Origin of the sequence: Pseudomonas soli, from assembly GCF_021283165.2 — a bacterium.
GTDB lineage: Bacteria > Pseudomonadota > Gammaproteobacteria > Pseudomonadales > Pseudomonadaceae > Aquipseudomonas > Aquipseudomonas soli.
This window is the reverse complement of sequence record NZ_CP128543.1, coordinates 895,729-1,011,071: the sequence shown is the minus strand read 5'-3', so window position 1 is coordinate 1,011,071 and position 115,343 is coordinate 895,729. Positions and strand designations below refer to the sequence as shown.

The 115,343-nt window shown below is 64.6% G+C and carries 98 protein-coding genes, 1 other RNA gene and 2 pseudogenes (2 of these 101 only partly in view); 33 read left to right on the top strand and 68 right to left on the bottom strand.

Going from position 1 to position 115,343, the window contains the following annotated elements; all coding sequences use genetic code 11:
- From LU688_RS04540 to rsmI, 8 genes are all read right to left on the bottom strand, one after another.
- A protein-coding gene (locus LU688_RS04540; protein WP_094010218.1) for a UDP-N-acetylmuramoyl-tripeptide--D-alanyl-D-alanine ligase crosses the window boundary here: on the bottom strand, positions 1–604 show its 5' portion. 764 nt of this gene lie to the left of the window's left edge; only the first 604 of its 1,368 coding nucleotides appear in the window; the start codon lies at positions 602–604; its stop codon lies beyond the left edge, outside the window.
- A complete protein-coding gene (gene murE, locus LU688_RS04535) occupies positions 597–2,084 on the bottom strand; it encodes a UDP-N-acetylmuramoyl-L-alanyl-D-glutamate--2,6-diaminopimelate ligase (RefSeq protein WP_094010219.1) in 1,488 nt (495 codons plus the stop codon). The genes LU688_RS04540 and murE overlap by 8 nt, the downstream gene beginning before the upstream one ends.
- On the bottom strand, positions 2,084–3,811 hold the full coding sequence (locus LU688_RS04530) for a peptidoglycan D,D-transpeptidase FtsI family protein (RefSeq protein WP_172670937.1): 1,728 nt from the start codon (positions 3,809–3,811) through the stop codon (positions 2,084–2,086). The genes murE and LU688_RS04530 overlap by 1 nt, the downstream gene beginning before the upstream one ends.
- The gene (gene ftsL / locus LU688_RS04525; protein ID WP_023630124.1) at positions 3,811–4,104 is read right to left on the bottom strand and encodes a cell division protein FtsL; all 294 of its coding nucleotides are present in this window, start codon (positions 4,102–4,104) and stop codon (positions 3,811–3,813) included. Before ftsL ends, LU688_RS04530 begins: the two co-directional genes overlap by 1 nt.
- Entirely contained in the window at positions 4,101–5,048 is a 948-nt protein-coding gene (gene rsmH / locus LU688_RS04520) for a 16S rRNA (cytosine(1402)-N(4))-methyltransferase RsmH (protein WP_371041614.1), read from the bottom strand. Before rsmH ends, ftsL begins: the two co-directional genes overlap by 4 nt.
- Positions 5,045–5,500, bottom strand: a complete 456-nt coding sequence (mraZ, locus tag LU688_RS04515) for a division/cell wall cluster transcriptional repressor MraZ (RefSeq protein WP_011535546.1) — start codon at positions 5,498–5,500, stop codon at positions 5,045–5,047. The genes rsmH and mraZ overlap by 4 nt, the downstream gene beginning before the upstream one ends.
- Before the next feature lie 309 nt (positions 5,501–5,809).
- Positions 5,810–6,169, bottom strand: an RNA gene (rnpB, locus tag LU688_RS04510) — RNase P RNA component class A.
- 67 nt (positions 6,170–6,236) lie between these two features.
- Complete coding sequence (gene rsmI / locus LU688_RS04505) at positions 6,237–7,112, bottom strand: 16S rRNA (cytidine(1402)-2'-O)-methyltransferase (protein ID WP_094010220.1); 876 nt, start codon at positions 7,110–7,112, stop codon at positions 6,237–6,239.
- 188 nt (positions 7,113–7,300) lie between these two features.
- Here rsmI and LU688_RS04500 point away from each other — a divergent pair, with 188 nt between their 5' ends.
- From LU688_RS04500 to LU688_RS04480, 5 genes are all read left to right on the top strand, one after another.
- The gene (locus LU688_RS04500) at positions 7,301–9,118 is read left to right on the top strand and encodes a penicillin-binding protein activator (protein ID WP_094010221.1); all 1,818 of its coding nucleotides are present in this window, start codon (positions 7,301–7,303) and stop codon (positions 9,116–9,118) included.
- On the top strand, positions 9,118–9,489 hold the full coding sequence (locus LU688_RS04495; RefSeq protein WP_094010222.1) for a YraN family protein: 372 nt from the start codon (positions 9,118–9,120) through the stop codon (positions 9,487–9,489). The genes LU688_RS04500 and LU688_RS04495 overlap by 1 nt, the downstream gene beginning before the upstream one ends.
- Positions 9,490–9,576: 87 nt before the next feature.
- Positions 9,577–10,170, top strand: coding sequence for a phosphoheptose isomerase (locus tag LU688_RS04490; protein ID WP_023630216.1), 594 nt, complete (start codon positions 9,577–9,579; stop codon positions 10,168–10,170).
- Complete coding sequence (locus LU688_RS04485) at positions 10,167–10,745, top strand: BON domain-containing protein (protein ID WP_023630217.1); 579 nt, start codon at positions 10,167–10,169, stop codon at positions 10,743–10,745. The genes LU688_RS04490 and LU688_RS04485 overlap by 4 nt, the downstream gene beginning before the upstream one ends.
- 59 nt (positions 10,746–10,804) lie before the next feature.
- The gene (locus LU688_RS04480; protein ID WP_023630218.1) at positions 10,805–11,023 is read left to right on the top strand and encodes a YgdI/YgdR family lipoprotein; all 219 of its coding nucleotides are present in this window, start codon (positions 10,805–10,807) and stop codon (positions 11,021–11,023) included.
- Positions 11,024–11,079: 56 nt separating this feature from the next.
- Here the strand turns inward: LU688_RS04480 and LU688_RS04475 are convergent, their stop codons facing one another.
- The 7 genes from LU688_RS04475 to rplM all read right to left on the bottom strand — a co-directional run bounded on the left by LU688_RS04475 (position 11,080) and on the right by rplM (position 15,938).
- The gene (locus LU688_RS04475; protein ID WP_094010223.1) at positions 11,080–11,499 is read right to left on the bottom strand and encodes a ClpXP protease specificity-enhancing factor; all 420 of its coding nucleotides are present in this window, start codon (positions 11,497–11,499) and stop codon (positions 11,080–11,082) included.
- A gap of 13 nt (positions 11,500–11,512) precedes the next feature.
- Positions 11,513–12,136, bottom strand: coding sequence for a glutathione S-transferase N-terminal domain-containing protein (locus LU688_RS04470; protein ID WP_023630220.1), 624 nt, complete (start codon positions 12,134–12,136; stop codon positions 11,513–11,515).
- Between the two features lie 117 nt (positions 12,137–12,253).
- Positions 12,254–13,033, bottom strand: coding sequence for a cytochrome c1 (locus LU688_RS04465; protein ID WP_023628713.1), 780 nt, complete (start codon positions 13,031–13,033; stop codon positions 12,254–12,256).
- The gene (locus LU688_RS04460; RefSeq protein WP_023628712.1) at positions 13,033–14,244 is read right to left on the bottom strand and encodes a cytochrome b; all 1,212 of its coding nucleotides are present in this window, start codon (positions 14,242–14,244) and stop codon (positions 13,033–13,035) included. Before LU688_RS04460 ends, LU688_RS04465 begins: the two co-directional genes overlap by 1 nt.
- Positions 14,244–14,837 carry a ubiquinol-cytochrome c reductase iron-sulfur subunit gene (gene petA, locus LU688_RS04455; protein ID WP_023628711.1) on the bottom strand — a complete coding sequence of 198 codons (594 nt, stop codon included), beginning with the start codon at positions 14,835–14,837 and terminating at the stop codon, positions 14,244–14,246. Before petA ends, LU688_RS04460 begins: the two co-directional genes overlap by 1 nt.
- Before the next feature lie 265 nt (positions 14,838–15,102).
- On the bottom strand, positions 15,103–15,495 hold the full coding sequence (gene rpsI, locus LU688_RS04450; RefSeq protein WP_003260797.1) for a 30S ribosomal protein S9: 393 nt from the start codon (positions 15,493–15,495) through the stop codon (positions 15,103–15,105).
- A 14-nt stretch (positions 15,496–15,509) separates the two neighbouring features.
- Entirely contained in the window at positions 15,510–15,938 is a 429-nt protein-coding gene (rplM, locus tag LU688_RS04445; RefSeq protein ID WP_008097538.1) for a 50S ribosomal protein L13, read from the bottom strand.
- 256 nt (positions 15,939–16,194) lie between these two features.
- On the opposite strand from rplM, the gene LU688_RS04440 reads away from it, so the two are divergent.
- Both LU688_RS04440 and LU688_RS04435 read left to right on the top strand, forming a co-directional pair.
- Positions 16,195–17,235, top strand: coding sequence for an NADP(H)-dependent aldo-keto reductase (locus LU688_RS04440; RefSeq protein ID WP_094010224.1), 1,041 nt, complete (start codon positions 16,195–16,197; stop codon positions 17,233–17,235).
- A 207-nt stretch (positions 17,236–17,442) separates the two neighbouring features.
- Complete coding sequence (locus LU688_RS04435) at positions 17,443–18,339, top strand: GlxA family transcriptional regulator (protein ID WP_177182880.1); 897 nt, start codon at positions 17,443–17,445, stop codon at positions 18,337–18,339.
- Positions 18,340–18,388: 49 nt separating this feature from the next.
- Here the strand turns inward: LU688_RS04435 and zapE are convergent, their stop codons facing one another.
- From zapE to LU688_RS04420, 3 genes are all read right to left on the bottom strand, one after another.
- On the bottom strand, positions 18,389–19,483 hold the full coding sequence (gene zapE, locus LU688_RS04430; protein WP_023630138.1) for a cell division protein ZapE: 1,095 nt from the start codon (positions 19,481–19,483) through the stop codon (positions 18,389–18,391).
- An 85-nt stretch (positions 19,484–19,568) separates the two neighbouring features.
- On the bottom strand, positions 19,569–20,918 hold the full coding sequence (locus LU688_RS04425) for a tryptophan--tRNA ligase (RefSeq protein ID WP_094010225.1): 1,350 nt from the start codon (positions 20,916–20,918) through the stop codon (positions 19,569–19,571).
- Positions 20,919–20,943: 25 nt separating this feature from the next.
- Positions 20,944–21,579: an alpha/beta hydrolase gene (locus LU688_RS04420; protein ID WP_094010226.1), complete on the bottom strand. Its 636-nt coding sequence runs from the start codon at positions 21,577–21,579 to the stop codon at positions 20,944–20,946.
- A gap of 135 nt (positions 21,580–21,714) precedes the next feature.
- On the opposite strand from LU688_RS04420, the gene LU688_RS04415 reads away from it, so the two are divergent.
- Positions 21,715–22,152 carry a Z-ring associated ZapG family protein gene (locus tag LU688_RS04415; RefSeq protein WP_023630140.1) on the top strand — a complete coding sequence of 146 codons (438 nt, stop codon included), beginning with the start codon at positions 21,715–21,717 and terminating at the stop codon, positions 22,150–22,152.
- A gap of 112 nt (positions 22,153–22,264) precedes the next feature.
- Here LU688_RS04415 and mdeB read toward each other — a convergent pair whose 3' ends face one another.
- Positions 22,265–24,955 carry an alpha-ketoglutarate dehydrogenase gene (gene mdeB, locus LU688_RS04410; protein WP_232888047.1) on the bottom strand — a complete coding sequence of 897 codons (2,691 nt, stop codon included), beginning with the start codon at positions 24,953–24,955 and terminating at the stop codon, positions 22,265–22,267.
- 24 nt (positions 24,956–24,979) lie between these two features.
- Positions 24,980–26,176, bottom strand: a complete 1,197-nt coding sequence (locus LU688_RS04405; RefSeq protein ID WP_023632306.1) for a methionine gamma-lyase — start codon at positions 26,174–26,176, stop codon at positions 24,980–24,982.
- A gap of 127 nt (positions 26,177–26,303) precedes the next feature.
- Between LU688_RS04405 and LU688_RS04400 the strand changes: the two genes are divergently transcribed.
- Positions 26,304–26,783 carry an Lrp/AsnC family transcriptional regulator gene (locus tag LU688_RS04400; protein ID WP_094010228.1) on the top strand — a complete coding sequence of 160 codons (480 nt, stop codon included), beginning with the start codon at positions 26,304–26,306 and terminating at the stop codon, positions 26,781–26,783.
- A gap of 89 nt (positions 26,784–26,872) precedes the next feature.
- On the opposite strand, the gene cysN is transcribed toward LU688_RS04400, so the two are convergent.
- The 3 genes from cysN to LU688_RS04385 all read right to left on the bottom strand — a co-directional run bounded on the left by cysN (position 26,873) and on the right by LU688_RS04385 (position 30,620).
- Positions 26,873–28,774, bottom strand: a complete 1,902-nt coding sequence (cysN, locus tag LU688_RS04395) for a sulfate adenylyltransferase subunit CysN (protein ID WP_038707407.1) — start codon at positions 28,772–28,774, stop codon at positions 26,873–26,875.
- A 15-nt stretch (positions 28,775–28,789) separates the two neighbouring features.
- Positions 28,790–29,707 (bottom strand): sulfate adenylyltransferase subunit CysD, encoded by a 918-nt coding sequence (gene cysD, locus LU688_RS04390; protein WP_038707406.1) that lies wholly within the window; start codon positions 29,705–29,707, stop codon positions 28,790–28,792.
- Positions 29,708–29,861: 154 nt separating this feature from the next.
- Positions 29,862–30,620: a Nif3-like dinuclear metal center hexameric protein gene (locus LU688_RS04385; protein ID WP_094010230.1), complete on the bottom strand. Its 759-nt coding sequence runs from the start codon at positions 30,618–30,620 to the stop codon at positions 29,862–29,864.
- Positions 30,621–30,826: 206 nt separating this feature from the next.
- Here LU688_RS04385 and algW point away from each other — a divergent pair, with 206 nt between their 5' ends.
- Positions 30,827–31,990 carry a Do family serine endopeptidase AlgW gene (algW, locus tag LU688_RS04380; protein WP_094010231.1) on the top strand — a complete coding sequence of 388 codons (1,164 nt, stop codon included), beginning with the start codon at positions 30,827–30,829 and terminating at the stop codon, positions 31,988–31,990.
- A 157-nt stretch (positions 31,991–32,147) separates the two neighbouring features.
- On the top strand, positions 32,148–33,818 hold the full coding sequence (locus LU688_RS04375) for a S8 family serine peptidase (protein ID WP_104444483.1): 1,671 nt from the start codon (positions 32,148–32,150) through the stop codon (positions 33,816–33,818).
- A 43-nt stretch (positions 33,819–33,861) separates the two neighbouring features.
- Here LU688_RS04375 and LU688_RS04370 read toward each other — a convergent pair whose 3' ends face one another.
- The 4 genes from LU688_RS04370 to LU688_RS04355 all read right to left on the bottom strand — a co-directional run bounded on the left by LU688_RS04370 (position 33,862) and on the right by LU688_RS04355 (position 38,019).
- Entirely contained in the window at positions 33,862–34,626 is a 765-nt protein-coding gene (locus tag LU688_RS04370) for an amino acid ABC transporter ATP-binding protein (protein WP_023629378.1), read from the bottom strand.
- Between the two features lie 10 nt (positions 34,627–34,636).
- The gene (locus LU688_RS04365) at positions 34,637–35,734 is read right to left on the bottom strand and encodes an amino acid ABC transporter permease (RefSeq protein WP_023629379.1); all 1,098 of its coding nucleotides are present in this window, start codon (positions 35,732–35,734) and stop codon (positions 34,637–34,639) included.
- Positions 35,735–35,744: 10 nt separating this feature from the next.
- Positions 35,745–36,923 (bottom strand): amino acid ABC transporter permease, encoded by a 1,179-nt coding sequence (locus LU688_RS04360; RefSeq protein WP_094010233.1) that lies wholly within the window; start codon positions 36,921–36,923, stop codon positions 35,745–35,747.
- 67 nt (positions 36,924–36,990) lie between these two features.
- On the bottom strand, positions 36,991–38,019 hold the full coding sequence (locus LU688_RS04355; RefSeq protein WP_023629381.1) for an amino acid ABC transporter substrate-binding protein: 1,029 nt from the start codon (positions 38,017–38,019) through the stop codon (positions 36,991–36,993).
- A gap of 335 nt (positions 38,020–38,354) precedes the next feature.
- On the opposite strand from LU688_RS04355, the gene LU688_RS04350 reads away from it, so the two are divergent.
- Both LU688_RS04350 and rhlB read left to right on the top strand, forming a co-directional pair.
- A complete protein-coding gene (locus LU688_RS04350) occupies positions 38,355–39,011 on the top strand; it encodes an alpha/beta hydrolase (RefSeq protein ID WP_038707405.1) in 657 nt (218 codons plus the stop codon).
- 92 nt (positions 39,012–39,103) lie between these two features.
- The gene (rhlB, locus tag LU688_RS04345; protein ID WP_038707404.1) at positions 39,104–40,576 is read left to right on the top strand and encodes an ATP-dependent RNA helicase RhlB; all 1,473 of its coding nucleotides are present in this window, start codon (positions 39,104–39,106) and stop codon (positions 40,574–40,576) included.
- 49 nt (positions 40,577–40,625) lie between these two features.
- On the opposite strand, the gene moaE is transcribed toward rhlB, so the two are convergent.
- The 8 genes from moaE to LU688_RS04305 form a co-directional block, all read right to left on the bottom strand.
- Complete coding sequence (moaE, locus tag LU688_RS04340) at positions 40,626–41,075, bottom strand: molybdopterin synthase catalytic subunit MoaE (RefSeq protein WP_023629384.1); 450 nt, start codon at positions 41,073–41,075, stop codon at positions 40,626–40,628.
- Between the two features lie 2 nt (positions 41,076–41,077).
- On the bottom strand, positions 41,078–41,323 hold the full coding sequence (gene moaD / locus LU688_RS04335) for a molybdopterin converting factor subunit 1 (RefSeq protein WP_023629385.1): 246 nt from the start codon (positions 41,321–41,323) through the stop codon (positions 41,078–41,080).
- On the bottom strand, positions 41,323–41,793 hold the full coding sequence (gene moaC, locus LU688_RS04330; RefSeq protein WP_104444485.1) for a cyclic pyranopterin monophosphate synthase MoaC: 471 nt from the start codon (positions 41,791–41,793) through the stop codon (positions 41,323–41,325). Before moaC ends, moaD begins: the two co-directional genes overlap by 1 nt.
- A gap of 123 nt (positions 41,794–41,916) precedes the next feature.
- Positions 41,917–43,311, bottom strand: a complete 1,395-nt coding sequence (locus tag LU688_RS04325) for a PhoH family protein (RefSeq protein ID WP_023629387.1) — start codon at positions 43,309–43,311, stop codon at positions 41,917–41,919.
- A 292-nt stretch (positions 43,312–43,603) separates the two neighbouring features.
- Positions 43,604–44,371, bottom strand: coding sequence for a phosphonate ABC transporter, permease protein PhnE (phnE, locus tag LU688_RS04320; protein ID WP_094010234.1), 768 nt, complete (start codon positions 44,369–44,371; stop codon positions 43,604–43,606).
- Complete coding sequence (locus LU688_RS04315) at positions 44,368–45,195, bottom strand: PhnE/PtxC family ABC transporter permease (protein WP_104444487.1); 828 nt, start codon at positions 45,193–45,195, stop codon at positions 44,368–44,370. The genes phnE and LU688_RS04315 overlap by 4 nt, the downstream gene beginning before the upstream one ends.
- A complete protein-coding gene (locus tag LU688_RS04310) occupies positions 45,189–45,983 on the bottom strand; it encodes a phosphonate ABC transporter ATP-binding protein (protein WP_038707401.1) in 795 nt (264 codons plus the stop codon). The genes LU688_RS04315 and LU688_RS04310 overlap by 7 nt, the downstream gene beginning before the upstream one ends.
- Positions 45,980–46,834, bottom strand: a complete 855-nt coding sequence (locus tag LU688_RS04305; RefSeq protein WP_232888046.1) for a putative selenate ABC transporter substrate-binding protein — start codon at positions 46,832–46,834, stop codon at positions 45,980–45,982. The genes LU688_RS04310 and LU688_RS04305 overlap by 4 nt, the downstream gene beginning before the upstream one ends.
- A gap of 169 nt (positions 46,835–47,003) precedes the next feature.
- Between LU688_RS04305 and selD the strand changes: the two genes are divergently transcribed.
- Together selD and mnmH are read left to right on the top strand one after the other, a co-directional pair.
- The gene (selD, locus tag LU688_RS04300) at positions 47,004–48,038 is read left to right on the top strand and encodes a selenide, water dikinase SelD (protein WP_038707400.1); all 1,035 of its coding nucleotides are present in this window, start codon (positions 47,004–47,006) and stop codon (positions 48,036–48,038) included.
- Positions 48,038–49,150, top strand: coding sequence for a tRNA 2-selenouridine(34) synthase MnmH (mnmH, locus tag LU688_RS04295; RefSeq protein WP_232888045.1), 1,113 nt, complete (start codon positions 48,038–48,040; stop codon positions 49,148–49,150). The genes selD and mnmH overlap by 1 nt, the downstream gene beginning before the upstream one ends.
- Positions 49,151–49,165: 15 nt before the next feature.
- On the opposite strand, the gene LU688_RS04290 is transcribed toward mnmH, so the two are convergent.
- Together LU688_RS04290 and LU688_RS04285 are read right to left on the bottom strand one after the other, a co-directional pair.
- Positions 49,166–49,552 (bottom strand): lysozyme inhibitor LprI family protein, encoded by a 387-nt coding sequence (locus LU688_RS04290; protein WP_094010239.1) that lies wholly within the window; start codon positions 49,550–49,552, stop codon positions 49,166–49,168.
- Positions 49,553–49,586: 34 nt separating this feature from the next.
- A complete protein-coding gene (locus tag LU688_RS04285) occupies positions 49,587–50,507 on the bottom strand; it encodes a LysR family transcriptional regulator (protein ID WP_232888044.1) in 921 nt (306 codons plus the stop codon).
- Between the two features lie 91 nt (positions 50,508–50,598).
- Here LU688_RS04285 and LU688_RS04280 point away from each other — a divergent pair, with 91 nt between their 5' ends.
- Complete coding sequence (locus tag LU688_RS04280) at positions 50,599–51,066, top strand: DMT family transporter (RefSeq protein ID WP_094010241.1); 468 nt, start codon at positions 50,599–50,601, stop codon at positions 51,064–51,066.
- 5 nt (positions 51,067–51,071) lie between these two features.
- Here the strand turns inward: LU688_RS04280 and LU688_RS04275 are convergent, their stop codons facing one another.
- From LU688_RS04275 to hmpA, 18 genes are all read right to left on the bottom strand, one after another.
- The gene (locus LU688_RS04275) at positions 51,072–51,611 is read right to left on the bottom strand and encodes a hypothetical protein (protein ID WP_046857046.1); all 540 of its coding nucleotides are present in this window, start codon (positions 51,609–51,611) and stop codon (positions 51,072–51,074) included.
- Positions 51,612–51,695: 84 nt separating this feature from the next.
- A complete protein-coding gene (locus LU688_RS04270) occupies positions 51,696–52,235 on the bottom strand; it encodes a hypothetical protein (RefSeq protein WP_232888043.1) in 540 nt (179 codons plus the stop codon).
- Between the two features lie 50 nt (positions 52,236–52,285).
- Positions 52,286–52,849 carry a GNAT family N-acetyltransferase gene (locus LU688_RS04265; RefSeq protein ID WP_052062241.1) on the bottom strand — a complete coding sequence of 188 codons (564 nt, stop codon included), beginning with the start codon at positions 52,847–52,849 and terminating at the stop codon, positions 52,286–52,288.
- A 94-nt stretch (positions 52,850–52,943) separates the two neighbouring features.
- Positions 52,944–53,189, bottom strand: coding sequence for a DUF3077 domain-containing protein (locus LU688_RS04260; RefSeq protein ID WP_028689794.1), 246 nt, complete (start codon positions 53,187–53,189; stop codon positions 52,944–52,946).
- Complete coding sequence (locus LU688_RS04255; protein ID WP_023631578.1) at positions 53,186–53,431, bottom strand: hypothetical protein; 246 nt, start codon at positions 53,429–53,431, stop codon at positions 53,186–53,188. The genes LU688_RS04260 and LU688_RS04255 overlap by 4 nt, the downstream gene beginning before the upstream one ends.
- A gap of 434 nt (positions 53,432–53,865) precedes the next feature.
- Positions 53,866–69,072: an autotransporter-associated beta strand repeat-containing protein gene (locus LU688_RS04250; protein WP_269152093.1), complete on the bottom strand. Its 15,207-nt coding sequence runs from the start codon at positions 69,070–69,072 to the stop codon at positions 53,866–53,868.
- 369 nt (positions 69,073–69,441) lie between these two features.
- Entirely contained in the window at positions 69,442–69,825 is a 384-nt protein-coding gene (locus LU688_RS04245; protein ID WP_038707396.1) for a YkgJ family cysteine cluster protein, read from the bottom strand.
- 231 nt (positions 69,826–70,056) lie between these two features.
- The gene (gene alaC, locus LU688_RS04240; RefSeq protein WP_046857052.1) at positions 70,057–71,265 is read right to left on the bottom strand and encodes an alanine transaminase; all 1,209 of its coding nucleotides are present in this window, start codon (positions 71,263–71,265) and stop codon (positions 70,057–70,059) included.
- 218 nt (positions 71,266–71,483) lie between these two features.
- Positions 71,484–73,244, bottom strand: a complete 1,761-nt coding sequence (locus tag LU688_RS04235; RefSeq protein WP_160290530.1) for an isocyanide synthase family protein — start codon at positions 73,242–73,244, stop codon at positions 71,484–71,486.
- A 22-nt stretch (positions 73,245–73,266) separates the two neighbouring features.
- On the bottom strand, positions 73,267–73,968 hold the full coding sequence (locus LU688_RS04230) for an HAD family hydrolase (protein WP_094010245.1): 702 nt from the start codon (positions 73,966–73,968) through the stop codon (positions 73,267–73,269).
- A gap of 11 nt (positions 73,969–73,979) precedes the next feature.
- Positions 73,980–74,972 (bottom strand): isocyanide synthase family protein, encoded by a 993-nt coding sequence (locus LU688_RS04225; protein WP_023629878.1) that lies wholly within the window; start codon positions 74,970–74,972, stop codon positions 73,980–73,982.
- Positions 74,973–75,157: 185 nt separating this feature from the next.
- Complete coding sequence (gene cyoE, locus LU688_RS04220; RefSeq protein WP_023629877.1) at positions 75,158–76,045, bottom strand: heme o synthase; 888 nt, start codon at positions 76,043–76,045, stop codon at positions 75,158–75,160.
- Positions 76,046–76,056: 11 nt separating this feature from the next.
- Positions 76,057–76,389 (bottom strand): cytochrome o ubiquinol oxidase subunit IV, encoded by a 333-nt coding sequence (gene cyoD, locus LU688_RS04215; RefSeq protein WP_023629876.1) that lies wholly within the window; start codon positions 76,387–76,389, stop codon positions 76,057–76,059.
- Positions 76,389–77,012 (bottom strand): cytochrome o ubiquinol oxidase subunit III, encoded by a 624-nt coding sequence (locus LU688_RS04210; RefSeq protein WP_023629875.1) that lies wholly within the window; start codon positions 77,010–77,012, stop codon positions 76,389–76,391. The genes cyoD and LU688_RS04210 overlap by 1 nt, the downstream gene beginning before the upstream one ends.
- A 3-nt stretch (positions 77,013–77,015) precedes the next feature.
- Entirely contained in the window at positions 77,016–79,037 is a 2,022-nt protein-coding gene (gene cyoB / locus LU688_RS04205) for a cytochrome o ubiquinol oxidase subunit I (RefSeq protein ID WP_023629874.1), read from the bottom strand.
- A gap of 3 nt (positions 79,038–79,040) precedes the next feature.
- On the bottom strand, positions 79,041–79,985 hold the full coding sequence (gene cyoA / locus LU688_RS04200) for a ubiquinol oxidase subunit II (protein ID WP_038707394.1): 945 nt from the start codon (positions 79,983–79,985) through the stop codon (positions 79,041–79,043).
- Between the two features lie 559 nt (positions 79,986–80,544).
- On the bottom strand, positions 80,545–81,051 hold the full coding sequence (locus LU688_RS04195; RefSeq protein WP_023629873.1) for a disulfide bond formation protein B: 507 nt from the start codon (positions 81,049–81,051) through the stop codon (positions 80,545–80,547).
- A gap of 546 nt (positions 81,052–81,597) precedes the next feature.
- Positions 81,598–82,776 (bottom strand): NO-inducible flavohemoprotein, encoded by a 1,179-nt coding sequence (hmpA, locus tag LU688_RS04190; RefSeq protein ID WP_102682488.1) that lies wholly within the window; start codon positions 82,774–82,776, stop codon positions 81,598–81,600.
- Positions 82,777–82,930: 154 nt separating this feature from the next.
- Here hmpA and norR point away from each other — a divergent pair, with 154 nt between their 5' ends.
- The 4 genes from norR (at position 82,931) to LU688_RS04170 (ending at position 86,622) form a co-directional block, all read left to right on the top strand.
- Positions 82,931–84,481: a nitric oxide reductase transcriptional regulator NorR gene (gene norR, locus LU688_RS04185; protein WP_038707393.1), complete on the top strand. Its 1,551-nt coding sequence runs from the start codon at positions 82,931–82,933 to the stop codon at positions 84,479–84,481.
- 110 nt (positions 84,482–84,591) lie between these two features.
- Positions 84,592–85,491: a chemotaxis protein gene (locus tag LU688_RS04180; protein ID WP_102682490.1), complete on the top strand. Its 900-nt coding sequence runs from the start codon at positions 84,592–84,594 to the stop codon at positions 85,489–85,491.
- 88 nt (positions 85,492–85,579) lie between these two features.
- Entirely contained in the window at positions 85,580–85,891 is a 312-nt protein-coding gene (locus LU688_RS04175) for a hypothetical protein (RefSeq protein WP_023632440.1), read from the top strand.
- Positions 85,888–86,622, top strand: coding sequence for a YkgJ family cysteine cluster protein (locus LU688_RS04170; RefSeq protein WP_232888041.1), 735 nt, complete (start codon positions 85,888–85,890; stop codon positions 86,620–86,622). Before LU688_RS04175 ends, LU688_RS04170 begins: the two co-directional genes overlap by 4 nt.
- A gap of 28 nt (positions 86,623–86,650) precedes the next feature.
- Here the strand turns inward: LU688_RS04170 and LU688_RS04165 are convergent, their stop codons facing one another.
- Together LU688_RS04165 and LU688_RS27875 are read right to left on the bottom strand one after the other, a co-directional pair.
- Entirely contained in the window at positions 86,651–87,688 is a 1,038-nt protein-coding gene (locus tag LU688_RS04165; RefSeq protein WP_371920591.1) for a methyl-accepting chemotaxis protein, read from the bottom strand.
- A 264-nt stretch (positions 87,689–87,952) separates the two neighbouring features.
- Positions 87,953–88,222: pseudogene (locus tag LU688_RS27875) on the bottom strand (PAS domain-containing protein); the annotation flags it as partial.
- Positions 88,223–88,456: 234 nt separating this feature from the next.
- Here LU688_RS27875 and LU688_RS04160 point away from each other — a divergent pair.
- The 6 genes from LU688_RS04160 to LU688_RS04135 all read left to right on the top strand — a co-directional run bounded on the left by LU688_RS04160 (position 88,457) and on the right by LU688_RS04135 (position 96,710).
- Entirely contained in the window at positions 88,457–89,620 is a 1,164-nt protein-coding gene (locus LU688_RS04160) for an efflux RND transporter periplasmic adaptor subunit (protein WP_232888040.1), read from the top strand.
- A complete protein-coding gene (locus LU688_RS04155) occupies positions 89,617–92,709 on the top strand; it encodes a multidrug efflux RND transporter permease subunit (protein WP_232888039.1) in 3,093 nt (1,030 codons plus the stop codon). The genes LU688_RS04160 and LU688_RS04155 overlap by 4 nt, the downstream gene beginning before the upstream one ends.
- Positions 92,710–92,718: 9 nt before the next feature.
- Positions 92,719–93,390 (top strand): heavy metal response regulator transcription factor, encoded by a 672-nt coding sequence (locus tag LU688_RS04150; RefSeq protein ID WP_046857063.1) that lies wholly within the window; start codon positions 92,719–92,721, stop codon positions 93,388–93,390.
- A gap of 45 nt (positions 93,391–93,435) precedes the next feature.
- Positions 93,436–94,839 (top strand): heavy metal sensor histidine kinase, encoded by a 1,404-nt coding sequence (locus LU688_RS04145; protein ID WP_094010254.1) that lies wholly within the window; start codon positions 93,436–93,438, stop codon positions 94,837–94,839.
- Positions 94,840–94,969: 130 nt separating this feature from the next.
- Positions 94,970–95,194, top strand: a complete 225-nt coding sequence (locus LU688_RS04140) for a hypothetical protein (protein WP_023631633.1) — start codon at positions 94,970–94,972, stop codon at positions 95,192–95,194.
- Positions 95,195–95,399: 205 nt separating this feature from the next.
- Complete coding sequence (locus LU688_RS04135) at positions 95,400–96,710, top strand: OprD family porin (RefSeq protein ID WP_023631632.1); 1,311 nt, start codon at positions 95,400–95,402, stop codon at positions 96,708–96,710.
- Positions 96,711–96,792: 82 nt separating this feature from the next.
- On the opposite strand, the gene LU688_RS04130 is transcribed toward LU688_RS04135, so the two are convergent.
- A complete protein-coding gene (locus LU688_RS04130) occupies positions 96,793–97,044 on the bottom strand; it encodes a DUF3077 domain-containing protein (protein ID WP_094010255.1) in 252 nt (83 codons plus the stop codon).
- A complete protein-coding gene (locus tag LU688_RS04125; RefSeq protein ID WP_023631630.1) occupies positions 97,041–97,280 on the bottom strand; it encodes a hypothetical protein in 240 nt (79 codons plus the stop codon). Before LU688_RS04125 ends, LU688_RS04130 begins: the two co-directional genes overlap by 4 nt.
- Positions 97,281–97,741: 461 nt before the next feature.
- On the opposite strand from LU688_RS04125, the gene LU688_RS04120 reads away from it, so the two are divergent.
- Positions 97,742–99,238, top strand: coding sequence for a GGDEF domain-containing protein (locus LU688_RS04120; RefSeq protein ID WP_094010366.1), 1,497 nt, complete (start codon positions 97,742–97,744; stop codon positions 99,236–99,238).
- 31 nt (positions 99,239–99,269) lie between these two features.
- Here the strand turns inward: LU688_RS04120 and LU688_RS04115 are convergent, their stop codons facing one another.
- On the bottom strand, positions 99,270–99,746 hold the full coding sequence (locus LU688_RS04115; protein ID WP_094010256.1) for a ferritin-like domain-containing protein: 477 nt from the start codon (positions 99,744–99,746) through the stop codon (positions 99,270–99,272).
- 202 nt (positions 99,747–99,948) lie between these two features.
- Between LU688_RS04115 and LU688_RS04110 the strand changes: the two genes are divergently transcribed.
- A complete protein-coding gene (locus tag LU688_RS04110; protein WP_031315465.1) occupies positions 99,949–100,170 on the top strand; it encodes a DUF3820 family protein in 222 nt (73 codons plus the stop codon).
- Positions 100,171–100,195: 25 nt separating this feature from the next.
- Here LU688_RS04110 and LU688_RS04105 read toward each other — a convergent pair whose 3' ends face one another.
- The 3 genes from LU688_RS04105 to ptsP are packed head-to-tail and all read right to left on the bottom strand — an operon-like array spanning position 100,196 to position 105,707.
- Positions 100,196–101,911 carry a PTS fructose-like transporter subunit IIB gene (locus LU688_RS04105; RefSeq protein ID WP_094010257.1) on the bottom strand — a complete coding sequence of 572 codons (1,716 nt, stop codon included), beginning with the start codon at positions 101,909–101,911 and terminating at the stop codon, positions 100,196–100,198.
- Positions 101,911–102,858 carry a 1-phosphofructokinase gene (gene pfkB, locus LU688_RS04100; protein WP_094010258.1) on the bottom strand — a complete coding sequence of 316 codons (948 nt, stop codon included), beginning with the start codon at positions 102,856–102,858 and terminating at the stop codon, positions 101,911–101,913. The genes LU688_RS04105 and pfkB overlap by 1 nt, the downstream gene beginning before the upstream one ends.
- Complete coding sequence (gene ptsP / locus LU688_RS04095) at positions 102,858–105,707, bottom strand: phosphoenolpyruvate--protein phosphotransferase (RefSeq protein ID WP_094010259.1); 2,850 nt, start codon at positions 105,705–105,707, stop codon at positions 102,858–102,860. The genes pfkB and ptsP overlap by 1 nt, the downstream gene beginning before the upstream one ends.
- Before the next feature lie 296 nt (positions 105,708–106,003).
- Here ptsP and cra point away from each other — a divergent pair, with 296 nt between their 5' ends.
- The 4 genes from cra to LU688_RS04075 all read left to right on the top strand — a co-directional run bounded on the left by cra (position 106,004) and on the right by LU688_RS04075 (position 108,992).
- Complete coding sequence (gene cra, locus LU688_RS04090; RefSeq protein ID WP_094010260.1) at positions 106,004–106,999, top strand: catabolite repressor/activator; 996 nt, start codon at positions 106,004–106,006, stop codon at positions 106,997–106,999.
- 2 nt (positions 107,000–107,001) lie between these two features.
- The gene (locus LU688_RS04085) at positions 107,002–107,778 is read left to right on the top strand and encodes a TatD family hydrolase (protein ID WP_094010261.1); all 777 of its coding nucleotides are present in this window, start codon (positions 107,002–107,004) and stop codon (positions 107,776–107,778) included.
- Positions 107,779–107,935: 157 nt separating this feature from the next.
- Positions 107,936–108,574 carry a DUF6036 family nucleotidyltransferase gene (locus tag LU688_RS04080; protein ID WP_232888038.1) on the top strand — a complete coding sequence of 213 codons (639 nt, stop codon included), beginning with the start codon at positions 107,936–107,938 and terminating at the stop codon, positions 108,572–108,574.
- Complete coding sequence (locus LU688_RS04075) at positions 108,558–108,992, top strand: hypothetical protein (protein ID WP_094010262.1); 435 nt, start codon at positions 108,558–108,560, stop codon at positions 108,990–108,992. Before LU688_RS04080 ends, LU688_RS04075 begins: the two co-directional genes overlap by 17 nt.
- Positions 108,993–109,205: 213 nt before the next feature.
- Here LU688_RS04075 and LU688_RS27870 read toward each other — a convergent pair whose 3' ends face one another.
- The 5 genes and pseudogenes from LU688_RS27870 to LU688_RS04055 form a co-directional block, all read right to left on the bottom strand.
- Complete coding sequence (locus tag LU688_RS27870) at positions 109,206–109,910, bottom strand: methyl-accepting chemotaxis protein (RefSeq protein WP_376752406.1); 705 nt, start codon at positions 109,908–109,910, stop codon at positions 109,206–109,208.
- Positions 109,911–110,063: 153 nt separating this feature from the next.
- Positions 110,064–110,354: pseudogene (locus tag LU688_RS27865) on the bottom strand (HAMP domain-containing protein); the annotation flags it as partial.
- Positions 110,355–111,439: 1,085 nt separating this feature from the next.
- Positions 111,440–112,270, bottom strand: a complete 831-nt coding sequence (gene ampE, locus LU688_RS04065) for a regulatory signaling modulator protein AmpE (protein ID WP_094010264.1) — start codon at positions 112,268–112,270, stop codon at positions 111,440–111,442.
- The gene (gene ampD, locus LU688_RS04060; protein WP_038707380.1) at positions 112,267–112,833 is read right to left on the bottom strand and encodes a 1,6-anhydro-N-acetylmuramyl-L-alanine amidase AmpD; all 567 of its coding nucleotides are present in this window, start codon (positions 112,831–112,833) and stop codon (positions 112,267–112,269) included. The genes ampE and ampD overlap by 4 nt, the downstream gene beginning before the upstream one ends.
- An 88-nt stretch (positions 112,834–112,921) precedes the next feature.
- The gene (locus tag LU688_RS04055; RefSeq protein WP_038707379.1) at positions 112,922–115,072 is read right to left on the bottom strand and encodes a DUF1631 domain-containing protein; all 2,151 of its coding nucleotides are present in this window, start codon (positions 115,070–115,072) and stop codon (positions 112,922–112,924) included.
- 245 nt (positions 115,073–115,317) lie between these two features.
- Here LU688_RS04055 and nadC point away from each other — a divergent pair, with 245 nt between their 5' ends.
- Positions 115,318–115,343 carry the 5' portion of a carboxylating nicotinate-nucleotide diphosphorylase gene (gene nadC / locus LU688_RS04050; RefSeq protein ID WP_094010265.1) on the top strand. 823 nt of this gene lie beyond the right edge of the window, so the window shows 26 of its 849 coding nt (coding positions 1–26); it begins with the start codon at positions 115,318–115,320; its stop codon lies beyond the right edge, outside the window.

Here is a 115,343-nt window from a genome sequence, read left to right as displayed (position 1 = left end):
CGACGATCTTCTCCGGGCCGCCGAACTCGCCGACGTGGGCGGTACCGGCGTTGTTGATGATGACTACCTGTGGCCGGGTCAGGCCGACGGTGTAGCGGATCTCGCCGATGCGCGAGGCCCCCAGCTCGATCACCGCGGCGCTGTGCTCCGGGGCGATCTCCAGCAGGGTCAGCGGTGCGCCGAGGTCGTTGTTGAGATTGCCGCGGGTGGCATGCACCGGCCCGCGGGTACGCAGGATCGCGGCGAGCATTTCCTTGACCGTGGTCTTGCCGCTGGAGCCAGTAATGGCCACCACCGGCTTGTCGAAGGCAGCACGATTCAGCGCGCCGAGCTGGCCAAGCGCTACACGGCAGTCGGCAACCACCAGTTGCGGCAGATCGACATCGGTGATTTCGCGCTCGACCAGCGCGGCAACCGCCCCCTTGGCCTTCACATCGACCAGGTAGTCATGGCCATCGAAGCGCGGCCCGCTGAGGGCGACGAACAGTTGACCGGCAGCGACGCTGCGGCTGTCGATGCTGACGCCGGTGAAACTGGCGTCGGCGCCTGCCAGGCGTGCGTTCAAAGCAGCAGTCAGCTGGCTGAGCATCATGGGCTTAAGCATGTGGAGCCTCCCAGGCGGCTAGGGCCTTCTCGGCTTCGACCAGATCGGAGAAGTCATGGCGCTCGCCATTGATCTCCTGGTAATCCTCGTGGCCCTTGCCGGCCAGGACGATCACATCCTCGGCAGCAGCAGTGGCGACCAGATGGGCAATGGCCAGGCCACGGCCAGCGACGAACTCCACGCTGTCGGGCTGGGCAAAGCCGGGGCGAATGTCATCGAAGATGCGCTGCGGATCCTCGGTACGCGGGTTGTCATCAGTCACCAGCACACGATCGGCCAGGCGCTCGGCGACTGCCGCCATCAGCGGACGCTTGCCGGCGTCACGATCACCACCACAGCCGAACAGGCACAGCAGCTTGCCGTGGGCGTGCGGGCGCAATGCCTCGAGCACCTTTTCCAGGGCATCCGGGGTGTGGGCGTAGTCGACCACCACCAACGGCTTTTTACCGCCACCCAGGCGCTGCATGCGGCCGACCGGGCCCTGCAGCTGCGGAGTGACTTTGAGAATTTCGTCCAGCGAATAGTCCAGCGCCAGCAGGGTAGCCACCGCCGCCAGTATGTTGCTCAGGTTGAAGCGCCCCAGCAGCTGGCTGCACAGGCTGCGTTCGCCCTGTGCGGTAACGAGGGTGGCTCGTACGCCATCATCGTCGAACGTGGCCTCGCGGCAGAACAGCGAAGCGTCGGGGTTCTCCAGGCTGTAGCTGAGCAACCGGGTCTCGATATGATCGGTACTCGGGCGGCGGGCGAAGTCGGCAGCCAGGCGGCGTCCGAACTCATCATCCAGGTTGACCACCTGGCAACGCAGGCTCGGCCAGGCGAACAGCTTGGCCTTGGCGGCCTCATAGGCCTCCATGCTGCCGTGATAGTCCAGGTGATCGCGCGACAGGTTGGTCATCACCGCGATATCGAACTCCAGCGCGGCGACGCGCCCTTGCTCGAGGGCGTGAGAGGACACTTCCATGGCCACGGCCTTGGCGCCGCTCTTTTTCAGGTCGTTCAAGGTCGATTGCACGGCAATCGGGTCCGGCGTGGTCAGGCGGCCGCTCTGCAATTCACCGTAGAAGCCGGTGCCCAGGGTGCCGATCAGCCCGCAACGCTGACCAAGGGCGTCGAGCGCCTGAGCCACCAGCTGGGTGACGCTGGTCTTGCCATTGGTACCGGTGACACCCACCAGGTTCAACTGGCGGCTGGGCTCGCCATAGAAGCGCCCGGCGATCTGCGACAGCTGGCCGATCAGCCCTTTGACCGGGATCAGCGGCACGTCGGTAAGCGGCAACACGCAGGTGCCCTGCTCTTCATAGGCGACCGCGGCGGCGCCACGGGCCAGCGCGTCGGCAATATGCTCACGGCCGTCGACCTTGGCGCCCGGCACAGCGAGGAACAGATCGCCCTGGCGCACCTGGCGGCTGTCCAGGGTCAGCTCGCGGATCAACGGATCGCGGCTGGCATGGGCGAACAGTTTGCTCAATGGCATCGTCATCAACCTCGCCCTCCCTTGGCGGGTACTGCGCTGGCTTGCTGCGTCGAGGGCGGCAGGTTGTCCGGCGGTACATTCATCAGGCGCAGGGTGCCCGACATCACTTTGCTGAATACGGGTGCCGAGACCAGGCCGCCGAAGTAGCCGCCCTTGCTCGGTTCGTCGATGACCACGACGATGGCATAGCGCGGGTCGCTCATCGGGCCGAAGCCGGCGAACAGCGAACGGTAGGCGTTCTCGGTGTAGCCCTTGGAACCGACGGTGGCTTTACGCGCCGTACCGGACTTGCCACCCACGTGGTAGAACGGCACCTGGGCACGGAATACCCCGCGCGGCGCTTCGATTACCTGCTGCAGCATGCCCTGCACGGTTTCGGCGGTTTCCTTGGGGATCGCCTGGACCGATTCCGGGGCCTTGTCGACCTTGAGGATCGACAGCGGCACCATCTTGCCGTCGTTGGCCAGTGCGGCGTAGGCATGCACCAGCTGCAGGGCGGTCACCGACACGCCGTAGCCATACGACAAGGTCGCGGTCTCGGCCTTGCGCCACTCGCGGTGGTTGGGCAGGTTGCCGACACGCTCGCCGGGGAAGCCGAGGCCGGTGTACTGGCCCAGGCCTACCTGGGACATGACCCGGTAGATGGCCTCGCCACCGATATCGAAGGCGATCTTGCTCATGCCGACGTTGGACGAGTTGATCAGGATGCCGGTCAGGTCGAGAATCGGGCCCTCGCTGCGCGACACGTCCTTGATGGTGTAGCGGCCGATTTGCAGGCTGCCCGGATAGACCTCGACCTTGTCGGTGACCTTCCAGCGGCCACTCTGCAAGGCGGCGCTCATCGAAATCGGCTTGACCGTCGAGCCAGGCTCGAACACATCGATGATCGCCCGGTTGCGCATCGCGGCCGGGAACATGCTGCGGCGGTTGTTCGGGTTGTAGGTCGGCTGGTTGACCATGGCCAGGACCTCGCCGGTCTTGACGTCCATGATCACCAGGCTGCCGGCCTTGGCTTCCTGTTCGGCAATGGCGTTGCGCAGCTCGCGGGTGGCCAGGTACTGCAGACGCAGGTCTATCGACAACGCCAAGGTCTTGCCGGCCTTGGCGTTCTTGGTTACCTGGATGTCCTTGATCAGCCGGCCACGCCGGTCCTTGATCACCTGCCGCTTGCCGGGCACCCCGGCGAGCCATTCGTCGTAGGCGAGTTCGACGCCTTCACGACCATGGTCATCCAGGTCGGTGAAGCCGACCATGTGTGCGGTGACGTCGCCGGCCGGATAGAAGCGGCGGAACTCTTCGAGGCCGTAGACGCCCGGAACCTTCAGGTCGAGGACGTGCTGGCCCTGCTCCGGGGTCAGGCCGCGGACCAGGTAGATGAACTCCTTGCTGGCCTGCTGGGTGAGACGTTCGCTCAATTGCTGCGGATTTTGCCCGAGCGCGGCGGCCAGCTGTGGCCAGCGATCCTTGGCCGCTTGCATTTCCTTGGGGTTGGCCCACAAGGTGGTGACGGGCGTACTGACAGCCAGCGGCTCGCCGTTGCGATCGGTGATCAGGCCGCGGTGCGCGGGGATGGGAATATGGCGCAGGCTGCGAGCATCGCCCTGGCCCTTGAGGAAGTCGCGGTCGACGACCTGCAAGTCGATGATGCGCCAGCAAATGGCACCGACCATCAGCGCCAGCAAACCGATCACCACCCGGAAGCGCCAGGGGTAGAGTGCGCCTTCGAGCTTCATCATGGCGCCACCATTCGCACTTCGTCAGCGGCGGGCACGCGCATCCTGAGCTGCTCCGAGGCCAGGCTCTCGATACGGCTGGAGGCAGTCCAGGTGCTTTGCTCAAGGATCAACCGGCCCCACTCGGCCTGGGCCTTGTCGCGCTCGTTCAGTTCACCGTACAGGGTGTTGAGCAACTGACGGTTCCAGTGGGCGCTGTAGGAAACGGCGATCGCCGAAATCAGCACGGCGACGAACAGCAGAAGCATCAGGAAGCTTCCGCCTGGCAGCGGCTTGGCAAACAGCCTGCTCACCGCAACTTCTCCGCGACCCGCATGACGGCGCTGCGCGACCGAGGGTTGGCCTTGAGTTCGGTTTCGGAGGCGAACTGCGCCTTGCCGATCAATTTGATCTTCGGCTCGAAGGCCTTGTGCTGGACCGGCAGGTTGCGCGGCAAATTGTCTGCCTCGCCCTTGACCAGCTTGCGCATGAACAGTTTGACGATACGGTCTTCCAACGAGTGGAAGCTGATCACTGCCAGGCGGCCACCCACCTCAAGGGCGTCGAGCGCGGCTTCAAGGCCGGTCTCGAGGTCGCCAAGCTCGTTGTTGACATGGATGCGCAGGCCCTGGAAAGCGCGGGTCGCAGGGTTCTTGCCCTTTTCCCAGGCCGGGTTGGCGACCTTGAGCACTTCCGCCAGGTCGGCGGTACGGGTGAACGGCTGCTTCTCGCGGCGCTCGACCACGGCGCGCGCCATGCGGCCGGCGAAGCGCTCCTCGCCGTACTCCTTGAACACCCGGGCAATTTCTTCGACGGGGGCGGTGGCGACGAACTCGGCGGCGCTGATGCCCTGGCCCGGGTTCATGCGCATGTCCAACGGGCCGTCGTTGAGGAAGCTGAAGCCGCGCTCGGGGTCGTCCAGTTGCGGCGAGGATACGCCCAGGTCGAGCAGGATGCCGCTGACCTTGCCGTCCAGGCCGCGGGCGCGCACTTCGTCGCCGAGTTCGGCAAAGCTGCGCTGCACAATGACAAAGCGGCCGTCTTCGGCCGCCAGCGCTTGCCCGGTGGCAATCGCCTGAGGATCCTTGTCGAAGCCCAGCAACCGCCCTTGCGGCCCGAGCTTGCTGAGGATCAGGCGGCTGTGGCCGCCACGCCCGAAGGTGCCGTCCAGATAGCAACCGTCGGCGCGCAGGGCCAATGCCTCGACGGCTTCGTCGAGGAGGACGGTGATGTGGTTGAAGCCGCTATCTATGGTCACAGGATCAGGTCACGCAAATCATCGGGCATGGCGCCCGGTTGTTGAATAGCTGCAAGGTCAGCTGCCGAAACTGCGTTCCAGGCATCCTCATCCCACAGCTGGAATTTGTTCAGCTGCCCCACCAGCATCGCCTTCTTGTCCAGCTTGGCGTACTCACGCAGACGGGGCGGCACCAGGAAACGCCCACTGCCATCGAGCTCCAGGTCCACCGCATTGCCAATCAGCAAACGCTGCAGGCGACGGTTTTCCTCACGCAACGACGGCAAGGCACGCAACTTAGCTTCTATCTGTTCCCACTCATCGAGGGGATAAACACACAAGCAGGGGTCAACGGCGTCGATGGTCACGATCAATTGACCATTGCAACGCGAATCGAGCTCGTCACGGTACCGGCTCGGCATGGCGAGACGGCCCTTTGCATCGAGGCTGACGGCGTTGGCTCCGCGAAACACGGCTGCGATTCCCCACAATGTTAGCTTTTTTGTGCCAGAAAACCCACTTCATCCCACTTTCTGCCACTTGCGCACACTATAGGAATCCGCCCGCCACACCGTCAAGGCACGTTCATAAGGAAATCCCTTACAGGACGGCGATTTAGCGCAACAAAGGAAGGGAGAAGGATTACAGGCGGGAAAAACTGACGGGAAAAATCAAACACACTCAAGCGGATAGAGTGAGAAGTTAAAGTAATTTATTAAGAGTAAGATTTTTTCGGTATTACCAGGACGCATCTGCTATCGATTCAAGCAGGAAAGGAAGAGGTGGAGAGTCGATCTGTAAGCCGGGTTTTGTCGAGGACAGTCATTCCTCTACGACGGCCATCACTGGACGCCTCTAGCAACCTACCCGGTTCCGACGCGGGCCACGCCGTATGGAACCCTATTTGGTCTTGCTCCGAGTGGGGTTTACCTAGCCACGGACTGTTGCCAGCCGTGCGGTGCGCTCTTACCGCACCTTTTCACCCTTACCGGCACCGAAGTGCTTAGGCGGTTGTTTTCTGTGGCACTTTCCGTAGGCTCGCGCCTCCCAGGCGTTACCTGGCACTCTGCCCTATGGAGCCCGGACTTTCCTCCCCCGCCTTTTGCGGAACAAAAGACGGCAGCGACTGTCCGATCGACTCTCCGCCGCCAAGGTTACCGGTAGCAGCGCTCAAGAACAAGCGGCGCGACCATTAATACCATTATGCCACTAATGGGCTTTCTGCTTTTCCAGGGCCAACTGATAGAGCAGGTTCTTGCGCACCCCGGTGATCTCGGCCGCCAGCGCCGCTGCTTTCTTCAGCGGCAGTTCGGCCAGCAGCAGATCCAGCACCCGCTGCGCCTCGGCGCTGATCGCCTGCTCGCCCTCCGGCGCGCTCCAACCGGCCACCAGCACCACACACTCGCCACGCTGCTGATTGCTGTCACCCTGGACGAATGCGCGCAACTCGGCCAACGGCAAGCCTTTGAGGGTCTCGAAAGTCTTGGTGATCTCACGCGCCAGCAGCGCCGGTCGATCGCCACCGAACACCGCCTCCATGTCCTCCAGACACTCGAGGATCCGGTGTGGCGCCTCGTAGAAGATCAGGGTGCGCGGCTCTTCCTTGACCTGCTCCAGACGCGCACGGCGCCCGGCGGCCTTGGCCGGCAGGAAGCCTTCGAAGATGAAGCGGTCCGACGGCAACCCCGCCGCCGACAGCGCGGCGATCAACGCACAGGCACCCGGCACCGGCACCACCTGCACGCCCGCAGCACGCGCCTGGCGTACCAGGTGATAGCCCGGATCGGAAATCAGCGGCGTGCCGGCATCGGACACCAGCGCCACATCGTCGCCGGCCAGCAGGCGAGTGATGAAGCGCCCGCCCTCGTCACGCTCGTTGTGCTCATGGCAAGCGGCCAGCGGCGTGTCGATGCCGAAATGCTGCAGCAGACGCACCGAGTGGCGGGTGTCCTCGGCGGCGATCAGGCTGACATCCGCCAGCACCTTCAGCGCCCGGGCGCTCATGTCGTCGAGGTTGCCGATGGGCGTGGCAACGACGTAAAGCTTGCCCAACGTGGATTTCGAAACCCCTGCAACATCAGTCACTGCGCACACCTGCTTTCCGGATCAAAGGTCGCCATTGTAGCCCGAGCACCGGTAACAGGGCGCAAAGAACTTCGCCCCGGGCACACCACGGGCCACCTATAGTGAAGGTTCAGTGTCGGCGAGATCGCGCCGTGCCCCCCGCTTGGGTACAATTGCCGGCCAACTTGATCGAGTAACAGGACCTTTACATGATCGCTTGTCTGCGGCTGCTCACAGCCCTCTGCCTTGCTGCCCTGCTGGCAGCCTGCGCCAGCTCGCCCTCATCCAGCCTGGGCGAACTGCCACGCACCCCGGACGCCAGCATCGAGCAACTGCTCGAGAAGGCGGCCTCCAGCAAGTCCGCCGAGGATGCGGCCCTGCTGCGCTTGAGCGCCGCGGACCTGGCATACAAGCAAAAGGATTTCCCGCGCGCCGCGCGGATTCTCGAGCAGGTCCCGCTGGAGCCGCTCAAGCCCGCCCAGCAGGTGTTCGCCTCCACCCTGGCCGCCGAGCTCGCCATGAGCCGCAACCAGCCCAAGGCCGCCCTGACCGCCCTCGCCCACCCGAGCCTGCAGCGCGTCGGCGAACTGCCGACCGAGCAGCAGGCCCGCACCTACAGCGTTCATGCCGCAGCCCTCGAAGCCGACGGCCAGGCCCTGGCCGCCGCCCAGCAGCGCGCGCTGCTGGCCCCCCTGCTCAGCGGCCAGGCCGCCAGCGCCAACAATGACGCGATCTGGGCCCTGGTCGCCTCGCTGCCCGCCGAACAACTGCAGCAGCCGGCCGCCGACGAGACCCTGGCCGGCTGGACCAGCCTGGCCCTGGCCGTGAAGCGCGCCGGCACCCTGGAACAGCAACAGGCCGCCATTGACACCTGGCGCCAGCAGCACCCCGAACACCCGGCAGCCAAGCAATTGCCGACAGCCCTGGTCAAGCTCAAGGAGCTGGCCAGCCAGCCACTGACCAAGATCGCCCTGCTGCTGCCCCAGGAGGGCCCACTGGCCGGTGTCGCCCGTGCGCTGCGTGACGGCTTCATGGCCGCTCACTTCCAGGCCCAGCAAGGTGGCCAGCCCGCCCCTGCGGTACAAGTGTTCGACAGCTCGCGCATCACCTCGCTCGACGACTTCTACCGTCAGGCCCAGGCTGCCGGCGTGCAACTGGTGGTCGGCCCGCTGGAAAAGCCGCTGGTCAAGAAGCTCGCCGCCTACCCGCAACTGCCTATCACCACCCTGGCCCTGAACTACGCCGACGCCGGCCAAAAAGCGCCGCCACAGCTGTTCCAGTTCGGCCTGGCCGCCGAGGACGAAGCCCGCGAAGTGGCACGCCGTGCCCGCGCCGACGGCATGGTTCGCGCCGTGGCCCTGGTACCGAGCGGTGAATGGGGCGACCGCGTGCTCGCCGCCTTCCGCCAGGACTGGGAAGGCAATGGCGGCACCCTGATCACCGCGCAGCGCATCGCCCAGCCCGTCGCCCTTGCCCAGCAGATCGCCGATCTGTTCCAGTTGCGCCAGAGCGAAGGCCGCGCCAAGAGCCTGCAGAGCACCGTCGGCGGCACCATCGCCGCGCAGCCTTCGCGCCGCCAGGACATCGACTTCATCTTCCTCGCCTCGACGCCGCAGCAGGCCCAGCAGATCAAGCCGACACTGAACTTCCAGTACGCCGGCGACGTGCCGGTCTACGCCACCTCCAACCTGTACAGCGCCAGCGGTGACGTGAACCAGTACAACGACATGAACGGCATCCGCTTCTGCGAAACGCCTTGGCTGCTGGACACCACCAACAGCCTGCGCCAGCAAGTCGTGCAGCAGTGGCCCCAGGCCGCCGGTAGCCTCGGCCGCCTGTACGCCATGGGCGTCGACGCCTACAGCCTGGCTCCGCGCCTGGGCCAGCTCAAAGCGCTGCCGGACAACCGCGTCGAAGGCCTGTCCGGTAGCCTGAGCATGAACCCCAGCCAGCGCATCGAACGCCAGCTGCCATGGGCCGAATTCGCCGGCGGCCAGGTCAAGCGCCTGCCGGACACCCCTCGCTGATGCCCGGCGCATCGCCCAGCCTTGCCGGCCAGACAGCCGAAGATCACGCCCTTGAATACCTTCAAGGGCAAGGTCTGCGGCTACTGGAGCGCAACTGGCGATGCAAGGGGGGCGAGCTCGATCTGGTCATGCTCGATGCCGATACAGTAGTATTCGTCGAAGTCCGCTACCGGTTGCATGCGGAGTTCGGCGGAGCGCTCGCCAGTATCGATGGGCGCAAGCAGCAACGACTGGCGCTTGCCGCCAACCTCTTCCTGCAGCACGAACCCCGCTGGGCCACCCGCCCCTGCCGCTTCGACGTTATCGCCCTGCAGGGCCGGGGGCATGCGGGGCAACCGCTTCAATGGCTGAAAAATGCCTTCGAGTGCTGAACCCAATTCGATTTTCTAGCTCTATGTTTCGCGGGCTGGTCACTGTTGCGCGTAGCAAAGGCCACCGCCCCTCTTAAGGTCACCCAGATGGACATGCAATCCCGAATTCGCCGGCTGTTTCAGGCCAGCATCGACACCAAGCAACAGGCAATGGACATCCTGGCACCCCACATCGAGCAGGCCAGCCTGGTCATGGTCAACGCCCTGCTCAACGACGGCAAGATGCTCGCGTGCGGCAACGGCGGCTCGGCCGGCGATGCCCAGCACTTCTCCTCGGAGTTGCTCAACCGCTTCGAGCGCGAGCGTCCGAGCCTGCCGGCCATCGCCCTGACCACCGACAGCTCCACACTGACCTCGATCGCCAACGACTACAGCTACAACGAAGTCTTCTCCAAGCAGATCCGCGCCCTGGGCCAGCCCGGCGATGTGCTGCTGGCGATCTCCACCAGCGGTAATTCGGCCAACGTGATCCAGGCGATCCAGGCCGCCCATGACCGCGAAATGATTGTCGTCGCCCTGACCGGGCGCGATGGCGGCGGCATGGCCTCGCTGCTGCTGCCCGAGGACGTCGAAATCCGCGTCCCCGCCACGGTCACCGCGCGCATCCAGGAAGTCCACCTGCTGACGATCCACTGTCTGTGCGACCTGATCGACAGCCAACTGTTCGGGAGTGAAGAATGATCTCCAAGCGTATCGGCCTGATGGCCCTGACCCTGTGCCTCGGCGTATCGGGCTGCAGTTCCGTACTCACCTCGGCGCGCAACTCGCCTATCGAGGATGACCGCGGCACCCGCACCATCGGCAGCAAGATCGATGACTCGCTGATCGAGACCAAGGTCTCGGTCAACATCGCCAAGGCCAACCCGGAGCTGGACAAAGGCTCGCACATCGTCGTCAGCAGCTACAACGGTGTCGTGCTGCTTGCCGGCCAGACCCCACGCGCCGATCTCAAGTCCCTCGCCGAGCAGACCGCCGGCCAGGTGCAGCGAGTCAAGAAGGTACACAACGAGCTGCAAGTCATTCAGCCGTCGTCGATCCTGGCGCGCAACAACGACGCCTGGCTGACCACCAAGATCAAGACCCAGATGCTGACCGACGAGAGCGTGCCCAGCTCGCGCATCAAGGTGATCACCGAAAACGGCATCGTCTACCTGCTCGGCCTGGTAAGACAGCAAGAGGCCAACGCTGCCACCAATGTGGTGCAAGGTGTGTCGGGCGTACAGAAGATCGTCAAGCTGTTCGAGTACATCGACTGACAACCCCTTGGCGAGCGTCGGGACGCTCGCCTTTTTCACTCTGATCCAGGAAGTACCCCATGAAAAAGCTGCTGCTGCCCGCTCTGCTGATCGGCACCTTCGCCACCCTGGCCGGCTGCTCCACTCCGAGCGTGATCACCCTCAACGATGGCCGCGAACTGCAGACCACCGACACGCCGCACTTCGACCGCAACTCCGGCTTCTACGAGTTCAAGCAACTGGATGGCAAGCCGACCCGCATCAACAAGGACCAGGTGCAGAGCATCAAGGACCTGTAATTGCGGCAGTAATGAAAAAGGCGATCCCTGCGGATCGCCTTTTTCGTTTCTGCCTGTTACTTCACGACTTTCAGGCTCGGACGACCACTCGGACGCGGCGGCTCGGGCGGACCATCATCATCCGGTTCGACACCGCCGTCCTCAAGGTCATCCTCGTCCGCGAGCGGCGGCTCCAGCTCGAAGACCATGCCCTGGCCATTCTCCCGGGCGTAGATCCCCAGGATGGCACCAATCGGCACATACAGCGTATGCGCCACGCCACCGAAGCGCCCTTCGAAGCTCACCGCCTCGTTGTCCATATGCAGGCTACGCACGGCACTGGGGGAGATGTTCAGGACGATCTGGCCATCGCTGGCGAAACCTTGTGGCACCTGGACCGCCGGGTACTCGGCGTTGACCAGCATATGGGGCGTGCAATCGTTGTCGACGATCCACTCGTACAGCGCACGAACCAGATAGGGGCGACTGGAGTTCATCAACGGCTCCTCTTTAAACCTTGCGCATTTCACGTTCAGTAGCAGACAGGCTCGCCTGGAAAGGCTCGCGGGCGAACTGTCGCTCCATGTAATCCAGCAGCGGCTTGGCCTGCCGCGGCAACTCGATACCCATCACCGGCAAGCGCCAGAGTATGGGCAGTAGACAGCAATCGACCAGACTCTGCTCCTCGCTCATGAAGCAGGCCATTTCAGCGAATAGCGGAGCCACGCCCGTCAGGCTCTCGCGCAACTCCTTGCGCGCCTGGGTACGTGCCGGCTCGCTGCTGCGCGGGTCCAGCACGGTGTCGGCCAGGCTGCACCAGTCGCGCTGGATGCGGTGCATCAGCAGGCGGCTGTTGCCGCGAGCCACCGGATAGACCGGCATCAGCGGCGGGTGCGGGTAACGCTCCTCGAGGTACTCCATCACCACGCTCGACTCGTACAGCGCCAGATCGCGATCGACCAGGGTCGGCAGACTGCCGTAAGGGTTCACTTCGACCAGCTTGGGTGGCAGGCGATTGCGGTCGACATCGATAATCTGCACCGTAACGCCTTTCTCCGCGAGCACCAGGCGTACCCGGTGGGAGTAATGGTCAGCGGGGTCGGAATAGCAGGCTAACCTGTTGGTTGCGCCCATGTAGCGCCTCCTCGTACGGGATGCTTGTAATACTGCAAATGAAAACGCGCCCGGGGTGCCCCAGCGACATCGCTGGGGCACCCCGGGCGCGTTCAACTACCAGAAACTACTGCGTGATCAGTGCACGTCCTTCCAGTATTCGCGCTTGAGCAAGTAGGCGAACACGAAGAAGAAAGCCAGGTACAGCAACACGTAGGTACCGATGCGCTGGCTTTCCAGTTTGACCGGGTTGGCCGAATAGGCCAGGAAGGTCACCAGGTTCTTGACCTTCTCGTCGAACTGCTCGGTCGTCAGGGTACCGGATTTCTCTTCGACGGTCAGCTGGTCACACGCTTCATGGGTCAATGGGCTGCCGGTCAGCGGGTCGTATTGCTTCTTGCCATCGACCACGCTTTGCACCTGCTTGCAACCAATCACTTGGTTGCCCTGCAGACCAACCAGTACGTTAGGCATGCCGACGTTGGGGAAGACCTTGTTGTTCACCCCATATGGCCGCGCCTTGTCCTCATAGAAACTGCGCAGGTAGGTGTACAACCAGTCGTTGCCACGCACCCGGGCAACCAGGGTGAGGTCGGGCGGCGCGGCGCCGAACCAGGTCTTGGCATCGTTCGGCTGCATGCCGATTTTCATGTGATCGCCGATCTTGGCGCCGGTGAACACCAGGTTTTCGAGCATAAGCTCGTGGGGAATCCCCAGGTCATCGGCGACACGCTCGTAACGCTGGAACTTGGCGCTATGGCACCCCATGCAATAGTTGGCGAAGGTACGCGCCCCATCCTGCATCGCGGCCTTGTCGGTCAGGTCGATATCGACCTTGTCCAGCTCCAGGCCGTGCTCGGCGGCGAACGAAAGGCCAGGCATCAATGCCAGCAAGCATACTGCAATAAACTTTTTCATCAGCCAGTCACCCTTTCCGGAACCGGTTTGGTCTTCTCGAGCCTTGTGTAGAACGGCATCAGCAGGAAGTAGGCGAAGTACAACACGGTGCACACCTGCGACAGCAAGGTACGCCCCGGGGTCGGCGCCAGCACGCCCAGCACGCCAAGGATGACGAAGGCCACGCAGAACACCAGCAACCAGATCTTGCTCAGCCAGCCCTTGTAGCGCATCGAGCGCACCGGACTGCGGTCAAGCCAGGGCAACACGAACAGCACCGCGATTGCCGCGCCCATGGCAATTACCCCGAACAGTTTGTCGGGCACCGCGCGCAGGATCGCGTAGAACGGTGTGAAGTACCAGACAGGCGCGATGTGCTCAGGGGTCTTGAAAGCGTTGGCCTGCTCGAAGTTCGGTTTTTCCAGGAAGTAGCCACCCATTTCCGGGAAGAAGAACACCACGGCACAGAACACGAAGAGGAACACCACGACCCCGGCGATATCCTTGACGGTGTAGTACGGGTGGAACGGGATGCCATCCAGCGGAATGCCGTTCTCGTCCTTCTTCTTCTTGATGTCCACGCCATCGGGATTGTTCGAACCCACTTCGTGCAGCGCCAGGATATGCAGCACCACCAGGCCCAGGATCACGATCGGCAAGGCCACCACGTGCAGGGCGAAGAAGCGGTTCAGGGTGATGCCGGAGATCAGGTAGTCACCACGAATCCACTGGGTCAGGTCATCACCGATCACCGGGATCGCGCCGAACAGCGAGATGATCACCTGGGCACCCCAGTACGACATCTGCCCCCAGGGCAGCAGGTAGCCCATGAACGCCTCGGCCATCAGCGCCAGGTAGATCAGCATGCCGAACAGCCAGACCAGCTCGCGGGGCTTCTGGTAGGAGCCGTAGAGCAGCCCGCGGAACATGTGCAGGTAGACCACGATGAAGAACGCCGAGGCGCCGGTGGAGTGCAGGTAGCGCAGGATCCAGCCGTACTCGACGTCGCGCATGATGTACTCGACCGAGGCGAAGGCCTCTTCCGCCGAGGGGGTGAAACTCATGGTCAGCCACACGCCGGTGACGATCTGGTTGACCAGCACCAGCAACGCCAGCGAGCCGAAGAAGTACAGGAAGTTGAAGTTCTTGGGCGCGTAATACTTGCTTAGATGGTCTTCCCACATCTTCGTCGCGGGGAAGCGCGCATCGATCCACTCCATGAACTTGCTCATCATGCGTTCTCCTGATCGACGCCGATGACGATGATTTCGTCCGACTCGTACGAGTGCGGTGGCACTGGCAGGTTTAGAGGCGCTGGCTGGGATTTGTAGACACGCCCGGCAAGGTCGTAGTGCGAACCGTGGCAGGGGCAGAAATAGCCACCGACCCACTTCGGCCCGAGGTCAGCCGGGGCGACCTCAGGGCGGAAGGTCGGCGAACAACCCAGGTGTGTGCACAGGCCCACCAGGATGAGAATCTCGGGCTTGATCGAGCGGACTTGCGGGTCGACGTAGGTAGGCTGCACCGACGCCTTGGATTCAGGGTCGGACAGCTCGCCGGTGATCTTTTTCAGATTACCGAGGATCTCCTCCGTTCGCCGCACGATGAATACAGGTTGCCCACGCCATTCAGCTACCATCTGCTGACCGGGCTCGACCTTGGCGATATTGACCTTCACCGGTGCCCCTGCGGCTTTCGCCTTGGCACTGGGAAACCATGACCCCACGAACGGTACCGCTGCCCCCACTGCCCCCGCTGCCCCGACCACGGATGTCGCGGCTACGAGGAAGCGGCGCCGGCCTGCGTTGACGCCGTCATTGCTCATTCAGTCCTCTCCCATCAGCTTGCTTGGCCTGTTTGAACAGGCATCTACTTAGGTACGTCTGTGGCACTAAAAATTGGCCGCAATGGTAAGGAACAAATCCACACGCTGACAAGGTGATTACCCGCTCGTCGGGCCACTACCCTCGCTTTGCTTGATCTGCGTCTATGCGACAAACGGCCACGGACTAGCAGACAGGTTAGTTGAAGACATAAAAAAAGCCCGGTTCCAAAAAGGAACCGGGCTTTTTTCGACTGCCGAAGCGGTATTAACGCTTGGAGTACTGAGGACGCTTACGCGCTTTACGCAGACCCACTTTCTTACGCTCAACTTCACGAGCGTCGCGGGTGACGTAGCCAGCACGACGCAGAGCGCCACGCAGGGTTTCGTCGTATTCCATCAGGGCGCGGGTGATGCCGTGGCGGATTGCACCGGCCTGACCGCTGACACCACCACCGGAAACGGTGACGTAGATGTCGAACTTCTCAACGGTTTCGGTCAGTTCCAGCGGCTGGCGAACAACCATGCGAGCGGTTTCGCGGCCGAAGAACACGTCCAGAGAACGGTTGTTGATGGAGATGTTACCGGTACCTGGACGCAGGAAAACGCGAGCGGTTGCGGTCTTGCGACGGCCAGTGCCGTAGTTTTGAGTCGCCGACATAATGAACTATCCCGTTAGATCTTCAGTTCTTGAGGCTGCTGAGCAGTGTGTGGGTGAGCAGCACCCGCGTACACTTTCAGCTTGCGGTACATGTCGCGACCCAGCGGGTTCTTCGGCAGCATGCCTTTGACCGCGGTTTCGATAACACGCTCAGGGGCCTTGGCGATCAACTTCTCGAAGTTGATTTCCTTGATACCGCCCGGGAAGCCGGAGTGGGAGTAGTACATCTTGTCGGAAGACTTGGCACCAGTCACACGGATTTGCTCGGCGTTGATGACGACGATGTAGTCGCCGGTGTCAACGTGAGGGGTGTATTCTGGCTTGTGCTTGCCACGCAGGCGGCTAGCGATTTCGGTAGCCAGACGACCCAGGGTCTGACCAGCGGCGTCGACTACGAACCACTCGCGCTTTACTGTTTCCGGTTTAGCAGTAAAAGTTTTCATTCTCTAAAGCCTCAGAGGCCGCCCAGCGAAAAATAGACGGCGAATCTTACTGGATAGTGCACAGCTTGCCAAGGGCAAGCGCGCAGCCGAACGCTGACGCTTTTGGGGGCTCGGGTCGGGCACGCCAATGTTCGACAAGGGTTCCCTGCATGGTGGTGCATCACTTCCGCCACACGGAGAGGGGCAGAATTATCCAGATTGCAGGAAAAATTTCAACCTGCTTTTATGCTCATCTTTGCCATGGAGCGTATACCCGATGGAATACCGTAAGCTCGGCCGTACCGACCTCGACGTCAGCGCCCTGTGCCTGGGCACCATGACCTGGGGCGAACAGAACACCCAGGACCAGGCCTTCGCCCAGATCGCCCTGGCCAAGGCCAGCGGCATCAACTTCATCGACACCGCCGAGATGTACCCAGTGCCACCGCGCCCGGAGACCTACGCCGCCACCGAACGCATCATCGGCAACTGGTTCGCCGCCAACGGCGACCGTGACGACTGGATCCTTGCCAGCAAGGTCGCCGGCCCCGGCAACGGCATCAGCCACATCCGCGACGGCCAGCTCAAGCACAACCGCCAGCACATCGTCGCCGCGCTGGACGAGAGCCTCAAACGCCTGCAGACCGACCGCATCGACCTCTACCAGTTGCACTGGCCCGAGCGCAGCACCAACTTCTTCGGCAAGCTCGGCTACCAGCACCTGCCCCAGGACATTTTCACCCCGCTGGAGGAAACCCTGGAGGTGCTCGATGAACAGGTGCGCGCCGGCAAGATCCGCCACATCGGCCTGTCCAACGAAACCCCGTGGGGCACCCTGAAATTCCTGCACCTGGCCGAAACCCGCGGCTGGCCCCGCGCGGTGTCGATCCAGAACCCCTACAACCTGCTCAATCGCAGCTTCGAGGTGGGCCTGGCGGAGGTGGCAATCCGCGAGCAGTGTGGTTTGCTGGCCTATTCGCCGCTGGCCTTCGGCATGCTGTCAGGCAAGTACGAAAACGGCGCCCGCCCCGAACACGCTCGCCTGACCCTGTTCAGCCGCTTTGCCCGCTACTCCAATCCGCAGACCGTGGCCGCCTGCGGCCGCTATGTGCAGCTGGCCCGCGAACACGGGCTGGACCCGGCGCAGATGGCGCTGGCGTTCGTGACCCGGCAGCCGTTCGTGACCAGCAACATCATCGGCGCGACGAACCTCGAGCAACTGCGCAGCAACATCGACAGCCAGGCGTTGAACCTGGGCGATGAACTGCTGGCGGCGATCGAGGCGGTCCATCAGGAGCAGCCGAACCCCGCGCCTTGATGCAACACAGACGCTGCACTGCTCTTTCGTGGGGTAGACACAATCGCCAAAAAATAAGACGATCCAGCCGGTGATTGACCACTCTACCCTATAAGAACAATGACAATGATGTTTACCCAACCCCCGGCGTCGCTGCGGCGCGTCAGCATCCTGGCCGTTGATAAAGTGTTCGCTTCGACACTGATGCAGGCCAAGGACTTCTTCCACCTGGCCAGCCTGCGCTACAGCAAGCAGCTGGGCCTGGGCCTGCAACCGATGTTCGAGATCGGCCTGGTGAGCCCGGACGGTTTGCCCGTGGACAGCTTCAGCAACGTGCAGTTGCCGGTCGACAGCGGCCTCAATGATGCCGACGTGATCATCCTGCCGGCCTTCTGGGATGACTTCGACAACCTGCTGCAACGCTATCCGCAGGTGCTGCCCTGGCTGCGCGCGCAGCATGCCCGTGGCGCGGTGCTGTGCGCCGAGGCCAGCGGCGTGTTCTGGCTGGCCGAGTCGGGGCTGCTCGACGGCAAGGAGGCAACCACCTACTGGCGCTTCTTCAGCAGCTTCGCCGAGCGCTTCCCGAAGATCCGCCTGAACCAGGACAAGCACCTGACCGACGCCGACAATCTCTACTGCGCCGGCGGCACCACCTCGGCCTGCGACCTGTACATCTACCTGATCGAACGCTTCTGTGGCGCCAACGTGGCCCGCGCGGTGGCCCGCGACATCCTCTACGAGGTGCAGCGCAACTATACCCCGGGGCGCATGGGCTTCGGCGGCCAGAAGCTGCACCAGGACCTGATCATCCTGCAGATCCAGCACTGGCTAGAAGAGCACTTCGCCGACAAGTTCCGCTTCGAGGATGTGGCGCGAAACCACGGCATGAGCATCCGCAACTTCATGCGCCGCTTCCAGAGCGCCACCGGCGACAAGCCCCTACACTACCTGCAGCGCCTGCGCATCGAGACCGCCAAGGGCCTGCTGTCGAGCACGCGCAAGAGCATCAAGACCATCAGCTACGAGGTGGGCTACGACGACGCGAGCTTCTTCGCCCGGCTGTTCCGCCAGCACACGGAGTTGTCGCCGAACCAGTATCGGCAGCAGTTCATGCAAGAGGCATGAATCTTCTATCGTGGGAGCGGGCTTGCCCCGCTCCCACGAAAGGAATGGTTTACGGCTTGTGCGCCCGCGACAGGAACTCGTGGGACTGCATCTCCAGCAGGCGGCTGAGCGTGCGCTGGAACTCGAAGCTCAGGCGCCCGCCGGTGTACAGGTCCTTGAGCTCCACCTCGGCCGAGATGATCAGCTTCACGTTGCGGTCGTAGAACTCGTCGACCATGTTGATGAAGCGCCGGGCGATGTCGTCGGTGGTCACGCCCATCTGCTCGACGTTGCTCAGCAGCACGGCATGGAAGATCTTGCCCAGCTCGATGTAGTCGTTCTGGCTGCGCGGCCCGTCGCACAGGGCGCGGAAGTCGAACCAGGCAACGTCATCGCAGGTGCGCAGGGCATGGATCTCGCGGTTCTCGATCATCAGCACGTCGTTCTCGACTGCCTGGGTGCACTCTGGGGTCAACGCCTTGAAGCTGGCGCGCAGGCTTTCATGCGCCGCGTCGTCGAGCGGGAAGTGGAACAGCTCTGCCTGCTCCAGGTGGCGCAGACGGTAGTCCACGCCGCTGTCGACGTTCACCACATCGGTGTACTGCTTGATCATGGCGATGGCCGGCAGGAAGCGCGCGCGCTGCAGGCCGTCCTTGTACAGGCCGTCCGGGACGATGTTGGAAGTGGCCACCAGCGACACGCCGTTCTTGAACAGCTCTTCCATCAGGGTGCCGAGGATCATGGCATCGGTGATATCGGAGACGAAGAACTCGTCGAAGCAGATCACCTTGGCTTCGTCGCTGAAGCGCTTGGCGATGATGGTCAGCGGGTTCTTCTCGCCCTTGAGGGTCTTCATCTCCTCGTGGACGCGCTTCATGAAGCGGTGGAAGTGCGTGCGCATCTTCTGCTTGAACGGCAGCGCTTCATAGAAGGTGTCGACCAGGTAGGTCTTGCCCCGGCCCACGCCGCCCCAGAAGTACAGGCCCTTGACCGGCGTCTGCTCCTTCTTGCCGAACAGCTTGCCGAACACGCCCGGCTTGTTGTTCTGCGCGTGTACCAGGTCGTCGTACAGGCGCTGCAGGTGACGCACCGCAGTTTCCTGCGCCGCGTCATGGAAGAAGTCGGGGCGTTTCAGATCGGCTTGGTATCGTTCTAGGGGCGTCATGATTTCGTTAGCGAGGCAACAAAAAACGGGCCGTCACTGTAGCGACCGGCCCGCTTAATGGCAATCAGACTTGCGTCAAAGTGACTCAGTCCGCCTGTGGCGCCAGGGCCTCGCGCAGGCTGGTGATGGCCGCGTCACGGGCCTCGGCGGCCTCGAACTGCGGCCCGTCGGCAACTTGCTCACCGTTCAGCCACAGCGAGAAGCCCAGGCCCTCGACTCGCACATCGGCCTCGCCGCCCTGTTGCAGCTGCTTGCTCACCGCCCCAGCGCTCTTGCCATCGGCGAAGCTGCGCGACAGCAGCAATTGCTCGCCATCAGCGGCCAGCAGGCGGAAGCGGAAGCTGCCATCCTCGTCACGGAAGCTGACGAAGCGGGCGCTCTTGGCGGCCTTCTTCTTCACCTCGGTGCTGGCCTGCACGGTGGTGCGGAACGAACGCAGGCCAACTGCCTCGCGCAGTTGCTCGAGGAACGGCGTGGCGATCTTGCGGGCCTTGGCGGCGCCGGCCAGAAGGATGTCCTCGAGCTCAGACGGGCGCGCGATCAGCTGGTGATAGTGCTCGCGCTTTTCGGCCAACTGGCCGTCGAGCAGCTGGAACAGGCGCTGCTTGGCATCGCCCCAGCCCAGGCCCTGAAGCAGCTCTTCGCGGAACTCGGCGCATTGCGCCGGCGAGGAGAAGGCCTGGAACAGGGTGAACAGGTGCGAGTTGTCCGGATCCTTGGCCTCGCCGGGGGCCTTGGAGTCGGTGACGATGCGCGAGATCGCATCCTTCATGTCCTTGGCGCTGGTGAACAGCGGGATGGTGTTGTCGTAGCTCTTGGACATCTTGCGACCGTCCAGGCCCGGGAGCGTGGCCACGCTCTCCTCGATCACCGCCTCGGGCAGGGCGAAGAAGTCCTTGCCCTGGCCGAACAGGTGGTTGAAACGCTGGCCGATGTCACGTGCCATCTCCACGTGCTGGATCTGGTCGCGGCCAACCGGCACCTTGTTGGCATTGAACATCAGGATGTCAGCAGCCATCAGCACCGGGTAGCTGAACAGGCCCATGGTAACGCCAGCGTCCGGGTCTTCGCCGGCCTCGACATTCTTGTCCACCGACGCCTTGTAGGCGTGAGCGCGGTTGAGCAGGCCCTTGGCGGCGACGCAGGTCAGCAGCCAGGTAAGCTCCGGGATCTCGGGGATGTCCGACTGGCGATAGAAGGTCACCTTGGCCGGGTCCAGGCCACCGGCGAGCCAGGTGGCGGCGATCTCCAGGCGCGAACGCTGGATGCGCTGCGGGTCGTCGCACTTGATCAGGGCGTGGTAGTCGGCCAGGAAGTAGAACGAGTCGACGCCGGGCTGCTGGCTGGCGAGGATGGCCGGACGGATGGCGCCGGCGTAGTTGCCCAGGTGCGGGGTGCCGGTGGTGGTGATACCGGTGAGGATGCGCGTGGTCATGGGGGTTCGCTTATTCAGGCTTGGCTCAGTTCGAAAGGCGCGGCAGCAGCAGATCCTTCAGATCGGTCAGCTTGCCATGGAAAAAGTGTCCGCATTCTGCCACTTTCAGCAGCTCGTGGGGGCGCGACAGGGCGGCGGACCAATCGTAGACCAGTTGCGGATCGACCACTTCGTCGGTGTCCGGCTGCACGACGATCAGCGCGACGCGCTCGGGCAGCGGGAACTGCGCGTTCAGGCGCATCACCGCCGGGGCGATCATGAACAGCTGTTGCAGCTCGACATCCGCCGCCTCCAGGCGACCGGCCAGGCTGGCGGCAACGAAGCCGCCGAAGGAGAAGCCCATCAGCACCAACGGCAGCTCGGGATGCTGCTGGCGCAACCAGGCTGCGGCAGCCTCGGCATCCGCTACCTCGCCAGCGCCCATGTCATGGCTGCCGGCGCTCTGGCCAACGCCGCGGTAGTTGAAGCGCAGGGTGACGTAACCTGCATCACGGGCGGTACGCTGCAGGGTCGAGACCACCTTGTTGAGCATGGTGCCGCCCTGGACCGGGTTGGGGTGGCAGATCAGCACCGCGCCGCGGGCATCGGCCACGTCCAGGTACAAAGCCTCGAGCTGGCCGGTCGGGCCATCAATGAACAAGGGGGTTTCGCGGATAAGCAAGGTACTACTCCGTGACCTCGTGAAGGGTCGACTCGTCTAGCAAAGGAATTCTGTTCTGATTTGCGATCGCTCGCGGTATACAGCGCAGGTCTGAGCCGTTAACGTAAAGCAAAGCCGTTTATAGAGGAAGGACTCGTGGAACACTCGCTCCTTGTTTGGTTGCTGCCGACCCTGGCCCTGGTTGTCGGTGTCGTCGTCGGTTTCGCGCTGGCCCGCCTGCTGCCCAACGCGGCACCAAGCAACACCCAACGCCAGCTGGATGACATCCAGCAGCGCTTCGACAATTACCAGAACGAAGTGGTAACCCACTTCAACAGCACTGCATCGCTGGTCAAAAAACTGACCCAGAGCTACCAGGACGTGCAGGATCACCTGGCCGACGGCGCCAACCGCCTGGCCCTGGACGAGCTGACCCGCCAACGCCTGCTGGCCGCGCTGCACTCCGAAGCCGCGCAAGGCCCGCGTGATCGCCTGACGCCGCCGAAGGATACCGCCGAAGTGCCACGCGACTACGCACCGAAGTCGCCGAACTCGCCGGGCATGCTCGATGAGAGCTACGGGCTCAAGCGCTGAATCGATGACATGAAGAAGGCCTCGCAAGAGGCCTTTTTTGTGGGCGCTGTCTACTCGCCCTAACACTCCGTGGGAGCGGGCTTGGGCCGCGATAGAGCCGGCCCGGATCACCTCAGCGATACCAGGCCGCGCCCTCCTCGCCGATGTCATAAAGCGCCCGCGCCTGCCCCAGTACATCCCTCGGCAATACGCCCTGGCATACCAGCCCATGCAAGGCCGCCAGCACCACGGCATACCGGTCCACCTCGAAAAACCGTCGCAACTGCTGGCGCGTATCGCTGCGCCCGAAACCATCGGTGCCCAGGGTGGCATAGGGCGCCTGCACATACTCGGCGATCAATTGCGGCCAGGCGCGCACATAGTCGCTGGCCGCGATCACCGGGGCGGCGCCGGGCAGGCAACGACGCACATGGCAATCCGCCTGCTCCCCGGCTATCGCCAAGCGTTGCGCATCCCTGGCCCCACGCGCCAGTTCGCTGAAGCTGGTGACGCTGAACACCTCGCTGTCGACCTGCCAGTCACTGGCCAGCAACTCGCCGGCGGCAATCACCTCGCGCAGGATGGTGCCCGAACCCAACAAGCGCACCTGGCCACGGGGTGCGGCCGAGGAATGCCGGGCAAAGCGATACATGCCTCGCAGTACATCGTCGTGCATGTCTTCGGGCAACGACGGCTGCGGGTAGTTTTCATTCATCACCGCCACATAGTGGAACTCATCCTGCTGCTCCACCAGCATGCGCCGCGCGGCATGGTCGAGGATCACCGCCAGCTCGCCGGCAAAGCACGGATCCCAGGCCCGGCAGTTGGGCACCATCGATGCCATTACCAGGCTCGATCCGTCCTGGTGCTGCAAGCCCTCGCCGCCCAACGTGGTGCGCCCCGCCGTGGCGCCCAGCAACAGGCCCCGGGCACGCTGGTCGGCGGCAGCCCAGATCAGGTCGCCGACCCGCTGAAAGCCGAACATTGAATAGTAGATGTACACCGGCAGCATCGGCTCGCCATGCACCGCGTAGGCGGTCGCTGCCGCGACCCATGAAGAGATCGCCCCGGCCTCGGTGATGCCCTCCTCCAGCAGCTGGCCGTCCCGCGACTCCTTGTAGACCAGCAGCGAGCCTGCGTCCTCCGGCTCGTAGCGTTGCCCGTGGGGCGAATAGATACCGATCTGGCGGAACAGGCTGGCCATGCCGAAGGTGCGCGCCTCGTCGGCGACGATCGGCACCACTCGTGGCCCCAACCCCGGCGCCTTGAGCCAGTTGCCCAGCAAGCGCACCGCGGCCATGGTGGTGGACATCTCCTTGCCTTCGGCGTGCAGGGCGAAACCGCCGAATGCCTCCAGCTCGGGCACAGGCAAGGTGGCACAGTCGTTGCGCCGCAGCGGCAGCGGCCCACCCAGTGCCTGGCGGCGCTGGCGCAGATAGACCATCTCCGGGCTGTCTTCGGCCGGGCGATAGAAACGCAGTTGCTCCACCGCCTCATCCGACAACGGCAAATGGAAACGGTCGCGGAAGGCCAGCAGTGCCTGCACGTCGAGTTTCTTGGCCTGGTGCGCGGTCATCCGCGACTCGCCGGCACTGCTCATGCCATAGCCTTTCTTGGTCTTGGCCAGGATCACCGTCGGCCGGCCCTTCCAGGCCCTGGCGGCGGCATAGGCGGCATGCAGCTTGCGAAAATCATGACCACCGCGCTTGAGGGCGTTGATCTCTTCGGTGCTCATGTGCGCCACCAGGCGCTGCAAGGCCGGGTTCTGCTTGAAGAAGTGTTCGAGGTTGTAGCTGCCGTCCTTGGCGCCGAGGGTCTGGAACTGACCGTCGGGCGTCGCCGCCAACTGGCGCAGCAGCGCGTGTTCGTGATCACGGGCGAACAGGGCGTCCCACTCCGAACCCCACAGCACCTTGATCACGTTCCAGCCGGCACCGCTGAACAACGCTTCGAGCTCCTGGATGATCTGGCCATTGCCGCGTACCGGGCCGTCCAGGCGCTGCAGGTTGCAGTTGACGATGAAGGTCAGGTTGTCCAAGCCTTCACGGGCAGCCAGGGTCAGGCCGGCGGTCGACTCCGGCTCGTCCATCTCGCCATCGCCAAACACTCCCCAGACATGCCGGGCAGAGGTGTCGAGCAGCCCGCGATGATGCAGGTAGCGCATGAAGCGCGCCTGATAGATCGCATTGAGCGGGCCGATGCCCATGGAACCTGTGGGAAACTGCCAGAAGTCCGGCATCAGCCAAGGGTGCGGATAGGAGCACAGCCCGTTGCCGCCGACCTCCTGCCGGTAGTTGGCCAGCTGTTCCTCGCTCAGGCGCCCTTCAAGAAATGCGCGGGCATAGATGCCAGGCGCCGAGTGCGGCTGGAAGAACACCAGGTCGCCGCTGCGCTGCACGCCACCGCCCTCGCCGCGAAAGAAATGCTGGAAGCCGACCTCGAAGATTTCCGCCGCCGAGGCGTAGCTGGCGATATGCCCGCCCAGCTCGCCATAGGCGTGGTTGGCCCGTACCACCATGGCCAGGGCGTTCCAGCGCAGGATGCCGGTAATACGCTCGTCCAGCTCGAGATCACCGGGGTAAGCGCCCTGCTGTTCCACCGGCACGGTGTTGCGGTAGGCCGAGAAGACCTGGGCCTCGCGCTCCAGGCCCAGCTCGAGGGCATGGGCCTGCAGGCGCTGCAGCAGGTAGCGGGCCCGCGCCGGGCCGCAGTGAGCCAGGGTCGAGGCCAGCGCCTCGCACCACTCGGCGGTTTCCGCTGGATCGCTGTCCAGGGCGGTATCAAGGGCCGTCAACGGCTCGTTCGGGTTCATCATCGCTACCATCGCGCAGGCCTCGTCCGTGGCGATTCAGGCGCAGGCCTTCAGGGCCTGGGCAATGTCGGCAAGCAGGTCGTCGATGTCTTCCAGCCCCACCGACAGACGCACCAGCCCTTCCGAGATGCCATGCTCGGCACGCTCCTGCTGGGTATAGCTGGAGTGGGTCATGCTCGCCGGGTGCTGGGCCAGCGACTCGGCATCGCCCAGGCTCACCGCGCGGCTGAACAGCTGCAGGGCGTTCATAAAACGGCGCCCGGCTTCGATCCCGCCCTTCAGCTCGAAGGCGATCATCCCGCCCGGCAGGCGCATCTGCCGTTGGGCCAGCGCGTACTGCGGGAAGGATGGCAGGCCCGGGTAGTGCAGCAGCTCAACCTGAGGTTGTTCGGCGAGAAACTCGGCCACCTGCTGGGCATTGGCGCAGTGGCGGTCCATGCGCAGGGCCAGGGTCTTGATGCCGCGCATCAACAGCGAGGCGTCGTGGGGCGAGAGCACGGCGCCGGTCATGTCCTTGAGCCCTTCCAGGCGGATGCGGTCGACCAGCGCCTTGCGCCCGACTACCAGCCCGGCGGTGATATCGCCATGTCCGGACAGGTACTTGGTGGCCGAATGCACCACCAGGTCGACGCCCAGTTCCAGCGGGCGCTGCAGGTAGGGCGTGCAGTAGGTGTTGTCGACCACGATGCTCAGGTCATGGCCCTTTGCAGCCTCGACGACGGCAACGATATCCACCAACTGCATGTTGGGGTTAGCCGGCGACTCGAAGTAGATCATCCGCGTCTTTGCGGTGATCGCGGCCTTGAGTGCCGGGATGTCGTTGAGGTCCACATGGCGGATCTTCACGCCGAACTCGCCGATGCCGTGGTGCAGGTAGGCGAAGGTGCAGCCATACAGGGTGCTGCCGACGATCAGCTCGTCACCCGGGCGTAGCAGGGTCCATAGCGTGGCGGTGATGGCGCCCATCCCGGAGGCCAGCGCCAGCCCTGCCTCGCCGCCTTCGAGCGACGCCATGCGTTGCTCCAGCAGGGCCAGCGTCGGGTTGGAAATACGGCTGTAGAAGTGCCCCGGCTCTTCGCCGGCGAAGCAGGCGGCGCCATACTCGACAGTCGGGAAAGCGTAGGTGGCGGTCTGGTAGACCGGCGGCACCAGGGCGCCGCCATGGGACATCGGGTCATAGCCATGGTGGATGGCCCGCGTGGAGAAACCGGTGTTGTTGTTGGAGTCGCGCATGGCAACAGTCTCTTGTGGTTTGTTATAAGCTTATGCCACCAAGCTGCCGCGCTTTTTCCAAACTTGCCCACGCAATCGGGCATGTTTTGAAAGAAAAACAACAAAAATAGAACCAGGAGGGCAAGATATGCCTTCAACGCTCGACCGTACCGACCGCGCCCTGCTCGCCGCCCTGCAGGACAACGCCCGCCTGACCGTTTCCGAACTCGCCGACCAGGTCGCCCTGACCACCTCGCCCTGCTGGCGGCGGGTCAAATTGCTCGAGGACAACGGCTACATCACCGGCTACCAGGCCATTCTTTCGCCCAAGTCGCTGGGCTTCGGGGTGACCGCGTTCGTCAGCATCATGATGGACTCGCACACCAAGGAAATGGCCCTGGCGTTCGAGAAACGGCTGATGGAGATCCCCGAGATCGTCGCCTGCCACAATATCTCCGGGCGCTATGATTTTTTGCTGGAGATCCTGGCACGGGACCTGGAATCGTTTGGCGAATTCACCCGGGAGGTGCTGCAGCGGTTGCCGGGGGTGAAGGAGATCTATTCGAGCTTTTCGTACAAGGCGGTGAAAGAGCGACGGGTGATTCCGGTGTCGGAGAAGCATATCTAGGGTCGCAAAGCAGACCCAAAATCCTGCCAACAAACGCCGTACAAATGAAAAACCCCGCCGAAGCGGGGTTTTTCACATCAGGCAATCAATCAGATCGCCCCACGCTGACGCAGCACATCCAGCACCAGCTTAACGCCTTCATCGACGCTGACCGACTGGGTGTCGATCACCAGGTCCGCATCCAGCGGCACATCGAATGGGAAGCTCTCGCCCGGGATGTTGTCGCCACCGGCGGCATACAGGCCCTGCGGGTCACGCTCGCGGCACACCATAGGCGAGGCCTGGACATACACCGTAACCAGACGCTCCTTGCCGATCAGCGCCTTGGCCTGCTCGCGGCCCTCGGCATCAGGGGCGACGAAGGCGGCCAGGGTCAGCAGGCCGGCTTCGTTGAACTGGCGCGCCACATGGGCGGCGCGGCGCCAGTTCTCGGTGCGCCCGGCGCGGTCCTGCGGCAGGCCTTTGTTCAGGTCGTGACGCAGGTTCTGGCCGTCGAGCACGTAGACTGCACGGCCCATGTCGAACAGCTTGCGCTCCACGGCATAGGCCAGGGTGCTCTTGCCGGCGCCCGACAGGCCACTGAACAGCACGGTGGCTGGCTGCTGGCCGAAGCGCAGGGCGCGCTCTTCGGTGGACACATGGGCCAGCTTGCCGTGCTGGCCAGTGCCGCCGTGTGGCAGGACCGGCGGGGCGATGATCATGCCGGCGCCGACGGTGCCGTTGGTCAGGCGGTCGATGACGATGAATGCGCCGGTGGTGCGGTTGCTCTCGTAACCGTCCAGGGCGATGGCGCTGTCCAGGGCGACCTTGACCCGGCCGATCTCGTTGAGTTGCAGCGCGCTGGCGGCGCCCTGCTCCAGGGTATTCACATCGACCTTGTGGGTGATGCTGGCGATCGAGCCCGGCACATAGCTGGTGGCGCGCTTGATGTCGTACTTCTTGCCCGGGAGCATCGGCTCCTCGGCCATCCACACCAGCATGGCGTCGAACTGGTCGGCCACCGTTGGAACATTGTCGGCATGCACCAGCAGGTCGCCACGGGAGATGTCGATCTCGTCTTCCATGGTCAGGGTCACCGCCTGGCCAGGCCCGGCGTTCTCCAGTTCACCTTCATAGGTGACGATGGACTTGACCCGGCTGCTCTTGCCCGACGGCAGCACGACGATCTCGTCGCCCTTGTGCACCACGCCACCGGCGATGGTGCCGGCGAAGCCGCGGAAGTTGAGGTTCGGGCGGTTGACGTACTGCACCGGGAAACGCAGGTCGGTGACATTGCGGTCGGCAGCGATCTCGACAGTCTCGAGGATCTCCATCAACGCAGGGCCCGTGTACCACGGCGAACGCTCGCTGCGGTTGACCACGTTGTCACCCTTGAGCGCCGACATCGGCACGAAGTGCAGGCTGCTCGGCTTGAGGTCGATGCCCTCGGCGAACTTCAGGTAGTCGGCCTTGATCGACTCGAAGACCTGCTCGTCGAAGCCCTTGAGGTCCATCTTGTTGACCGCAACGACGATGTGCTTGATGCCCAGCAGGGATGCGATATAGCTGTGCCGGCGGGTCTGGGTCTGCACGCCGTAGCGGGCATCGACCAGGATGATGGCCAGGTCGCAGGTCGAGGCGCCGGTGGCCATGTTGCGGGTGTACTGCTCGTGGCCCGGGGTGTCGGCGATGATGAACTTGCGCTTGGCGGTGGAGAAGTAGCGGTAGGCGACATCAATGGTGATGCCCTGCTCGCGCTCGGCCTGCAGGCCGTCGACCAGCAGCGCCAGGTCGACTTCCTCGCCAGTGGTGCCGGACTTCTTCGAGTCACGGGTGATGGCCTCGAGGTGGTCCTCGTAGATCATCTTCGAATCGTGCAGCAGGCGCCCGATCAGGGTGCTCTTGCCGTCGTCCACGTTGCCGCAGGTGAGGAAGCGCAGCAGTTCCTTGCGCTCGTGCTGGGCCAGGTAGGCGAGGATGTCCTCGCTGATCAGATCAGATTGGTGCGACATGCTGGAACCCTGAAATTAGAAGTAGCCTTGGCGTTTTTTGTCTTCCATGGAACCGGCGCCATCGTGGTCGATGACACGGCCCTGGCGTTCGGACGTCCGGGTCAGGAGCATTTCCTGGATGATGTCCGTCAGGGTCTCGGCTTCGGACTCGACCGCACCCGTCAACGGGTAGCAGCCCAGGGTACGGAAACGCACCTTCTTCTTGACGATGCGCGCCTTCTCTTCCTCGGAGAGGTGCTCGAGGATGCGCTCGTCGTCGATCATGATCAGGGTGCCGTTCTTCTCGATCACTTCACGCTCGGCGGCGAAGTACAGCGGCACGATCGGGATGCCTTCGAGGTAGATGTACTGCCAGATGTCCAGCTCGGTCCAGTTCGACAGCGGGAACACGCGGATCGACTCGCCCTTGTTGACCTTGCCGTTGTAGATGTTCCACAGCTCCGGGCGCTGGTTCTTCGGGTCCCAGCGGTGCTTGCTGTCACGGAACGAGTAGACGCGCTCTTTGGCTCGCGACTTCTCTTCGTCGCGGCGCGCCCCACCGAAGGCGGCGTCGAAGCCGTGCTTGTCCAGCGCCTGCTTCAGGCCCTGGGTCTTCATGATATCGGTATGCTTGGAGCTGCCATGGGTGAACGGGTTGATGCCCTGCGCCACACCCTCGGGGTTGACGTGGGTGATCAGCTCCAGGCCCATCTCTTCGACCATCTTGTCGCGGAAGCGGTACATCTCCTGGAACTTCCACTGGGTGTCGACGTGCATCACCGGGAACGGCAGCTTGCCCGGGAAGAACGCCTTGCGCGCCAGGTGCAGCATGACCGCGGAATCCTTGCCGATCGAGTACAGCATCACCGGGTTGTCGAACTCGGCGGCCACCTCGCGGATGATGTGGATGCTCTCCGCCTCCAGCTGTTTCAAGTGCGTCAGATTGTCGACCATGGCTACTCACGAAAAACGATCTTATGGACGGCCTGCGGGCCGTGTTCGAGCGAGCCACTTTATCACAGCGCCTGATTCTATTTAGGCGTGCGACTAGATCGAAAAGGTCTAATGATATGACTGCGGGTTTGGGCCTTGCCTGGCGAAAAGCCGATCAGATCGGGTTTGGGCAATCAATGAACAGATGCTCGACCGCGAAGCGCCGCGCCAGGTAATCACCCAACGCCTGCACGCCGTAGCGCTCGGTGGCGTGATGGCCGGCGGCGATGAAGCTGATGCCGTTTTCGCGGGCACTGTGAAAGGTCTGCTCCGATGCCTCGCCACTGAGGAACAGGTCGACTCCGGCGGCAATGGCTGTGTCGATGTAGCCCTGCCCGCCTCCGGTACACCAACCGACTCGACGGATCATCCGCTCACCCTCGACCACCAGCGGTTCGCGCCCCAGTGCCTCTTGCACTCGGCGGGCAAAATCCCGCGCCGAGACTGGTTCGGCCAGCGAACCGACCAAGCCCACCACCTTGGGATTGTTCGGATCCAGCGGGCCTTCGACAGTGATGTCCAGCTGGCGCGCCAGTTGGACGTTGTTGCCCACCTCCGGGTGCACGTCCAGCGGCAGGTGGAAGGCCAGCAAGCTGATGTCGTGCTTGAGCAAGGTCTTCAATCTGCGCTGTTTGATGCCGGTGATGCAGGGGCTTTCGCCCTTCCAGAAGTAGCCGTGGTGCACCAGCACCAAGTCGGCCTCGGCCTCGACCGCCGCGTCCAGCAACGCCTGGCTGGCGGTTACGCCACTGACGATGCGGCTGACCTGGGGGCGGCCCTCGACCTGCAGGCCGTTGGGGCAGTAATCCTGGATCCTGGCGCTGACCAGGTAGCGCTCGGCTTCCTCGACCAGGGTGTTTAGGGCGACTGCCATGAAAAATCTCCTCGAATTCGGCGTTGCGGCGGGCGTCAGGCTCTATAATGGCCGCCATTATGGGCCGTCGCCGGCGTGGGGGAAACCGCTGGCGGGCGCTCGGGGTGTCCGGCCATCGCCGTTCGGTTTTATCAGGTGTATGATCGCGCCCGCTCGCGCCCCGGGCCACATTGTCACGGCCCCCGCCCTACTCCCAGGATCCATTCATGTTCAAGGCTCTGCGTTACTTCGGCTGGCCCCTGCTCACCGGTGTGCTGATCGCCATGCTGGTCATCCAGCGCTTCCCCGAATGGGTCGGCCTGCCCAGCCAGGACGTCAACCTGCAACAAGCTCCGCAAACCACCAAAATCATGCAGGGACCGGTCTCCTATGCCGATGCCGTGACCCTGGCAGCGCCTGCAGTGGTCAACCTCTACACCACCAAGGTGGTGAACAAGAGCGCGCATCCGCTGTTCGAGGATCCGCAGTTCCGCCGCTTCTTCGGTGACAACCTGCCCAAGCAGCGGCGCTGGGAATCGAGCCTGGGCTCGGCGGTAATCATGAGCCCGGAAGGCTACCTGCTGACCAACAACCACGTCACCAGCGGCGCCGACCAGATCGTCGTGGCCCTCAAGGATGGCCGCGAAACCCTTGCCCGAGTGATCGGCAGCGACCCGGAAACCGACCTGGCGGTACTGAAGATCGACCTCAAGAGCCTGCCGGCGATCACCATCGGCCGCTCTGACAACATCCATATCGGTGACGTGACCCTGGCCATCGGCAACCCCTTCGGTGTCGGCCAGACCGTGACCATGGGCATCATCAGCGCCACCGGCCGCAACCAACTGGGCCTGAACAACTACGAAGACTTCATCCAGACCGATGCGGCGATCAACCCGGGTAACTCCGGCGGTGCGTTGGTGGATGCCAACGGCAACCTGGTGGGCATCAACACCGCAATCTTCTCCAAGTCCGGAGGTTCCCAGGGCATCGGCTTCGCCATCCCGGTCAAGCTGGCGCTGGAGGTGATGAAGTCGATCGTCGAGCATGGCCAGGTAATCCGTGGCTGGCTGGGCATCGAAGTGCAGCCATTGAGCCAGGAGCTGGCCGACTCGTTCGGCATGCAGGGCCGCCCCGGCATCGTCGTGGCGGGGATCTTCCGCGATGGCCCGGCAGCGCGCGCCGGCCTGCAACTGGGCGACGTGATCCTGAGCATCAATGGCGAGCCGGCCGGCGACGGGCGCAAGTCGATGAACCAGGTGGCGCGGATCAAGCCCACCGACAAGGTCGCGATCGAAGTAATGCGCAACGGCAAGCAACTGAAGCTGGTGGCCGAAGTAGGGCTGCGACCGCCGCCTGCGCCGGTGCCCGCCGGCAAGGAAGAACGCTGACGATATCCCCGGGGCCGCATTGCAGCTCCTTTGGTTTCCCTCAGCCCGCTGCGCCACTGGCATTTATGTCAGGTGTTGCCATGCCATGACCGATGTAGATTGTCCTTTACCCGGATAGCGGACGCTAAACGGAAGTGTCGATCAGCAGGAGGCAATCATGGCAACGCAAGCCCCCATCCATAGCGGCTATTTCACCAGCGTCGACTACAACGAGGAAATTCACGTTTATCTGAAGTGCATGTGCCCCGAGCAAGAGCTGCGGCACGTCGACAAGGCGAAGTTCATACTGAAAAGGGCCGACGGCTACATTCTTGACTCCCTGACTTCGCAGCCTCCCACGCAACGGCAGACCTTCACGAAGCGAGAACCGGGGCGCTACAGGCTAGAGGTGGAACTGCACAGTTACGAGGGGTCTGTATCCAGGATAAGCGACTTGGAGATCGACACCACCCGCTATACCCATGGCTCTTGGCTATGCCGCGCTTTCCAAGAGCACCTAAAAGAGCGCCTAAGTGTAAGTAAGGCTCCCGCGCCCCGCGCGAGCCAAAATTTGAAAGGCTTCCGGCGGTTGCCCCCCAACGGCAAAGACTACGACTTGCAAGTGATGTTTCAGGACGGCGGGAATGAAACCGTAAAGAACCGTCCTCCTCTCACGCTCGAGGGCTTCCCGCAAATCACCTTCGAGCCGGTCTGGGTAGCGACTCGATGGTCCCACACTGGCCGGGCCGCAAACCTCAACCGTTTCTGCAATCTGTACCGCGTGAAGACGCAGAAGCAGGATAGTCGGCAGAAGCTGGAATTGGCCAAGAGGCTGGAGCAACTTGACATCGTCAAATACGTCGCTTTCGACCTGCCAGTCTACCCACTACAAAAAGCGCTAGAGACCGCTAAAGTCGCACCGTCCCTGGAACAAACACCCGACCTCACCGTGCATCAGGGCTACCTCGACGACAACTTGGGAATGAATGCACGAAACGCCTGGAAACAAGACGCAAACGGCGAACAGGCAAGTGTGCGCTTCCTGGATTTTGGGGTTTTCGAGGACCATGAGGACCTGAAGGGCTACATCGACGTGGTCACCAACGCAGGCTACGCCAAGAACCACGGCAGCGCGTCGGCGGGGTGCATTGCCGCCGGTAACAACGGCAAGGGGGTCACGGGGGTTGCCTGGGGGGCCCGCCTGTACATGTATGACAATACCTCGTGGCAACGCATCCTGGCTGATTACTGCCCCGGCGATATCATCGCGTTCAACATCCAGGGCTCCGGTGGTTTGCCCTATGCACCGGCGGTCCACGACAAACGCTACTGGGATGCGGTGCGGGCCCTGGTGGATGCAGGTGCGATCGTGCTCTTCGCCGCAGGCAATGGTGGCCTGGACCTCGCCACGCATTCCGACTTCAATAACTATGGCGACTCGGGCGGCATCATGGTCGGCTCTTGCAACCATAACGATGGCAAGCGCCACAGCACCTCCAACTACAACCTTCACGCCACCCTCAACTCATGGGGCGACAACGTCGCGACAACCGGCACGCTGCGGCAAAACGGGGACGGCGCAGACCTGTGGGATGGCGGAACGCCCGAGACCAGGTACATGTACTTCGGCGGTACCTCGAGCGCTACCCCACTCACGGCCGCGGCATTGGCGGTTGTCCAGGGCTACGCCATCCGTCGGTACAACTTGTGCCTGGACACGGCGCATATGCATGCGCTGGTCACCGAGGCGGGCTACAAAGAGGCGCAAGTACAGCAGATCGGTGCGCGCCCGAACATCAAGGCAACGCTTGACCTGCTTGATCAAATCATAGGTGGCAGACGCGCCTGAACTGGCCAACCGCCCTTGCTTGCAAGGTGGCTGGCCGAGTGCATCAGTGCAGGATCTGGCTCAGGAACAACCTGGTCCGGTCACTGCGCGGCCGGTCGAAGAAGTCGTCCGGCGCCGCCTGCTCGACGATCTCCCCTTTGTCCATGAAGATCACCCGGTTGGCCACGGTGCGGGCAAAGCCCATCTCGTGGGTCACGCAGAGCATGGTCATGCCATCCTCGGCCAGGCTGACCATGGTGTCGAGCACCTCCTTGACCATCTCAGGGTCCAGCGCCGAAGTCGGTTCGTCAAACAGCATGATCTTCGGTTTCATGCACAGCGCCCGGGCAATCGCCACCCGCTGCTGCTGACCGCCGGACAACTGCCCGGGGTACTTGTGTGCTTGCTCAGGGATGCGCACACGCTCGAGGAAATGCATGGCGATTTCCTCGGCCTTGCGCCGTGGCAGCTTACGCACCCACATGGGCGCCAGGGTGCAGTTCTCGAGGATAGTCAGGTGCGGGAACAGGTTGAAGTGCTGGAACACCATGCCCACTTCGCGGCGGATCGCCTCGATCTGCTTGAGGTCGTTGGTCAGCTCGACACCGTCGACGACGATACGTCCCTGCTGGTGTTCCTCAAGCCGGTTGAGGCAGCGGATGGTGGTGGACTTGCCCGAGCCCGACGGCCCGCACAGCACGATGCGCTCGCCCTGGCGCACGTTGAGGTTGATGTCCTTGAGCACATGGAACTGGCCGTACCACTTGTTCACGCCCTGCATCTGGATGATGCCTTCGGGGCCGGCAGGCTGCTTGATCGCTTCACTCATTTCGAAACTCCTAACGCTTGTGGCCAGTGTCCAGCTTGCGCTCCAAATGCATGGAGTAGCGGGACATACCGAAACAGAAAATCCAGAACACCAGGGCAGCGAACACATAGCCCTCGGTCGCCATGCCCAGCCAGGCCGGGTCGGCCGCGGCCTGCTTGACGCTATTGAGCAGGTCGAACAGGCCGATGATGATCACAAGGCTGGTGTCCTTGAACAGGGCAATGAAGGTGTTGACGATGCCGGGGATCACCAGCTTGAGCGCCTGGGGCAGGATCACCAGGCCCATTGCGCGCCAGTAGCCCAGGCCCATGGCCGCGGCGGCTTCGTACTGACCCTTGGGGATGGCCTGCAGGCCCCCACGCACCACCTCGGCGATGTACGCCGACTGGAACAGGATCACGCCGATCATCGCCCGCAGCAGCTTGTCGAAGCTCATGCCTTCGGGCAGGAACAGCGGCAGCATCACCGATGACATGAACAGCACGGTGATCAGCGGTACGCCGCGCCAGAACTCGATGAAGGTCACGCAGACCACCTTCACCGCCGGCATGTTCGAGCGTCGCCCCAACGCCAGGAGGATGCCCAGCGGCAACGCACCGACAATACCGACCGTGGCGATCACCAGGGTCAGCATCAGGCCGCCCCATTGGCTGGTGGGCACTGTGTCCAGGCCCAGCGTGCCACCGTGCAGAAGGATGTAGGCCAGGATCGGATACAGCACCAGGAAGCCCAGGCCGTACACCGCTTTGCGCGGGAAGCGCTTGATGAACAGCGGGGCCGCGCCGAGCACGGCGAGCCACACCGTCAGGTCGACGCGCCAGCGCAGTTCCGTCGGGTAGTAGCCATACATGAACTGGCCAAAGCGCTGCTGGATGAACACCCAGCAGGCGCCCTCCTTGGTGCAGTCGGCGCGGGTGGTGCCGACCCAGTTGGCGTCGATGAACGCCCACTGCACCAGCGGCGGCACGATCAGCCATACCAGGTATAGGGCGAACAGTGTCAGCAAGGTGTTGAGCCAGCTGGAGAACAGGTTGGCCCGCATCCAGGCGAGCACGCCAACGGTCTTCACCGGTGGCGGCATGTCGGGTTTGAAAACATGGGCTGTCACGGAAGGACCCTCACCGTTCGATCAGCGCAATGCGCTTGTTGTACCAGTTCATCAACAGCGAAATGCTGATGCTGATGGCGAGATAGACGCTCATGGTGATGGCGATCACCTCGATGGCCTGGCCGGTCTGGTTGAGCACGGTACCGGCGAACAGCGAGACCATCTCCGGGTAGCCGATACCGGCGGCCAGCGACGAGTTCTTCGCCAGATTGAGGTACTGGCTGGTCAGCGGCGGGATGATCACCCGCAACGCCTGGGGAATGATCACCTTGCGCAGCGTCGGGCCTTCGCGCAGGCCCAGCGAACGAGCTGCCTCGGTCTGGCCGTGGCTGACCGAACGAATACCCGAGCGCACGATCTCGGCGATGAACGCCGCGGTGTAGATGGTCAGCGCCAGGGTCAGCGCCAGCAGCTCGGGGATCAGCACCCAGCCACCGACGAAATTGAAGCCCTTGAGCTGCGGCGCTTCCCAGTGCACCGGGCTGCCGAACAGCAACGCGCACACGCCGGGGATGCCGATCAACAGCAGCAGGCCCACCCAGAACTTGTGGAATGGCTGGCCGGTTTCATCGAAACGCTTGTTGGCCAGGCGCACCATCAACACGATGGCGACGATCGCCAGCACCAACGCGATCAAGAACGGCCAGAAGCCTTCGGCCATCGAGGCGCCGGGCATGTTCAGGCCACGGTTGCTGATGAAGAAGGTGTCATCGATATTGATGCTGCCCCGCGGCCCCGGCAGGGTCAGGAACACGGCGAAGTACCAGAACAGGATCTGCAGCAGCGGTGGAATGTTGCGGAAGGTCTCCACGTACACCGTCGCCAGCTTGTTGATCATCCAGTTCGGCGACAGCCGCGCCACGCCGATGACGAAGCCCAGCAAGGTAGCCAGGATGATGCCGATGAAGGTCACCAGCAGGGTGTTGAGCAGGCCGATGACGAACACCCGGGCGTAGCTGTCCGATTCCACGTAGGGAATCAGGTGCTGGGCAATGCCGAAGCCGGCACTGCGCTCGAGGAAATCGAAACCGGAGGTGATGCCCCGGTGCTGCAGGTTGGTCTGGGTGTTATGGAACAGGTACCAGCCCAGGCCCACCACGAAGACTACGGTGAGGATCTGGAACAGCCACGCGCGCACACGTGGATCACTAAGGGAAAACCCTTTCCGTGCGCCGATTTGATTTTGCATGAAGTGCCCCGAAAAGAAGGGATTCGAACGACCCGCGGCGGCAGGATGCCGCCGCGGGGTGCAGCCATCAGCGCACAGGTGGCGCGTACTGGATGCCGCCGTTGTTCCACAGGGCATTCATGCCACGGTCGATCTTCAGGTCGGTGCTCTGGCCCAGGTTCTTCTCGAACACTTCGCCATAGTTGCCGACTTGCTTGACGATCTGCACTACCCAGTCCTTGGGCAGCTTGAGGTCCTTGCCGTACTCGCCATCGGCGCCCAGCAGACGGGCGACGTCAGGGTTCTTGGTGGACTTGGCCTCGGCCTCGACGTTCTTCGAAGTGACCCCTGCTTCTTCCGCGTTGAGCATGGCGAACAGGGTCCACTTGACGATGCTGAACCATTCCTCGTCGCCCTTGCGCACCACAGGGCCCAGGGGCTCCTTGGAGATGGTTTCCGGCAGCACCACGTACTCGGTCGGCGCGGCCAGCTTGGAGCGCTGGGCGAACAGCTGCGACTTGTCCGAGGTCAGCACGTCGCAACGGCCGGACTCCAGCGACTTGGCGCTCTCGTCGGAGGTGTCGAAGGTGATCGGGGTATATTTCAAGCCATTGGCACGGAAGTAGTCGGAGACGTTCAGTTCAGTGGTGGTACCGGCCTGGATGCAGATGGTGGCGCCATCGAGCTCCTTGGCGCTGGAGACACCGAGCTTCTTGTTGGCGAGGAAACCGACGCCGTCATAATAGGTGACGCCGGCGAACACCAGGCCCATGCCGGCATCGCGAGAGCTGGTCCAGGTGGTGTTGCGCGACAGCACGTCGACTTCGCCGGACTGCAGCGCGGTGAAGCGCTCCTTGGCGTTGAGCTGGCTGAACTTGACCTTGGTCGCATCGCCGAACACGGCGGCGGCCACGGCGCGGCACACATCGGCGTCGATGCCGACGATCTTGCCCTGTGCGTCAGGCACGGAGAAGCCGGGAAGACCATCGCTCACGCCACACTGGACGAAGCCCTTCTTCTTCACCGCGTCGAGGGTGGCGCCGGCCTGGGCGAAACTGGTGGCGCCTAGCGCGGCGGCGGCGGTCAGGACTGCCAGGGTGGTTTTCAACATCTTCATCAACAACCTCCAAATCGCTCTTGTTGTATGAGCCGGAATTGCACCGCACCCTTATGAGGCGCATCCGACCCCTTGTTGGCTTGTTTTTGGGTCAATTGGCGCAATGGGCTGTTCTATGACAGCCTTCGATCCACACGAGGGGTGTTACCGGGACCGGTCCACCTCTTCGCATGACAAGGACATAGCAAAGGGCGTACCACAGTCGAAGGCTTAAGCGATTAAGCGGTAGTCAAGTGGGAAAAGTTGTAGAGTTGCGACATCTTTTTCTGGCATTAGCCTGCAATGCCTTCTTTTTAAGCACTACATCAGTACGCCAGCACTCTTTCGGAGCAGTCATGACCCAACCGCTGATTCTCGAACCGCAGAAAACCGCCGACGCCTGTGTGATCTGGTTGCACGGCCTGGGGGCCGACCGTTACGACTTCCTACCGGTAGCGGAATTCATGCAGGAACGCCTGCTGAGCACCCGCTTCATCATGCCCCAGGCACCGACGCGTCCGGTGACCATCAACGGCGGCTACCAGATGCCCAGCTGGTACGACATCAAGGCCATGACCCCGGCGCGGGCCATCGACGAGGCGCAACTGGAAGAGTCGGCCGACCAGGTGATCGCCCTGATCAAGGCCGAACAGGCCAAGGGCATCAACCTGTCGCGCATCTTCCTCGCCGGGTTTTCCCAGGGCGGTGCGGTGGTGCTGCACACTGCCTATATAAAGTGGCAGGAAGCGCTGGGCGGGGTGATCGCCCTCTCCACCTACGCGCCGACTTTCAGCGACGCGCAGCAACTGAGTGCCTGCCAGCAACGCACGCCGGCGCTGTGCCTGCATGGTGTGCACGACCCGGTGGTGATCCCCTCGATGGGCCGCACGGCGTTCGAGTACCTCAATACCTGGGGCGTGGCCGCCCAGTGGCATGAGTACCCGATGGAGCACGAAGTGGTGGTCGAGGAGCTGAAGGACATCCACGACTGGCTGAGCCGCCAGTTGCAGTGATTCTGTAGCCCAGCCCGCATTGCACTACGCCGCGCCCGATTCTTGCATTACACTGCCCGGCGTACATTCCTTAACCAGTTGACGAGACGACCGTGCTCAAGGCACTCAAGAAAATATTCGCCAAAGGTGACGCCGCACCGCCCATCGCCGCGTCCCAACCCGAGCCGGCTCCTCAGCCGGCCGCCGCCCAGGCGCCAGAGCGCCAGGCGGGCAAACCCAGGCCAAAGCCTGCGCCCAAGGCCAAGGCCGAGCCACAAGCCGCCGTCCAGGTCGCCCAACCGCCGCGCGCCGAGTCGCCCGCCAAGGACAAACCACGCCGCGAACGCAAGCCCAAGCCGCAGGCGAGCCTGTGGAAGCCGGAGGATTTCGTCGTCGAGCCGCAGGAAGGCAAGACGCGTTTCCACGACTTCAAGCTCTCCAATGAACTGATGCATGCCATCCACGACCTCGGCTTCCCCTATTGCACGCCGATCCAGGCGCAGGTCCTGGGTTACACCCTGCGCGGCCAGGACGCCATCGGCCGGGCCCAGACCGGCACCGGCAAGACCGCCGCGTTCCTGATCTCGATCATCTCGCAGCTGCAGCAGACCCCACCGCCCAAGGAACGCTACATGGGCGAGCCGCGGGCGCTGATCATCGCCCCGACTCGCGAGCTGGTGGTGCAGATCGCCAAGGATGCCCAGGCACTGACCAAGTACACCGGCCTCAACGTGATGAGCTTTGTCGGCGGCATGGACTTCGACAAGCAGCTCAAGTCGCTGGAAGCACGCCATTGCGACATCCTGGTGGCTACCCCGGGCCGCCTGCTGGACTTCAACCAGCGCGGCGAGGTGCACCTGGACATGGTCGAGGTGATGGTGCTGGACGAGGCCGACCGCATGCTCGATATGGGCTTCATTCCCCAGGTCCGCCAGATCATCCGCCAGACCCCGCCCAAGAGCGAGCGCCAGACCCTGCTGTTCTCCGCCACCTTTACCGACGACGTGATGAACCTGGCCAAGCAGTGGACCACCAACCCGGCCATCGTCGAGATCGAGCCGGAGAACGTCGCCAGCGAAACCGTCGAACAGCACGTCTACGCCGTGGCCGGCAGCGACAAGTACAAGCTGCTGTACAACCTGGTCACGCAGAACAAGTGGGAACGGGTGATGGTGTTCGCCAACCGCAAGGACGAGGTGCGCCGCATCGAGGAAAAACTGGTGCGTGACGGCATCAACGCCGCCCAGCTCTCGGGCGACGTGCCGCAGCACAAGCGTATCCGCACCCTGGAGAGCTTCCGTGAAGGGCGCATCACCGTGCTGGTGGCCACCGACGTGGCCGGCCGTGGCATCCACATCGACGGCATCAGCCATGTGATCAACTTCACCCTGCCGGAAGACCCGGACGACTACGTGCACCGCATCGGCCGTACCGGTCGCGCCGGCACCAGCGGCGTGTCGATCAGCTTTGCCGGCGAGGACGATTCGTACCAGTTGCCGGCGATCGAAGAGTTGCTGGGGCGCAAGATCAAGTGCGAGATGCCGCCGGACGAGCTGTTGAAGCCCGTGCCGCGCAAGCATCACTGACAGGCCTCTGTAGGAGCGGGCTTGCCCGCTCCCACGATCACCGTCTCATTCAGTCCCAGCGCCCTGCCGCATCCTGGTCGCTCTGCTTGCCTTCCACCCAGCGCGGCCCTTGCTGGGTATTCTCCTTCTTCCAGAACGGCGCCCGGGTCTTCAGGTAGTCCATGATGAAGTTGCAGGCGTCGAACGCCGCCTGCCGATGCGCGCTGGCCACGCCGACAAAGACAATCGGCTCGCCCGGTTCCAGGGCGCCGATACGGTGCAGCACCTCGACCTTGAGCAGCGGCCAGCGCCCCTCGGCCTCGACCACGATCTTGGCCAGGGCCTTCTCGGTCATGCCTGGGTAGTGCTCGAGGAACATCCCCGCCACCTCCCGGCCATCGTTGAAGTCACGCACATAGCCGACAAACCCGACCACCGCGCCCACGCCGACATTGGCGGCGTGCATGGCGTTGACTTCGGCGCCCGGGTCGAAGGCCGCCTCCTGAACGCGCACGGCCATGGTCAACCTCCGGTGACGGGTGGGAAGAACGCGATCTCGTCACCCTCTTCCAATGGTTCATCGAGCCGGCACAGCTCTTCGTTGCGGGCACACATCAGGTTCTGCTCGGCCAGCACCGCGTAGTGCCCACCCTTGCCCGCCAAAGCCTGGCGCACATCGTCCAGCACCTTGAAGTCGCCTTCCAGGCGCTCGGCGTCGATGCCCAGTAACTCACGGTAGCGGGCGAAATACATGACCTTGACCTTCATCACCCCTCCACCTTGTAGTGCCCGCTCTTGCCACCGGTCTTCTCCAGCAGGCGCACGTGCTCGATGACCATGCCTTTGTCCACTGCCTTGCACATGTCGTAGATCGTCAGCGCGGCAACGCTGGCGGCGGTGAGCGCCTCCATTTCAACGCCGGTCTGTCCGGCCAACTTGCAGCGGGCGACGATATGCACCACGTTCTCGCCCTCGGAGGCCAGCTCGACCTTGACGCTGGTGAGCATCAGCGGATGGCACAGCGGGATCAGGTCGCTGGTCTTCTTCGCCGCCTGGATGCCGGCGATGCGCGCCACCGCGAACACGTCGCCCTTGGGGTGTTGGCCATCGACGATCATGCGCAGGGTGTCCGGCAACATGCGCACACGTGCCTCGGCAATCGCCTCGCGGGCGGTCACGGCCTTTTCAGTGACGTCGACCATGTTGGCGCGCCCCTGGGAATCAAGATGAGTCAGCACTGCTCTGCTCCTGGGAAGGGATAACAGAGTGTAAACCTGCCGGTCAGCTTTGAGCAGAGGGCAGAACAGCGCATCGCGGGGCCATCCCGCTCCCACGGTGGGAACGGGATGGCCGGCGACAGGTTACAGGTGCGACTCGGCGTACTCGGCCAGTACCGAGCGTGGCACGCCCTGCAGGGTGATATGAACGCCGTGGGGGAAGTCCTTGAAGCGCTCGGTGAGGTAGGTCAGGCCGGAACTGGTGGCCGACAGGTAGGGGGTGTCGATCTGCGCCAGGTTGCCCAGGCAGACCACCTTCGAGCCGGTCCCGGCACGGGTGATGATGGTCTTGATCTGGTGCGGCGTGAGGTTCTGGCACTCGTCGATGAGGATCAGGCTCTGCTGGAAGCTGCGCCCACGGATGTAGTTCAGCGATTTGAACTGCAGCGGCACCCGCTCGAGGATGTACTCGACACTGCCGTGGGTGCTCTCGTCATCCATGTGCAAGGCTTCGAGGTTGTCGGTGATGGCACCCAGCCAAGGCTCCATCTTCTCCGCCTCGGTGCCCGGCAGGAAGCCGATCTCCTGGTCCAGCCCCTGCACGCTGCGGGTGGCGATGATGCGCCGGTAGCGCTTGCTGACCATGGTCTGTTCGATGGCCGCGGCCAGCGCCAGGATGGTCTTGCCCGAGCCCGCCGCACCGGTCAGGTTGACCAGGTGGATATCCGGGTCGAGCAAGGCGAACAGCGCCAGGCTCTGGTGGATGTCCCGTGGCTTGAGGCCCCAGGCTTCCTGGTGCAGCAGCGGTTCCTGGTGCAGGTCGAGCAGCAGCAGCTCGTCGTTGCGGATGCCCTTGATCCAGCCGACGAAGCCCTGTTCGTCAATGATGAACTCGTTGACGTGCACGGCGGGCAAGTTGTCCGTCAACTGCACCCGATGCCAGGTACGGCCACGCTCCTGACGCGTGTCGACCTTGCTCACGCGGTCCCAGAACGACCCTGTGACCGAGTGGTAGCCCTTGGACAGCAAGGACACATCGTCGACCAACTGGTCGGTGCTGTAGTCCTCGGCGGCGATCCCGCACGCACGCGCCTTCAGGCGCATGTTGATGTCCTTGGTCACCAGCACCACGTCGAGGTCCTTGCGCTTGGCGCGCAGGTCCAGCAGCTGGTTGATGATGATGTTGTCGGCGAGGTTCTCGGGGAGCAGGCGGTTGGGCTCGTTGCGCGTGCTCATGAGGATGGACAGGAAGCCCTTGGGCCCGCTCTTGCCGCGCTGGATCGGCACGCCCTGCTCGACATCGCTGGGCGAGGCGTCGCCGAGGGTCTGGTCGATCAGGCGGATGGCCTGGCGGCATTCGGCGGCGATGGTCTGTTTACCGGTCTTGAGCTTGTCGAGTTCCTCCAGCACCGTCATCGGTATGGCGACGTGGTGCTCCTCGAAGTTGAGCAGGGCGTTGGGGTCGTGAATCAGGACGTTGGTATCGAGCACATACAGGATTGGCTGGTTGGAGGAAGGGTTGCGTCCTTGGTCATCCATACTCGTTCACCTTATGTGAAAGCCACACGGCGCGAACGGCTGCGCCGCAAAGTGACTGCCGTTCTCCCCGTATCCGCGTCGTTACGGGCGGGAAGCTCACCTGGCAAGGAGGGCGTGGATGACGCCACCTGTGCTGCAGGGTTCGGCTGTCTGGTTCCTTGATACCGCAAAAACCATGACCGAAAAAAGTCTTTTTACGCTCAGGTGAAGTTTATTTTTCGGATTGACGAACAGGGCTTGGCGCGGGCCCGGAGCAGGACTACAGTCAAGGATCAGGTGCCGCGAAATGTACTCAGGCGCGTACGAAACGCTGGCGCAACACATCGCTCAGGGCATCCACCAGCAACACCAGCACCAGCATGGCGATGATCACCGTGCTGGCCTGGGCCTCCTGGAACAGGCTCAGGGTCGCGTAGAGCATCTGCCCCAGCCCACCCGCCCCCACGAAGCCCAGCACGCTGGCCATGCGGATGTTGTTCTCCCAGCGATACAGGCTGTACGCCAGCAGTTGTGGCCACAGGTTGGGCAAGGTGCCGAAGCAGAAGGCCGCCACCTGGCTGCCGCCCTGCAGGCGGATCGCCGCCGCAGGCTCGGGCGGTGCATTCTCCAGTGCCTCTGCAAACAACCGTCCCAACACCCCGGCGGTATGCAGCGCCAACGCCAGGGTGCCGGCATTCGGTCCCAGGCCCGCAGCCAACACGGTCAGCGCCGCCCAGACCAGCTCCGGAATCGCCCGCAGCGCATTGAGCAGCAGGCGCGCCGCGCCCTGCAACGGCAAGCCGAAACGCCCGGCGGCCGGCAGCGCCAGCAACAGGCCGAGCAGCATCGCCAGGATTGTCCCTATTCCTGACATCGCCAGCGTTTCCAAGGCCCCCTGCCCCACCGCTCGCAGGTGCGCCACAGACAGGTCCGGGTGCAGGAAACGCGCCGCGTATTCGCCCATCTGCGCCGGCCCGCCACTGCCGACGACCGCTGCCAGGTCCAGCTCCAGATAAGCGAACGATGCCAGCACCGCCGCCAGGATCGCGGCGATCACCAGCCCATTGATCACCCGGTTCATGCCAGCCTCCCGCGCAGGAAACGGCTGAGCAAGTCGGCCAGCACGACCAGCAGCAGGAAAGTCAGCAGCATGCTCGCCACCTCGGCACCGGCGAACATGCGCATCGACAGATCGATCTGCTGGCCCAGCCCACCGGCACCGACGAAGCCCATCACCACCGAAGCGCGCACCGCGCACTCCCAGCGGTACACGGTGTAGGACACCACCTCGCTCGCGGCCTCGGGCAGGGTGCCGTAGAGAAACGCCGACAGGCGGCTGCTGCCGGCCTGCAGCAAGGCATGGGCAGGGCGCTGGTCCACCGACTCGAAGATCTCCGCGTAGACCTTGCCGAGCATGCCGCTGTAGGTGATGGCGATGGCCAGCACGCCGGCAGTCGGGCCCAGGCCCACGGCGCGGACGAACAACAGTGCCCAGACGATCTCCGGTACGCTGCGCAGGAAAATCAGCAGGCCACGCACCGGCAGGCGCGCAGCCCGGGACCATGGCCCCAGGCGCCCAGCGCTGGAGGCTGCCCGCAAAGACAACGCCCGGCTGGCCAGCAGGCTGGCCGGTACCGCCAGCAGCAGTGCCAGGCTCATGCCCGCGGTGGCCACGGCCAGGGTCTGCACCGTGGCGGTGAGCAGCAAATCGAGAAACCCGGCGTCGTGGGCCGGGGGCCAGAACGCGCTGACGAAGCCGGCCATCTGTTGGCGGTTCTCGGCCTGTAACAGCACGCCGGGGTCCAGCTCGCTCAGGCGCAGGCCCGGCCACAGCAACGCCAGGCACAACAGGGTCAACAGCACACGTGGGATGGCAGCAGGATCTCGCTGGTCAGTGCTCAGCATCGCGGGATCTGCACCTGCGGGCTGGCCGTCGAGGCAACAGGCGAGGCCAGTTGCTCGTTGGCGTACAAGGCATCGAGCATCGCTTCGCTGACCGCCGCTGCCGGGCAGTCGAACGCCACCTGCCCGGCGCGAATGCCGACGATGCGCGGAAAGTGCGCGAGGGCGAGCTCCACCGCGTGCAGGCTGGCGACCAGCGTCACGCCATGGGCCTGGGCATGACGATTGAGCAACGCCAGGCTGTGATCGGCGAGCACCGGGTCCATGGCCGAAACAGGCTCGTCGGTCAGCAGCACTTCAGGTCGCTGGTACAAGGCGCGGGCGATGCCGACCCGTTGCAACTGCCCCCCCGACAACTGCCCGCACTGGGCAAACAGCTTGTCAGCCATGCCCAGCTCGGCCAGTGCCGCGCGGGCACCGGGAATATCCCCGGGGTGAATCAGGTTGAGCAGCCCGCGCAAGGTGCCCCACTGCCCCAGGCGCCCCGCCAGCACGGCGGTTACCACCCGCTGGCGCGGCGGCAGGGGCGGTGCCTGGTGCACCAGGCCGACCCGTGCACGCAAGCGCTGACGGGCGCGGGCAGACAGAACCCAGGGCTGCTCGCCCAACAACTCCAGGCGCCCGCCACTGGGCGGCACGGCAGTGGCCATCAGGTGCAGCAGGCTGGACTTGCCGGCTCCGGACGGACCGATGATCGCCACCCGCTCGCCCTGGCCGATCTGCAGGTCCAGCGCGCTCAAGGCCTGGACCTGGCCATGGCGCACGCTGGCGCCCTGAACACGGATACTCACTTGAGCAGGCCGGCCTCGCGCGCGGCTTGCTCGGTGCCCTGGTAATTCTCCGGCTTGGTTTCAATGAAGCGGCTGGCGGCCTGCAGGTCGAGGATCGCCTTGTCCGCAGGCTTGGCCGGATCCAGGGCGAGGAAGGCCTGCTTGATCTTCTCTTTCAGCGCCGGGTCCATGTTGCCGCGCACGGTCCAGTTGTAGTCGAAGTACTCCGGCGTGGTGGCGAACACCCGCACCTTGCTGGTGTCGACCTTGCCGGCGGCGACCAGCTTGTCCCAGACGCTGGCGTTGAGCACGCCGGCATCGGCCTTGCCGGCCTGGACCCAGGCGGCGGTGGCATCATGGGCGCCGGAATAGGCGACGCGGCTGAAGTATTCCTCTGGCTTGATGTTGTCGTTCTTGAGCATGAAGTAACGCGGCATCAGGCTGCCCGAGGTGGACGAAATCGAACCGAAGGCGAAGGTCTTGCCCTTGAGGTCCTTGAGACTCTTCACGTCCGGGTTGGCGGTGATGAACTTGCTGGTGAACTTGGCATCCTGCTCACGCTGCACCAGCGGCGTGGCCTTGGGGTCCTTCAGGTGCACCTGGACGAAGGTGAACCCCCCCAGCCAAGCCAGGTCCAGGCGATCGCTGGCCAGCGACTCGACCACCGCTGGGTAGTCGGCCACCGGCACGAACTGCACCTTTATGCCCAGTTGCTGCTCGAGGTATTCGCCCAGTGGCTTGAACTTGCGCAGCAGTTCGGTCGGCGCCTCGTCGGGGATGGCGCTGACGCGCAGCACATCGGCGGCCTGGGCGACCACGGCGCAGCAGGACAGCGCGAGACCGGCAAACAGTGCCAGGGGGCGTTTGAGCATGGGGATTCTCCGGTTCGATAGCGGGACATGGTTCGATGTCGCATCGCGGGGTTTTCCCGGCGTGGGAGCGGGCTTGCCCCGCGATGCTGGCAAACGAGGGAAGTATAAGAGCCGCAGGCACAAAGGCCAGCTTTGCTACAATCGCGCATCACGAAAAGTCGAGGTGCACATGAGCGAGCCGATTCGTCTGACACAGTACAGCCACGGCGCTGGTTGTGGCTGCAAGATTTCTCCCAAGGTGCTGGATGTAATCCTCGCCGAGAGCGGCACCCAGGCGCTGGACCCGAACCTCTGGGTCGGCAACGCCTCGCGCGACGACGCTGCCGTCTACGCCCTGGACGACGAACGTGGCGTGGTCTCGACCACCGACTTCTTCATGCCCATCGTCGACGACCCGTACGACTTCGGCCGCATCGCCGCCACCAACGCCATCAGCGACATCTACGCCATGGGCGGCGACCCGCTGATGGCCATCGCCATCCTCGGCTGGCCGATCAACGTATTGCCGCCGGAGGTCGCCCGCGAAGTGATCCGCGGTGGCCGCGCGGTCTGCGCAGAGGCCGGCATCCCATTGGCCGGTGGCCACTCCATCGACGCCCCGGAACCGATCTTCGGCCTGGCCGTCACCGGCGTGGTAAGCAAGCGCCACCTCAAGCGCAACGATACCGCCAGCGTCGGCTGCCGCCTGTACCTGACCAAGCCGCTGGGCATCGGCATCCTCACCACCGCCGAGAAGAAGGCCAAGCTGCGCGAACAGGACCAGGGTCTGGCCCGCGACTGGATGTGCACCCTCAACACCCCCGGCAGCCGCTTCGGCAAGCTCGACGGCGTGCAGGCGATGACCGACGTCACCGGCTTCGGCCTGCTCGGCCACCTGGTCGAAGTCGCCGAGGGCAGCGGCCTTACCGCCCGCCTGCAGTTCGCTGCCGTACCGCGCCTGCCCAGCGTCGAGCATTACCTGGCCGAGGGCTGCATCCCCGGCGGCACCTTGCGCAACTTCGACAGCTACGGCCACAAGATCGGCGCACTGAGCGACGAGCAGAAGCACCTGCTGTGCGACCCGCAGACCAGCGGTGGGCTGCTGGTGGCGGTCAGCCCGCAGGGCGAGGCCGAATTCCTTGCCGTGGCCCGGGAACTCGGGCTCGAACTGGCGCCGATCGGCGAGTTGGTCGAACGACAGAGCCACGCAGTCGAGGTGATCTGATGCGCCCCGACTGCACCGAGCTGAAACAGCTGTTCCTCAACAACGTGCCGCTGATGGACATGCGCGCGCCGATCGAATTCACCAAGGGCGCCTTCCCCGGTGCGGTCAACCTCCCCCTGATGACCGACCAGGAGCGGCAGAAAGTCGGCACCTGCTACAAGCAGCAGGGCCAGGCCGCCGCCATCGCCCTGGGCCACCAGCTGGTCAACGGTGCGGTGAAGCAGCAACGCCTCGACGCCTGGACGGCCTTCACCCAGGCTCATCCCGACGGCTACCTGTACTGCTTCCGCGGCGGGTTGCGCTCACAGATCGTCCAAGGCTGGCTCAAAGAAGCCGGCATCCAGTACCCCAAGGTGGTGGGAGGCTACAAGGCCATGCGCACCCTGCTGCTGGAGACTACCCAACAAGCGGTGCAGCACTGCGACTTCGTGCTGGTGGGCGGCCTGACCGGCACCGGCAAGACCGACGTGCTGCTCCAGCTGGACAACGTGCTGGACCTGGAAGGCCATGCCAACCACCGCGGCTCCAGCTTCGGCAAGCGCGCCACCGCACAGCCGGCGCAGATCGATTTCGAGAATGCGCTGGCCATCGACATTCTGAAAAAACGTGACCAGGGCATCGGCCAGTTCGTGCTCGAGGACGAAGGTCGCGTGGTCGGCAGCTGCGCGGTGCCGCTGGAGTTGTACCAGGGCATGCAGCGCTATCCGCTGGTGTGGCTCGAAGACAGCTTCGAGCATCGCGTGGAACGCATCCTGCGCGACTACGTGATCAACCTGTGCGCCGAGTTCATCTCCGTGCACGGTGCACAGGCCGGCGGCCCGCTGTTCGCCGAACGCATGCGCCAGAGCCTGATCAACATCCACAAACGCCTGGGCGGCGAGCGCTTCCAGCGGCTGTCGACGTTGCTCGACCAGGCGCTGGAGGAGCAGTTGCGCAGCGGCGACGTGAGCCTGCACCGAGGGTGGATAGAAGGGCTGCTCAAGGAATACTACGACCCGATGTACGCCTACCAGCGTGCGGCCAAGGCGCAACGGATCGAGTTCGCCGGAGACGGGGTGGAAGTGCGTGAGTACCTGAAGGCCCGGGCACTGCGTGAGCAACGCGGCGCCTGATTCGCGAACGCCACATCACTGCCCCGGGCTGAGCACCCGTTCCAGCTCCGCCGCCCGGTCCTTGCTCATGTCCATCTCGCACATCGCGCCTTCGATGCGGTAGATGCTGCCGTTGCTCAACTTGCCGTGGAACGCGCAGTTGCCGTCGCGGTACTTCATCCAGGTGCGCTGGACTTCGCGCAGGTCCTTCTGCTGCTGGCTGTCGAGCTTGGCCATGAGCTGCTTGTAGACCCGGTTCAGCCGATCATCCTGCAACTGGGTCTCGGCCTGGATGCAGGCCCCCATGGCCAGGGTGCTGGAGGCTTTGTCCATGCACTGGGTGTAGGTGGGCGAATAGTCCTCGGCCTGGGCGCCGGCAACGATCAGCAGGGCGGCGGCGCCGACCAGGCAATGCTTGAACATGGGCTTTCCTTTTCGCAAATGAATGCGGCACAGCCTAGCATTCTGCTCCGCCTTCGTTCACGCACAACACCTGGATTTGCGCCCGCAGCCAGCGGTGCCCGGCATCGCCGTCGCGCCGCGAGTGCCAGGCCTGGGCGAAGGCGAACGGCGAGATCGCCAGGGGCGGCGCGAACTGGCGCAGGGCCGGATCCAGGCGAGCACCAACGAGGCTGCGCCGGGCCACGGTGAGCACCAGGTCGGTTCCGGCAATGACACTTTGGGCCACGCCCCAATGCGGCAGGGTCAAGGCGATGCGCCGACGTGCGCCCAAGGTGGCCAGGGCCTGGTCGATTTCGTTGTCGATGCCGGGGCGCACCGCCACCAGCACATGGGGCCGCGCCAGCCACGGGTCCAGCGCCAGGCCACCGCGAGGCGGCAGGCTGGCGCGATCGGCCAGGCAGACGAAGGACTCCTCGAACAGTACCTGCTGAGCCATTTCCGTCGGCAGCTCCGGAAACACGCCCAACGCCAGGTCCGCCTCGCCGTCGATCAACTGGCCGAGCATCGCCTCGCGGCTACCCTGGGACACCACCAGGTCGATGCCCGGTGCTTCGCGCCGCAACAGGCGCATCAGCGAAGGCAACACCACGCGGGCGCCGTAGTCGGACATGGCCAGGCGAAAAGTACGCCGAGCCCGCACCGGCTCGAAGCCCGGCGTGCCGAGCAATCCGTCGAGTTGCTGCAAAGCCTCCTGCAGCGGCGCGTGCAGGGCTTCGGCGCGGGCCGTCAGTTGCAGGCGGCCACCGCGTCGTACCAGCAGCGGATCGGCGAAGATCTCGCGCAACTGCGCCAACGCATGGCTGACCGCCGGCTGGCTGCGGTGCAGGCGCAATGCCGCACGCGAGACATGCTGCTCGCTGAGCAGGGCGTGCAGAGTCAGCAATAGATTGAGGTCGATACGGCGCAAATCATCCATGCTACGAATACAGCCTGTGCAAAGTTCGAATTTCCATCATTGAAGTGCATAGCGAAGACTGAGGCCAGTGTTTTGACCAGGAGTAGACACCATGCCCGCCAGCCTCTTCGCCGCCCTTCCCTTGCTCATCGCCCTGCTCGCCGGGGCTGCCGTGCCGTTTCAGGCGGGCAGCAACGCCGCGCTCGGGCGCCTGCTCGGCCATCCGTTGTGGGCGGCCGGGGTGTCGTTGCTGGTCAGCCTGCTGATGCTGGTGCCGGCCCTGCTGCTGATGCGCGCGCCGCTGCCACAGGTGCAGCAACTGGCCCATGCGCCCTGGTGGGCTTGGTTCGGTGGGATTGCCGGGGTGCTCTACATCACCGCCGCGCTGGTGCTGACGCCACGGCTAGGCGCGGCGGGGTTCATCGTCTGCGTGGTGGCCGGGCAGGTGCTGTCGTCGCTGCTGATCGACCAGTTCGGCCTCATGGGCCTGCCGGAGCGACCGGTGAACCTGCTGCGGCTGGCGGGAGTGGGAATGATCGTGCTCGGGATGATCGCGGTGCAGTGGGGCACGGCGCGTTAAGGCCATCACAAGGTGCGCGGCTGCTCCGGCGGCACGATCACCTTGTGCGGCTCGAAGCGCAGCGATGGCATTTGCGTACCGGCATACAGCGCCACGCTCAGGGCCGCGATCAGCGCCACATCGAGCCAGCCCCAACCCGGTACATCCGCTGCTGAACGCGCCTTCCAGCACCACCATAGCTGTCCCATGCAAAACACCAGGATCGCCAGCAACCACAGGTAGAAGCCCGCGCCAAAGCCGGTCACATCCTGGAAGGCGTAGCTCTGGTTGTCCGGCAAGCGGGTGATGGCGAAGCTGCTGGCCGCCAGATACAGCGCCAGCAGGCCGCACCCCAGCGCCAGGCGGCGGAACCGTCGGTGGGCGAGGATCGCCAACGCCAGCAGTGGGTTGGCGAACCACTGGTACAGGCCGAAGGCGATACCCCATGGGCCGTAGAGCAGCATCTGCAATGCCGGTACATGTCGCCCTGCGCCTGTCAGGGCACCATCGAAGGCCAGGCTCAGCAGGTACAGGGCGAGGCTTGTGGTCAGGTAGAAAGCGGGCAAGTCAGGCACCTGGTAAAAGCGAACGAGCTGCGACCTTAACCCAGCCCCTGCCGTCTTTCCAAACCCAAGGCGCGTCTGGAGAGTTCAGCCTGCCTGTACCTGCTCCATTGGCTCGTCGGAACTGCGAATTTGCACGCCCAGGCTGGGCATCTTGGTCGCCAGGTAGATCGTGCTCGTCAGCACCGCGATCAGCAGCACATCGAACCAGCGCCAGCGCGGCATATCCTGCGCCGTCTGCACCTTGCGGCACCACCATCCCTGCCCCAGGCAGAACAGCAGGATTGCCAGTGTCCACAGGTAGTAGCCGGGGCCGAAGCCGGTAAGCGGCAGGAATTCATAGCTGCGGTTGTCCGGCAGCCGCTCGATGCCCAGGCAACTGAGCGCCAGGCCCAGGGCGATCAGGCCCGCGCCAAGCGCCACCCGGCGAAAACGCCGGCGAGCGAGGATTGCTAGCCCCAACAACGGATTGGCAAACCACTGGTACAACCCGAAGGCAATGCCCCATGGGCCCATGAGCAGTATCTGCAGCGCCGGCATATGCCCGTCGACGCCCATCAGCAGGCCATCGAAACACAGGCAAAGAAGGAACAGCACAAGGGTGAACATCACATAAAAAGCAGGCACGCGCAGGCTACATCCAGCAGCGAAAGGCGCGACCATAGCGCAAGCGGGCGTCAGGCGACAGGCGGTTCTAGCAGCAGACCGTAAAGCCCCGAGTCAGACAACTCGCCGGCCACGCACCAGCGGGCGCGCAGGGTGCCCTCCAGGACGAAGCCCTGGCGCTCAAGGGTACGTGCCGAGCCCTGGTTGCGCGGGTCGATTTCCGCCTCCAGGCGGCGCAGGTGCAGGGTGTGGGCCAGGTAGTCGATGAAGCAGGTCAGCGCTTCGTCCATGTAGCCCCGGCCCTGGGCGGACTTGGCCAGGCAGTAGCCGATTTCGCCCCGGCGCGAGGCCTCTTCGAGGTTGAACAGCTGGACCATGCCGATCAGCTCGCCGTTGTCACGGCGGTACATGCCCAGCTTGAGCAACTGGCCGGCGGCATACGCCTCGCGGTCGGCAGCCAGGGCGCTCTCGGCCTCGGCCAGGGTCTGCCAGGGGGCGTGGTACCAGTAACGCATGACCTCGGGGTCGGCCATGATGGTCAGCCACTGCTGCGCGTCGCCATGACGCATGGGGCGCAACTGCAGGCGTGGGCTGTCGAGGCACAGGTCGCTGGGGAAACTGCGGGGGTCGGGCACGCCGGGACTCCTGTCCGGTGGTGAGGAGATGACAGTCTAACGACAGTGGCTCGGTCTGGCATCCCTGGGGCCGCTTTGCGGCCCCCTTTCACCGCTACCGGTTCAACCCCAGCTCCATGTCATCGATCAGCCCCTTGGCCAGCCCGCTGAGAATCCGCGCCGCACTGGCTGCCATGAGGTCACCCTCCATCTCGGCCTCGGTGGTGAAATGCGCCACGCAGCCGAGCAGCACCGACAGGTCGCTGAAAGCGTGGTCGAACGGGATGCCGGGCTGGATACAGAAGATCTCGAGGCAGGTGGTCTTGCCCTGGGTCGGGCCGGGCTTGAAGTCGTCGCTCATACCGGCGCCCCCTTGGCCCGGGCGTGGCGGACCAGCGAGATGACCAGTTGGCCGAGGATCTCGACGCTGTCCATCATCACGTCGAGGCGCGCATCGCGCTGGCAGACGGTGTAGGCGTGGACGGTGTCGCTGAGGATGTGCATCAGCTTGTTGGCATGGGCCATGGCTTCCTCGGGGTCGAGGTCGCTGATGATGGTGACGAAGGGGATTGGATAGGGTGGGTCGGGTACAAGTTTTTTCATGGTTACTCCTCGAAATTGAACTTCAGGAACAACCACCTCGATCCTTCTCACAGATTAGGGTGGCAGTCGTACGCATGGTGAGAAGCCCGTGTGTAACCATGAATCCACGGTCAGGCCAAAGCCTGCACGCGCACGACCGCCATTGACGAAATCGACATGGTTCACACAACGGGCTTCTCACACCCGGTCGCCAAATGTGACGACCCAGAGACGGTACCCCTGATGTATTTCCCGGCCAATTCAGAGCCTTCCGGCAGGCGGGTAGGATAGGTCCGAAGCGCTGGCTGGCTGAAGGATTTGGTTTCAATTTCGGAAAAATCTTACGCATGCAGAAACGTATCGCGGGGCAAGCCCGCTGCCACGAGAGACACGCCAAATCTCGTGACAGCGGGCTTGCCCCGCGATGGGCCACACGACGGCCCCTGCAAGCTACCTCAGAACCCCATGCTGAAGCTCACCACCACGCCATGGTCGCGGTTCTCGCTGGACAGCTGCCCGGAGTACCCGACCCCGAGCTTGCCGCTCGCGCCCACCGACAGGTCCACCCCGGCCTCGACCACCGCCGCGTCCTTGGCAATCGGCACACCCTCGGTGCTGAAACCGTCGCCACCACCGATGAAGCGCAGATCGGCATCGGGCTTGTCGTCACCGAAGGCATGGCGCCAGCCCACCGACAACCGCGGCGTGATAGTGCTGCCGTTGTCGAGCAGGATGCGCTTGCCAGCCCGCACGCCCAGGGTGGAGAAGGTCACATCCTGGTCGACCTTGCCCTCCAGCCGCCCTGCCCCACCCTTCTCATGGGCGGTATCGCTGTCGTAGTTGACATACGCCAGCCCGGCGAACGGCTCCAGGGCAATGCCGCCGGCATCTATGGCGTAACCCACCTCACCGAACACCTGGGCGCTGCGCGCCTTGTACTTGGCCTTGAGACGGTCGTCATAGCTGCCCACGCTGACATCGCGCTTGGTGTCGATGTCGTGCCAGCTGTAGGCCACACCCAAGCGAGCGGCGAAGGCATCGAGCTGGTAGCCGAGGTAGGTGGTCAGGTGGTAGCTGTCCACCGTGGCGTCGGAGCGGCGACGGTGCGCATCAATGCTCGAACGGGTGTAGCCGGCGGCGGCGCCGACTTTCCACTCATCGTCCAGCGCGCGGTCGACACCGAGCATGAAGCCCGACAGGTCGCGGTCGACGCTGGCATGGCTGCTGCTGCCGTCATAGGTGCCCCAGCCGCCGATGGCGCGGATCCAGCCCACGGCCTGGCCCTGGCAGCCTTCGCTGGTCAGTTGCTGGTTGGCGGTCGGCGCCAGGGTGCGACGCGGGTCGTCCTGGTTGGTGCAGTCGGCCTGGCGCAGGCGGTCATTGACCGCGTCGCGGACGTAGCGCGAGTCCTCGATCAGCACGGTCGCGGTGCTGGCGTGGATCTCGCCGGACAGGCTGTCAAACGCGGCCTGGGCGCCCTGGCGGTCCAGCGGCAGCAGGTTGTTGACCAGTTCGGCCGGCGCCCCGGCACTGGCCAGCGCGGTGGCCACGCCACGCTGGTTGCCAGTGGCGGCGACATCGGCGAAGGAGTTGCCGTTGCGGCTGACCGACAGGGTCACCTGGTTGGCGCCGTAGTCCAGCGAGCTGTTGAGGAACGCCGAGTTGGCCAGGTTGGTGGTGGCGAAGGTGCCGTTCACCCCGCCCGCGGCGCTGACCACGGTGTACTGGCCGTTGCCGCTGGCCAGGTTGGCGACCATCAGGCTGCCGCCGAGGTTGGCGGTGCCGCCCACATTCAGGTAGTTCACCGGCGAGGTGCCGAGGTCGATCACCAGGGTGCCGGTGGCGCCGTTGGTGAAGTTGCCCGACACGTTCAGGTTACCGGCAGGCCCTGGCAGCACGGTGCCATTGTTGGTGAGGCCGGCGACGGTGCCATTGCCGGTCAGTGCGGCGCCATTGGCCACTGTGACCTGGGCTGCGAGGTTGCTGCCCGGATTGGCCGCATCGCCCACCTGCAACACGCCTTGGTTGACATTGAAGGCGCCACTGAACGGCTGGTTGCCAGTCAGCAGCAAGGTACCGCCGCCCTGCTTGGTGGTGGTGCCGGTACCGCTGAGAGTGCCACTGAAGGTGCCATTGCTGCCTTGGGCGAAGACCAGGTTGGCGTTGTTGAGAATGTTGCCCTGCAAGCTGGTGGTGTTGCCGACCAGGGTACCGCCACTGACGGTGGTGCCACCGCTGTAGGTGTTGGCGCCCGAGAGGATCAGAGTGCCAGCGTCGAGTTTCTCGATGCCGCCGGTACCGACCAGAGGTGCGCTGACGGTGGCGGTGCCGCCTGCGTTGACACGTACTGGCGCCAGGCTGCCGTCGGCACCATTGACCGGCGTCAGGCTACCCCCAGCGCCCGGAACGACCTGGTAGCCGTTGCTGAGGAACTGCAAGCCCTCGAACGACTGGTTGCCCACCACGGTGACGGTGCCCGGAGTACCGCCGAAGACCGCGTAGCCACCGCTCCAACCTTCATTGCTGGTGCCGCTGGCGTTGGTCCAACCGGTGTTCGGCCCCCAGGTACCACTGCCGCCGCCGATGCTGCCATCGGGGTTGGTCTTGCCGCCATTCCAGAACTGCAGCTCTTCGCCGTAGTTCTGCACCACCAGGTTGATCTGGTTGGCGATGGCGGTCTGCAGGGTCAGGTCACCCAGCACCACGCTGCCCGGAATCGCACCGAACACCAGGCCGTTGTCGGTGAGCGTGCCGCCGTAGCTGAACAGTTGGTAGACACCGGTGCCAAAGCCACCGGCATTGGTGATGTTCAGCGTGCCGTCCAGCACCAGGTTGCCGTTGACCTTGACCACGGTGGTGGAGGCCGCCGGGGCGCCGAGGCTGAAGTCCAGGGCGCTGCCCGACGCCAGGTCGAGGCTGCCGACAGTGAGCGGCGTTGCGCTCTGGCCGGCGGCAAGGGTGGCGCCATTGGCGATCTGCACCGCGCCGCCGTAGGTACCGCTGCCGCCCAGGCGGGCGCCGGTGGCGACCTGCACGCTGGCACTGTCGAGGCGGCCATTGACCAGCAGGCTGCCGGCGTTGACCTGGGTCGCGCCGGTCAGGCCATTTATGCCGGTCAGCAGCAGTTCGCCGGTGCCGTTCTTGGTCAGCGTGCCAGTACCGGTGAGGTTGCCTGTGTAGCTGCCATTGGCGTTCTGCTCGAAGGTCAGGGCCGCGTTGTTGAGGATCGCGCCTTGCAGGCTGGTGGTATTGCCCACCACGCCGCCTGCGTTGATCTGGGTCCCGCCGCTGTAGGTGTTGGCACCGTTCAGGGTCAGCAGGCCAGCGCCATTCTTGATCAGCCCACCGGTGCCGCTGACCACCCCGTTGAGGGTCAGGGCGTTGCTGCCGGCGATGGCCAGGGCGCCGTTGAGCACGGCATTGTTGGCCAGGGTCACGGCGGTGTTGCTGTCCAGCGTGGTGCCGCCCGCGGCCGTCAGGGCGCCACTGCCCAGCGCGCTATTGTTGCCTAGCACCAAGGTGCCGCCGTTGAGGGCGGTACCGCCGCTGTAGCCATTGGCAGCGTTGAGCACCAGGGTGCCGCCGTCTTGCTTGGCAACGCTGCCGGTCCCGTTGAGGGCGACGTTGAGGGTGGCGGTGACGCCGCTGTCGACCCGCAGGTTGGTGGTGCCGTTGCCCAGCAGTTCACCGGCCGTCCCCGCATTGAGCACATAGCCGTCGGTGACGAACTGCAGGCCGGTGATGCTGTGGCTGCCGTTCACGGTGACGGTGCCGGGGGCGCCCTGGAACACGGCGAAGGTATCGTTCCAGGTGCCGTTGAGCACGCCGTTGGCGTCGGTCCAGTTGGTGTTGGTGGCACCCCAGACGCCGCTGCCGCCCTCGATCACACCGTTGGCCACGGTCTGGCTGCCGTCCCAGAACAACACGTTGCTGGCGCCACCGACCACCAGGTTGACCTGGTTGGCCACGGCGGTCTGCACCGTCAGGTCGGTGACCGGCACCGGCGTGGTGCCGAAGCTCATGCCGTTGTTGGTGAGGCTGCCGCCGTAGGCGAACAGGCGGTACACGCCGGCGCCGAAGCCGCCGATGTCGGTGACATTGAGGGTACCGCCCAGGGTCAGGTCGTTGGCCACGTTGACCAGCGGTGTGCCGCCAGCCGACGGCGCGCCCAGCGAAGCGTTGAAGTTGGCGCCGCTGTCGAGCACCAGGTTGCCGGCATTCAGGGTGCTGCCACCGATGGCCGCCAGGTTGCCGCCATTGGCCACGGTCACCGAACCACCGAGGCTGCCGGCGCCGCTGAGGGTGGCGCCACTGGCGACGTTGACCGTGCCGCTGGCCAGGGACCCATCCACCTTCAGCCCGCCGCCTTGCACGTTGGTATTGCCGGTGTGGCTGTTGGCGCTGCGCAGCGCCAGGGTGCCGGCGCCGAGTTTGTTCAGGGTGCCGGTCCCACCGATATTGCCATCGAAGGTGCCGCCCTCGACGCTCAGGCTGTTGCCGGCGGCGATGGCGATCGCACCGGTGCCTCCGATATCACCCAATGTGGTGTTGCCGTCGAGGTTGAGGCTGGCGCCACTGCTGACATTCAGCTCGCTCTGGGTGCCCAGGGCGGTGGTGCCGATGGTGCTCAGGCTGCCGGACAGGATATTGAGGATGCCGCTGAAGGTGTTGTTGCCCGACAGCGTCAGGTCAGCCAGGCCGCTCTTGTTCAAGGTACCGGCACCGCTGAGCACGCCGGCCAGGTGCAAATCGTTGCTGCCCAACACGTTGAGCACGCCCCCCACGTTGACCGGATTGGCCAGGGTTACGGCACTGGCGCTGTCGAGACTGGCATTACCGGTGACATCCAGCCCGCCGCTGCCAAGGGCCGCATCGTTGCCCACCACCAAGGTGCCGGCCTGCAGCTCGGTACCACCGCTGTAGGTGTTGGCGCCCATCAGCGCGAAGCGGGCGAGGCCGGCCTTGAGCAGGCGGCCGCTGCCGCCGACGGTACCGCCGAGGGTCAGGTCGTTGCTGCCCAGGATCGTCAGGTCGCCGGTGGCGTTGACGTTGTTGGCCAAGGTCACGGCCTGGCTGCTGTCCAGGCTGGTGCCGGCCACGGTGTTCAGGCTGCCGCTGCCCAGCGCGGTATTGGAGCCCAGCATCAGGGTGCCGCCGTTGAGCGCGGTGTTGCCGGCATAGGTGTTGTTGCCAGCCAGCGCCAGCCGGGCGCTGCCAGCCTTGACCAGTCCACCGGCACCGCCGATGTTGCCCCCCAGCGCCAGGTCATTGCTGCCAGCGATGTTCAGCGGCCCCGCCAGGGTGATGGCATTGCCCAGTGCGACCGAAGCATTGCTGTCGAGGGTGGTACCCGCCGCGGTTTCAAGCGCGCCGCTGCCCAGGGCCGTGTTGCTGCCGACGATCAAAGTGCCGCCACTGAGCACGGTACCGCCGCTGTAGCTGTTGCTGCCGTTGAGCACCAGGGTACCGCTGTCGAGCTTGTTGAGCTTGCCGACGCCGGTCAGGCCGACATCGAGGGTCGCCGTGGCGCCCGGATCGACCCGCACGCTGGTGTCGCCACTGGTGCCGTTGATCAGGTCGAGCGCACCGGCGGTGCCGGCCAGCAGGCGGTAGCCATCGCTGACGAACTGCAGGCCATTGACCGTCTGGCTGCCGTCAACGGTGACATCGCCGGCGGTGCCCTGGAACACCGCGAAGGTGCTGCCCCAGGTGGTGTTGGTCAGGCCGTTGAGGTCGGTCCAGTTGGTATTGCCGGCGTTCCACACGCCGGCACCGCCGTCGACCTGACCGTTGGCCACGTTCTGGCTGCCATCCCAGAACTGGATATTGAGCCCCGCGGCGCTGACCAGCAGGTTGACCTGGTTGGCCAGGGCGGTCTGCAAGGTCACGTCACCCAGGCCCACCCCCAGCGGCAGGCTGCCGAAGTCCAGACCGTTGTCGGTGAGGGCGCCGGCGTAGTCGAAGACGCGGTACACACCGTTGCCGAAGCCGCCGATGCTGCTCACGTTGAGCGTGCCGTCGAGGGTCAGGTTGCCACCGACGTTGAACAGCGCGGTGCCGCCAGTGGACGGCGAGCCGAGGCCGATATCGACGATCGAACCGCTGTTGAGCACCAGGCTGCCGAGGCCCAGGGTCGCGCCGCTCTGCCCGGCCAGGTGGCCACCGTTGTCGATCACCACCGAGGCATTGGCGGTGCCGCTGCCGGTGAGGGTCGCACCGCTGGCCACGGTCAGCAGGTTGCTGCCCAAGGTGCCGTCGACTTTCAAGGTACCGGCGTTGACCTGCGTGTTGTCGGCCAGGTTGCTGGTGCCGGTCAGGGTCAGGGTGCCGCTGCCGACCTTGGTCAGGCCGCCCAGGCCGTTGAGACCACCGGCGAAGGTGCTGCTGAGGTTGTTGCCGCCCAGGCTCAGCACGCTGCCGACGCCGACATCGACCAGGCCGCTACCGGTCAGGCTGCCGAGGCTGGCGTTGCCGTTGAGGTTGAGCTGGCCGCTGGCGCCGACGTCGAGGGTGTCGACGTTGGCCAGCACACCGCTGCCGAGGGTGGTAAGGGAGCCCGCCTGGATATCGACGTTGCCGGTGAAGGTCTTGACGCCGACCAGGGTGAGGTCGTCGACGCCGGTCTTGACCAGGTTGCCACTGCCGCCAAGGTCGCCGCTGAGGATCAGCGCATTGGCGGTTTCGACAGTCAGGTTGGCGCCGTTGCTCAGGGCGATGGTGTTGCCCAGGGCCATGGGTGAGCTGTTGGCCAGGGTGGCATCGGCGGTGACCGCCAGGGTGCCGGTACCCAGTGCGCCGCTGCTGCCCAGGGTCAGGCGCCCGGCGTTGAGCTGGGTGCCGCCCTGGTAGCCGTTGTTGCCATTGAGGGTCAGGTTGCCGCTGCCGTTCTTGGTCAGGCCTGCCGTGCCGTTGATCACGCCGTTTAGGGTCAGGTCGTTGCTGCCATCGACTGTCAGGCCAGCGTTGAGGGTGACGTTGTTGGCCAGCGTGGTGCTGGCGCCGCTGCTGAGGGACGAGGCCCCGACGACGGTCAGGGCGCCCTGCCCCAGCGCGTTGTCGTTGCCGACCACCAGCCGGCCGGCACCGAGGGTGGTGCCGCCCAGGTAGCTGTTGGCACCATTGAGGGTCAGGGTGCTGGCACCGGCCTTGCTCAGGCCGCCGACGCCATCCACCACGCCGGTGAGGGTCAGGTCGGCGCTGCCGGGCAGGTTGAGGGTGCCGCCCAGGTGCACGTTGTTGGCCAGGGTAGCGCCCGCACTGCCGGCATCGAGGCTGGTGTTGGCGCCGGTGCTGAGATCGCCGCTACCCAGCGCGGTGTTGCTGCCGACCACCAAGGTGCCGGCGTTGAGGGTGGTGCCGCCGCTGTAGGTGTTGTTGCCGTTGAGGGTCAGGCTGGCGGCGCCGTTCTTGACCAGGCCATTGTTGCCGGAGACCACACCGCCGAGGGTCAGCGCCTGGCTGCCGCCGAGGGTCAGGTTGCCACCGGCGAGGTTGACGGCATTGGCCAGTACCAGCGCCTGGCTGGCGTCGAGGCCAGCCGCGCCGTTGACGGTCAGGGCGCCGCTGCCCAAGGCGCCAGCATTGCCCAGCAGCAGGCTGCCGGCCTGCAGCGAGGTGCCGCCGGCGTAGGTGTTGCTGCCATTGAGTACCAGTTGCCCGGCGCCCAGCTTGTTCAGCGTCCCGGCACCGCTGATCACACCATCTAGGGTCAGGGCCTGGGCATTGTTGATACTCAGGGTAGTGGTAGCGCCGATGCCGATGGCATTGGCCAGTTGCAGCGCCCCGGTGGTGGCCAGGGTGCTGTTGCCGGTCACCGACAGGTTGCCCGTGCCCAGCGCGCTGTTGTTGCCCAGGGTCAGGGTGCCAGCGCCAAGCGTGGTACTGCCTTGATAGGTGTTGGCGGCGCCGAGGGTCAGGTTGCCGGTACCGGTCTTGGTCAGGCCGCCGGTACCGCTGATCACGCCGTTCAATGTCAGGTCGTTGGTGCCGGTCAGGCTCAGGGTGTCGTTCAGCGCCACCTGGTTGGCCAGGGTCAAGGCACCCGTGGTGGCCAGGTTGCTGGCGCCGCCGACGACAAGGTTGCCGGTACCCAGGGCCTGGTTGTTGCCCAGGGTGAGCGTGCCGGCATTGAGGGTCACGCCGCCAATCAAGGTGTTGGCGCCACTGAGTGTGAGGTTGCCGGCACCGTTCTTGGTCAGGCTGCCGGCCCCCGTGACCAGCCCGCCCAGGCCCAGGTCGTTGCTGCCGGCGATGGTGAGGTTGCCCGCCAGGTTGACGGTGTTGCCGATAGTGATCACCGAGGCGCTGTCCAGCGTGGTCCCGGCAGCCGCGTTGAGCTGGCCGAGGCCGAGGGCGCTGGCGCTGCCGAGCACCAGGGTGCCGGCATTGAGATTGGTGTTGCCCAGATTGCCATTGGTGCCGTTCAGGGTCAGGGTGCCGCTGCCGGTCTTGGTCAAACCGCCGACGCCGGTGACGTTGCCGCCCAAGGTCAGGTTCTGCGCCCCGGCGATGGTCAGGTTACCGGCCAGGTTGATCAGGTTGGCCAAGGTCACGCTGGCATTGCTGCTCAGGGTGGTGCCACCGGCTGCGTTCAGGGCACCCGTGCCCAGCGCCGTGTTGCTGCCGACCACAAGGGTGCCGCCGTTCAGGCTGGTAATGCCCTGCTGGCTGTTGCTGCCGTTGAGGGTGAGCGTGCCGGCACCGCCCTTGATCAGGCCACCGGTGCCGCTGAGCGCACCGTTGAGGGTAAGGTCGTTGCTCCCCGGCAGGGTGAGGTTGGCGTTCAGGGCGATGGTATTGCCCAGCGCCAGGTTGCCGGTGGTGGCCAGGCTGGCGGCGCCGGTCACGGTGAGGCCGCCAGTGCCCAGGGCCTGGGCGTTGCCCAGGGTCAGGGTACCGGCACCCAGGCTGGTGCCGCCGCTGTAGGTGTTGGCATTGCCCAGGGTCAGGTTGGCGCCGCCGTTCTTGATCAGGCTGCCAACCCCCGAGACCACACCGGACAGGCCCAGATCGGCGGAACCGGCGACGGTCAGGGCACCGCTGAGGCTGAAGGCGTTGCCGAGGGTGACGGCCGTGTTGCTGTCCAGGGTAGTGCCGTTGGCGGTGCTGACCGTGCCGGTACCGAAGGCAGTGTTGTTGCCGACCACCACTGTGCCGCCATTGAACAGGGTGCCACCGGTATAGCTGTTGGCGCCATTGAGCACCAGCGTGCCGCTGTCGAGCTTGGCCAGTTGACCGCTGCCAGAGAGGCCGACGTTGAGGGTCGCGGTGACGCCTGGGTCGACGCGCAAGGCGAAGGCGCCGTTGCTGCCGTTGACCAGGTCCAGGCCACCAGTGCCGATCAGGCGATAGCCGTTGGTGACGAACTGCAGGCCGGTGGCGGCCTGGGTGCCGACCACGGTGACATCGCCTGCGGTGCCCTGGAATACCGCGAAGTCGCTGGCCCAGCTGCCATTGAGCACGCCGTTGACATCGGTCCAGTTGGTGTTGCCACCGTTCCAGGTACCGGTACCGCCGTCGATCACGCCATTGGGCACGCTTTGCGCGCCATCCCAGAACTGCACGGTGCCGCTGGCGCCGCCGACCAGCAGGTTGATCTGACTGCCAATGGACGTCTGCACCTGAAGGTCGCCGGGCAACATGACGCCCGGCACGTTGCCGATCAGCAGGCCGTTGTCGACCAGCGCGCCGGTATAGTCGAACAGCCGATAGATACCGGTACCGAAGCCGCCGAGGTCGGTGACGTTGAGGGTACCGTCCAGGGTCAGGTTGCCATTGACGCTGACCACTGCGGTGCCGCCGGTGGCCGGCGATGCCAGGCCGAAATCGAGGATCGAGCCGCTGTGCAGGGTCAGCGCACCGGTGCTGAGGGTCGCGCCGCTGTTGGCCAGCAGGTGCGCACCATTGGCAATGTCGACTGCGCCGAGCAGGCTGCCGGTGCCCCCGAGGCTGGCGCCGCTGTTGACCTGGACGCTGGGGCTGGCCAGCGAGCCGGTGACGTTGAGCAGGCCGGCATTGACCGTGGTATTGCCGCCGAGCACGTTGACGCCGGACAGCTCGAAGCTGCCGGTACCGGTCTTGATCAGCCCGCCACTGCCGGCCAGGGCACCGCTGAACACGCTGTTGAGGTTGTTGCCGCCCAGGGTCAGGTCGCCGCCGCCGGCGATGTTCACCGTGCCGGCACCGCTCAGGCCACCGATGGTGGCGCTGGCGCCGAGATTGAGGCTGGTGCCGGCGCCGACGCTGACCGCCGAGGTATTGCCCAGGGCCGTGTTGCCGACCGTGGTGATGCTGCCGCCAAGCAGGTCGATGGCGCCGCTGAAGGTGTTGTTGCCGGTAAGCGTCAGGTCGGACACACCATTCTTGATCAACCCGCCGGTACCGCCGAGCACGCCGCCAAGGGTCAGGTTGTTGCTGCCGCCGAGGGTCAGGTTGGCACCGAGGTTGACGTCGTTGCCCAGGGTCATCGCCACGCTGTTGGCCAGCGTCGAGGCACCGCCGACGTTCAATGCCCCGGTGCCCAGCGCCGCGGCGTTGGCCAAGGTCAGGGTGCCGGCATTGAGGTTCAGGCCACCGCTGAAGGTGTTGGCGCCGCTCAGGGTCAGATTGCTGCTGCCGTCCTTGGTCAAGGCCCCGGCACCGCTGATCACGCCGCCCAAGGTCGTGGTGTTGTTGCCTGGCAGACTCAGGGTAGCGCCGTTGCCAAGGGCGATGGCGTTGCCGAGGTTGAGGGTGGCGCTGGAGTCGAGGCTGGCATTGCCGCCCACGCTCAGGGCGCCGACGCCGATGGCGTTGTTGTTGCCCAGGACCAGGGTGCCGGCATTGAGGGTGGTGCCGCCGCTGTAGGTGTTGTTGCCGTTGAGGGTCAGCACGGCGCTGCCGTTCTTGACCAGCGCACCGCTGCCGCTGATGAGACCGCCGAGGGTGGTGGCGTTGCTGCCCAGCACGGTCAGGGTATTGGCGCCGAGGTTGATGCCGTTGGTCACGGCAACGGCGGTGCTGGCGTCGAGATTGGCGTTGCCGCCCACGGTCAGGGCGCCGATACCCAGCGCGGTGTTGCTGCCCAGGGTCAGGGTGCCGGCATTGAGCTGGGTGCCGTTGGTGTAGAGGTTGTTGCCGCTCAGGGTCAGGTTGGCGTTGCCATTCTTGACCAGCGAACCGATGCCGCTGACCACGCCGCTCAGGCCCAGGTCGGCGCTGCCATCGATGGTCAACGGGCCGGCGATGTTCACATCGTTGGCCAGGCTCACCGCCGTATTGGCATCCAGGTGGGTACCGGCCAGGGTATTGAGGGTACCGGTACCCAGCGCGGTGTTGCTGCCGACCACCAGGGTACCGGCGTTCAGGCGGGTGATGCCGCTGTTGCTGTTGTTGCCGGTCAGGGTCAGGGTGGTGCCGCCATTCTTGGTGATGCCGCCGGCACCAGCGATGACGCCGCTCAGGGTCAAATCGTTGCTGCCGGGCAGGATGAAGTTGCCCGCCAGGTTGAGTGCGTTGCCAAGGTTCAGCCCGGCCGCACTGGTGTCCAGCGTGGTGTTGTTGGCGGCGTTGAGCGCGCCGGTGCCCAGCGCCGTGTTGCTGCCGACCACCAGTGTGCCGGCGTTGAAGGTGGTGGCGCCGCTGTGAGTGTTGTTGCCGCTCAGGGTCAAGGTGGCGCTGCCGTTCTTGACCAGGCCGCCAGCGCCGCTGAGCGTGCCGGCCAGGGTGAGGTTGCTGGTGGTCGGCAAGGTCAGGTTGGCGCCGAGGTTGACGGCGTTGTTCAGGGTCATCGCCGTCGAGTTGGCCAGGGTCGCCGCGCCACCGACCGTCAACGCGCCGGTTCCTAACGCGGCGGCGCTGGCCAGGGTCAAGGTACCGGCATTGAGCGTGAGGCCGCCGCTGAAGGTATTGGCACCGCTCAGGGTCAGGTTGGTGGCGCCGTTCTTGACCAATGCGCCGGTGCCGCTGATCACCCCGCCCAGGGTGGTGGTGTTGCTGCCTGGCAGGGTCAGGGTATTGCCGGCCAGGTTGATGGCGTTGCCCAGGTTCAGGGTGCCGCTGCCGTCGAGGCTGGCATTGCCGCCCAGGGTCAGGCCGCCAGTGCCGAGGGCATTGCTGTTGCCCAGGGTCAGCAGCCCCGCGTTCAGGGTGGTGCCGCCACTGAAGGTATTGTTGCCATTGAGCGTCAGGCCGGCACTGCCGCTCTTGACCAGGGCGCCGGTGCCGCTGATCTGCCCGGTCAGGGTGGTGGCGTTGCTGCCCAGCACGGTCAAGGTGTTGCCGCCCAGGCTGATGCTGTTGGTCGCCGAGACGGCGGTACTGGTGTCCAGGTTGGCGTTGCCGCCCAGGGTCAGTCCGCCGATGCCCAGTGCGGTGTTGCTGCCGAGAATCAAGGTACCGGCATTGAGCTGGGTGCCGTTGGTGAAGGTGTTGCTGCCACTCAGGGCCAGGCTGGCGTTGCCGTTCTTGACCAGCGAGCCGATGCCGCTGATCACCCCGCTCAGCCCGAGGTTGGCAGTGCCGTCGATGGTCAGGGGGCCGGCGGCAATGACGTCGTTGGCCAGGCTGACCGCGGTGCTGGCGTCCAGGTGCGTTCCCACGGCGGTGTTGAGGATGCCGGTACCGAGCGCCGTGTTGTTGCCGACCACCAGGGTGCCGCCGTTGAGGAAGGTGGAGCCGCTGTTGGTATTGGCGCCGCTCAGGGTCAGCGTGGTGTTGCCGGCCTTGGTCAGGCCGCCGCTGCCGGCGATGACGCCGCTCAGGGTCAGGTCGTTGCTGCCGGGCAGGTTGAGGTTACCGGCCAGGTTCAGGCCGTTGCCGATGTTCAGCCCGGCGACGCTGGTGTCCAGGCTGGTGTTGGCCGCGGCGTTGAGCACGCCGGTGCCCAGCGCGGTGTTGCTGCCCAGCACCAGGGTGCCGGCGTTGAGCGTGGTGGCGCCACTGTGGGTGTTGTTGCCACTGAGGGTCAGGCTGGCGCTACCGTTCTTGACCAGGCCGCCGGTGCCGCTGAGGGTCCCGGCCAGGTTGAGGTTGTTGGCGCCTGTCAGGGTCAGGTTGCCGCCCAGGTTGACCGCGTTGCCCAGGGTCAGCGCCGCCGTGTTGGCCAATGTCGATGCACCGCCCACGGTCAGGGCGCCGGTACCCAGCGCCGTGGCACTGGCCAGGGTCAGGGTGCCAGCGTTGAGGGTGAGGCCACCGCTGAAGGTGTTGGCGCCGCCCAGGGTCAGGTTGGTGCTGCCGTTCTTGACCAGCGCGCCGGTGCCGCTGATCACACCACCCAGGGTGGTTGCGCTGGTGCCAGGCAACGTCAGGGTGTTGCCGGCCAGGTCGATGGCGTTGCCCAGGTTCACCGCCACGCCCGCGTCGAGGCTGGCGTTGCCGCCCAAGGTGAGGCCGCCGGTGCCCAGGGCGTTGTTGTTGCCCACGGTGAGAACACCGCTGTTGAGGGTCGTGCCGCCGCTGAAGGTGTTGCTGCCGTTCAGGGTCAACCCGGCGCTGCCGTTCTTGACCAGCGCGCCGGTACCGCTGATCACGCCGCCCAGCGTGGTGCTGCTGGTGCCCAACAGGTTCAGGGTATTGGCGCCGAGGTTGACGGCGTTGCCCAGGCTCACCGCCGTGCTGGCGTCCAGGCTGGCGTTGCCGCCAAGGGTAAGGGCGCCGGTGCCCAGGGCGTTGCTGTTGCCGACGGTGAGCTTGCTGGCGTTGAGGGTGAGGCCGCCACTGAAGGTGTTGTTGCCGTTCAGCGCCAGGTCCCCTGCCCCGCTCTTGACCAGCGAACCGGTACCGCTGATCACGCCACCCAGGGTGGTGGCACTGGTGCCGAGCAGGTTCAGAGTGTTGGCGCCAAGGCTGATGGCGTTGCCCAGGCTTACCGCGCTGCTGGCATCAAGGCTGGCGTTACCCCCCAAGGTCAGCGCGCCAGTGCCCAGCGCACTGCCGTTGCCGACGGTAAGCTTGCCACCCGCCAGGCTGGTACCGCCGCTGTAGGTATTTATGCCGTTGAGGGTGAGGTCGGCTGCGCCCGCCTTAGCCAGCGCACCGGTACCGCTGATGATGCCACCCAAGGTGGTGGCATTGTTGCCAGCGAGGGTGAGCGTGCCTGCGCTCAGGGCGATTGCGTTGCCAAGGTTGAGCGCCGAGGCACTGTCCAGGGTGCTGCTGGCGGTCACCGTCAGGGCGCCGCTGCCCAACGCCGTGTCGCTACCCAAGGTAAGCGTTCCGCCGGCCAGGGAGGTGCCGCCACTGAAGGTATTGAGGCCATTGAGCGTCAGGCTGCCGGTGCCGCTCTTGACCAGTGAGCCGGTGCCGCTGAGTACGCCGCCAAGGGTCAGTGCGTTGCTGCCGGGCAGCGTCAAGGCTGCGTTCAGCGCCACCGCGTTGTTCAACACCAGCGGCACGCTGCCTTGCAGGCTGCCGGCGCCACTGACGGTCAGCCCGCCTGTGCCGAGCGCCGTGGCGCTGGTCAGGTTGAGGCCCCCGGCGGCCAGGGTGGTACCGCCACTGTAGGTGTTGCTGGCGCCAAGGGTGAGCAGCCCGGCACCGGTCTTGGTCAAGCCGCCAACACCCGAAACCACGCCATTGAGGGCCATGTCGGTGGCGCCACCCACGTTCAGGCCGGCATTCAAGGTCAGCGCGTTATTAAGGCCCAGGCCTGCCACCGTGCCCGCGAGACCACCGCCGTTCACCGTGATGCCACCGGTACCGAAGGCGCTGGCGTTGTCGAAGTTGAGCAAGCCACCGTTGAGGGTGGTCTGGGTGGTGCCGTTGAGCAATTGCCCGATCAGCGACCAGGTACCGCTGTCGACGATCAGGCGGTTGAAGTTGATGTAGTTCGAGGCGTTGATGGTGCCGCTGCCGCTGGTGCCGCTGCCGCCACCGATGGCGTTCTGCAGCGCCAGGGTATTGGTGCCGCCGGCACCGCCGTCGACCACCCCTGCAGGCGCGAAGGCCAGGTTGGGGTTACTGGTGACCAGCAGCGAAACACCGACACCGGCTCCCGCGCTGAGGCTGGAGCCGGTGATGGCGTTGAAGCGGTTGGTACTGCCCGCGCCCATGGACAGGCTGCCGGTCAGGCTCCCGGCGTTGGTGAAGGTGTTGCCGCCTGCCGACGCCTGAAATGCTGTACGACCCAGCACGGTGCCGGTGTTGGTGAAGTCCACCGACCCGCCACCGCTCACGGCGATGACCGGGGTGTCCTCGCTGATGATCGTCAGGCTGGCCAATGCCGTGGAGCCGATGCTGCCTGCGTTGTTGATGGTAGTGACACCTCCGGCAGCGTTACGCACGTCCATTGCCATGCCGGTAAGGTTCAACAGGCTCGCGCCCAGCACCGCCCCGGTTCCTCGAATCACACCCGTGGCATTGTTGGTGATGTTGATGGTACTGGCAGTGCTGGTGTTGCCGATCACGGCGCCAGTGGACTGGATGCTAAGGATCCCCAGCAACGACGGGTTGACGGTACCGGAGTTGTTCAACGTGATGTTGTTGCCGGTGAGCGACAGCGCGGTGCCGCCCACGCCCAGCAGCACGCCCAGCGAGGCACCGGTGTTGACGTTGACGGTCAGGCCGTTGCCACTGTTGGAATAGCTCGGCGCGAGCGGGTTGGCCGCGCCGCTGCAGGTCACCGTGGAACCGGCCAGGCTGCAGGCGGCCAGCGCCTGTTCGCCGTGCAGACCAAAGGCCATGGCAGTCACGGCCAGGCTGACGGCCAGCGACAGTTGGGAGAAACGGGCGGGCGAACGGGGGGCGGCGCGACTGTCCACGGAAAGCTCCTTCGTGGATCAGGCGATTCAGTCCTTGAAAGCGTGTACAGCAGGGTGGGCAGGAGCAGTGACACACGCGACGGCCGAAACGCCTGATCTATGGCTACGAATATCCTTTGAAGGAATGTGTAGCCGCTCAGGGCTGGGCGGTTTGGCGTCGGGGCCGGTCAAATGGTGTTAATACTTTGTCGAGGCGGCACGTGTTTCGCGGGTTTCAGCGATGCATTCATTGGATCCAACCGACGAACGGTAGTGCCTGCTCCGCGAGGAGCAGGCTTGACCCGAGCAGGTTCAGGCGACCTCCGCCCCGTCATCCGGCCAATGCGGCTCGTTGGCGCCCGGCGGCGTCAGCGGTGGCAGGCCATAGGCTGCCCGAGCGTCGTCACAGCTCGGATTGTGCACGCCGTTTTCCCACGACGCCTCGAACTCGCGGCAGGGGCTGGAGCGATTCTCGTAGATGGAGCACGCCACCTGCGTGCCGATCTCGCCACCGAGGCTGACGCAACGGCAGGGCTTGGCGTCGGTGCCGATCATGGCGACGCGGGTCGGGTTGATCTGCACGACCAGGTCGTCGGGCACCAGGCCACCGGCGGACTGGCACTCACCCCAGAAGAAAGACACACGAAAGTAGCCGCAGCAGGCGCCGCAGGTCAGGCAAGGGTTCTGTTCGGACATGATGGCCAGGGAGGGAGGTTGTTGTTATCGGGGCGGGCGCCCGCGGCGCTATTTGTAATCCAGGCGCGGGCGGCTGAGAAGAGGGGGAATGCAAAAAAGATCGCCGCTGATCGGCGATCTGAAAGTCGTGATCGATATCGCCTGTATCGGCCCATCGCCGGCAAGCCGGCTTCCACAAGGTCCGGTGCCATCCTGTGGGAGCCGGCTTGCCGGCGATGAGGTCGGACCTGTTTACTTGCTGGTCAAACCATCAGCGCGGAACATCTGACGGATCCCGCGAATAGCCTGGCGAATACGGTCCTGGTTCTCGATCAGGGCGAAACGCACATGATCATCACCGTAGTCACCAAAGCCGATCCCCGGCGACACGCAAACCTTGGCCTCGGCCAGCAGCTTCTTGGAAAACTCCAGCGATCCCAGATGAGCGTACTGCTCAGGGATCTTCGCCCATACGTACATAGAGGCCTTGGGGTTCTCGACCATCCAGCCCAGCTCGTGCAGGCCCTTCACCAGCAGGTTGCGGCGCTGGCGGTACTGCTCGGCGATATCGCGCACGCACTGCTGGTCGCCTTCCAGGGCCGCGATGGCGGCCACCTGCAGCGGAGTGAAGGTGCCGTAGTCGTGGTAACTCTTGATCCGCGCCAGGGCACTGACCAGCTCAGGGTTGCCGACCATGAAGCCGATCCGCCAGCCGGCCATGTTGTAGCTCTTGGACAGGGTGAAAAACTCCACCGCAATGTCCTTGGCCCCCGGCACCTGCATGATCGACGGCGCTTTCCAGCCGTCGTAGACGATGTCCGCGTAGGCCAGGTCGTGCACCACCAGCACATCGTACTGCTTGGCCAGGGCCACCACACGCTCGAAGAAATCCAGCTCCACGCACTGCGCGGTGGGGTTGGACGGGAAGCCGAGGATCATCATCTTCGGCTTGGGGATCGATTCGCGGATCGCCCGTTCCAGCTCGTTGAAGAAGTCCACGCCCGGTACCAGCGGCACCGAACGTACCTGGGCGCCGGCGATCACCGCGCCGTAGATGTGGATAGGGTAGCTGGGGTTGGGCACCAGGACCGTGTCGCCGTGGTCGAGGGTGCCGAGCATCAGGTGCGCCAGGCCTTCCTTCGAGCCAATGGTGACAATGGCTTCGCTTTCCGGGTCGATGTCGACCTCGTAGCGTTCCTTGTACCAGTTGGAGATGGCGCGGCGCAGGCGCGGGATGCCACGGGAGGTGGAATAGCCATGGGTGTCTTCGCGCTGGGCAACCTGCACCAGTTTCTCGACGATGTGTGGCGGCGTGGCGCCATCAGGGTTGCCCATGCTCAGGTCAATGATGTCCTCGCCACGGCGGCGGGCGGCCATCTTGAGCTCGGCAGTAATGTTGAAGACGTAAGGGGGGAGACGATCGATGCGCGCAAAGCGGCGCGGCGAACCTGGGTTGGCCATGTGTTCCTCGAGAGACGTAAGCGCCCGGAACCGTCCGAGCGACGCTGGCCTGCGGCGGCCGACAAACAACATAATCCCGCCATGATCACTTAGTAAAGGATAATTTCCTGTTTTATTATATTTTTTCAGCCACTTCATTTGAAAAAAATCGTAATTACAGAACCCTCCTCAGCAGGCGGAGCTTGCCGAAACACCGGCAAGCACCGCCGTCAAAGGGCTCAGTAGACCTGCACCCGCCACAGTTCGCGCGCGGCCGAGGCCGCGCTCATCGGCAGGCGCCCGTGCAAGGTCTGGTAGTTGTCGATCAGCACCAGGTCACCCGCCTGCCACTCATGGGCAATCAGGCATTCGGGGTCATAGACCAGTTCATCGAGCTGGCTGATCAATGCCTGCTGGAAGGCTTCGTCATGCCCCTGCACCTTCTGTTCGAGGGTCTGCAACGACGACTGGCAGCCCTCCTGGTAGCGCAGTACCCGCTCGCCGCTGCGCGGATCGAGGTCGACCAGCGAGTAGCTGCGCGGCGAACCGCCGAAATAGGTCATGCGCGTGTAGTAGGTCAAATCGATGCCCTGCCACTGGCGGGCGGTGCGCAGGCCCACCTTGCGCAAGGCGTTGCGGCTGTCGACGACCGTGGTCTGCCCTTCCCCCGGCTGCGGCGGCGTCTTGCAATACAGCATGAAGGTGTGGGCGCAGAACTTGGCATCGCGCTGCACCAGCGGATCGCTGTCGGGCAGCATGTTGAGGTCCCAGTGCAAGGGGGTCTTCTCCAGCGAATGCACCACGCCTTGGGGCTGGTCGGCCGGCTTGACCACATGCACCTCGCCAAAGGACCAACGGTAGATGGTGCCGAAACGCTCACAGTCTGTGGCGAATGCCTGCTGGTCGGTGAATTCACAGCCTCTGAGGCAGACAAAACCGAAACTGCGCACCAGGGCTTGCAAGGTCTCGGTAGACAGTCGCTGGAAACCCAGCCCCAGCGGGTCGCTGACCAGCAACCCGAACAGGGGGAGCTTCTGCAATGTGAAGTTGAAGCCCTCGAGCGCCTCGCCCGCTGTTTCATGGAACAGCCATGGCTGCCCCTGCCAGGTCACCAGCACATGCCGCGCGGCGTCGATCTGCGCGCGGCCGCGCAGGGTCTGGTGACCGTCAAGCTGGCGCACCGGCACTGCATGCCAGGGGCTGGCTACATGATCGAGCCCCTCGGCCAGGGCCACGGTGAACTTGGGGCCGGCGTTGTCGTACTGGTGCACCGACAGGCGCACGTGCCCGGGGAAAAACCGCTCGACCGCCGCATTCAAGGCCTGGCCGCGCAGCATCATCTGGTAGGCCTTGTAGCTGATCTGGCGCAGGTGCTCGTCTTCGTCCTGCCCGGCCTGGCGGCACAGGCGCAGGTCGTTGTAGAGGTGGCTGCACAACTTGTCGTGGGTCCGGCCCAGGGCCTCGTCGTGCTGGCACTGCTCGATCAGTGCCTCGACGTTCTTCCACGGCAGACGGGCCTGCTTGACCAGGGTGGCACGCAGGGCTTCGGCACTGCTGGCCTGGGGGAACAGGTCCTCCATGCTCACCCAGCGGATGCAATGGGTGGTGCACAGGGTGCGCAGCGCCTGGTTGTAGGCGCGGCGCACGTCGTCCGGCACGCCGACGATATCGTTGAAGGTGGTGCCGTCGCTGAGGATCGCGATCTCGCAGCCAGGGGCGTGGAGCTCGGCGAGCTCCTGGGCGAGGCGGTCGAGGCGCTCGATGGCGATCACCTCGCCATGGTCGGGCAGTACGCCGAAGGTCTTGTCGTGATCATTCGGCGACTTGCACGGGAAACCCGGCAGCACCATGCGCAGCGGCTCGCCACTGTCGAAGCAGCGCGCCAGGTCGTGGGCCAGGTGCGCCCTGCCCGCTTGGTCGAAGCGGTCGTCCTGGGCCTTGAGCAGGTAAGCGTCCAGCACCTGGCCGACGGCTTCCATCCAGCTGTCTTTGTCTTGCATGTCGTGTCTTCCTTGAGAACGGCTACAGCGAACCGATTGGCGTTGCGGATTGGCTTGCACAGTGGCGCACTTGCTCCGGGCGCAGGGCCCGGAGCAGCTGCAAGGGTTGCTGGCAATGGAACTGTGGCCGCTGCTCGAGCAACGCTTGCCACTCGCCGTAGCCCCAACCGACGGCGGCGGCGGGCATGCCCGCGGCCTTGGCGGTCAACAGGTCGACCGGGGTATCGCCGACAAACAGGCAGTGGCCTGGGTCGATGCCCAGCCGTTCGGCAGCCTGCAGCGCGATGTCCGGTGCCGGCTTGAGCCGCTCGCCGGGGCGATGACCGAGCACCGCGGCAAATCGCTGCGCGGGCAGCAGCCCTTGTACGACACGCTCGGCGAGGGTGTGGGCCTTGTTGGTGACGACAGCCATGGGCAGCCCTTTGTCGGCAATCCTCTCGATCAGGCCGATACAACCTGGGAAGACTCGGGAACGCCGGACCAGGTTGTCGTGATAGCAGCTGCTGTAGTCGTCATGCAGGCGTTGACGTTGCTCGGCGTCGAGGCCGACGGCGGCCCTTTCGAGCATCGCCGCCACACCGCCGCCGATCATCCCGCGCACCTCATCCGGCTGCAGCGTGCGCAGCCCGTGCAGGCTCAGCACATGATTCAGGCACCAGGCGATATCCGGCAGGGTATCGACCAGGGTGCCGTCCAGGTCGAACAGAACCGCGCGTATGTCCATTGGCGCCACCCTCACTGCGCGCTGGCGTAGTGGCAAGGCCGGCCACGGCGGAATACCAGCCGGCTGTAACGCTCATCGACATTGCTGCGCCGGTCGAGGGTCACCACGCCACGACGCTTGATCGCCACCGAATGCCAGGGGGTGCGCCACAGGTCGCTGGTCGGCACCAGGCGGATACCGATCTTGCTCGACACCGCCAACTGCGGGTGGATCGACAGGCGCAGGCAATGCGGATAGCGCGCTTGCAGCAACGCACTCCAGGCCTCGCTACGCTGGATCACCCGCTGGGAGGCGGGCTTGGCGGCCTTCTTAACCGCGTTCATGCTCATGCCTTCGAACTCCACCAGTCCGGCGTAGTCCTCGGCGAGGAAACGATGGATGCCGCAGTACATCAACCGCATGTGCTCCTCGTCCTCGAAGCGCTGCTGCAGGACGCGCAGCGACTGGCCATGCTCGATCATCAGCTCTTCGCGCATGGAGTCCAGGCAGCCCAGTTGCGGATAGGCATCCTTGAGGTCGAACAAGGTGAAACGGCCGGGATAGTGCTGGCCGGCATAGCGCTGGATATCGTCGGTGTAGGCCTGGACATGGGCATCGGGCACCCGCACCAGGTCGGCGAAGACATAGCCGTCCGAGCAGATGTGAATGACTGCACCGGGGGCATGCAATGCGCGGATTTCCTCAGCCAGGCGGTTCAGCTCGTCGATGGCATGGTGCTCTGCCAGGTCCGGGAGCGGGCCGAGGGTCTTCTGGCGGTTGGGCGACTTGCCGGGGAAGGCCGGGAGGACCATCTCCACCGGCAGCCCGCGCTCGACGGCCTGCAGCACCTTGGGCAGGTGCGGGGCGAGCACGGCATCATCCAGCGCGTCATCCTGCCCAGTGGCCAGGCTGCGTCGACGAAACAGGCATTCGAGGATGGCCAGCGCGGTAGCGGTGCTGGCAGAGGCATGGCGTTGGCGCAGCGAAGCCGCGCACGCCGAAGGAGCGGAGCTCGATTCGGTCATGGAACAGTCCTTGTCATGTGGATCGATCCGAATGGATCGCGGCCTACCCTGGCCTGCAGGTCGTCCTGACCTGCGGCGCATAACATCCGGCAAAGGGCATGGCGCTGTCAACTGCCCTTCGAATGAATTTTCCGAGGCAAAAAAACGCCCCGGCAAGCCGGGGCGTCTTGTGCAGCTGGGGTGTTTCAGCGTGCGTAGGTCATCAGCACGTCGGCCGCGGTCTGGCTGTCCACGCCCATCATCACGCTCAGGGCAGTGACGGTGAGGATGGAGAAGCCGAATACCTTGCGCGCCCACTTGCTGTCGTCCTCTGCCTTGTAGCCGCCCCAGGCCATGTACAGCCAGTACAGGCCCATGGCGGCCGCCACGGCGAGGTAACCCAGGCCGGCGTAGCCGCCGAGGGTCAGCATCAGGGTGGCGAGGACGAAGGCCAGCACGTACAGCACGATCTGCTTCTTCGCCGCGAGGATACCGCGCGCCACCGGCAGGACCGGGATGTTGGCGGCGCTGTAGTCCTTGAAGCGGAAGATGGCGATGGCGAAGCTGTGCGGCATCTGCCACAGGCTGAACATCACCAGCAGGGTGAACGCGGCCAGGTCGAAGCTGTTGCTCACCGCGCAGTAGCCGATCACCGGAGGCATGGCACCGGACAGGCTGCCGACCAGGGTGCCGTGCACCGATTTGCGCTTGAGCCACAGGCTGTAGAAGCCGACGTAGACCACGAAGCCAACCAGGGCGCAGAACGCCGACAGCGGGTTGGCCTGGACATACAGCAAGCTGAAACCCGCCACCCCGAGCAGGGTGGCGTAGATCAGCGCCAGGGGCAGCGACATGCCGCCCTGGACCATGACGCGGTTCTTGGTGCGCTCCATCTTGTGGTCGATGTCACGGTCGATGCAGTTGTTGAACACGCATCCGGACGCGACCACCAGGGACGTACCGATCACCACCGCCAGGAACAGGGCGAAATCCACATGCCCCTTGGCGGCAAGGAAGAAACCGCCTGCCACGGAAAGCACGTTACCGAAAATGATCCCCGGTTTGGTGATTTGGATAAAGTGCTTCACGGACATGCAGTCTTACCTCACTTGGCCAGCATTTCGAAGTGGATGCTGAACATGATCCACAGCGACAGGCCGACCAGCAGTGCAATTACCAGAACGGTGAACAGGAACGTCGACACGTTGGAGCGCTGCTCTTTCGAGCGGTCCATGTGCAGGAAGTACACGAGGTGCACCACCACCTGGATGACGGCCATGGCCACCACGATCAGGACGGTCAGGTTCTTCGGCAGGCTTGGGTACATCACCAGGCCGAACGGGATCGCGGTCAGGATGATCGACAGTACAAAGCCGATCATGTAGGACTTCACGCTACCGTGATTGCCTTCGTGATGAGTGTCGTGTGCGCTAGCCATTACAGAACCCCCAGCAGGTAGACGACGGTGAACACGCAGATCCAGACCACGTCGAGGAAGTGCCAGAACAGGCTCAGGCAGCTCATGCGGGTCTTGGCGGTCGGCGTGATGCCGTGCTTGTTGATCTGGTACATCATGATTGCCATCCAGATCAGACCGGCAGTCACGTGCAGGCCGTGGGTACCGACCAGCGCGAAGAACGCCGACAGGAAGCCACTGCGCTGCGGGCCGTAGCCTTCGGCGATCAGGTGATGGAACTCATAGATTTCCATCGCGATGAAGCCTGCACCGAACAGGAAGGTCACAGCCAACCAGCCCAGTACACCTGCCTTGTTGCCGGCGAACATCTTCAGCATGGCGAAGCCGAAGGTGATCGAGGACAGCAGCAGAAACGCGGTTTCGACCAGCACGAAGTCGAGCTGGAAGATGTCGTGACCCGACGGGCCGCCGGCGAAACCGCCGGACAGCACCGCGTAGGTGGCGAAGAGCGACGCAAACAGGATGCAGTCGGTCATCAGGTACAGCCAGAAACCGAGTACGGTCATCTGGCCCGAGTCGTGGTGGTGGTCATCGTGCGCATGGTCATGACCATGCGCGCCACCGTGGATTACTTGACTGGACATTGATTACACCCGTTCAAACGATTCGACACGTGCGCCGCCAGCAGGCAGTGCACCAGCGTTGGCCAGCGCTTTCATGCGCTCGCCTTCGATGCGCGCCACTTCTTCGGCCGGCACCATGTAGCCCTGGTCGTCACGCGCGGCGTGGCGAACAAAGACAGCGATGGTCGCAACCAGGCTCGCACCCACCAGCCACCAGATGTGCCAGATGAAGGCGAAGCCGAACACGGTCAGCAACAGACCCATGAACAGACCGGTGGAAGTGTTGCTCGGCATGTGGATCGCTTCGTACTTGGCCGGAGCCTTGTAGGCGGCGCCGGCTTGCTTGGCTTCGTGCCAGGCGTCCAGGCCAACGTGCTCAGGCATGTGGGCGAAGTTGTAGAACGGAGGTGGCGACGAAGTCGACCATTCCAGGGTACGGCCGCCCCATGGGTCGCCGGTGACGTCCATGTTGTCCTTGCGATCGCGAACCGAGACGTAGATCTGGATCAGCTGGCAGGCGATACCGAACAGGATCAGCACGGCGCCGACTACGGCTACGTACAGGTAGGGTTCCCACAGCGGGTTGTCGGAGTGGTTCAGACGACGGGTCATGCCCATGAAGCCCAGGGCGTACAGCGGCATGAACGCTACGTAGAAGCCGGAGATCCAGAACCAGAAGGCAGCCTTGCCCCACTTCTCGTTCAGGGTGAAACCGAAGGCTTTCGGGAACCAGAAGGCGAAGCCGGCGATGTAGCCGAATACCGCGCCACCGATGATCACGTTGTGGAAGTGGGCGATCACGAACAGGCTGTTGTGCAGAACGAAGTCGGCACCTGGAACAGCCAGCAGGACGCCGGTCATGCCACCGATGGAGAAGGTGACCATGAAGCCCAGGGTCCACATGATCGGCGCGGTGAAGCGCAGACGGCCCTGGTAGATGGTGAACAGCCAGTTGAACAGCTTCACACCGGTCGGAATGGAGATCAGCATCGTCGCCAGGCCGAAGAAGGTGTTGACGCTGGCGCCGGCACCCATGGTGAAGAAGTGGTGCAGCCAGACCGCAAAGCCGAGGATGGCGATTGCGCCCGATGCGTAGATCATCGAGTGGTGACCGAACAGGCGCTTGCCTGCGAAGGTCGAGGTGACTTCCGAGAACACGCCGAAGGCCGGCAGGATCAGGATGTAGACCTCAGGGTGACCCCACGCCCAGAACAGGTTGACGTACATCATCGGGTTCCCACCAAGCTCGTTGGTGAAGATGTGGAAGTCCAGATAACGGTCAACAGTCAGCAGCGCGAGTGCGGCGGTCAGGATCGGGAAGGAAGCGACGATCAGTACGTTGGCCCAGGTGCAGGTCCAGGTGAAGATCGGCATGTCCATCAGCTTCATGCCAGGGGCGCGCATCTTCATCACGGTGACGAGGAAGTTCACGCCGGTAAGCGTCGTACCCAGACCTGATAGCTGTAGTGCCCAGATGTAGTAGTCGACACCCACCCCAGGGCTGTACTGGATACCCGCGAGCGGCGGATAGGCAACCCAGCCGGTCTTGGCGAATTCACCAACGCCCAGCGAGATGTTGACCAGCAGCACGCCTGCCAGCAGCAGGTAGAAGCTCAGGGAGTTCAGGAACGGGAAGGCAACGTCACGTGCACCGATCTGCAGAGGAACCGCAAGGTTCATCAGGCCGGTGAAGAACGGCATCGCCATGAAGATGATCATGATCACACCGTGGGCGGTGAAGATCTGGTCATAGTGTTCAGGCGGCAGGTAGCCTTCGGAGCCACCGGTGGCGGCAGCCAGCTGGGTACGCATCATGATGGCGTCGGCGAAGCCGCGCAGCAGCATGACCATAGCGACGATGATGTACATCACGCCGATCTTCTTGTGGTCGACCGTGGTCAGCCACTCGGTCCACAAGTAGGTCCACTTGCGGAAATAGGTGATGGCACCAACGACAGCGATACCACCGAGCGCGATCATGGCAAGCGTCACCATGACTATCGGCTCGTGATACGGTATCGCCTCCAGAGTTAATTTACCGAACATCTCTTACTCCTCTGCACCGGCAGCTGGTTGCATACTCGATTCCACACCCTTGGTAGTGGCCAGGTCTTTGCTGCCTGCTTCTTCGTGGTTCGGACGACCGCGGTTCATGCCTTCGTACTTGTCGACGATGCGCTGGAACTGGTCAGCCTGAGCCTCGCTGTACAGCGCGACTGGGTTGTTTTCGCTTGCTTTGGCCAAGGCGTCATATTCGGCCTGGTCCAGTTTCTTCGGCGAAGCCTTCACCTCGGCGACCCATGCATCGAAGTCGGCCTGGGAGGTGGCAACAGCCTTGAATTTCATACCGGTGAAGCCGGCACCGCTGTAGTTGGCGGAGATACCGTCGAACTCACCGTTCTCGTTGGCGATCAGGTGCAGTTTGGTGGTCATGCCAGCCATGGCGTAGATCTGGCCACCCAGGCCCGGGATGAAGAAGGAGTTCATCACGGCGTCGGAGGTCACGCGGAAGTTGACCGGGGTATTGGCCGGGAAGACGATCTTGTTGACCGTGGCAATGCCCTGTTCCGGGTAGATGAACAGCCATTTCCAGTCCAGCGCGACCACGTCGATCTGCACCGGCTTCACATCGGAATCCAGTGGACGGTACGGGTCCAGCTTGTGGGTGGAGTGGTAGGTGAAGTAACCCAGGGCGATGATGATCAGGATCGGGATGATCCACACCGCGGCCTCGATCTTGGTCGAGTGCGACCAGTCGGGGGTGTAGGTGGCGGCCTTGTTGGACGCACGATACTTCCAGGCGAACGCCAGGGTCATGATGATCACGGGCACGACCACCAGCAGCATCAAGCCGGTGGCGATCAGGATCAGGTTCTTCTGCTCAATGCCGACCTGGCCCTTCGGATCGAGCAGGGTCCAGTTGCACCCACTGAGTAAAAGCATGCCTAAAAAGGGCAATATGCCAAACAGTCTGGGGTAACGCTTTTTACTCATCTCACGACCTCTAGATCAGCTTGCTTCAATGCAATTTGTGTTTGGTAGCCAACACTTCGTCCTGCCAAGTGCGGCAATTGGCGCCCGTACCCGCCCCTGCCAGGGATCCGACTGCTGGATCTTGGCGTCAAGCGGGTTGGCGGTGCTTATGGTTTCGTAGGCAACAGGCCTGTACTTCAGACCAAGTCCATTTGGTGCGGGAAAACGCGGAGGGGTGTCCGCCCGGTATCGCCGTTGGGCGAAACTTGTCGAAGTCAGCAAATGGAAAGCGCTGCGGCTCCCATCAATCCTGCGACTCGCAAGCAGTGCCGAACGGAAATTGGGGGCGATTGTAGATAGGTCGCCCCACGATGACTATGACTTATTGAGCAACAGTCTTTTACAGGATGCGTAACAATACTGGTCAAAAAATCAACTTCGCGACAGTTTGTCGCACCCCGCGCAGTAGCCCTGAAACCCTTGCCGCGCAAGGGCTGGTGGCTGACCTGGATCAATCATCGGGGGCCATTTGCAGCTTATCTCGCCGCGCAATAGACCCAGGTCAATTCGGGACTTTGGTCTAAGCGCGGCGACGGTTTCGGTAGATGCCCAAGGGCACCAGCACCGCCGTCAGCACGAACGCCACCAGCGCCCATTGCGCCAGGGACAGGCCGAGGATCGGTGGGTATGGGGTGGAGCAGAACCCATCGACCTGGAACGCCAGCGGCCAGAGCTTGGCCAGCGGCAGGTCGTCGACGATGGGCTGCAAGGTGTCGATACCGCAGCTGACCATGGGGTTGGCGAGTATATACACATGGTTGCCGGCGGCAACGATGCCACCGATGGCGCTGAGCACCACCAGCGCCTCGAAGAAGGTCAGGCTGCGGCGCCCGGGCATGGCGGCGGCGATGAAGGCGAAGATCGCGATGAACAGCAGGGCATAGCGCTGCAGGATGCACAGCGGGCAAGGTGCCTCGCCCAGCACCACCTGCATGTACAGGGCGCCGCCGATCAGCGCCAGGCAGATCACGCCGAGGAGCACCAGAAAGCGCCGTTCCCGATTCAGGCGCGATGAGAGTTCGTTCATTGCCGATTCCTTCGATGGAGAGTGACAGCGCGGGCTGCCCGAGGGGCGCCCAGTCTACACGCTGAAGATGACCTTTGAATGCATCGAGCGGGGGCGTGCGCGGCTATCCACTGATGACCTAGGACCGAGCGGGTCGGTTTCGGTTCACTGACGCACGTGAAAAATGCGCCAGCCCAGGTGCCGGGCAGGAGCAGGCCCCTCGACACCTGAGAGTGAAGGATACAGTGATTAAAGGAGGATTAAAGATGAAAGCGGGTGTAACCGCGTTTACCTCTTCCTTATATAGAAGACCGGTTAGGCCCAATCGCTGCGGTTCGGCGCTCGGCCAGGCCGACAGCGTCGAATGTCATCGTCCGCTTTGTTCTCGATTACCCACGGCCGGGAGCATCCGTGTGCTGGCGGCCCGACAGAACGCCGAACCGCAGCGATTGGGATGAATTACTCGTAGCCTGTCCCGGCCCCATTGCCGGCAAGCCGGCTCCCACAGGGTTCAGCGATACCTGTGGGAGCCGGCTTGCCGGCGATGGGGCCAGCCAGGCCTATCGCTTACTCCAGCGCCGCAGCCGGGCCGAAGAACTCGTAGCGGCTCTGCCCTTCCGGCACACCCAGGCCCTTGAGCTGACGCTTGATCGCCGCCATGAAGCCCTTGGGCCCGAGGAAGTAGGCGTCGATATCACGCTCACGCGGCAGCCATTCGGCCAGCAGGTCCTGGTCCAGCAGGCCCACTGCGTCGGCAGCCTGGCTGCCATCTTCTTCGGCGTAGCAGTAGAAGCGCTTGAGTTGCGGGTGGCGCGCCGCCAGGCCATCGATCCAGTCGCGGAAGGCATGCACCGCGCCGTTGCGCGCACAATGGATGAAGTGCACCGGGCGTTCGGTCTCGAGGGCCGCCTCAAGCATGGCCAGGGTCGGGGTGATGCCCACGCCGCCGCTGATCAGCACCAGCGGCTTGTCGCTGGCGACCAGGGTGAAATCACCGGAAGGCGGAAACAGTTGCAGGGTATCGCCGACCATCAAGCCATCATGCAGGTAGTTGGAGACCTTGCCGCCCGCCTCGCGCTTGACGCTTATGCGGTACTGCTCACCGTCGCACAGGGCCGACAGCGAATAGTTGCGACGCTGCTCCTGGCCATCGATTTCCAGCTTCAGGCCGATGTACTGGCCCGGCTCGGCCTTGAGCACCGGCTTGCCATCGACCGGAGCGAAGTAGAACGAGACGATCTCGCGGCTTTCCTGCTCGCGGCGTACCAGGCGGAATTCGCGGGTGCCGCGCCAGCCGCCGGCGGCCTCTTCCTTCTGTTTGTACAGGTTCTCCTCGGCGCCGATGAGGATGTCGGCAAGCTGGCCGTAGGCCGCCGCCCAGGCGGCGATCACCTCGGCGGTAGCGATCTCCTTGCCCAGCACTTCCTCGATGGCGCGCAGCAGGCAGCTGCCGACGATCGGGTAGTGTTCAGGGAGAATCTGCAGGGCGACGTGCTTGTTGATGATCTGGCCTACCAGACCGCCCAGCTGCTCGAGCTGGTCGATATGCCGGGCGTACATCAGCACCCCGTTGGCCAGGGCACGCGGCTGGTCGCCGCTGGCCTGGTGGGCCTGGTTGAACAGCGGGCGTACCTCGGGGTACTCGCTGAGCATCATCTTGTAGAAGTGGGTGGTCAGGGCCTCGCCACCGCTTTCCAGCAGGGGCACGGTGGCTTTGATGATTGCACGTTGTTCGGCATTGAGCATTACGACAACTCCTGAGCCTGTGGCTTCGAATGGTTGCGTAGACCATTTCAGCAATCGTGCCAACTTTGATCGTCAATAAAACCGGGGCTTTTCATTGATCAATGTCAAAAGGACACACTCAGGCGTATAGTCATTCCGACCAACAGGAGTCCATATGACTGCAAAGCCCCTGCTCACTGCCCTCCTCCCTCTGGTGAGCGACTTGTCCCGCGACCTCCCCGACCAGGAACGCTACCGCCGGCTGCTGCAGGCCATGCGCGGTCTGCTGCCGTGCGATGCCGCGGCGCTGCTGCGCCTGGATGGCGAGTGGCTGGTGCCGCTGGCGGTGGATGGCTTGTCAGCGGACACCCTGGGTCGACGCTTCCGGGTCAGCGAGCACCCGCGCTTCCAGGCCCTGCTCAGCCGCCCCGAGCCCACCCGCTTCCCTAGCGACAGCCCGCTGCCCGACCCTTACGACGGCCTGGTCGACGCCGCCCATGTGGATCTCGAGGTGCACGACTGCATGGGTTGCCCGCTGATGGTCGACGAACGCCCGTGGGGCCTGCTGACCCTCGACGCGCTCACCGCCGGCCAGTTCCAGAGCCTCGAGCTCGACGCCCTGCAGGCCTTCGCCAGCCTGGCCGCCGCCACGGTAACCGTGGCCGAGCGCATCGAGCACCTGGCCCTGCGCGCCGAGGATGAACACCAGCGCGCCGAGGTATATCGCCAGGCCAGCGGCCAGGACCGCGAACTGATCGGCCAGAGCAAGGCGCACAAGCGCCTGGTCGAGGAGATCCGCCTGGTCGGTGGCAGCGACCTGACCGTGCTGATCACTGGCGAGACCGGCGTCGGCAAGGAACTGGTGGCCCAGGCCCTGCACCATGCCAGCCAGCGTGCCGGCAAGCCGATGATCAGCCTCAACTGCGCCGCCCTGCCCGACACCTTGGTGGAGAGCGAACTGTTCGGCCATGTGCGCGGCGCCTTTACCGGCGCCCATGGTGAACGCCGCGGCAAGTTCGAGCTGGCCAACGGCGGCACATTGTTCCTCGACGAGGTCGGCGAGCTGCCGTTGGCGGTGCAGGCCAAGTTGCTGCGGGTGTTGCAGAGCGGGCAGTTGCAACGCCTGGGTTCGGACCGCGACCATCAGGTCGATGTACGCCTGATCGCCGCGACCAACCGCGACCTGGCCGAAGAGGTGCGCAATGGCAACTTCCGCGCCGACTTCTACCACCGGCTGAGCGTCTACCCGCTGCAAGTTCCGCCCCTGCGCGAGCGAGGCCGCGACGTGCTGTTGCTGGCTGGCTTTTTCCTCGAACAGAACCGCGCGCGCCTGGGGCTGGGGAGCCTGCGGCTGTCCACCGACGCCCAGGCCGCCCTGCTGGCGTACGGCTGGCCGGGCAACGTCCGCGAACTGGAACACCTGATCGGTCGCTCGGCGCTAAAGGCATTGGGGCAGCAAGGACGGCGGCCGAAGATCCTCACCCTGGAAGCGGCTGACCTCGATCTGCGCAACGTGGCGCCGAGCATACTGGCAGAAACCGAGGCACCGTCAGCTGACGCGCCGCTGCCCGAGGGGGGGCTGCGCGAGGCGGTGGATGATTATCAACGGCAGATCGTCGAAGCGTGCCTGGATCGTCACCAGGACAACTGGGCAGCCGCAGCCCGGGAGTTGGGGCTGGATCGGGCCAACCTGAGCAGGCTGGCCAAGCGATTGGGACTGCGCTGACGGGGCTGCGAAGCAGCCCCATACAGAGCGAATAGCAAACTAAGCTAAAGCCTGGCGCCAGAAAGCCGATAACCCGGCATCCTCCCCCTCATTCATAGCGAAGGTTGTCCATGGCCACGCAAAAAGCCCGCGCGGACTCGCTGTCCCTGCTGCTGTTCACCCTGCGCAGCGGCAAGCTGATGGCTATCAACCTGCTCAAGGTCAGCGAGATCATCCCCTGCCCGCCGCTGACCAAGCTGCCGGAGTCCCACCCGCACGTCAAAGGCGTCGCCACCCTGCGCGGCAACTCGTTGTCGGTGATCGACCTGTCCCGCGCCATCGGCGAAATGCCCCTGGCCGACCCCGACGGCGGCTGCCTGATCGTCACCGAGATCAGCCGCTCGCGCCAGGGCCTGCACGTGCAAGCGGTGAGCCGTATCGTCCATTGCCTGAGCACCGACATCAAACCGCCGCCCTACGGCTCGGGCAACCGCTCGTTCATTACCGGCGTCACCCGGGTCGACAATACCCTGGTGCAGGTGCTGGATATCGAAAAGGTCATCCACGGCATCGCCCCGCCCCCCCACGAACCGCACCCGGGGGAAGTCAGCGAAGAAGATGCAAGCCTGCTGGCCGCCGCCAACATCCTGGTGGTAGACGACAGCCAGGTCGCGTTGCAGCAGTCGGTGCACACCTTGCGCAACCTTGGCATCGAGTGCCACACCGCGCGCAGCGCCAAGGATGCGATCAATGTGCTGCTGGAGCTGCAAGGCACCGACAGGGAGATCAACATCATCGTCTCGGACATCGAGATGTCCGAGATGGATGGTTTCGCCTTCACCCGCACCCTGCGCGAAACCCCGGACTTCCAGCACTTGTACATCCTGCTGCACACCTCGCTGGACAGCGCGATGAGCGGTGACAAGGCCAAGCTGGCCGGGGCCAATGCCATTCTCACCAAGTTCTCCTCGCCGGAGCTGACCAACTGCCTGGTGACGGCGGCGCGGGCGGTGGTGTTCGAGGAGCGCTGACACATCAAGTCAGGACTTTCCTGACTTGATGAAGGAAAACGTTCGGGCATAATTCGCGCCCTTCGCAGGTTCATTGCCGGTGTCGCGTATGAAATTACTCAATTCGTTCCTGATTCTCTGCGCCTTCGCCAGCGGCGCAGTACACGCTTCGAGCAACCAAGCCTGGAGCGACCAACGCCAGCACATGCTCAAAGCCTGTCTGGCCGCCAGCCAGTTCAAGGACGCCCACGCCCTGGGCAAACCCGCCGAGTTCGACGACCAGATCGGTTACAGCGCGCTGCTGATCGAGGGCATCTACCCCCAGAAGCACATGCAGAACCGCACCGGTACCGAGCTGTGCCTCTACGACCGCCAACGCCAGCAAGCCTTTACCACGGAATGGGAAGCCGGCAAACGATGAGCGACAGTATTCGCTTCGCCTGCACCGGCTGCGGCAAATGCTGCACGGGCCATCATGTGCCGCTGACGCTTGCCGAGGCCCACCAGTGGGCGATCTCTGGTGGTCAGGTGGTGGTGCTGATCGAAGGTTTTCTCGCCGATGGCCCCGGCATGCCGGCAGACCAGCGCGAGCATGTGCTGCGCCGTTCGCACCCGGTGCCATGCGGTGACGCGCAGTTGCAGGTATCGGTGACCTTCGCCGCGTTCAATCCAGGGCGCTGCCGCAACCTCGATGACAACGACCTGTGCGGTATCTATGAAAGCCGCCCGCTGGTCTGTCGCATCTACCCGGCGGAGATCAACCCGCACCTGCCGCTGCGCCCGGAAAACAAGGACTGCCCGCCCGAGGCCTGGACGCAAGGGCCGGAACTGATTCACGGCAACCTGCCGGTGGATGAGGCGCTGCGTGCCCTGATCGAAGCCTCACGCCAGGCCGACCGCGATGATATCGCGGCCAAGGTGGCGATCTGTCAGGCGCTGGGGATGACCACCAGTGCGCTGAAGGGCAATGGGTTTACCGCGTGGCTGCCGGACATGGCGGCGTTTGCCTCGGTGCTGGAGCAGGCGCCACAGGCGGTCGATGGACCGTGGGTGGTGCATGTGCAGGACGAGACACTTGCGGCCGATCTGCAGGGTCATCGCCTACAGGTGACGGGCGTAGCGCCGGTCTACTATGCGTTCATCGGTTTCTAGATAGATCCGGCATAGACAACTCAGTCAATCACTGACAGCGCCGCCAGAACTCATCCGCCAGCCGCCGCAGGTCCTTGGCCAGGTCCGCCACGTCACTGGCGCTGCTGTGGCTGCGCTGCCCGACGCTGACCGTCGCCTCGCTGGCCTGGCGGATGCTGGTGATGTTGCGGTTGATGTTCTCGCTGACCTGGCTCTGCTGCTCCACCGCCGCGGCGATCTGCAGGCTCATCTCGTTGATCTGGTTGACCCGCACGCTGATGCTGTCCAGCGCGTCGCTGGCCAGTTGCGCCTGCTCGACGCTGTGCCCGGCATGGGCACTGCTCTGCTGCATCACCTGCACCGCCGCGCGGGCACCGTCCTGCAGGGCACCGATCATGCGCTGGATATCGTGGGTCGACTGCGCGGTGCGCTGGGCCAGGCCACGCACCTCGTCGGCGACCACCGCGAACCCCCGCCCCTGGTCGCCTGCGCGCGCCGCCTCGATGGCGGCGTTGAGCGCCAGCAGGTTGGTCTGCTCGGCGATGCCACGGATCACGTCGAGCACCCCGGAAATCTCGCTGCTGTGGTTCTCCAGTTGCTGGATCACCTCGCTGGCTTCCACCAGCGAGCCGGCCAGGTCCTGGATCGCGCAGCGGTTGCGATCGACCAGCTGGTGGCCTGACTGGGTCTCGTCCTCGGCCTGGTCGGCCGCCATCGCCGCCATCTGCGCGCTGCTGGCGACCTGGGCGACACTGGCGCTCATCTGGTGGATCGCCGTGGCCACCTGGTCGGCTTCGCTCTGCTGCTCGAGGCTGTTGGCGTGACTGCTGTGCAAGGCCTCGACCAGCGAGCCCGAGTGCCCGGCCAGGCGCGAGGAGGTGTCGCCGATACGCCCGACCACCGCCCCCAGCTGCGCCTTGAGCATGCGCATGGCGAACTCGATCTGCCCCAGGCCGTCACGCCGGCCGGTGTACAGGTGCTGGCTGAGCGGATTGTCGGCGATCGTCTGGGCCTGCCGACGTAGCCGCTCGTATGGGCGCAGCAGCACCAGGATCGCCAAGCTGCTCAAGCCCCCAGCCGCCACCATCTCCACCAGCGATTCCAGCAGCGGTGCCCCCAGCCACCATTGACCCGCGCCTATCACCAGCGCCAGTACCACACCGACCGCCAGCGACAAGCGTGTGCCCAACTGCAGTACCGGTAAGCGCTCGCGCCAGTCACGCCGGCCTTCGCGCAACCTTGCATAGCACCGCTCGGCCGCCGCGACCTGCTCGACCCCAGGCTTGGTCCTCACCGACTGGTACTCCAGCACCTGCCCGCCACTGCTGATCGGCGAGACGAAAGCGCTCACCCAGTAGTGGTCACCGTTCTTGCAACGGTTCTTCACCAGTCCCATCCACGAGCGTCCGGCCTTGAGCGCCTGCCACATCTGGGCGAAGGCCTGGGGCGGCATGTCGGGGTGGCGGACGATGTGGTGGGGATTGCCCAGCAGCTCCTCGCGCGCGAACCCGCTGACTCGCAGGAAATCGTCGTTGGCATAGGTGATGCGGCTGTCCAGATCGGTGGTGGACAGGATATTGGCGTCGCCGGGGTAATCCACTTCGCGACCGGTAACAGGCATATTGCACTTCATCGGAGGCTCTCGTTGTTGTACGTGAAATCGGCAGGGCGTACGACTCTAGGGGCAAACGCCAACGTAACATTGATCCATGGCAGGGTATTGGCACTTGGCCATCAACCCACCGAAACTGACAGCCATGACAGCCAGGCGTCACGCTGCCGACCCGGACGGCGCGCTATAACCCTGCAATAGTCCAATCCATTTCCCAGCCCCTTGGCCAAGGTGCCTGCCCCGATGCGACGTCCGTCCCGCTACCTCGTACTCGCCGCCATGGCCCTTGTCCTGCTGATCGCCATCAGTGCCTGGCAGGGATTGCGCCGCGAAGCCCCGGCCAACCGCGCCGCCAGCGCGATACCGGTGCGCGTGGTCGCCGTGGCCCAGCAGGACGTGCCGCGCTACCTGAGCGCCATCGGTTCGGTGCTGTCGCTGCACAGCGTCGAGGTGCGCCCGCAGGTGGAGGGCGTGCTGACCCAGGTGCTGGTCAAGGAAGGCCAGTGGGTCAAACAGGGCGACCTGCTGGCCACCCTCGATGACCGGGCGATCCGCGCCAACCTCGACCAGGCCCGCGCCCAGCTCGGCCAGACCCAGGCGCAGTTGCAAGTGGGCAACGTCAACCTCAAGCGCTACCAGTTGCTCAGCAGCGACGACGGCGTGTCCAAACAGACCCTCGACCAGCAGCAGGCGCTGGTGAACCAGTTGCAGGCAACGATCAAGGGCAACCAGGCGGCCATCGACAATGCCGCGGTGCAGCTCAGCTACACGCAGATCCGCTCGCCGGTGAGCGGTCGCGTCGGCATTCGCAATGTCGACCCTGGCAACCTGGTACGCACCAGCGACACTCAGAGCCTGTTCAGCGTCACCCAGATCGACCCGATCGCCGTGGAGTTCGCCCTGCCCCAACAGCAGCTGCCAGTCCTGCAGGGCCTGCTCAACTCGGCCACACCCGCCGAAGTGGAGACCTACCTGGACGCCGACGGCGAACGCAGCCTGCTCGCCAAGGGGCACTTGATGCTGATCGACAACCAGGTCTCGGCCACCACCGGCACGGTGCGGGTCAAGGCCGAGTTCGACAACCGGGACGCACGCCTGTGGCCGGGCCAGCTGGTTACCGTGCGCCTGCGCACGGCGGTGGACGAGGACGCCCTGGTGGTGCCGCCGCCGGTGGTGCAGCGCAGCATCGACGGCCACTTCGTCTACCGCCTGGACGGCGACAAGGTCAGCGCCGTACCGGTCAAGGTGGTGTACCAGGACAGCACGCTGAACGTCATTGCCGGGGTCAAGGCCGGCGATCGCCTGGTGCTGGACGGTCAGTCGCGGCTCAAGCCCGGCAGCACCGTGGAAGTCACCCCCGACACCCCTGCCCCGGCGCAAATGGCCGAAAGCAGGAGCCAGCCATGAACACCCGCAACGGCGTCTCGGCCTGGTGCATCGACCACCCCATCGCCACCCTGCTGCTGACCTTCGCCCTGGTGCTGCTCGGTGCCATCGCCTTCCCGCGCCTGCCGGTGGCGCCGCTGCCCGAGGCCGACTTCCCGACCATCCAGGTTACCGCCCAGTTGCCCGGTGCCAGCCCGGAAACCATGGCCTCGTCGGTCGCCACGCCCCTGGAGGTGCAGTTCAGCGCCATCCCCGGCATGACCCAGATGACCAGCAGCAGCGCGCTGGGCTCGACCAACCTGATCCTGCAGTTCACCCTCGACAAGAACATCGACACCGCCGCCCAGGAGGTCCAGGCGGCGATCAACACCGCCACCGCGCGCCTGCCCCAGGACCTGCCCAGCCCGCCCACCTGGCGCAAGGTCAACCCGGCCGACAGCCCGGTGCTGATCCTCACCGTCAGCTCGGCGCAGATGCCTGGCAACCAACTGAGCGACTATGCCGAGACCCTGCTGGCCCGCCAGCTCAGCCAGATCGACGGGGTCGGCCTGATCAACATCACCGGGCAACTACGCCCGGCCATCCGCGTGCAGGCCCAGCCCGAAAAGCTCGCCGCCATCGGCCTGACCCTGGCCGATATCCGCCAGGCCATCCAGCAGACCAGTCTCAACCTGGCCAAGGGCGCGCTGTACGGCGAGCACAGCGTGTCGACCCTCGCCGCCAACGACCAGCTGTTCCACCCCGACGACTACGCGAAGCTGATCGTCAGCTACCGCAACGGCGCCCCGGTGCACCTGGCCGACGTCGCCAAGGTGATCGACGGCGCCGAGAACGCCTACGTCAGGGCCTGGTCCGGCGAACAGCCGGGGTTGAACCTGGTTATCTTCCGCCAACCCGGGGCAAACATCGTCAACACCGTGGACCGGGTGATGGCTGCCCTGCCCCGCCTGCAGGAAATGCTGCCGGCAGCGGTCGAGGTGTCGGTGCTGCAGGACCGCACGCAGACCATCCGCGCCTCGCTGCACGAGGTCGAGCTGACCCTGCTGATCGCCGTGGCCCTGGTGATCGGGGTGATGGCGCTGTTCCTGCGCCAGTGGTCGGCGACCTTCATCGTTTCCAGCGTGCTCGGCGTGTCGCTGATCGCCAGTTGCGCATTGATGTACGTGTTCGGCTTCAGCCTCAACAACCTCACCCTGGTGGCCATCGTCATCGCCGTGGGCTTCGTGGTCGACGATGCCATCGTCGTGGTGGAGAACATCCACCGCCACCTGGAGGCCGGCGACGACAGCCGCACGACCGCGCTCAAGGGCGCCGGCGAGATCGGCTTCACCGTGGTGTCGATCAGCTTCTCGCTGATCGCCGCGTTCATTCCGCTGCTGTTCATGGGCGGCGTGGTCGGCCGGCTGTTCAAGGAATTCGCCCTGACCGCCACCGCGACCATCCTGATTTCGGTGGTGGTCTCGCTGACCCTGGCACCGACCCTCGCCGCGCTGTGCATGCGCCGCCCGCCCGAGACGCAGCATGGCGGCTTCGGCCAGCGCCTGGTGCGCTGGTACGAGAAGGGCCTGGACCGGGCCCTGGCGCACCAGCGTGTCACCCTCGGCGTGTTCGGCCTGACCCTGGCATTGGCGGTGGTCGGCTACGTGGCCATCCCCAAGGGCTTCTTCCCGCTGCAGGACACCGGGTTCATCCTCGGCACCAGCGAGGCGGCGGCCGATGTGTCCTACCCCGCGATGATCGAGAAGCACAAGGCCCTGGCGAAGATCATCGAAGCCGACCCGGCGGTGCGCGCCTTCTCCCATTCGGTAGGTGTCACCGGCAGCAACCAGACCATCGCCAACGGGCGCTTCTGGATCTCCCTCAAGCCCCGTGGCGAGCGCGACGTGTCGGCCAGCGAATGGATCGACCGCATGCGCGCAAAACTGGCGCAGGTTCCCGGCATCGTCCTGTACCTGCGCGCAGGGCAAGACATCAACCTCAGTTCCGGGCCGTCGCGCACCCAGTACCAGTACGTGCTCAAGAGCAACGACGGCGTTGCGCTGAACCTGTGGACCCAGCGCCTGACCGAACGCCTGCGCGAGAATCCGGCGTTCCGCGACCTGTCCAACGACCTGCAACTGGGCGCCAGCGTCACCCGCATCGACATCGACCGCCAGGCCGCCGCGCGCTTCGGCCTGACCACCACCGACGTCGACCAGGCGCTGTACGATGCCTTCGGCCAGCGGCAGATCAGCGAGTTCCAGACCGAGACCAACCAGTACAAGGTGATCCTCGAACTGGACGCCCGCCAGCGCGGCAAGGCCGAGAGCCTCAACTATTTCTACCTGCGCTCGCCGCTGTCGGGCGAGATGGTGCCGCTGTCGGCCCTGGCCCATGTCGCACCGCCCAGCACCGGGCCGCTGTCGATCAGCCACGACGGCCTGTTCCCGGCGGCCAACCTGTCGTTCAACCTGGCCCCCGGCGTGGCCCTGGGCGATGCGGTGCAGATCCTCGAACGCACCCAGCGCGAACTGGGCATGCCCGACTCCATCGCCGGCAACTTCCAGGGGGCCGCCCAGGCCTTCCAGAGTTCACTGTCGAGCCAGCCCTACCTGATCCTCGCCGCGCTGGTGGCGGTGTACATCATCCTCGGCGTGCTCTACGAGAGCTTCGGGCACCCGCTGACCATCATCTCCACCCTGCCCTCGGCGGGCCTGGGTGCGCTGATCCTGCTCTGGGCCATGGGCCAGGACTTCACCATCATGGGCCTGATCGGCGTGGTGCTGCTGATCGGCATCGTCAAGAAGAACGGCATCCTGCTCATCGACTTCGCCCTCGAAGCCCAGCGCAACCACGGCATGACGCCCGAGCAGGCGATCCACCAGGCGTGCCTGGTGCGCTTTCGCCCGATCATCATGACCACCCTGGCCGCATTGCTTGGCGCGCTGCCACTGATGTTCGGCTTCGGCGCCGGCGCCGAACTGCGTCAGCCACTGGGCATCGCCGTGGTCGGCGGCCTGCTGGTGAGCCAGGCCCTGACGCTGTTCACCACCCCGGTCATATACTTGGCCCTGGAGCGTCTGTTCCACCGCCGCCAGGCCACCGTCGCCCCCGCGCCGACCGCCAGTTGAGACAAGACCATGCGTGTGCTGATCATCGAAGACGAAGAAAAAACCGCCGACTACCTGCATCGTGGCCTCACCGAGCAGGGCTTCACCGTCGACCTGGCCCGCGACGGCATCGACGGCCTGCACCTGGCCCTCGAAGGCGACTACGCGGTGATCGTGCTCGACGTGATGCTGCCTGGCCTGGATGGCTACGGCGTGCTGCGCGCACTGCGGGCGCGCAAGCAGACGCCGGTGATCATGCTCACCGCCCGCGAGCGGGTCGAGGACCGCATCCACGGCCTGCGCGAAGGCGCCGACGACTACCTGGGCAAACCGTTCTCGTTCCTCGAACTGGTGGCCAGGCTGCAGGCCCTGACCCGGCGCAGCGCCATTCATGAGCCGCTGCAGATCCAGGTGGCGGACCTGTGGATCGACCTGATGGCGCGCAAGGCCAGCCGGGCCGGCCAGCGCCTGGACCTGACCGCCAAGGAGTTCTCGCTGCTCAGCGTGCTGGCCCGGCGCCAGGGCGAGATCCTGTCCAAGACCGCCATCGCCGAGCTGGTCTGGGACATCAATTTCGACAGTGACGCCAATGTCGTCGAGGTGGCGATCAAGCGCCTGCGCGCCAAGCTCGACGGGCCGTTCGACAACAAGCTGCTGCATACCATTCGAGGCATGGGCTATGTCCTGGAACATCGTGGCTGAAACCTGCACTACCCGCCCCCATGAATTGGCCGCAGGTAACGCCCGATGAATCCTTGGCGCAACTCCATCGCCCTGCGCCTGTCGGCGCTCTTCGCCCTGGTGGCGCTGGCGGTGTTCGTGCTGATCGGCAGCGCGCTGTACCGCCAGGTCGACCACAGCCTCGACCTGCTGCCGGCGGCCGAACTGGACGCACGCTTCAGCGTGCTCGAATCCACCCTCAACCGCTTCGGCACCTCCGAGCACTGGGCCAAGATCAACAACAAACTCAACCTGCTGAGCGAAGAAGACCGACGCATCCGCTTCTGGGTGGTGAGCGGCGCCCCGTCCTTCGAGTACGGCCATCCCAGCGAACAGGTGCGCGACTTCGCCAAGGGCCCTGTGGGCATGCGCGAGCTGCGCCTGTCCGACAGCCCCTATCCCTACAAGGTGCTGGTCAGCGAGCTGCCCGCGCAGGGTGAGCGCCCGCCCCTGCGTTTTCTGATCGGCATCGACACTGAAACCTTCTGGCAGGCCCAGCACAGCCTGCTGGTGGCCATCGTTGGCCTGGCGGTTTTCGGCGTGCTGCTGGCCTCGCTGCTTGGTTACTGGGTCGCGCGTATTGGTCTGCGGCCCCTGCTCGCCCTCTCCGAAGAAGCCCAGGCCCTGGCGCCGCCACGCCTGGACGATCGCCTGCAGACCCGCGACCTGCCGCCGGAACTGGCGCGCTTCGCCGGCACCTTCAATGCCGCCCTCGACCGAGTCAGCCAGGCCTATTCGCAACTGGAAGCCTTCAACGCCGACGTCGCCCACGAACTGCGCTCGCCGCTGACCAACCTGATCGGCCAGACCCAGGTCGCCCTCACCCGCGGGCGCAGCGCCGAGCACTACTTCGAGGTGCTGCAATCGAACCTCGAAGAACTCGAGCGCCTGCGCAGCATCATCAACGACATGCTGTTCCTGGCCAGCGCCGACCAGGGCAGCAAGGCCACCGCCCTTACCCAGGCCTCGCTGGCCGAGGAAGTGGCCACCACCCTCGACTACCTCGACTACATCCTCGAAGACGCCCACGTCAGCGTCACCGTCAGCGGCGATGCCCAGGCCTGCATCGAAAAGGCCCAGTTGCGCCGGGCGCTGATCAACCTGCTGAACAACGCCGTGCAGCACACCGCACCGCACCAGGCGATCCAGGTGCGCATCGAGGCGAATGACGAGCAAGTCAGCATCGCGGTGAGCAACCCGGGGCCGGCGATCGACGACGAACACCTGCCGATGCTGTTCGAGCGCTTCTATCGGGTGGATGCGGCCCGCGCCAACAGCGGCGGCGGCAACCACGGACTGGGCCTGGCCATCGTCAAGGCAATCGCCCTGATGCACGGCGGCAGTGTTTTCGTGCACAGCGAGGCCGGGGCCAATACCTTCGGTATCAACTTGCCGAGCGCTCAACTACGCGGGTTTGCGGTAAAAGTCTGAGTATTTTTGCCGCGATCATTACTTTTTGCGCAACAGTGCTTATCTGAACAGCCTCTGTTTCCCCGCTGTTTACAGGACTAACTTTAGCCCTGTCTCCATTAGCACTTGCCCCGCAAGAAGGTTGTTCCAAATGTCCAACAGTATGGGTATTGCCAGCGTTTTCGTCCTGTCTTCCCTGTTGTTGTCGCCCCTGGCCATGGCGGAAGAATCCCCGGCCTTCGTCGCCCGCAACGCCGAACTCGCCGCGGTTCACCAGGAGGCGCGTGACGCCTACGCCGCGCAGCAGTCCGCTGCGGCTAAAGACGCACAGCAGACAGCTTCCAAGGTATCTGTCGATACCGATGCCGATAGCTGACCGGCCACGCCAGCTGTTTCCAGTTTTCCCTGGGCTACACCATGGGCACTGCCTGTGACGATATGTTAGCCTTTCAAAGCCGCTGCCTTTCAGCGGCTTTTTTTATGCGTCGAAAATCTCAGCCTGGCTGTTACGTCTCTAATAAGAACTTGCAGACACGACAATAAAAAACTGCCCCATCGCTTGACCAAAGGAGTTTGTACCGGTGTCTTTCGCGTTTCGTTTCACCCCGTTGTTCGTTGCATTGGCCGCAACGATGCCCGTGGCCGCACAGGCCGATGAAGCCAAGGCTGATGGCTTCATCGAGGGCTCCACGCTGAACCTGCATTTGCGTAATGCCTACTTCAACCGCAACGAGAAGAATGCCTCGATCAAGGACAAACGCGAGTGGGGCCAGGGCGCCGTCGCACGCTTCGAGTCCGGCTACACGCCTGGCGTAATCGGCTTCGGCCTCGACGCCCACGCCATGGTCGGCCTGAAGCTCGACGGCGGTGATGGCCGTGCCGGCACCTCGATCCTGCCGAGCGCACCGGAAGACAAGGCGCGCCACGCCTTCTCCACTGCCGGCGGCGCGATCAAGCTCAAGGGCTTCGACACCGAGTTCAAGGCCGGTGACCTGTTCCTCACCAACCCGGTGATCGCCGGTGGCGAAAGCCGCATGCTGCCGCAGACCTTCCGCGGCGTCGCGCTGACCAACAACAGCATCGACGGGCTGATGCTCGAAGGCGGCAAGGTCAGCTTCACCAAGCCGTACAACCAGAGCGGCCACCGCCGCATCAACACCTACTACAGCAACCAGACACGCGAGCAGGACAGCCAGAACCTGAGCTGGGCCGGCGCGTCGTGGAGCGGCACCGAGGGCGTCACCGCCAACCTCTACGCCGCCGAGCTGAAGGACATCTGGAACCAGTACTACGCCGACTTCGACTACACCTACGCGGTCAACGACCTGGTCAGCCTGAACCCAGGCGTGCACTTCTATCACACCCAGGACACCGGCCAGTCGAAGCTGGGCAGCATCGACAACAACACCTGGAGCGTGCACTTCACCGTCGCCGCCGGGTACCACAGCGTCACCGCCGCCTACCAGCGGGTCAATGGCGACACGCCGTTCGACTACATCAACCTGGGCGACAGCATCTTCCTCGACAACTCGCGCATGTACTCGGACTTCAACGCGCCGAACGAGCGCTCATGGAAGCTGCAGTACGACTACGACTTCGCCGGCCTCGGCATCCCAGGCCTGAGCACCTCGCTGTCGTACTCGCGCGGCAAGGCCGACCTGACCAAGGCCAGCCAAGACACCCAGTACTACGATTTCTACAACGCCGAAGGCGAAAATGCCCGGCACTGGGAGCGCGACTTCGACGTGAAGTATGTGTTCCAGGAAGGTCAGATGAAGGACCTGTCGGTGCTGCTGCGCTATGCCACGCACCGGGCCAACGCGGCCTACTCGACGATTCAGGACAACAACGAATTCCGCATGATCGTGGATTATCCGTTGAACGTGTTCTGATCTGAAACCGATCGCAGGGCAAGCCCGCTCCCACGCCAGGCGGATTATCAGGCGTGGGAGCGGGCTTGCCCTGCGATGGACTTCAACGGGTACGGTTCAACCCAATCTCCAGGTCATTGATCAGCGCCTTGGCCATGGCACTGAGGATCCGCGCTGCACTCCCTGCTTTCAAATCCCCTTCCATTTCCGCCTCCGTGGTCAGGTGCAGGATGCAACCCTGCAGCACCGACAGCTCGTTGAACGCCAGGCTGAAAGGCACATCGGGCTCAACACGAAAACACTCCAGGAATGTCGAAACGCCGGCAGTGGCAAAACGTTCGGGCTGCTCGCTCATGGCTGCACCTCCAGCGACCTGGCGTGGGCCATCAGGCAGCTCAGCAGCCGGCTGAGGATGGAAATGTTCTCCACCAGGATCTCGGGACGCTCATCCACGGGAAAGGCCATGTAGACGTCGCAGGTGCGGGTCATCATGGTCATCAGGACAGCGGCATGCTCCCAGACTTCGGCGAGGGGCAGATGGTCGATGATGGAGATGTAGGGGATGGGTGGGTCAGGTACTAGCTTTTTCATTTCAAATCGCTCATGTCGATTGAAGAAAATCGCCACTTGAACCTTTCTCACAGGATTAGGTGGCAACCGTGTACGGGGTGAGAAACCGAGGACATGAAACCCGGCCAGACCAGAGGTCTGCCCGAACACGGCTGCCATTGAAGTGGCCGAAAGACATATCATCAGGTTCTCACGCCCGGTCACCAAATTTGGCGACCCGACGACGTTAGCCCTGATGCATTTCCCGGCCTATCCAGACCCTTCCGGCAAGCGCGTAGGATAGGTCCCAAGCACAGCCCAACTGAAGCATTTGGTTTCAGATTCGGAAATGTCGTACATCCCATCGCAGGCCTACTGAATCAATTCCGTCGGGCAAAACACCTTTGATCTTGTCCGACAATCGCGCCTTGCCTAAAATACCGCCGCCGCTTTCCGGCCCACTCCCCATGGATCCCGGGGCTTATGCAGTTGCGAGCATGACGTTGCCCACCCGATCACCACGATCCGCCCTGTACAAGTCACACCCCGAGCTGGTCCTCAACCTGGGCAGCTGCCTTGCCGTGCTCGCCATAGTGGCTATCGTCGGCTACCTGCTGGCACGCGAGCGCGACAGCGTCGAGCAATCGGAAATGCGCTCGTCGAGCAACATCGTGCAGTTGATCGAAAGCGACATCCTGCGCAACGTCGAACTCTACGACCAGTCGCTCAAGGGCCTGATCTGGGCCGTGCAGCACCCCGATCTGCTCAACGTACCGACCAAGCTGCGCCAGCAGATCCTGTTCAACCAGGCCTTCTCCGCGCCGGTGCGCGGCGACATTCTCTGGCTCGACGCCAAGGGCGACGTGCTCGGCGACTCCACCAGCGCGGTGCCGCGCCAGGCCAACTTCGCCGACACCGTGGCCTTCCAGGCGCACCGAGACCGCCCGGGCCTGGGCCTGCTGATCAGTCCGCCGTTCAAGGCGCGGCTGGGCAACCTGGACTGGTGCATCAGCTTCAGCCGGCGCATCTCCGGCGCCAACGGCGAGTTCCAGGGCCTGGCCGCCGGGGCCTTGCGCCTGTCCTATTTCAACGAACTGTTCCAGCGCCTGGACATCGGCGTGGACAGCAGCATCAACCTGCTCAACACCGACGGCCAGCTACTGGCGCGCCAGCCGACCCGGCCGCAGGATCCACTGATCGGCACCAGCTTCAGCGAGCGCCCCAACTTCAAGCGCATCCTCAGCGAGCGCAGTGGCAGCTTCACCGCCCGCTCGACGGCCTATGAGGGCCAGCGCCTCTACACCTTCGCCCGGGTCGCCGACCTGCCGTTGATCGTGCTGGTGGCCCACTCGGCCGATGAAGTGTTCCAGTCGTGGCGGCGTACCGCGATCGTGGTCAGCGTGGCCACCGGCGTGTTGTGCATTGGCATCCTCTGGCTGACCTTGCTGCTGGGCCGCGAGCTACGTCGGCGCCACGATGCCGAACTGGGCCTGGCCACCCTCGCCGCCACCGACAGCCTCACCGGCCTTGCCAACCGTCGCCGCCTCGACCAGGTGCTGCGCCAGGAATGGGCGCGTGCCCAGCGCAACCGCAAGCCGCTGGCGGTGTTGATGGTGGATGTGGACCACTTCAAGGCCTTCAACCAGCGCCATGGCCATGCCGGTGGCGACCATGTACTGCGCGAGGTGGCCACCACCATCGAGCTGTGCATCCGCCGCCCTGCGGACCTGGCGGCGCGTTACGGCGGGGAGGAGTTCCAGGTGGTGCTGCCGGAAACCGAGCTGGCCGGTGCGCGGTTGCTGGCCGAGCGGATTCGCGCCAGTGTCGAAGCGATGCCGCCGTTCGGCGATGACGAGCGGTCGGTGACAGTCAGTGTGGGGATTGGCCTGCATATCCCCGGCACCCATCAGGACCTGGCGGCGCTGCTGGGTGATGCTGACGAGGCGTTGTATCGGGCCAAGGCCAATGGGCGGAATCGGGTGGAAGGACCCGAGGAGTGAGTCATGGGGCCGTTAAACGGCCCCATGCTGATCAGGACCGAGCGCGGGCTGCGTTACGCAGAGCCTTCACCTGATCATGATTGCGCTGCACGCCCTGCAGCTGTTTCTCTACCAAGGCATACGAAGTGTCATTGGCCGAACGCCCCAGTTTGACCAGCTTCTCGCGGGCTTCCTTGTAGGCCTTCAGCGCATGGTCTTCCCCACGCTCCACTTCATTGAGCACCGCTTCTTCATCCTTGCCGGTGACCATCGACTTGAGGTTGACCCAGCCACGGTGCAGGTCACCGCTGATGCTGGTGCTGGTTTCCGGGTCGCCGCCCAGGCGCCGCACTTCGCCCTGCAACTCTGCGGCGGCACTGGCGCACTCGCTGGCACGCTGCACGAAGAATGCTTTAAGTTCAGGGTTCTTCACATCCTCGGCAGAAGTCTTGAAGCCTTTCTCACCATCCTTGCTGTACTCGATCAGGTCGTTGAGTACGTCGATCGTGTCTTTGTTGGGATTACTCATGGCAACAACTCCTTGGCAGGTCATAGTCACCTTGATCGGAGCAGGCTTCGTGCCAAACCCAGGAAATAAAAATAATTCATTAAAATCAGTAACTTGAAGATTTCACAAACATGCCGCTCAAGGGCGTTCTGCATGATCGCCGCTTGGGTCGTCGTGCAGTTTGCAGTAAGGTCGCGCTTCAACCGCCACAGGCCACCGCCCGATGAAACCCGAAACCCTGCAACTGCTGGTCACCCGCACCATGCCTTTTGGCAAGTACCAGGGGCGGATCATCGCCGACCTGCCCGGGGACTACCTGGCATGGTTTGCCCGTAAAGGCTTCCCGCCCGGGGAGCTTGGCGGGTTGCTGGCGCTGATGCACGAGATCGACCACAACGGGTTGGGCGATCTGCTGAAACCGTTGCGGGGCAAGACCAGGGGTTGAAGCATTTGATGGAGCAATCGCGGGCCTAGCCCTTGGCTGGCGCCACGACCATCTCCACCTGCTCGCTCTTCTTGATCAGCGCGTACACCACCGCCGTCAGCAGGCTGCCGGCGACGATGGCCAGCAGGTACAACAGCGCATGGTTGATCGCGTTGGGGATCAGCAGCACGAACAACCCGCCATGGGGCGCCATCAGCTTGCAGCCAAAATACATCGACAAGGCCCCGGTCAGCGCGCCCCCGGCGATGCTCGCCGGAATCACCCGCAGCGGGTCCTTGGCGGCGAACGGGATCGCGCCCTCGGAGATGAAGCACAGGCCCAGCGCCAGCGCCGCCTTGCCGGCCTCGCGCTCACTCTGGGCGAACTTGCGCCGGGCCAGGAAGGTGGCGATGCCCAGGCCGATCGGCGGCACCATGCCGGCGGCCATGGTCGCGGCCATCGGCGCGTAGCTCGACGAGGCCAGCAGCCCCACCGAGAAGGCATAGGCGGCCTTGTTGATCGGCCCGCCAAGGTCGACGCACATCATGCCGCCGAGCAGCAGCCCGAGCAGGATGGCGTTGGTGGTGCCCATGCTGTCGAGGAAATGGGTCAGTCCCTCGAGCATGGCCGCCACGGGCTGGCCGACCACGTAGATCATCACCAGGCCGGTGAACAGGCTGGCCAGCAGCGGGATGATGAGGATCGGCTTGAGCGCGTCGAGGCTGCTGGGCAGGCGCACCCAGCGGGCGATGGCCTTGGCGCTGTAGCCCGCCAGGAAGCCAGCGACGATGCCGCCGATGAACCCCGCCCCGAGCGTGCTGGCCAACAGGCCGCCGATCATCCCGGGCGCCAGGCCCGGGCGGTCGGCAATGGACCAGGCGATATAGCCGGCAAGCAGCGGCACCATCAGCTTGAACGCCGCCTCGCCGCCGATCTGCATCAAGGCGGCGGGCAGCGTGCCGGGTTCCTTGTAGGCCTCGATGCCAAACACAAACGACAAGGCGATCAGCAAACCGCCGGCCACCACCATCGGCAGCATGAACGAAACCCCGGTCAACAGGTGCTTGTAGACACCGGTCTTCTCGGCCGGCGGCACTGCGCCGGTCGTTCCCGCCGCCTCCACCTTGCCCTCGGCCAGGGCCTTGTCCAGCGTGGCGCGGGCCTGCTTGAGGGCGATGCCGGTGCCGCAGCGGTAGATGCGCTTGCCGGCGAAGCGCGCAGCCGGTACTTCGATATCGGCGGCCAGCAACACCACATCGGCTGCGGCAATGGCCTCGGCCGGCAGCGGATTGCGCGCGCCGACCGAACCCTGGGTTTCCACGGTGAGCTGGTAGCCCATGGCCTGCGCCGCTTGTTGCAGGGCTTCGGCGGCCATGAAGGTGTGGGCCACGCCGGTCGGGCAGGCGGTCACAGCGACAATCTTCGGCGTACCATGCACCGGGGTTTGCGCTACCTGCACCTGGGCGCCCGCAGCGGCCTCGTCGAGGAAGCCTTCACGGTCGGCCAGGGCCTGGGCCGGCGTGCTCTGGTACAGGCGCTTGCCCGCAAAGCGCGCCAGGTCCAGCGGCCCGGTGCTGACCACCAGCACCCAGTCGGCCTCGGCGATCTGCGTTGGCGTCAGGCGCAGCTCCGGATGTTCGGCGTCATGCACCTCGACGCAGGTTTTCCAGCCCCGACGCTGGGCCGCGGCGGCCAACAGGCGGGCGCTGAGCACGCTGGACACCTGACCGTTGGGGCAGGCGGTGACAATGGCAATGTTCATCAGCAGCCCTCTTCTTGTTGTTCTGTAAGGCGCACGGCGGCTTCCAGACGCTCCAGTTGCTCACGGTCGTGAACGCCGAAGCCGACCTGGGTGACTGCCTGGGCGGCGATGGCGGTGGCGCGGCGCAAGGTAGCGGCGGGCGCTTCGGCCAGGAGCAGGCCATGGACCATGCCGGCAACCAGCGAATCACCGGCGCCGACGGTACTGGCGATGCGCACTTTCGACGGTTGCGCATGCAGCGCCAGGCCAGCGGCGAACCAGTTCACGCCCTGCTCGCCCTGGGACACCACCACATGCTCGACGCCAGTGGCGAGCAGCCGCCGTGCGGCCGCGCGTTGCTCGTCCGCAGCCTGCACCGGCAGCCCGAGGACTTCACCCAGCTCCTCGGTGTTGGGCTTGACCAGCCAGGGCGCGGCCTGCAGGCCTGCGCGCAAGGCTTCGCCGCTGCTGTCCAGGGCCACCTTCAGGCCCTGGGACTTGAGCATCAGCAGCAGCTCGCGCAACCACTCGGGGCTGATCCCCCGTGGCAGGCTCCCGGCCACCACCACGGCGTCATGCCCCGGGGCCACGAGTGCCAGACGTTGCAGCAAGGCGTCGCGGGCGGCCTCGTCGACCTGCGGCCCTGGCCCGTTGATATCGGTGACCTGGCCATCGGCCTCGACCAGCTTGATGTTGCTGCGGGTCTCGCCCGGGACGCGCACGAAGCAATCGGCGAACCCGCGCCAGGCAATCAGCGCCTCGAACGGCGCCAGGTTATCCTGCCCCAGGAAACCGCCGACAGTGACGCTGTGACCCAGGTCGGCCAGCACCTGGGCGACGTTCAGCCCCTTGCCGGCGGCATGGCTGTGCTGGGCCTGGCTGCGGTTGACCGCGCCGGGTCGCAGGCGGTCGAGGATGATGGTGATATCCAGCGCCGGGTTGAGGGTGAGGGTGAGGATCTTGGCCATCAAAAACGCTCCACCAGCGCCCGAACTGCCTCGGCGCTGTCTTGTTGCAGGGCCTCGCGCGCCAGGGCGCGGGCCGTCGAAAGGTCGGTCTGGCGCACCAGTGCCTTGACTTCAGGAATGCTGCGGGCGGCGACACTCAGTTCGTCCACCTCCAGGCCCAGCAGCACGGCGACCGCCTGCGGGTCGGCCGCCAGCTCGCCGCACACGCCCACCCACTTGCCCTGGGCATGGGCGGCGCGCACGGTCATGTCGATCAGGTTGAGCACTGCCGGGTGCAGGCCGTCGGCCTGTGCCGACAGGCTCGGGTGACCGCGGTCGATGGCCAAGGTGTACTGGGTGAGGTCGTTGGTACCGATACTGAAAAAGTCCACTTCACGGGCCAGCTGTGGCGCCAGCAAGGCGGCCGACGGCACTTCGACCATGATACCTACCTGCAAGTCGCCCACCGGAACCTCCTGGCGCAGGCGCTCGACCATGGCCTTGGCGGCGCGCCATTCATGGAGCTGGCCGACCATGGGGAACATGATGCGCAGCGGGCGGTTGTCCGCGGCACGCAGCAATGCGCGCAGCTGGTCCTCCATCACCTGCGGGCGTTGCAGGGTCAGGCGCACGCCGCGCACGCCGAGGAAGGGGTTTTCCTCAGCCGCGATCGGCCAGTACGGCAAGGGCTTGTCGCCCCCGACGTCGAGCGTGCGCACCACCAGTGGCCGTCCGTCCAGGCCATCGAGCACCCGACGGTACTCGGCTTCCTGGGCCGCCACATCGGGCAGTTGCGGGTGGGCCATGAAGATCAGCTCGGTGCGCAACAGGCCGATGCCTTCGGCACCTTGCTCCACCACCTTGTCGATGCCGTTGCTCTGGCCGATGTTGGCGAACACTTCGACGGCATGGCCGTCGCGCGTCCGCGCGGGCTCATGGCGGTTGGCCCAGGCGATCTGCAGCCGACGCTCGCGGGCATCACGCTCTGCCAGGGCTCGTTGCAACTCGGCCTCGGCTGGCGCAACCACGACCCGCCCGCGCTGACCATCGAGCAGCAGCGGCGTGCCGCTATCCAGCAACAACACGGCCGCCCCGGCCCCGACCACCGCCGGGATGCCCAGGGCGCGAGCGACGATGGCGCTGTGTGCGGTGGCGCCGCCCTGGGCGGTGACGATACCGGCGACCCGTGCCGGGTCCAGGCGCGCCACGTCCGAAGGGCCGACCTCGGCCATCACCAGCACATAGGGCTGCTCTGGCTCGGCGCTGTCCTTGACGCCGCACAGTTGCGCCAGCACCCGACGACCGATATCGCGCAGATCGGCGGCCCGCTCGGCCAGCAGCGCATCGTGCAGGGCCTCCTGCTGACGGGCAGCGGCTTCGATCACCGCCATCCATGCAGCTGCGGCGCTTTCGCCCTGGGCCAGGCGCAGCTCGACGTCGTCGGTCAGGGCCGGGTCGGCAAGCATTTCCTGATGGGTGACGAAAATTTCGCCGATGGCCTTGTCGCTGCGTTGCACCAGGGCCTGAAGATCGGCGTGCACTGTGTCGATGGCCTGGCGCAGCCTGGCCCGCTCCTGGGCGGGCGACTCGCCGCGCAGCGGGTAGTCGATATCGCGCTCGACGCAGACATGGGCCGGGCCACTGGCGATACCCGGCGCGGCCGCGACACCCTGCAGGGTGCTGCCGGGCGGCGGCGCCTGGAGGGTTTCGACCTGCGGCTGCTCCACTGCTGCCGCTTGCGGCAAGGGCTCGACCTCCTCGCCGAGGCCCTGCTCGATAGCCGCCAGCAACGCCGGCAAGGCATCGGCGGCAATACCGGGCTCGGCGATCAGCTCCAGGACCTGGCCACGGCGGGCGCCCAGACTGAGCAGCTTGCTCAGGCTCTTCACCGAAACGGCCGGCTGGGCGCTGTCGTGCAGCCGTATGCGGATCTCGCCCTCGAAACCCTTGGCCAGCTGCGCCAGTACCTTTGCAGGGCGAGCATGCAGGCCATGGGCGTTGGCCAATACTATCCGGGCGCTGGGCCAGTCGGCGGGCGCCTCGCCGCCGAGCACTTCGAGCACGGCGCGGCTGCTGGTGGCCTGGTAGAGCATCTGCCCACGGCCCTCGATCAATACCTCGCACAGGCGCTCGAGCAGGGCTTGATGCGCCGCTCCGAGGCTGGCCAGGCAGAACAGGCCATTGAGCGGTTGATCGCGGTAGCGCAACGGTTGCTGCGGGGTGACGAAGGCCAGCCCCGGTTGGCGCACCTCACGTTCGCTGTGCAGCCACCACAGGCCCTCGCCCAGCGGCAGCGGCTCGGTCTGCTGCAGCACGGCGGCAAAGCCGCTGTCGGCACAACCGGCGCGTTGCAACAGACGAGCGCCGCGCCAGGCCAGTTCGTCGAAGTCTTCCGCCGCCAGGTTGAGGCCGACCAGCTGGGCATCCAGCGCCAGCTCGCGTGGCGCCCCTTGCAGTAACTTGAGCAGTGCCTCGGCGCTGCCGGAGCGACGCAGCGCCTCGGCCAGGTCGGTTTCACCGAGGGCGCGGGTCAGCAGTTGCAGCAGGCGCAAATGTTCATCGGAGCGGGCGGCGATGCCGATGGCCAGGTAGACGATCTGGCCGTCGCCCCAGTCCACGCCGTCGGGAAACTGCAGCAGGCGTACGCCCGTGGCGAACACCAGCTCGCGGGTCTGCGGCGTGCCGTGGGGGATGGCGATGCCCTGGCCGAGGAAGGTCGAGCCTTGCGTCTCCCGGGCCTGCAGCCCCGCCAGGTAACCCTCGGCGACCAGACCATCGGCAACCAGTCGATCGGCCAGCAGCGCCAGTGCCTCGCCCTTGTCGGCGGCACGCTGGCCCATGGCAATCTGCTCAACGGCAAGCTCGAGCATGACCCTCTCCTTTTGCGGCAGCCCCGTCGGCTACCGAGGTATTGTTGTGGAATTCGACGGCAAAAGCCGCCGAAACGATCAGCACAACCGGCGAAGACTGATTTTCAGGCAGGAAAATTCGCCTTGCTGAAACGTTTAATCTGACCAAGCGGCCACGTTACTCGATAATCTGCCAACGAAAAAGCCCCATCCTGTCGGACAATTGCGACAATGGTCGTCTGCGCGCGGGCCCGTCGATGGGTGAAACTAGCCGGTCAAGCCCCGCAGGCAGTCCCGGAAACAACAAGGAAAATTCGGTGAAACTCAGCGATATCGCCCGTCTGGCCGGTGTGTCCGTGACCACCGCCAGCTACGTCATCAATGGCAAGGCCGAACAGCAGCGCATCAGCAGCAGCACCGTCGAGCGCGTGCGTGCGGTGGTCGAGGCCCACGGCTTCACCCCGAACCCCCAGGCCGCCGGCCTGCGCAGCCGCCACACCCGCACCCTGGGCTTCATTCTCCCGGATCTGGAGAACCCCAGCTACGCCCGCATTGCCAAGCAACTGGAGCAAGGCGCCCGTGCCCGTGGCTACCAGTTGCTGATCGCCAGCAGTGACGACCAGCCCGACAGCGAACGCCAGTTGCAGCAGCTGTTCCGTGCCCGGCGCTGCGACGCGCTGTTCGTCGCCAGTTGCCTGCCGCCGGAAGACGAGAGCTACCGCGAACTGCAGGCCAAGGGCCTGCCGGTGATCGCCATCGACCGGCGCCTGGACCCGGCGCACTTCTGCTCGGTGATCAGCGATGACCGCGACGCCAGCCGCCAGCTGGCCCAGAGCCTGTTGAAAACCCGCCCGCGCAGCATCGCCCTGATCGGCGCCCGCCCCGAGCTGTCGGTGAGCCAGGCCCGTGCCGGTGGTTTCGACGAAGCCCTGCAAGGTTTCGCCGGCCAAGTGCGCCGCTGCCAGGGCGAAGCCTTCAGCCGCGAGTGCGGCCAACGCCTGATGCAACAGCTGATCGATGAACTGGGTGGCCTGCCGGATGCATTGGTGACCACGTCCTACGTGCTGCTGCAAGGCGTGTTCGACACGCTTCAGGCGCGCCCCGAGGACTCACGCCAGCTGCAGTTGGGCACCTTCGGCGACAACCAGTTGCTCGACTTCCTGCCGCTGCCGGTAAACGCCATGGCCCAGCAGCACGGCCTGATTGCCGCCACCGCGCTGGAGCTGGCCCTGGCCGCCATCGAGGACAAGCGCTACGAGCCCGGCGTGCACGCCATCGGCCGCACCTTCAAGCAGCGGATCGCCAAGGCCTGAGCATGCGCCTGATCGACACCCACACCCACCTCGACTTCGCCGATTTCGACGCCGACCGCCCGCGCCTTCTGGCCAACGCGGCGGCGCGCGGGGTGGAGCGCATGGTGGTGCTGGGGGTGTACCAGGACAACTTCCAGCGAGTCTGGGACCTGGCCTGCGCCAACGAAGGCGTGTACGCGGCGCTGGGGCTGCACCCGATCTACCTCGAGCAGCACCTTCCTGAGCACCTGGCGCAGTTGCGCGACTGGCTCGAACGCCTGCGCGGCAACCCGCGGCTGTGCGCGGTGGGTGAGTTCGGCCTGGACTTCTACCTGCCCGAACTGGACCCGACGCGCCAGCAGGCGTTGTTCGAGGCCCAACTGCAACTGGCCTGCGACTTCGAGCTGCCGTCACTGCTGCATGTGCGCCGCAGCCACGCCCAGGTGATCGCCACGCTCAAGCGCTACAAGCCGGTGCGGGCGGGGATCATCCATGCCTTTGCCGGCAGCTACGAAGAGGCGCGGGAGTACATCAAGCTCGGCTTCAAGCTGGGATTGGGCGGCGCCGGCACCTGGCCCCAGGCATTGCGCCTGCGCAAGACCCTGCCGCGGTTGCCCCTGGACAGCGTGGTGCTGGAGACCGACGCGCCGGACATGGCGCCGGCGATGTTCCCGGGGCAGCGCAACAGCCCGGAATATTTACCAGAGATTGCACAGGCACTGGCTGAAGTAATAGGTGTCGATGTCGAGCAACTGGCGAAGACCAGCACCCACAATGCCTGCGCACTGTTCGGCTGGTAAATCACCGCTGTTCCAGCCTGCACTTTGGCAACACCCAGAAGCTACTTTTCTGTTTCCGACACCTCGACCGTCCAACTAGATTGATGCCCCGAACGCGCTTGGGTGAATCTTGCTCAAGTACGCCTACGAGCTGGTCACAAGGATATCGAGGTTGGCAATGGACCGTCTGAATGCAACTCCTCCACACCTGAACACCCAGAGCGATCTGGGACAAGCCCTGATTTCCATGTTCAAGTCAGTGGAAGCGGAAATGGTGCAAGAGCAAGCAGGGCCAGGCGCATTGAAAATCATCATATTCGGAGGGTGTGCTGTCCACCTCTATACTCATCATCGCGTTTCCGTGGATGTCGATGCCGAATGTTACGAGAACAGCCTCGCCGAGCCGTTCGACTTGCAAGCTCTACTCGCCGAAGTCCCTCAAGCCTTCTTCGATGCCCAATCCGGACGCATGCTGGAGTTGCACTACGACCTGCATTACACCACAACTTTCGGGCCGATCCACGAAGACTATCTGGAGCGCAGCCTGCCATTGGCAGAGTTCCCGGAAACCTCCCCCTTGCATATTCGTATCGCAGCGCCTGTCGACATCGCCATATCGAAGCTGGCCAGGGCAAGCGAACAAGACTTGAGTGACATTCACGCATTGCTCCGTTCGGGTCTCATCCTGACCACTGACTTACGGAGGCTGGCACTGGAGGCAATCGATGTGTATGTTGGGTCCAAGGAACCACCGACCACCGTACTGACCAATCTCTTGCAAGACTTCCTGGAGCCCGAAGATGGCGAAGCGTCTTGACGGCAACCTCTTCACATCCGCGCTGGACAAGCTGGCCAGATCTCCCTTGAATGAAGCGGATGACTCAACCCTTGTCCACGTAGCGCAGGCTGTCTGGTATTCGGATGTCGACCTGGTCAGCGCTGCGCGAGCGTTTCTGAGGTGTCATCCCGATGAACTTCAGGTCCGTCGAGTGGGTTACTTGTTGGAGAAATTGACGCGCTTCTCCTGTGCTTCGGTCCACCGTGTCATGGATACCCGCCACGCACTTGAGCTGTTTCCCCACGCCATGCCAATTGCCCAGTCACCGACCGCTGTACGCAAGCGCCGTGATGAACTGGCAGCATCCTGGGGGCTTGATGAAGGGCTCGGTTTGAAAGCGCAAGCCCTGCTGCCTTACCAGACCCGCCATTACGAAGCCAAGCAAACCAACTCCTGAAACCGCTGCTCCAACCATTCGAATCGCCTCGTCCATTCAGCCCCGCAACACTAGGGTCTGTACGAAATGTGTCTGCGCGAAGGCCAGACAAGGCGAAACGGGGGGAGGAACGGCCGGGGTCGCGCCCGACTGTACTGGAGTACATGAGCATTCCGAGCCCCGTTTCAACGCAGTATGGGCGAGTGCAGATACATTCCGTACAGAGCCTAGTCACTAGACCCGAAACGCCCCGATCAGCCGCTTGAGCTCCACCACCTGCGCCGACAATGCGCGGCTAGCATCTTCGGTCTGACAAGCGCCTTCGGTAGTGTCCTGCGCCGCACGGTTGATCGCCACGATGTTCTGGTCGATGTCGTGGGCCACGGCGGTCTGCTGTTCGACGGCGGCGGCGATCTGCTGGTTCTGCTCGACGATCCCACCGACCGCGCCAAGGATATTGCCCAGCGCCTGCTGCACCTGGCGCGCTTCGTCCACGGTGCCGGCGGCCATCTGGTGGCTGCTGCCCATCACCCGCACCGCCGCGCCCACGCCTTCGCGCAGGCGCTGGATCATCTGCGCAATCTCTTCGGTGGAGTCCTGGGTGCGCCTGGCCAGGGTGCGTACCTCATCGGCAACCACGGCAAACCCCCTGCCCTGCTCGCCGGCTCGGGCCGCTTCGATGGCGGCGTTGAGGGCCAGCAGGTTGGTCTGCTCGGCGATGCTACGGATCACTTCCAGCACTCGGCCGATGGCCTGGCTGTCCCCCGCCAGCTGGTTCACCGCCGCCACGCTCTGGTCAATCTCGCCAGCCAGGCGGGCGATGCTGCCCTGCTGGCTCGCCACCAGGTCGCGGCCCGAGGCACTCTCATGGTTGACCCGCTGCGCGCCTTCGGCGGCCAGGGCCGCGCTGCGGGCGACCTCCAGCGCGGTGGCGCTCATCTGGTTCATGGCCGTGGCCACCTGCTCGATCTGCTCGCGCTGGCCACTGACCGCCTGGTTGCTGCGGCTCGACACCGACAGCACCTGGCCGGCCTGTTCCTCGACCGTGGTCACGGTCTTGCCGACCTGCTCGATCAGCCCGCGAATGCGCCGCACGGTCTCGTTGAAACCACGCCCCAACTCGCCCAGCTCGTCTCGGCTGCTGGCCTGGAAGCTGATAGTCATGTCGCCTGCGGCCACCTTGTCCATGGCGGTGCCCAGGTTGCCGAGGGTTTCCCGGGTGGATACGTAGAAGCCGCTGTAGAGGTAGATGATCAATGCGAAGACGCTGGCCAAGGCCGCCACCAGCGCGACCGTGCGCAGGCGGTGCTGGCCGAGGCGCTCTTCCAGTTGCCCGTGCAGATGGGCCAGCACGGCATCGTTCAAGCGGTAGGTTTGCGCCATCAGGTCGCTGGTCTGCTGGTAGAAACCGGCCCACGGCGCGTCCAGGCTCTCGGCCACTACCACCTGGTCCTCGAACAGGGTCGCCGCCTGCTTGACGGTGGCCTGGCTGGCCTGGGCGCTGCTGGCGAGCGCAAGCTTGAGCCCGGCATCGGTTGCCAGGGCGTCATCCAGGCGAATGGCGTAATCGGCGGACAAGCGCTCCAGGCGCTGCAGCAGGTCTTCGAAACGCGCGCTGCCCGAGGAGTCCATGAAGCCGCGGCCCAGGGCCACCGCGCCCATTGCCCGCCCCTCACCGATGGCCTGGGTCACCTGGGCCGTGGCATTGCCGAGCAACTCGCTCAACTGACGCACCGAGGCCTGGCTGTCCTGGCTGAGGCCCGACTGGCTGGCCACCAGCTTGCCCAGCACCTGGGCCTGGGCCAGCAACTTGTCGAACAGCGCCGCCTTGTTCTGCAGCGAACTTTCGTCACGGGCACTGGCGAAGGCCTCGGCCAGCTCTGCACGCTTGGCCTCGAACGCAGGGTCGCTACCCTTGAGGCCATCGAGCCGGGCCTGAACCTTGTCCTGCAGCGCCGCGATACGGCTTTCCACATCGCCGGCCTGGCCCGACTGGCCCAGCACGGCGTTGATCTGCAGCAGGTTGCCGAGGGTCTCCAGGTCGCCGCGCAACGTCAGGCTCTCGGACAACGGCGCCAGCCCCTGCAATTCACCACGGGTGGCCTGGAGCTGGTTGTAGGCGTCGCGTACCAGATAAAAACTGGTGACCAGCATGGGCAGGAAGAACAGGACGCTGATCAGGCTGAACTTCATGCCGAAGCTCAGCCGGTTCATCAGTGCGATGGCCGGATAGAGCAGACGCTTCACAGGTCACCTCCTTGAATTCTTGTTGTTCTGCGGGGTAGCACTAGGCCATCCAGGGCCAGTGGCTTTGTATAGCGCAGATTGGAATCAAGGTTTGTAACTTATGGTTAAGCGCGATTCGGTAGGAGCGGCTTTAACCGCGATGCAGACACCGCGGAGCCTGGCACCCGCTTCGCGGGTGATCGCGGCTGAAGCCGCTCCTACAGGGAGGTGCTAGAAGTCTTTCAGACCAGCACGGTCCACAGGGCAAAGCAGGCATACCACAGCACCGCGCAGCGCAGCAGCAGATCCCACAGGCTGTCCAGCCGCTCCAGGCCGCGCTGGCGGTCCTCCTCCTCAGGGATGTCGTCGGCCACCCGACCAACCTTGGCCACCAGGTGTCCGGCGCTGATGTGCCAGTCGAGCAGTTCGTGCAGCATCACGCGGGTCACCGCGACGAAGTTGCCGACCAGGGCGAAACTCACCGTCATCACTCGTACCGGCAGCCAGTCCATGGCGTGGCGCAGTTGCCCGGCCAGGCTCTGCAAGGCCGGCTGGCGGCTGTTGTCCATGGTCAGCGCCAGCAGGCGGTAGGCCAGCGCCGCCGCCGGGCCGAGCAGGAAGTACCAGAAGATCACCGCGAAGAAGCTCTGGTAGGCCTGCCACAGCAGGTGGCCCTGAACCCGCTTGATCAAGCTCTGGGCGTCGTCGGCGGCCAGCCCCAGGTCGCGCTCGGCCACATGCAGCGCCGCCTGTTCGTCACCCCGGCGCCAGGCGTCGCGAAACGGCCCCAGCGCCGCCTTCACATCGCCGCGCCCCAGGCTGTAGACCAACACCAGCAAATGCACCGGCAGCGCCAGCAAGCCGTAGGCCACCGGCTCCAGCACATGCAAAAGCAGCACGAGCAGCGCCACCGGCGCCAGGATCAGGATGCTCAGCGTCCACCACGGGTGGACCTTGCCGCTGCGCTCCAGGCGCACCAGCTCGCCGAGGTAGAAACCGTCGCGCTGCAACCGCTGGCGCAGGGCCGAGAACTTCTCGACCCACAGCGCCAGCACCAACACCAGAAAACTCATGCCTTGTCCTCGTTGCGTTGCAGCGCGGCGCGGTAGCGCGGCCAGTCGAAGGCCGGGCCCGGGTCGGTCTTGCGCTGCGGAGCGATATCGTTGTGGCCACAGATGCGCTGGGCGTCGATCACCGGCCAAGCCGCGCGGATCTCGCGGGTCAGCCGCTCCAGGGTGGCATACTGGGCATCGGTGTAGGGCAGCTCGTCGGTGCCTTCCAGCTCGATGCCGATGGAAAAATCGTTGCAGCCCTCGCGCTCGCCGAAGCGCGACACGCCGGCATGCCAGGCACGGTCGAGCAACGAGACGAACTGGGTCACCGCGCCATCGCGCTCGACGAACAGGTGCGCCGAGACGGTCAGGTGGTTGATGGTCGCGAAATACGGGTGCTCGTCCGGGTCCAGGCGGTTCTGGAAGAACTGTTGCACCTTGCCGGTGCCGAAGCAGGCCGGAGGCAGGCTGATGTTGTGGATGACCAGCAGCGCAATGGCCTCACCTTCGGGGCGGGCGTTGAAGTTCGGCGAGGGGCAGTGGCTGACGCCGGTGAACCAGCCGGTCGCGCGGTCCAATTGCATGGTGCAGATCCTGAAATGACGCCCGAGACAGATGGTCAGTATGCCGTGGGCGGCCAGTGCTTGCATGTAAATGATTGTGTAGGAAGCTTCAGCTTTGCTGCGCCTGCAGCCCACCCAACTGCTCCAGCACCGCCTCCAGTGCCCGCTCGAACAGCAGGCCATTGTCCAACAGGCGTACCTCGCCACGACGCAGGGCCATGGCCAGGCCCATGCGGTTCCATTCGCGCACCTTCATGCCGGTGCGGTTGCTGAAGACCAGCCGGTCGTTGCTGTCGACACGCGCCACCAGCTTGCAGCGCAGCGCCTCGTCGTCGTCCATCACCTCGACCCAGGTGCCGACCTGCAACCGCTGTACCTGATGAACGGCAGGGTCATGCTCGTCGAGCGGCAGGCCAGCGTCCAACTCGGACTCATCACTGACGACCAGCACGATATCGTCCTCCACCCACACTTCGTCCAGCGCGGCATCCGCCTCCGGCGTGCCGCCACAGGCACGCTGATGCAGCTTCTCTAGTTGCAGGAAGAAATCACGGGTGGCGGCGGAGTCCAGCGCCACCCCCGCCAGACCATCGCGCAGCGCCTTGAGCAGGCCCGGCACCTGCTCCAAGAGGCGTTGTGGCTCACGGTACGGGGCAATGCTGACCAGCAGGTCGTCCACTGTCGCCAGGGCCTCGGCCCAGGCTGGCGAAGCCTCACCCTGCTTCAGCCAGGCCAGCAGCAGCACCTGGCTCCAGGATTGCACCAGCATCTGCACCACCACCTGCGGCAGCACCCGGCCATGCAGGCGGTCGTTCAGCTCCTGCTGCACACGCTGGCGGGCCAGCAGCGTACGGGCGCGGCCCTCCTCGGCGTCACGGGTGCGCTGCTCGAGCAGTTCGTTGCGCCGACGTTCATCCTGGCTGAACGCGAGAAACTCATCGAGCAGCTCGTCGAACAGGGCGCAATCGTCGGAAAAGTCATTGAGCAGGCGCTGCACGATACGTTCGACGCGCAGGTGCAAGCTGTCGCGCAGCCCCTCGGCCTCGGTCTCCCAGCCAATGGCCGCGGCGGCGATTTCGTTGAGCAGGCGGCGCGCCGGGTGGCTGCCACGGCTGAACATGCCCTTGTCGATCAGCGCCACCTTGAGCACAGGGATATGCAGGCGCACGATCAACGCGCGCAGGCTGGCCGGCAGGTTGTGGTCACCCTGGATGAAGGCGAACAGCAGGTCGACCAGATTGATCGTGTCTTCGTCGTCGGTGGCAATGCGCCGCCGCGTGCCGCTGCGCACGCTGACCCGCAACAGCAGTTGCTCCAGCTGCTGGCCAAGGTTGAAGTCATCCGGCTCGCCAGGGGCCGGCACATAGTGCTGCAAGTGGGTGAGCAGGCGCAGCAGGTCGCCGGTACTGGTCGGCTGGGCCGCGCCGGCCGCCTGCAAACGCGGCGTGACCCGCCCGCGCACCGGTGCCAGCAGCGCCTGCACCGAGGCGAAGAACGCCTGGCCAGCGGAGTCGGGCAGGCCGCCCGGCATGGCGCTGGCCGGCACGCGCCTGGCAATGCCGCGCCGGTCCTCGGCACGACGCCGTGGCGCGGGCAGCAGGTCCGGCAGCACGCCGGCACTGGCGAGCAACTGGCTGGCCTCGCCGTAGAGCAGGTCGAGGTCGCGCAGCACGTAGCGCTCGAATAATTTGACCAGCACCATCTTGACGCTGGCGCCGACGCCCAGGTTGCGCCCGGCATCCAGGAAGTAACCGCAGAGGTTGCCTGGGCCGAGTGGGTTGTGCGCGGTTTCCAGCGGCACTTCCAGCAACGTGGTGAAGCGCAGGTTCAGTTGATCGAGCAGAAACCCGTCACGCGACAGCACCCGATCGACCATGGCCTGCACGGCCACGGTTCGCTTCAGCGCCGACCTGTCCTGGGTCTGTGACCTGACCAGGGCCTCGAGCCCACCGCCCTGGCCGATACGCGCGAAGGCGTCGTAGAAGGTGTCGAGGAACCCGCGCTCGATACTCTTGCGCTTGAGGCGCAGATCACGCATGGCCTCGAAGTAGAGGTTCTGGTCGAGGCGGCCACTGGCCTTATCGGCCATTTCGAAGAGGGTGTCGTCGGCATTGTCGAACAGCGCCTGCAAGCCTTGGCGCAATTGCAGCGCAGCCTTGTCGCGCACTTGCAGGAGCAAGACCGGAAGGCATGGCGAGGGCGCACGCGCGCCCCGGTCGATGGCAGCCGCCAAGGGCACCACCTTGCCTTCATCATGCATCCCGGACTCCTTGGTGGATGTTGCGTTGTTCGATTGGAAGGGTGGTCGTCAAAGCTATGACGCCAATTACAAGGCGCTATTATCGGTGAAAATTCTGACAGCTGCTAGCACGCCTTTCGCACGCCTCAACGGACAATGCATTTGCACAATTGCTCAAACCGCCTGACCAAAGGTCATCGGCACGGCAGCTGTACACGCCGCCCCCCTGCCCTATAATCGCCGGCACCTAGCTTGTGGAGCCGACCATGCCGAACCTACGCCTCGCCGACCT

Excerpts from the sequence above, each read along its gene's own strand:
- murE (WP_094010219.1), bottom strand. The coding sequence starts at position 2,084 with ATGACGATGCCATTGAGCAAACTGTTCGCCCATGCCAGCCGCGATCCG.
- LU688_RS04530 (WP_172670937.1), bottom strand. The coding sequence starts at position 3,811 with ATGAAGCTCGAAGGCGCACTCTACCCCTGGCGCTTCCGGGTGGTGATC.
- LU688_RS04500 (WP_094010221.1), top strand. The coding sequence starts at position 7,301 with ATGATCGCTTGTCTGCGGCTGCTCACAGCCCTCTGCCTTGCTGCCCTG.
- LU688_RS04495 (WP_094010222.1), top strand. The coding sequence starts at position 9,118 with ATGCCCGGCGCATCGCCCAGCCTTGCCGGCCAGACAGCCGAAGATCAC.
- LU688_RS04490 (WP_023630216.1), top strand. The coding sequence starts at position 9,577 with ATGGACATGCAATCCCGAATTCGCCGGCTGTTTCAGGCCAGCATCGAC.
- LU688_RS04485 (WP_023630217.1), top strand. The coding sequence starts at position 10,167 with ATGATCTCCAAGCGTATCGGCCTGATGGCCCTGACCCTGTGCCTCGGC.
- LU688_RS04480 (WP_023630218.1), top strand. The coding sequence starts at position 10,805 with ATGAAAAAGCTGCTGCTGCCCGCTCTGCTGATCGGCACCTTCGCCACC.
- LU688_RS04475 (WP_094010223.1), bottom strand. The coding sequence starts at position 11,499 with ATGAACTCCAGTCGCCCCTATCTGGTTCGTGCGCTGTACGAGTGGATC.
- LU688_RS04470 (WP_023630220.1), bottom strand. The coding sequence starts at position 12,136 with ATGGGCGCAACCAACAGGTTAGCCTGCTATTCCGACCCCGCTGACCAT.
- LU688_RS04465 (WP_023628713.1), bottom strand. The coding sequence starts at position 13,033 with ATGAAAAAGTTTATTGCAGTATGCTTGCTGGCATTGATGCCTGGCCTT.
- LU688_RS04460 (WP_023628712.1), bottom strand. The coding sequence starts at position 14,244 with ATGAGCAAGTTCATGGAGTGGATCGATGCGCGCTTCCCCGCGACGAAG.
- petA (WP_023628711.1), bottom strand. The coding sequence starts at position 14,837 with ATGAGCAATGACGGCGTCAACGCAGGCCGGCGCCGCTTCCTCGTAGCC.
- rpsI (WP_003260797.1), bottom strand. The coding sequence starts at position 15,495 with ATGTCGGCGACTCAAAACTACGGCACTGGCCGTCGCAAGACCGCAACC.
- rplM (WP_008097538.1), bottom strand. The coding sequence starts at position 15,938 with ATGAAAACTTTTACTGCTAAACCGGAAACAGTAAAGCGCGAGTGGTTC.
- LU688_RS04440 (WP_094010224.1), top strand. The coding sequence starts at position 16,195 with ATGGAATACCGTAAGCTCGGCCGTACCGACCTCGACGTCAGCGCCCTG.
- zapE (WP_023630138.1), bottom strand. The coding sequence starts at position 19,483 with ATGACGCCCCTAGAACGATACCAAGCCGATCTGAAACGCCCCGACTTC.
- LU688_RS04425 (WP_094010225.1), bottom strand. The coding sequence starts at position 20,918 with ATGACCACGCGCATCCTCACCGGTATCACCACCACCGGCACCCCGCAC.
- mdeB (WP_232888047.1), bottom strand. The coding sequence starts at position 24,955 with ATGGTAGCGATGATGAACCCGAACGAGCCGTTGACGGCCCTTGATACC.
- LU688_RS04405 (WP_023632306.1), bottom strand. The coding sequence starts at position 26,176 with ATGCGCGACTCCAACAACAACACCGGTTTCTCCACGCGGGCCATCCAC.
- LU688_RS04400 (WP_094010228.1), top strand. The coding sequence starts at position 26,304 with ATGCCTTCAACGCTCGACCGTACCGACCGCGCCCTGCTCGCCGCCCTG.
- cysN (WP_038707407.1), bottom strand. The coding sequence starts at position 28,774 with ATGTCGCACCAATCTGATCTGATCAGCGAGGACATCCTCGCCTACCTG.
- cysD (WP_038707406.1), bottom strand. The coding sequence starts at position 29,707 with ATGGTCGACAATCTGACGCACTTGAAACAGCTGGAGGCGGAGAGCATC.
- LU688_RS04385 (WP_094010230.1), bottom strand. The coding sequence starts at position 30,620 with ATGGCAGTCGCCCTAAACACCCTGGTCGAGGAAGCCGAGCGCTACCTG.
- algW (WP_094010231.1), top strand. The coding sequence starts at position 30,827 with ATGTTCAAGGCTCTGCGTTACTTCGGCTGGCCCCTGCTCACCGGTGTG.
- LU688_RS04375 (WP_104444483.1), top strand. The coding sequence starts at position 32,148 with ATGGCAACGCAAGCCCCCATCCATAGCGGCTATTTCACCAGCGTCGAC.
- LU688_RS04370 (WP_023629378.1), bottom strand. The coding sequence starts at position 34,626 with ATGAGTGAAGCGATCAAGCAGCCTGCCGGCCCCGAAGGCATCATCCAG.
- LU688_RS04360 (WP_094010233.1), bottom strand. The coding sequence starts at position 36,923 with ATGCAAAATCAAATCGGCGCACGGAAAGGGTTTTCCCTTAGTGATCCA.
- LU688_RS04355 (WP_023629381.1), bottom strand. The coding sequence starts at position 38,019 with ATGAAGATGTTGAAAACCACCCTGGCAGTCCTGACCGCCGCCGCCGCG.
- LU688_RS04350 (WP_038707405.1), top strand. The coding sequence starts at position 38,355 with ATGACCCAACCGCTGATTCTCGAACCGCAGAAAACCGCCGACGCCTGT.
- moaE (WP_023629384.1), bottom strand. The coding sequence starts at position 41,075 with ATGGCCGTGCGCGTTCAGGAGGCGGCCTTCGACCCGGGCGCCGAAGTC.
- moaD (WP_023629385.1), bottom strand. The coding sequence starts at position 41,323 with ATGAAGGTCAAGGTCATGTATTTCGCCCGCTACCGTGAGTTACTGGGC.
- LU688_RS04325 (WP_023629387.1), bottom strand. The coding sequence starts at position 43,311 with ATGGATGACCAAGGACGCAACCCTTCCTCCAACCAGCCAATCCTGTAT.
- phnE (WP_094010234.1), bottom strand. The coding sequence starts at position 44,371 with ATGAACCGGGTGATCAATGGGCTGGTGATCGCCGCGATCCTGGCGGCG.
- LU688_RS04315 (WP_104444487.1), bottom strand. The coding sequence starts at position 45,195 with ATGCTGAGCACTGACCAGCGAGATCCTGCTGCCATCCCACGTGTGCTG.
- LU688_RS04305 (WP_232888046.1), bottom strand. The coding sequence starts at position 46,834 with ATGCTCAAACGCCCCCTGGCACTGTTTGCCGGTCTCGCGCTGTCCTGC.
- selD (WP_038707400.1), top strand. The coding sequence starts at position 47,004 with ATGAGCGAGCCGATTCGTCTGACACAGTACAGCCACGGCGCTGGTTGT.
- mnmH (WP_232888045.1), top strand. The coding sequence starts at position 48,038 with ATGCGCCCCGACTGCACCGAGCTGAAACAGCTGTTCCTCAACAACGTG.
- LU688_RS04290 (WP_094010239.1), bottom strand. The coding sequence starts at position 49,552 with ATGTTCAAGCATTGCCTGGTCGGCGCCGCCGCCCTGCTGATCGTTGCC.
- LU688_RS04285 (WP_232888044.1), bottom strand. The coding sequence starts at position 50,507 with ATGGATGATTTGCGCCGTATCGACCTCAATCTATTGCTGACTCTGCAC.
- LU688_RS04280 (WP_094010241.1), top strand. The coding sequence starts at position 50,599 with ATGCCCGCCAGCCTCTTCGCCGCCCTTCCCTTGCTCATCGCCCTGCTC.
- LU688_RS04260 (WP_028689794.1), bottom strand. The coding sequence starts at position 53,189 with ATGAGCGACGACTTCAAGCCCGGCCCGACCCAGGGCAAGACCACCTGC.
- LU688_RS04255 (WP_023631578.1), bottom strand. The coding sequence starts at position 53,431 with ATGAAAAAACTTGTACCCGACCCACCCTATCCAATCCCCTTCGTCACC.
- LU688_RS04250 (WP_269152093.1), bottom strand. The coding sequence starts at position 69,072 with ATGGCCTTTGGTCTGCACGGCGAACAGGCGCTGGCCGCCTGCAGCCTG.
- LU688_RS04245 (WP_038707396.1), bottom strand. The coding sequence starts at position 69,825 with ATGTCCGAACAGAACCCTTGCCTGACCTGCGGCGCCTGCTGCGGCTAC.
- alaC (WP_046857052.1), bottom strand. The coding sequence starts at position 71,265 with ATGGCCAACCCAGGTTCGCCGCGCCGCTTTGCGCGCATCGATCGTCTC.
- LU688_RS04235 (WP_160290530.1), bottom strand. The coding sequence starts at position 73,244 with ATGCAAGACAAAGACAGCTGGATGGAAGCCGTCGGCCAGGTGCTGGAC.
- LU688_RS04230 (WP_094010245.1), bottom strand. The coding sequence starts at position 73,968 with ATGGACATACGCGCGGTTCTGTTCGACCTGGACGGCACCCTGGTCGAT.
- LU688_RS04225 (WP_023629878.1), bottom strand. The coding sequence starts at position 74,972 with ATGACCGAATCGAGCTCCGCTCCTTCGGCGTGCGCGGCTTCGCTGCGC.
- cyoE (WP_023629877.1), bottom strand. The coding sequence starts at position 76,045 with ATGTCCGTGAAGCACTTTATCCAAATCACCAAACCGGGGATCATTTTC.
- cyoD (WP_023629876.1), bottom strand. The coding sequence starts at position 76,389 with ATGGCTAGCGCACACGACACTCATCACGAAGGCAATCACGGTAGCGTG.
- LU688_RS04210 (WP_023629875.1), bottom strand. The coding sequence starts at position 77,012 with ATGTCCAGTCAAGTAATCCACGGTGGCGCGCATGGTCATGACCATGCG.
- cyoB (WP_023629874.1), bottom strand. The coding sequence starts at position 79,037 with ATGTTCGGTAAATTAACTCTGGAGGCGATACCGTATCACGAGCCGATA.
- cyoA (WP_038707394.1), bottom strand. The coding sequence starts at position 79,985 with ATGAGTAAAAAGCGTTACCCCAGACTGTTTGGCATATTGCCCTTTTTA.
- LU688_RS04195 (WP_023629873.1), bottom strand. The coding sequence starts at position 81,051 with ATGAACGAACTCTCATCGCGCCTGAATCGGGAACGGCGCTTTCTGGTG.
- hmpA (WP_102682488.1), bottom strand. The coding sequence starts at position 82,776 with ATGCTCAATGCCGAACAACGTGCAATCATCAAAGCCACCGTGCCCCTG.
- norR (WP_038707393.1), top strand. The coding sequence starts at position 82,931 with ATGACTGCAAAGCCCCTGCTCACTGCCCTCCTCCCTCTGGTGAGCGAC.
- LU688_RS04180 (WP_102682490.1), top strand. The coding sequence starts at position 84,592 with ATGGCCACGCAAAAAGCCCGCGCGGACTCGCTGTCCCTGCTGCTGTTC.
- LU688_RS04175 (WP_023632440.1), top strand. The coding sequence starts at position 85,580 with ATGAAATTACTCAATTCGTTCCTGATTCTCTGCGCCTTCGCCAGCGGC.
- LU688_RS04170 (WP_232888041.1), top strand. The coding sequence starts at position 85,888 with ATGAGCGACAGTATTCGCTTCGCCTGCACCGGCTGCGGCAAATGCTGC.
- LU688_RS04165 (WP_371920591.1), bottom strand. The coding sequence starts at position 87,688 with ATGGTGGCGGCTGGGGGCTTGAGCAGCTTGGCGATCCTGGTGCTGCTG.
- LU688_RS04160 (WP_232888040.1), top strand. The coding sequence starts at position 88,457 with ATGCGACGTCCGTCCCGCTACCTCGTACTCGCCGCCATGGCCCTTGTC.
- LU688_RS04155 (WP_232888039.1), top strand. The coding sequence starts at position 89,617 with ATGAACACCCGCAACGGCGTCTCGGCCTGGTGCATCGACCACCCCATC.
- LU688_RS04150 (WP_046857063.1), top strand. The coding sequence starts at position 92,719 with ATGCGTGTGCTGATCATCGAAGACGAAGAAAAAACCGCCGACTACCTG.
- LU688_RS04145 (WP_094010254.1), top strand. The coding sequence starts at position 93,436 with ATGAATCCTTGGCGCAACTCCATCGCCCTGCGCCTGTCGGCGCTCTTC.
- LU688_RS04140 (WP_023631633.1), top strand. The coding sequence starts at position 94,970 with ATGTCCAACAGTATGGGTATTGCCAGCGTTTTCGTCCTGTCTTCCCTG.
- LU688_RS04130 (WP_094010255.1), bottom strand. The coding sequence starts at position 97,044 with ATGAGCGAGCAGCCCGAACGTTTTGCCACTGCCGGCGTTTCGACATTC.
- LU688_RS04125 (WP_023631630.1), bottom strand. The coding sequence starts at position 97,280 with ATGAAAAAGCTAGTACCTGACCCACCCATCCCCTACATCTCCATCATC.
- LU688_RS04115 (WP_094010256.1), bottom strand. The coding sequence starts at position 99,746 with ATGAGTAATCCCAACAAAGACACGATCGACGTACTCAACGACCTGATC.
- LU688_RS04110 (WP_031315465.1), top strand. The coding sequence starts at position 99,949 with ATGAAACCCGAAACCCTGCAACTGCTGGTCACCCGCACCATGCCTTTT.
- LU688_RS04105 (WP_094010257.1), bottom strand. The coding sequence starts at position 101,911 with ATGAACATTGCCATTGTCACCGCCTGCCCCAACGGTCAGGTGTCCAGC.
- pfkB (WP_094010258.1), bottom strand. The coding sequence starts at position 102,858 with ATGGCCAAGATCCTCACCCTCACCCTCAACCCGGCGCTGGATATCACC.
- ptsP (WP_094010259.1), bottom strand. The coding sequence starts at position 105,707 with ATGCTCGAGCTTGCCGTTGAGCAGATTGCCATGGGCCAGCGTGCCGCC.
- LU688_RS04085 (WP_094010261.1), top strand. The coding sequence starts at position 107,002 with ATGCGCCTGATCGACACCCACACCCACCTCGACTTCGCCGATTTCGAC.
- LU688_RS04080 (WP_232888038.1), top strand. The coding sequence starts at position 107,936 with ATGGACCGTCTGAATGCAACTCCTCCACACCTGAACACCCAGAGCGAT.
- LU688_RS04075 (WP_094010262.1), top strand. The coding sequence starts at position 108,558 with ATGGCGAAGCGTCTTGACGGCAACCTCTTCACATCCGCGCTGGACAAG.
- LU688_RS27870 (WP_376752406.1), bottom strand. The coding sequence starts at position 109,910 with ATGAGCGCCACCGCGCTGGAGGTCGCCCGCAGCGCGGCCCTGGCCGCC.
- ampE (WP_094010264.1), bottom strand. The coding sequence starts at position 112,270 with ATGAGTTTTCTGGTGTTGGTGCTGGCGCTGTGGGTCGAGAAGTTCTCG.
- ampD (WP_038707380.1), bottom strand. The coding sequence starts at position 112,833 with ATGCAATTGGACCGCGCGACCGGCTGGTTCACCGGCGTCAGCCACTGC.
- LU688_RS04055 (WP_038707379.1), bottom strand. The coding sequence starts at position 115,072 with ATGCATGATGAAGGCAAGGTGGTGCCCTTGGCGGCTGCCATCGACCGG.